Source organism: Natrarchaeobius chitinivorans, assembly GCF_003841505.1.
Taxonomy (GTDB): domain Archaea; phylum Halobacteriota; class Halobacteria; order Halobacteriales; family Natrialbaceae; genus Natrarchaeobius; species Natrarchaeobius chitinivorans.
In genome coordinates this window covers 113,065-205,808 of sequence record NZ_REGA01000006.1, presented here as the reverse complement: position 1 = coordinate 205,808, position 92,744 = coordinate 113,065, and the positions used below count along the sequence as shown (strand labels likewise).

The following is a 92,744-nucleotide window of genomic DNA, read 5'->3' as shown; positions in this document are numbered from 1 at the left end:
GATCTGGTCACCGAACAAGCGGACGATGAGATCGTGTTTCCGCCGGAACGCTGGGCGGCGACCTTCCGGTCGCACGCCCAGCTCATCCTCCACGAACTTGGCGAATATCTCGGCTACTCGCCGCCACCGCTGCTCGACCGACTGATCGACGACGCACAGAAGATTCACCAGCAACGGCCAGTGTTACAAGAGACGCTCGCTACCGCTACGCAACCGAGGTGTGAGTCTTAGCTAAAGACGAATAACGGAGCGTCAGTAATTCGGATATCTTGAATATATTCAGAAGGTATCACTTGCGGAGATGTGAAAAATCGATCTATCCAGGCAATCGATAAAAAACATACTAGAGTCGATGTTGCCGATACTCTCTGCCTACTGTTGCTTCCATAGTGCTTCGATTCGCTCCTCGATGCGGTCGAGGACGAGACGGCTCACGTCGCGATGGTCAGTTGGCCACTGCACATTTTGTGCGTCACTGCGACTCGCGGCCGGCGGCGGATGGAAGTGATCTCTCGAGTTGTGTGCGTTTGGATGGCGATCCCATCGACACTTCCACGAACTATCTTGACGTACCTCTTGATAATGGACATTGAAATCGTCGTTTCGGTACCACCGAATCTCGAGACGAGCCGATACCTCATTCGGGTAGTACTCGTCGGACAGGTCGACACGAAGGTGTAGCTTCCCAGCTGTAACGATTTCTGCCGATTGAAACATACGACTGCCGAGAAATTGGGATCGAAGTCGCTCCAACACCGATCGGTCGATCGGCGCAGGGCTCCGACCGTCATTCACCGGTACCATGTCAGCTGTGGGACGGAGCCGTGGAACTGGCGGCCTTTCTCCGGGCACGTTCGTGATGACGGCGCTCCTCAATAGCGGTGGCCCAGTCACCGAGTTCGATATACACATCGTCAATCCGCTCGGCGTCGAACTCGAGGACGTCGACCTCGGCCGGTGAATCGACACCGTATTCGTCTCGGTACTCCTCAATTCGATCGGTCAGCTCTGAGACGCGAGCCTGTAACTCGTCGACGGTATTTTTCCGCGCCAACTCGTTGACCCGTCGCCACTCGAAATAGTCGTCGTTGCGCTCGTACCTGACCGGTCGCCCTTCATGCCGAATAACGATGCCCAAGTCCGCATAGAACGACAAGTGGGTCCGTGCCGACTCTGCCGAACAGTCTGCTTGCTCGGCGATCTCAGCGGCCGTCATCGGCTCTCGAGCGTGTAACACCGTCCCGTATACGCGCTGCTTCGTGTCCTCACCCTCGAATGGTCTATCGAATGGGGGTGGGCCCTCGCGACGTGTGTTGTCTGTCATACTTCCATCAACGGGGCTAGCCCATATATCTCTTTTTCTACCCAAAATATATTCTCTAATACCCTGCTTCTCAGGCAAATCTATGTATGCCGTTCCAAGGAGCTCACAGCCCCAGAGAGGATTTTACGGAGCCACTTTAGATTGATCACCTCCCCTCCTCGGGGTTCCAAAGCGTCTGAAACGCAGCTTGATTAAGATTGCTTAGGAGGAGAGTTATTGTGAGATTTGGGCCTGGAGCAACGGTCTGGCGCTCGGGGTCATAGATGATAACATCGGCGTCCGAAAGCGTCGATAGATGCGTCTGGGAGAGCGCGTTGTACACGTTGCGGTACGGTTCACCGGTTGCACAGTCCATTGGGACATCTTGTTCTCGAGCAGCGATTTCTCGAGCGAGCGTGCGAACCGAGAGGTCGTTATCGCTCTCCGCAACCAACTCAATCACATAACGGCGTCGTGGCGCTCTGAGGGAGTGATAGACCCTCGAGAGATAGTCGTCACCGCAGTTGTTACGTCCCATAGTGAATTCGTTGATTGGACTTGGGAGAGCGGGTCGGCTGTGCTCCAAAGGGGATTTTCCAAGTGGTCTCTTGCATGGACGTTTGCAAACCCATTCACCAAATTAGTTCTTTTGAAAGAACTAATGGTAGTTAGTTCCCTCAAGAGAATAAATGGCTAACTACGATCTAACCAGGGATTTTCATAATGAGCGATGGCCCTGGTCGGAAACCGACAGTCACTGACGACGATATCCTCGACGTCTTTCGTTCGAGTTCTGATCCCGTTCTGACGACGTCAGAAGTGGCGTCTCATTTTGATATCACGCATCGCGGTGTTCGAGATCGGCTGGAGAAACTCGAGCAAGAGGGGGTGCTCGAATGTAAGAAAGTTGGTGCTCGAGGGATGGTGTGGTGGTATCCTGGTTACACATCAACCCTTTAACCTCCGTAGTAAGGAACCGGTTGTTTATCCAGTCAATAAATTATCAACAAAATTGGCTGTAGTGGTGTGAATAGTTACACGATTTCTTTGAGACCAGTGAAATCATTAGTCTGTGTGCTAAAGACAAATAATAGACAATCTCCGTTGTGCAAGTTAATTTTCTGAAAGTAGATATGGTCTAAATTCCCGTTCCGCTCCAGTACCTTATCTCGGATTCGCTGGTTTCGTTCTGAATCAAAACGTCCTCCATCAATAGGTTTGATTTGCTGTTTTTCTTCGTCAATGCCACCAACTAGTAACCGTGTATCCCCTTGGATTTCTTTGGCAATCCGATCAGCAATTGTATCTTCGTTGTTTGCGCTGGTAAACCAGTCTCGTGCTTTAAATTCAATAATCTCATCCTCATCTCGTAGAACGACCCCCTCAGCATCTAATCGCTTAGCGTACTTCTCCGTCATTTGGCTGAAGAAGTGGCTAAGCGGGGACTCTAACCAATCAGATGCGACCGAGAAGATAACATAGGAAAGGATGTTTGAGAGTTGGTCGCTGGTTCCAGCTTTTTGCATCCGCTCATATACGTGATTCAACTTCTGCAGGTCCTTAGCATCTGTTTCGTTGTATATATGAAAGTTTCCGATCTTGAATGCGTCTTTGGAGAACGGCCTACCAGCGTGGTAGATTTGTGTCTCAGTTCCATCATTGAACCGTTGAACGAGATCAACAAGCCATGACTCTGCTATTTCAATTTTGTTGCTCGCAAAGACAATGTTGAAGTCGTTATGTTCTTTCAGAACGAGATTCCGTCCGTTCTTACCTTCAGTGACGTAATTTTTGTCATCATATACTTTTGACTGGAACGGCTCCATTGAGCTGGCGACCTGGTTGAAGTGTTCGCGATAGGACTTAACCTCGTAATAGAGGCTGTGGAAGTCTTGTAGAAACTCCTCAGTGTCGTCGTATGATCGCATTCCGAAATTTACCTGCGTTACACTATACTCGTTATTTGGCGTTCGTAGCACCCCCTCAATGAGTTCGTAGTTGCCTTCGGGAAGAAGGAACTTCTCCTCAAACTCATCTCGCGTATATTGGAACGCACAGGTAGAGCTATCTATCTCAGTAAAGATTTGTACTTCACCAGCATCCCTATACGAGATTTGAGATTCGCTGATTCCAAGCCAACCTGAAAGGGATTTCGTCTGGTGACGTTCATAATGACGCACAATAGTTTCACCATCTTGTTGACGGAACTCAGCGTATTTGTTTACATTGTCGGTATCAAGCAGTCGTTCGATAACATCTACGTTCTTGGTAATTGACTTTTCCTTAGAATCGGTGTGGCAGATAAAGATGGAGTCAGCAGTAACAATAAGGACGGCATATTTTCCTTCTTGCCGTGCACTGGTCATCATACTACTACAAAAGTCGTTAACCAGCATGGCACAGCTTTGGTCGTCATGCTCAGGATAGGTATTAAATATCATATCAATCAGCATTTCTGGGTTTGGTTCCATATCCAGTTCTGAAAACTGATGTTGGCCTGTCTGGGCCTCAAATCCATCTAGGACCTCATTGAAATTCAAAACTGACTCCGATTCCGTGATCGTGCGCTGATGCAGGTCAGTACTTTGTATCTCTCGATAGTATACGTAGATGGGATTTGTACTTCTTTCAAAAAGGTATGTTTGCTCCATAGACAGTATTCCTTAGTCGGAATTGTATGTGGGTTAAGAAAAAACTTAGCAATAGAGTGAACACTCTATTTTGATTAAAGTAAGTTTGAGCGAACAATTCCAAAATATGGTATTTCAGCATAGAACATGACCTGTCATCATAGACCAGTGTCCAAAAGGTGCCAACAGAAATCGAAGTGAAATCAATCGCTTGTTGATTAAATGGTTCCTCAACGTCGGCTATCAGAGAAGGCACGACGACAGCAATCCGCGTCTAGCAGCTAGATGAACTCCAAACACGACTCGAGGGCCAATCACTACCCAAAATCAGAAAATAAGGGGTACAAACGCTGTGTCCCGAAAACACGTTGGCTCAGAACCGTGCAGTTTCTGGATGGGCCCTGACGGATTCGAACCATCGACCACTCGGTATCCCACACAACCGCACTGACGTACGATCGCGTTATGAGCCGAGCGCTCTAACCAGACTGAGCTAAGGGCCCGTCGTCTGAAGAAAATCGTGGCCTCAAGTTAACCCTTACTCTCTGTCTCGAGCCCGGACACTCGATCCAGTCGACGACGGTCGGCCACGGTGGCGGTCAAACAGTATATGGGGCCGGCGGACGAACGAACGACAATGGCGGATCGTCGCCGGCTCGAGCGGTTCGTGCGTTCGAAGCTGCAGGACGCGGGCGAGGAGTACGCACAGTTTCGGGAATCGACCGACGAACAACTCGAGGAGGCTCGCGAGGCCTATCGGGTGGCGAAAAACGCGCGGAGCCTGCCGAGCGACGAGGAAGGGCGGGCACGTATCGTCTGTCGGCGGTACGCCGAACAGCGGGCGGCGAAGCTGGACGAGCAGTATCGGCCGGCCTGTTACGAGGCGGGACATCCCGACTGCGAGGGGTGTGCAGAGGACGTCAGAGCGGGACGGATCGAGACCTGGTAAGGACTATCCGGACCGTGAGGGATCGCCCCTGCCGTTTTGGGGCCACAGCGCCCAGATCAGGATCGCGAGGATCATCGTCATACCGAGGACGGCAGACTCGAGGACGGTGAGTTCGACGTTGACCCAGGCGAGGACGGTCCGGAGTTCGACGAGTATCGGGACCGTCAGTGCGATGACGACGAGCAACGCCGCCTTCGAGATCCGCATTATCGCATCACCGCCGTGAGAGCCGACGTTGCGATCTCACCCGCGGACTCGAAGGAGGTGCTCGCAGCGGTCTCGAGGGCGAAACCGAGCGTCGTCGCGGATTCGACGGTGAGCGGGAACGGAATGACTTCGGGGCCGAAGAGGCCACCGCGGTCGATGATGCTCAGTAGCGGGAACGTGTACGCGAAGATCACGAGGACGACGGCGATCGCGGTCCACAGTTTCAGGTTGTCGAGGACGAGGGGGGCGTCGTCGGGGCCCGAGAGCGCTCCTGCGTACTCGTTTGCCGGCAGGTCGTCGCTTCGGCCGTTGAGGGCCGTTCCGACGACGTTCGCGAAGAACATGCCGAGCGAGATCGTGAGGAGCACGCCGCCGAGAGCGATCTGAGCGTCGAGTTCGCCGATGGAGCCGACAGCGGCCTGGAACTCGAATCCTTCGTACTGCGGTTCGGCGGTTCGCCGTGGGACACCGAGGAGGCCGGCGCGGTGCATCGCGTTCGACATGAACGTCATCCCGACGAACCAGACGACGACCTGGCCGAGGGCGACGGATCTGCTCCACAGCGCCTTGCCGGTCACCTGCGGGAGGAACCAGTAGGTGACTGCCATGAACGTCAGTGCGACGGCCGTACCGACGGTGAGGTGGAAGTGGCCGACGACCCAGAAGGTGTTGTGGACGAGGTAGTTGATATTCATACCGGCGTTGATCATCCCGGAGAAGCCGGCGGCGGCGAACATCAGTCCGGCGAGTGCCATCCCCGTAAAGACCGGGTCGCGCCAGGGCAGGGCTTTGAGCCAGCCGAAGTAGCCTTCGCCGCCGCGCTGGCGTGCGCCGTGTTCCATACTGGCGACGACCGTAAACGCCGTCAGCAAGCTGGGCAACAGCAAGAACATGGTGTTCGTCATCGCGATGAACTTGAAGCCCTCCGCGATACCCGGATCCAGATACTGGTGGTGGATCCCGGTCGGCACCGAGAGGATCAGGAAGAGGACGAAGACGACGCGTGCGAGCGGGTCGCTAAACAGTTTGCCACCCGAGAACTTCGGGAGCATGACGTACCACATCATGTACGCCGGCATCAGCCAGAAGTACACGACGGGGTGGCCGAAAAACCAGAACAGCGTTCTGGTGAGCAGCGGATTGACGGTCTCGATCAGGCCGAGCGACCACGGGAGCAAGAACAGCAAAATCGCAGCGGCGACGCCGAGCGTGGCGATGTACCACATCAGCATCGTCGTCAACACCATGAACGTCGGAAGCGGAATCCGTTCGTCCGGGTTCTCCGCTTTCCAGGCCCACCACGAACGGAACCAGTCGACACCGGCGACCCAGGTGCCGACGACGAAGAGCACGAGTCCGAGGTAGAAAAGCGGGTGCGCCTGAAGCGGTGCGTAGAAGGTAAACAGCACCGAGGCACTCATGTCGATCGCGTCGGTGAAGCCGGCCAGGATCGCGACGCCGGTCATCGTTATCCCGATCGCCATGAGTGAGTACCAGCCCCACGTGAATCGGATGTCCTCGAGGCCCCGGTCGAGGCTGGTCGTCACCGCCCAGGTGAAGATCCCGACGAGGAAGAAGATCGTAAACGAGATCACGAGGAAGACGCCGTGGGCGGTGAGGACGGTGTAGTAGTCCACCGAGTCCATAAACCGCAAGAAGTCGGTCCGGTGGAGCGTCTGGATGATTCCGAACACCCCACCGAGTGCCAGCGCCAGGAAGGAGCTGTAAAACGCGGCTCGGATTACCTTCGCCTCCGCTGGGAACTGGTCGATGTACACGTTACTCATCGTCCTCACCTCCGTCAGCGTCGTCGTCCAGTTCCTCGAGGACGGTCACCGACCCACTCGAGTCGTGGTCGTCGACGGTGACCGTCCAGTCGTGATCGCCCTCGCCGAGGGCCGACGAGTCGACCGAAAGCGTCGTTTCGACGGCGTCACCGCCCGGGACGGTGACTTCCTCGGAGACCGTTTCATCGCCGATCTCGAGGGTGACGGTCGTCTCGAGGTCCTCGAGTTGACGGTTTTCGACGACGACGTCGACGTCGACACTGTCGCCGACCGCGACTTCGTCGGGCCCGTCCGCGGAGAGGTCGGTCAGATCGAACTCGTCGGCGGAGACGACGTGAAGTTTTCCTTCCATGTTGTGGTGATCGGGTCCGCAGTATTCGTTACAGACGATGCCGTACTCGCCGGCTTCGTCGAACTCGACGGTCATCTCCGCGATTTCACCGGGAATGGCCATCGTGTTCACGTTGGTTCCGGCGATGCTGAAGCTGTGAATGACGTCCCGTGCGGTGACGTAGAACGTCACCTGACTGTCTTCGGGAACTTCGATCGGGTCGGGCTGATAGCTGAACGTCTGAGCGACGACGTAGGCTTCGTACTCGTTTTCGCCGACCTGTTCGACGCGTGGCTCACCGAAGCGCTCGTCGTCTCCGAGTTCGGTCGGTTCGATCGTGGGCTGTTGATCGCCGACCATCGCGATACCGAGTCCGACCGATCCGTACGTGATCGTCGCGATGAACGCGACGATCAACACCATCGCGGCGACGAGCCAGATCTTCTCGTAGGTGTGGACGTTCATACGAGGGCCACCACCACTGCTGTCCCGCTGACGACGGTCGGATCGTTACCGAGGAACTCGACGAAGTACATGAAAAACCACAGGAAGACCAGGATGAGAAAGTACAGCCCGATCAGCGCGAACGTTCCCACGGGATCGTACTCGTCGTGGCCGATCTCTCGGATCGTCTCGGCACTCGGTTCCGACGCCGACTCTTCGGTCGCTTGGCTCATACGGCCGTGTTAGGAAACGCGTATCTTAATCGCTCAAGTAATTCCCACCTCGTAGGAACGGGAAGACACTTTTAACGTGGAACGTTCGTAGGTACGGCCATGGTACTCGAGGACGCTTCGCCGCGGCTTTTGCTTCCGGTCGGACTGCTGGCACTGCTCCCGGTTGCGTGGTACGGTCTCGGGAGTTCGCTGGCTGCCGGTGTCGTCTCGGCGATCAACGTCGTGATCATCCTCTCCTGTCTGTACGTGGCATTCGGCCCAGTCAGCGGAAATCACGACCACGACACGGCCGGTAGCCCCTCGTAACGTCGATGGACGATCACGGCGCGAGGTCGTGGTAATGTCACCGCCCTCCCGGAGTCACCGGTCTCGAGAGGCGCTCGAAGACGGGAGGAATATATCCCGCTCGCCGTCGACTCGTGTAACTGTCCCTCGAGACACTGCGAACCCCGCTCGAACTCGACGGACTTCGGTTTCCACTCGAGTCCGAGACACAGCGAACCACGCTTGCGGGCGATTTTCGAGTCGATGACCCGATCAGGATCCGCTCCAGATGCCGGCCAGTCCGCCTCCGACGAGCGAAGCGTGACCGACGCGAACGGGCCGGTAGATGACGACCCGGAAGGGGAGTGTACGCTGTGTTCGCTTCCGACGCCGTCCGATCCCGTTACCGCAGCCAGCGTCGACGGAACGTTTTGCTGTCGCGGCTGTCTGGAGGTTCATCGTACGCTCGAGACCGTCGACGACGTCGAGGAGAGCGAGGTTCGTGACCGTATCGGGCGATCGAGTGCGATCGCCGACGACGGAGACCGCTCCGAGGGAACCGACGGTATCGAACCGCCAGCGAGCGACGCGGACGAGGAGTTTCTCGCCGTCGAGGGAATGCACTGTTCGACCTGCGAGGCGTTTCTCGAGGCGACGGCGGAGTCGACGGACGGCGTCCTGTCGGTCGACGCGAGCTACGCGACCGAGACTGTTCGGGTGGCGTACGATCCGGATCGGCTCGAGCCCGACGACCTCCCCGAGATCGTCTCGGGGTACGGCTACACCGCTCGCGAGCGGGGAACCGATTCGGACGAATCGGGCCGCGACCAGGCGCTCGTGAAATTCCTGATCGGGGGCGGCCTCTTCGGGATGATGGTGATGGTGTGGTACGCGGTCTTTCTGTATCCGACGTACTTCGGCTACGATCCGGTCGTCGATTTCGGCGGCTACGACGGCTACTATCTGGCGGTGAACATCTGGCTGATGACCTCGTTCGTCCTCTTTTATACGGGGTATCCCATCCTCCGTGGCGCGTTCGTCAGCCTGCGGGCGGGGATGCCGAATATGGACCTGCTCGTCACGACCGCGGCCGTCGGCGCGTACGCCTACAGCACGCTCGCGATGGCGCTCGGTCGAACCGACCTCTACTTCGACGTGAGCGTCGCAATCGTCCTGGTCGTCACCGCGGGGACGTACTACGAAGAGCGGATCAAACGCCGGGCCGCGGGATTGCTCTCCGATCTGACGGAGCAACGCGTCGACGAAGCCCGCCGGGCCGACGGCGAGACGGTTCCGCTCGAGGCGGTCGAACCCGGCGATCACCTGCTCGTCCGGCCCGGCGAGCGAGTCCCACTCGACGGGGACGTACTCGAGGGAACGGCCGCCGTCGACGAGTCGCTGGTGACCGGCGAGTCGATGCCCGCCGACAAAGGACCTGGTGATCCGGTCCGCGGCGGGACGGTCGTCACCGACGCCCCGCTCGTCCTCGAGGTCGGGCCGGACGCCGAGAGTACGCTCGATCGACTCGTCTCGATCATGTGGTCGATCCAGAGTTCCCGTCCCGGCGTCCAGCGTCTCGCCGACAGGCTCGCAACGATCTTCGTCCCGCTCGTCCTCGCCCTCGCCACGATCGTGACCGCGCTGTTGCTCGCGACCGGTTCGAGTCTCTCGACTTCGCTGCTGGTCGGGCTGACCGTGGTCATCGTCTCCTGTCCCTGCGCGCTCGGGCTCGCGACGCCGCTTGCGATCGCATCCGGGGTCCAGACGGCCGCGAAACGCGGGATCGTCGTCGTGGCGGAGACGATCTTCGAGGACGCTCCCGATGTCGACGTCGTCGTCCTCGACAAGACCGGGACGCTGACGACGGGATCGATGACGGTCGATGGCGTCTACGCAGACGATACCGAGGAATCGAACGAGGACGCAGGCAGGGTGCTCGCCCGCGCTGGCGCGGTGGAATCGCTCTCCGAGCATCCGATCGGGGCCGCCATCGCGGCCGCAGCGTCCGAGCGACTGGATGCGTCCGCGACCGATCCAGGCGATGAGCTCGCGAACGTGACCGATCCAGACGAGGATCTCGAGGCCGTGACCGATCCAGACGGGGAACTCGAGGCCGCAACCCCCTCCAATGGCTGTGACAATCTCGAGGCCGCAGTCGACGGGTTCGAGCGCGATCGGCGGGGCGTCAGCGCAGTCGTCGAGGGAGAACGCGTCGCGGTCGGCCACCCCGACTGGTGTCGCGAGCGGGGGCTGTCGGTTTCGGCCGCCCTCGAGTCACAGGTCGCGGACGCTCGAGCGGCCGGCGACGTGCCGGTCACCGTCGGCTGGGGGGGACAGGTCAGGGGCGTGATCGTCGTCGGCGACGCCCCTCGCGACCGGTGGCGCGACGCAGTCGACTCGCTCGCGAAGGGACGGGAAGTCGTCGTGCTCACCGGCGACGACGGGGCGTCGGTCGACCGGTTTCGCGCCGTCGACGGCGTCGACGAGGTGTTCGCGGGCGTTCCGCCGGAGGCGAAAGCCGAGACCGTCCGGCGACTGCGGGCTCGAGGCACCGTCGCGATGGTCGGCGACGGGAGCAACGACGCGCCGGCGCTCGCGGCCGCGGACGTCGGCATCGCGATGGGGAGCGCAACTACCCTCGCGACCGACGCGGCCGACGCGGTCGTCCTCGAGGACGATCTGACGGCCGTCGTGGAGACGTTCGAGGTCGCAGCGGGCACCAACCGACGGGTTCGCGAGAACCTCGGCTGGGCGTTCGTCTACAACGGGGTGGCGATTCCGCTGGCGATCACCGGCCTGTTGAACCCGCTTTTTGCGGCGGTCGCGATGGCGGCGAGCAGCGCGCTCGTGGTGGTGAACTCCACGCGATCGATGTGAGCCGGTCGACGACAGTTTGCGTATTCGGCCTCAACGATCAGCGGTCCACGTGTCGGTCGGGTCCGTGTCGTCGTTATCAGTACCCACCGCGTCGTCGGCGTCGACAGTAACGACACGTTCGACCGCGGATCGCTTCCCGTTCTCGTAGACGTAGACCGTATTGCCGTCTTCGTCGGCCGTCCGCCGATGGCTTCCGTCACAGAACGGGAAAGAAGCCGAGAGGCCGCACTGACAGATCGCGACGTCTCCCTTTTCGCCGTCGATGTCCTCGGGATCGAGTTTTCGGGGGCCGGTCGCCTCGAGTTCGACGAGTCGTGACATACGGGCGTGTCGGATCCACCGGAACGAAACGATTGGGGTATTGAAGCGAAGCGAGGAACGGAAACTACTTGCCCGTCGTCGCGAATTTCGAACCGAGTAGTATCGATGAGTCCGGACGCCATCGGGACGACGACCGCGATCGCACTCGCCGTGGTCAAAACCCTCGTGCTGGTCGTCGGTAGCCTCATCACGCTTTTCGCGTACAGGGCCTATCGCCGAACCCGACAGCCGGCGCTTGGATATCTCGCGACCGGGTTCGGACTCGTCACGCTCGGGCTGGTCTTCGCGGGGATGTTTTACGAACTGCTCGAGGTGTCGCTTCGGCTAGGGCTGCTCCTCGAGAGTCTGTTGATGCTTGCAGGGTTTCTCGTAATCGCGTACTCGTTGTACGCTCCGTCTCCCTGATACGACCCGCGACGTGGTCGAACACGAATCCTGTGTTCGAAGACCAACAGACCGTCATCCCCCGTCCATGGGAGGACGGTTGGGACCGGCAGGAATCGTCTCCGTATCGACGCGCGGAACCTCGAGGACGACGACGGTTCCTCGCGGATCGTTCTCCTCGAACCGGAGTCGACCGCCGGTCTGGGTGACTGCCCAGTTGACCAGCCAGAGTCCGAGGCCGCTGGCGTGTCGAAGCTGGGTGATCTCGCGGTCCTCCTCGAGGAGTTCGCGCTCTTCGTCGGGGATCCCAGGTCCGTTATCGGCGATGGACAGTCGGACCAGTCCGTCTTCCGGCCGGTCGGACAGCGAGATTTCGACGGTCGGCGTCGACCTGTCGTTGTGTTCGATCGCGTTTTCGATTACCTGTCGGATAGCCGTCTCGAAGGAGTCGCCGGCGCGGGCGAAACAGCGCTCCGGAGCCGAACACTCGACGGCGGCGTCTGGATGGTCCCGATGGAGCGCGGCTGTCGCCTGTCTGACCGCGTCGGAGACGTCGATGGGATCGATCGCCGATTCGCCGTTCTCGAGAGTCCGTTCGGCTGCACGGGTTTTTTCGGCGAGTTCGACGAGGTCGGTCGAGCGCTCTCGGATCACCTCCGCGTACTGGGACTGCTCGTCCGAGACGGCTTCCTCGAGCATCTCGGCACACCCCCTGACGATGTTCATGCCGTTGCGCAGGTCGTGGCGTAACACGCGATTGAGGATCTCGACCCGTTTTCGTCGTCGTTTTCGTTCGGTGACGTCGGTGTACAGTCCGAACACGGTCTCCGAGGTGTCCTCAGTTTCGACCGGGACGAGCCGGACCATGAAATCGCGAAGGCCGTCGACGGAGATGCGTTTGACCTCGCCCTCGACGACTTCGCCGCGAGCGCTGAGCCGGTTGAACGTCCGCGCTTCGGCGGCGTCCCCAGTGGGGACGATGAACTCGTCGAGCGCTTTGCCGACGAGTTCGGACTCGTCGTAGCCGAAGATTCGCTCGAACGCGGGGTTGATCGACTCGACGATCGGCACGTCTCCGTCGTCGTGGCGTCCGATGACGACGGCGTCAGGGACGTTCTCGAACAGCGCGGCGAACCGATCACGTTCGGTTCGAAGCTGGTGTTCGAAGTCGATCCGCTCGAGGGCATTTTGCACGTGAGAGAGCAACAGTTCGGCGAGTTCTTCGTCCTCGTCGTCGAAGGCACCGACCTCGGTCGAAACCGCCTGGAAGACGCCACGGTCGCCGATCGGGACGCTCAACACCGATCGAAACGCCGTCTTCGTCGCGGCGGCGTCGTCGTCCGCCCGGAGATCGGCGACGCGGTACGTACGGCAGTGTCGATGGGTTTTTCCGGCGATGCCTTCGTCGATCGGCATCCGCTCGAGTGACGTGCCGTCCAGTTCGGACGAAATCGCCTCCTTGACGAGGTACTCCCCCTGTACGCTGTCGACGACGCAGACGTCGAAGTTCAACACCTCTTCGGCCGCTTCGACGGTCAGATCGTAGACGTCCTGATGTGTGTGACAGTCGTCGAGTTCGGACGCGATCCCGTGGAGGCTCTCGATTTTCGCCTTGCTATCGACGAGTTCCCGTTCGATCCGCTTTCGGTCGCTTACGTCCCGGATAATCCCGACGATTCCGTCGGGTTCGCCCTCCGAGTACAGAAGCGTCGCGGTCATCTCGGATGGAACGTGTTCCCCACGTCGAGTGGTGACTCGGCCCTCGTAGGTTTCGACGCTATCGCGAGGTGCGTCGAGCAGCGACCGAACGCGACTGCGGCCTCGTTCGAATCCATCGTCGGTGAAGATCGTCGACACGTGTTCGCCGACGAGTTCCTCGCGATTGTAGCCGGTCAGTTCCGTCAAACTGTCGTTGACGGTGACGAACCGGCCGTCCAGGTCGAGACCGTAGACGCTATCGCCGACGGCCTCGACGACCGTCTTCGTCCACTCGAGTTCCCGGTCACGACCGATCCGATCGGGCGCTGGCTCGAGACTCGAGTCGGACGGGTCGTGGTCCTCGAGGACGCCGTCGATCCGTGACCGAATTGTCTCGGGCTCCTGTGACTGGGGGACGTAGCCGTCGACTCCGGCGGCCACGAGTTCGCCCGCCAGTTCCTCCGATCCCGCCGACGGACAGGCGACGATGGACGTCTCGGGAGCGTGACTCCGAACCCGCCGGCAGAGGTCGACGCAGTCGCTCTCGGGGAGGCGGTCGGTCGTGAGGACACAGTGAACTGCGTCGGCCGACAGCCGCGAGAGACACTCGGCCGTCGTTTCGACGACGTCGACCGTTGCGTCGAGAGCGTCGAGCGCCTCCTGGACCGTTGCTGTGGGGGATGGATCGACGTAGACGACGCGAATCTCGGAGTGGCTCACGTGATATTCACTCGGTCTAGCAGGACCGATGGCCTCCACCGATATTACTGTTGGAGGTAAATCGTGGTTTGATACGGTTTACTGTAAATCATTACCGGCGCACCCGTCCCCGGGTCGCGGGTGCGCCGGTACACAGTTACAGTAATCCGTATGAGGAGTCAGTTCCAGACGGATTGCTGTATCGATGTACCGGTGAGACCGGGACGGAACGTCCCACGGGATTGACGTACAGCAGGTCGTTTCAGGGACTTTTGTTCCCGGTTTATAGTGTGACTTCGTCGAATCCCCGGAGAACCCCCTGGCCGTCCGTCGGACCGACGTCCGGAAGGGTTGCTCGTTCGGGATGTGGCATCAACACCGCGACGGTGTCGCGCTCACCGAGAATGCCCGCGACGTTGTGTTTCGAGCCGTTGGGGTTCGCCCCGTCGGTCACCGCACCGTCGGCGTCGCAGTACCGAAACAGGACGCGATCCGCCGACTCGAGTTCCGCCAGACGGTCGTCGCCGACCTCGTAGCGTCCCTCTCCATGTGCGATCGGGATTCGGATGACGTCGCCTTCGTCGTACGCGGCCGTCCATGGCGTATCGTCGCGCTCGACGCGGAGGTAGACGTGTTCACACTGGAAGCGGGCGCTCTCGTTCGTCGTAAACGCACCGTCGGTGAGTCCGGACTCACAGCCGATCTGTGCCCCGTTGCAGACGCCGAGCACCGGAACGCCGTCGGCCGCAGCCGCTCGGACGTCCTCGAGGATCGGCGATCGGGCCGCCATCGCCCCCGCGCGGAGGTAATCCCCGTAGGAGAATCCACCCGGGAGGACGACGCCGGTCGCGTCGTCGGGGAGTCCGTCCTCGTGCCAGACGATCTCCGCGTCGATCTCGAGGTGCTCGAGTGCCCGTTCTGCGTCGCGGTCGCAGTTCGATCCGCCGAAGCGGACGACCGAAACCGTCACAGTTCCCACCCCATGGTGGTGGAACCGACGGGTTCGGTCGGCGTGGTCGTGACGATCATCTACCGATCGACGACCTCCACGTCGAAGTCGTGGATGGTCGGGTTCGCCAGCAGTCGTTCTGCCATCTCACTCGCTCGCTCGCGCGCGCTCTCGGCCGACTCGGCCTCGAGGTCGATCTCGAACCGGTCGGCCGACCGGAGATCCTCGAGTTCGAAGCCCAGACGCTCCAGCGCTCGCTGTGTCGTCTCGGCCTCCGGATCGAGGACGCCGTGTTTGAGTCGAACCGTCACCGTCGCGGTGTAGGCGGTCATTACGTGAAACCCCGTAACCGTGCTCAAAAACGCTTTCGCCTCGCATGCCTGATACACGATCGTGGATAGTTCCGGCGAGAGGGCGACCTCGGGCCCCTCGACCGGTGACGAGCGACCCTGCCGCTCGAGTGCGGCGATGAGACCGATGCCAGCCCTTTTTGTGTTGGTTCTCGAACACGTGTGTATGGCCGGAAACTGGTCCGGAGCGGAGCTTTCGATGCCGGTTGCCGTCGTCGTCGTCGGAGTCCTCCTGGCGTTCGTCGGGCTCGCGGCTATCGACACGAGTGTCGCGATCATCGTCGCCATCTTCGCGTTCGTTTTCGGCGGCGAGATACTCAGGCAGTTCGCCGCCGCGGTGGGCGAGGCGGACGACGAACCGATCGAAGACGGGACGACTGCGGACGAAGACGTCGCCGGCGCGCTCGAGCGGCTGCGCACTCGGTACGCCGACGGCGAACTCTCCGACGCGGAGTTCGAGCGACGCCTGGAAATCCTCCTCGAGACGGAAACGGTGGCCGACGTCGAACGGTATCTCGCGGACGAGGGTCGGGCGGGTGCGACCGAACACAGGTCCTCCGACACGCGCGACGGTGCACTCGAGCGGTCGTCGGGATGAGTTCACACAGCCCGTGTCCAGACCCGGGAGACCGGTCGCGCTCACACGGTGCCGACGGCCAGAAGTCCTCCCGAATCTGGGCCGTTCGACACACGCACTCAGGTCGTTTCTCCGATTCCCGTAACTCGTCGTTCGCATCGAACGATCGTGTGACTGATTATTAACTATATCAGCTAAGATAATAACTACTATTACGTCTCGGGTCGAGTTGTTAATCATGGACGAAAACTCGATTCCCGTTACCGTACTGTCCGGAACGCTCGGGGCCGGAAAGACGACGGTACTCAACCACGTGCTACGCGAAAGCGACGACGACCTGGCGGTACTCGTCAACGACATGGGCGAGGTGAACGTCGACGCGGACCAGGTCGCCGAGTCCTCGGACATCGCCGACGAAGACGAGGAACTGGTCGAACTATCAAACGGCTGCATCTGCTGTGAACTGCGCGGCGATCTGCTCGACGCGATCGGTGAACTCACCGCTTCAGAGCGGGAGTTCGACGCCGTCGTCGTCGAGTCGACCGGCGTCGCCGAACCGCTGCCCGTCGCCCAGACGCTCACCCTCGGGTTCGATCAGTCGGATCTCGATCCAACGGAGTTCTACGAAGAGACCGGCATCGAACCGCTTTCGGGCTGTCACCTCGATACGACGGTCACCGTCGTCGACGCCCACCAGTTCCAGACGGCGATGGAATCCGACGAAATCCTCGACGACGACGGGACGAAAAAACACCTCGGCGATCTGCTGGTCGAACAGGTCGAGTTCTGTGACGTCCTCTTGCTCAACAAGTGCGATCTGGTCGACGAGGCGACCCTCGAGACGATCGAGACCACGCTCGAGGCGTTACAGCCGCGGGCGGAGATCCTCCGGACCGAACACGGGCGAATCGAGCCCGAAGCGATCGTCGAGACCGATCGGTTCGACTTCGAGGAGGCGAGTCGATCCGCCGGCTGGATCAAGGAACTCGAGGAACCCCACCAGTCGGCCGAGGAGGAACACGGAATCACGTCGTTCGTCTTCGAGGCGCGCCGTCCCTTCCACCCGGAGCGGTTTGCGGACCTGCTCGACCGGTTCCCGGACGAGGTCGTGCGAGCGAAAGGTCACTTCTGGCTCGCTGGCCGCGAGGCCGAGGCGCTCTCGCTCAACGTCGCCGGGCAGTCGGTCAGGATCGCGCCGGCCGGCCAGTGGATCGACTCGCTCCCATCCGACGAACGAGCGGCGGAGTTGGCTGACCGCCCCGACCTCGAGGAGTTCTGGCACGATCGGTGGGGCGACCGAAGCAACCAGCTCGTCCTCATCGGGACGGAGATGGATCACGAGTCGATCCGATCCGATCTCGACGACTGCGTGCTCGCGGACGGGGAACTCGAGGCGGATCACTCGGCGTACGAGGACCGGTTTCCGACGTTCGAACCGCCCGAAACCGAGGGAGACGCAGAGGCCGAAAACGTGGCGGAAGACGACCACGGAAGCTCACAGGAGGAAATCGGCATTGCGGACTGAGCGGGGTGGCCACCGTGACCGACCGTAACGTCGACGCAGAGCCGACTCCACCGGCCGAACGGCAGGCGGACAGCGACGGCGTGTCGCCGTGGTATCAGGCATACGTCGATCGGCGCGAACACGGACCCGACGTCTGTACGATTTACAACGCGTTCGACGCCGAATCCGTGACGGAAGAACGCATCACCGCGATCGGCGACGCGTTCGTCTCCCGGGAGGACGCGAGGTGATCGACGCCGTCAGTTTCGTCGAAGCGAAACGCGACCTATCCCGCGTCGAGCGTAACCCCACCCCGTCCGCTCGAGCGACGACACTCCTGCGACGTCGATCTCGAACTGGCGGCCGTTCCGATCGGTGACGTCCGGGTTCGAGCGATCGATCTCGAGCCGTTCCGGCCGGCAACTCAGGATTCTTTCGTGACGACGACCGAGCCCGATCCGTGGACGGTTATCGTGTAGCCCTCGAGACGAAACGACACCGTCCCCGCGTTTCGGTTCGCGGTGCCGCTCGTCGGTTCGAAGATCGCCTCGAGGCTGTCCGGATCGATCCGGTCGTACAGTCGTTCCATCTCCGCGGGCTCCGTCTCGGAGAGCGCCGCGACCGTCGAGACGATCGTCTCCGCCAGCGATCTGTCGTCGGCCCAGTCGTGGGAGACGAACGCTGTTTTCGCGTCGAGGTCGATCCGGTGTCCGCCGTGGTCGTCAGTTGTAGCTGTCATCGTACTCACCTAGAGGCTGTTGACTGTCACGTCCGGTGACTGGAAATCCCTACTACAGACGCCAGTATAAAACCCTGTCAGACATCTTTCACTGGATTGTACGACAAAATAAAAGAAAGAAGGCGACGGGTGGCGAATCGGATCGACGCCGTTGTCATACAGCCGATTCGCTCGCCACGGAACGTCGCTATGTGGCCCCGGTTCGACCCAGCACGCCGTGTACTCGGCAACTCGCCGCTTCGTTTCGGACGTCAAAGGTATAGTTATACCAGAGTCAGATTGGAAAGATGATCTTTTACGATCGCCGGTCAGAACTCATACCGATGTCCCGAACATCGATCGAGCGGAGGTGGCCTCGATGACGAGAGACGTAACCGAAATCACGGTGATAGGCGACGACGACACCGGACTCGTCGCCCGGGTGACGAGTCTCCTGTTCGAACGCGGGATAAACATCGAGGACATAGATCAGGCGGTCCGTGAGGACGTCTTCCGGATGTCACTTGCGGTGGACACCTCGGACATGATCTGTACCGAAACGACGCTCCGAGAGGACCTTCGGGGCCTGGGAGAGGACCTGGGGCTCGACGTTCAGGTTCGGTTTCCCGCCGACCGAGACACACAACAGATCGCCGTCCTCGTTACGAAAGAGAGCCACTGTCTCGAGGCGCTGTTCGAGGCGTGGGCGAACGACGAACTGGGAGCCGACATCGGGGTTGTCATCGGGAACTACGACGATCTGGCGGTGGTCGCGAACCACTACGACGTGCCGTTTCACGACGTCGGCGACGAAAACGGTCGACAGAACGAAGAGCGGTTGCTCGAACTGCTCGAGGAATACGACGTCGATTTGATCGTCCTCGCCCGGTACATGCGAATTCTGAGCCCGAACATCGTCTTCCGGTACGAGGATCGAATCATCAACGTACACCCTTCGCTTCTGCCGGCGTTTCCGGGTGCGGAGGCGTACCGACAGGCCGTCGAGGAGGGAGTCCGAATCGCCGGTGTCACCGCCCACTACGTGACGACCGATCTGGATCAGGGGCCGATCATCACCCAGCGCGCGTTCGACGTTCCCGACGACGCCGACCTCGAGGAGCTCAAACGCCGCGGCCAGCCCCTCGAGGCCGACGCTTTGCTCGACGCGGTTCGTCTGCACTTGCGCGGCGACGTCTCGGTCCACCGCGGCCGAACGACGGTTCGAGAGAACGCCGGAACGTATCAACTCGGTCTTCCCGACGGGATCGACGACATCACGCCGGATCGACCGGTAGACGGGCTCGGTAACGTCGTCTGCGACGAATAACCCGCCCTATCGCGTTTCCAGGAGACACGTTCGTCGTTCGGCCCAGCGTGCGGTGAACCCCATCATGTGTTCCTATTCGGGTTCACCGTGTGTGTTTGACCATTTTTGAGAGAAATACCGGAATATTCATACTTCCTCGAGAGAAATTGCAGAACATGGTGGCACATCCACAGCCGGTCGAGGAAGGGGCCGCGACGAGTCGGGACGTGGCTGGTGCGATCGACGAAATAAATGGGACCCCACACCTCGTCATCGCGGACCTCACGCGAGACGACTGCTGGCTCTCGATGGCGACAGCCGATGCCGTCTCCCTCGAGAACTGTCGGTAAGTGCTTCTACTCCCTCGAGAACTGTCGGTAGGTGTTCCTGATTCCATTCTCTCATACGGAGTATTTGTCCGTCGCATACGCTCCACTATGAGTCATTTCCGGTGGACCGCACCCTGACGGTGGTTGTGCCTGAAAATCGTACAGCAAACCGAATCAGTCAGCTTCGTTCGGTTCGAGCGACGAGCCGGCGGACGTCGTTCCGCCGAGGCGCTCGGTCCACGTGGAGGAAACGATCGGTGCGACCGCGAGAAACACCATGATTCCAACGAAGACGACGAGCGCAACGCTGGCGATGGCAGTGATCGCGATAGTCGGGTCGAACGGGGCGATACTCGAGACAACGATACTGTCGAGACTCATTTGCACTCGATATCAGATCGTCAGTCGCGGCATATGAGGGTTACTGAATCGAACGGAGCCGCCGGTTACAGTCTGCGGACCGCTCCCACGGCGCTCGAGAGCGGCGGCGCGTCGAAGAACTCCCGCTGGGTGTACGCGTTCGTACCGGCACAGTACATGTCGCGAGCGACGGAAAGCACGTCGTCCTCGAGTGGGTCCGGCCCCTCGGCACAAAGCGATCGCCAGTCGGCGACTCCTTCGCGTTTCGCCTCGGCTTTCGCGGCCTCGACCGCCTGCACCCACGACGGCTGCGTGCGTTTGTGGTACTGACGGAGGACCTCCTTCGACAGCTGGGTTCCCTCGTAGCTGAATCGGTTCTCGTCGAACGTGCCGACGACGTCGGCGACGCGAATCTCCCCGTCGACGTAGAGACACTCGATCTTTCCGTCCTGGTGGTCGAGTCCGGCGGACTCCGCCTGCTCGGTGACGAGTCGGTTGACGTCTCGAGCCAGCGACTCGAGTTCACCGACGTCGGCGAGACCGGCAATCTGATCTGTCTCCTCGGACTCGAGGTAGCGGTCGCTCTCCTCGTACTTCGTGGAGAACTCGACGATGGGTTCCTCGAGGTCGACCGCGTCGGCGGGCCACCCATCGCGGTCGAGGCCGTGATCGGAGGGGTCCGTCCGTCGCCGGAGACTCGACCCCTCGGGAACCCGGTTTCGGAAGACGATCTCGAGCGGGATCAGGTAGTTCTCGCCCGCCGCGTCGTGGTAGTGGTCGTAGTCGTACTCCCGGCCGTCGTTCGGGAGGTCGGGAACCTGCGTGAGTTCGATCGCCATCTCGATCGGGGGAGCGTCGGCCTCCTCGAGGGCGACGACCTCGGCGTCCTCGCTTTTGGCGTTCGCGTTCGAGGTGGCCCGGTCGCGGCCGGCATCCCGTTCGACGACCCCGCGGTAGTGGGTCGGAATGCCGGCGTCCTCGAGCAGTTCGAAGTTGTACGCGCCCATCGTACAGAGGCTCGCACCCTTCTCCGGCACGCGGTCGGGCATCTTCCCCCAGTCGAACACCGAATAATCGTCGGTGAAAACGAACGCGCCACGGCCGAGCGAGTCAGCAGTGGGTTCTTCTTCGACTCGGAACTCCTTGACGCTCGTCACTGACGCCACCCCGGTCCGGTACGGTCGCCGTCGTTCATACTCGAATTCCCGGGGGCGTCCCTCAAGAAGGTTTCAGTATCGGCTGCATCGATCGACCCCAACTCGAGAAATACCGCGTTTCGTCGGTGAAGAGACCGGGGCAATTGATCCTATTTATAAAATTGGCCACAACTGATTTTGAGTTGAAACGGAACTGTACTGCAAATGCGATCGGTACCACAATCAGTTCGGGACACCGCCGGCCGACTCGTCACGGACCTCAGCCAGGTCTGGGGACGACTCGTTCCGGATCGGCTACGGCGAAGCTACGTGGCGAAGTTCGGACTCGTCATCCTGATCGTCCTCCTCGTGACGTCAGCGAGCGCCGTCTTCTTCTACGCCGGTATCTCCGAGGAGATCACCGAGAACAGCCAGGACGAACTCGGTCACATGGCCGAGTTCGAAGCACAGGAACTCGGGAACCAGATGGACGCCCACAGACAGCTTTCACAACGTCTTGCGACCGACGACCGGATCACGTCGGGATACGGGATGGACATCGGTGGCCAGTTGAGCGTCGAAACGAGACAGACGCCGGAGGAAGTGCTGGCGCTTCACTACGTCGACCTCGAGACCGACACCGTCGCACAGAGTTCAGAGCGTGGCGGGAGCGGAACCGATATCTCGGCGCTCGAGCTCCAGATGTACGTCGCCGAGGACGACACCACCGCCAGAAGCGCCTACGACGAGGTCGATCTCACCGAGGTCGATACCGCACACACGGAGACCTTCGAGTACGATGGCCAGAACGCGATCGCGTACTTCTCCCCCGTCGGCGGCACGAACGAGGGTCACGCGATCATGGTCGTCGTCTCAGCCGACGTGTTAGCAGAGAGCGTCCAGAACCCACTCGAGGATAGCTATACCGAGGTCGTCGACGGTGACTCCGGCGTCGTCATGGTGAGCCAGGACTCCGAGTCGATCCGCACGACCTATCGAGACGGTACCGAGGACGTTACGGGCGGCGACGAACTCGAGACGGGCGCAACCGAGTTCGACGACACGGGCGAGGTCGTCGCCTACACCCCTGTACCAGATACGAACTGGCTCCTCGTCTCCCACGTCCCGCAGTCGACGGCCTACGCCCTCGTCGACGACGTCGCCAACTCCCTGATCGTCCTCATCTCGATCGCACTCGCCGGCTTCCTCTTCATCGGAGCCACCATCGGCCGGTCGACCGCCAACGCCCTCGAGAACCTCGCGGACGACGCCGCCGCGCTCTCGAGGGGCGATATCGACATCGAAATCGACGACGACGGCCGAATCGACGAGGTCGGCCAGGTGCGCGACTCCTTCGACGACATCCGGGCGTACCTCGAGACGGCCACCGCCCAGTCGAACGCCATCGCCCAACAGCAGTTCGACGATTCCGCCCTCGAGGAGAACGTCCCCGGCACGCTCGGCGACTCGCTCGCGACCATGGGGACCGACCTCGAGAACTACATCACCGACGTCGAAGCCGCCAAAGCGGAGGCCGAGCAATCCCGACGGAACGCCACCGAAGCCCGACACGAGGCGGAAGCGCTGGCCGAACGCCTCGAGCGCAAGGCGAGCGAGTTCGGCGAAGTGATGGGGGTCGCCGCCGACGGCGACCTCACCCAGCGCCTCGACGAAAACGTCGACAACGAGGCACTCGCCGAGATCGCCACCGCGTTCAACGAGATGCTCGAGGAACTCGAGCGCACCATCGTCGACATTCAGGACCTCTCCGAGGACGTCGACCGGATCAGCGGCGACGTCACCACCCGCGTCGAAGAGATCGAGAAGGCAAGCGGCGAGGTGAGTCGCTCGGCCGAGGAGATCGCCACGGCCACCGCCGACCAGAGCGACCGCTTCCAGGACGTCTACGGTGAGATGAACGATCTCTCGGCGACGGTTCAAGAGATCGCCTCCACCGCCGACGACGTCGCCACCGTCTCCGACAAGGCCGCTTCGAAAGCGGAAGTTGCCGGCGAAGCCTCGAGCGAGATCAGAGCGGAGATGGACCGTCTCGAGCAGCGAGCCGAAGAGATCAGCGAGCAGGTCGGCAAACTCGACGACGAGATGGGCGAGATCAGCGAGATCGTCGACCTCATCGACGACATCGCCGACCAGACGAATCTGCTTGCGCTCAACGCTTCGATCGAAGCGGCCAGCGCCGGCGAGGAAGGAGACGGCTTCGCGGTCGTCGCGAGCGAAGTGAAGTCGCTGGCAGAAGAAACCGGCGAGGCCACCCAGGAGGTCGACGATCTGGTGACGAGCGTCCAGCGGTCGGTCGACGACACCGTCGACGAGATCGAACGCATGCGCGACCAGGTCGACGACGGAGCCGCAGTCGTCGACGAGGGGATCGAGGCCATCGACGCGATCACCGAACAGGTCGAGACCGCAAACGAGAGCATCCAGTCGGTTAACGCCGCCACCGACGAACAGGCCCGCGCCAGCGGCCGCGTCGTCGAGATGGTCGACGAAGCGACCGAGATCAGCGAGGAGACGAAATCCGAAACCGAGACCGTCGCCGCCGCCGCCGAAGAACAGACCGCGACCGTCTCCGAGGTCGCCTCGGGCGCACAGTCGCTGACCGAGATGGCCGACGACCTCCGTGTCTCCCTCGAGGCGTTCGACGTCGACGCCAGCGAACCGAGCGACGACGCGAGCGAAAGCGGAGATCGGTCCGACCACGCCGACGACGCGAGCGAAAGCGCAAATCGGTCCGACGACACCGACGTCACTCTCGAGTACGACGAACGCGGAGTGACCAACGACGAGTTCGAAACGCCAACTTTCGGTGACGAACGCGAGAGCAACCACTGAGATCGGTCACGGAGTGGCAATTTTCATTCGACACACTCGTATTAGTGTATTCCGGACTGAAAGTATCGATTTCGCGCATTCCGTTTATAAACTGGGCCACAAGTGATTTTGAGTTGAGACGGAACTGTTCTGGAAATGCCATCGGTACCACAAGCAGTTCGAGACCGATTTCGACGGGGCGTCACGCCCCTCACCCAGTTGTGGGGACGGGTCGTCACGACCCTCACTCAGTTCTGGGAACAGAGCGCCCCCGATCGGTTGCGACGCAGTTACGTGGCGAAGTTCGGACTCGTCATCCTGATCGTCCTCCTCGTGACGTCAGCGAGCGCCGTCTTCTTCTACGCCGGTATCTCCGAAGAGATCACCGAGAACAGCCAGGACGAACTCGGTCACATGGCCGAGTTCGAAGCACAGGAACTCGCGACGCAACTGGATGCCCACAGACAGCAGTCCCAGCGACTCGCGACGGACGAACGGATAACTGACGGACTCGGCATGGAGATCGGTGGCCGGTTGAGTATGGAGAAGAGTCAATCACCCACCGAAGTGCTGGCGCTTCACTACGTCGACCTCGAGACGGACACCGTCGCACAGAGTTCCGAGCGTGGCGGGAGCGGAACCGACATCTCGGAGTTCGACCTCCAGCTACACGCCACCTACGACGGAACTGCGACAGGGTACGACTACGACGAGATAGACATCTCTGAACTGGAAACGACGCACACTGATACCTTCGAGTACGGGGAACACAACGCCATCGCGTTCATCACGCCCGTCGGCGGCTCGAACGAAGGCCACGCGATCATGGTCGTCGTCTCCGCCGACATGCTCGCACACGAGATCCACAACCCCATCGAGGATAGCTACACGGAGGTCGTAGATAGCGAAACCGGCGAGGTCATGATGAGCCAGCAGTCGGCATCGGTGCTTACGACCTACCGCGACGGCGCCGAGGACATTACGGGCGGCGACGAACTCGAGTCGGGAACGACCGAGTTCGACGACACGGGCGAGGTCGTCGCCTACACCCCGGTCCCCGACACCGACTGGCTCCTCGTCTCCCACGTCCCGCAGTCGACGGCCTACGCCCTCGTCGACGATGTCGCCAACTCCCTGATCGTCCTCATCTCGATCGCACTCGCCGGCTTCCTCTTCATCGGAGCCACCATCGGCCAGTCGACCGCCAAAGCCCTCGAGGACCTCGCGGACGACGCCGCCGCGCTCTCGCAAGGAAACATCGATATCGAGGTCGAAAACGGCACCCGTATCGACGAGGTCGGCCAGGTTCAGGACTCCTTCGACGACATCCGGGCGTACCTCGAGACGGCCACCGCCCAGTCGAACGCAATCGCCCAACAGCAGTTCGACGACCCCGCCCTCGAAGAGGACGTTCCCGGCACGCTCGGGGAGTCACTCGCAGCGATGGGGACCGACCTCGAGAACTACATCACCGACGTCGAGGCCGCCAAAGCCGACGCCGAACAGTCCCAGGAAGAAGCGGCCGAGGCCCGGCGTGAAGCCGAACAGTTGGCCGATCGCCTCGAGCGCAAGGCGAGCGAGTTCGGCGAAGTGATGGGGGTCGCCGCCGACGGCGACCTCACCCAGCGCCTCGACGAGGACGTCGACAACGAGGCACTCGCCGAGATCGCCGCCGCGTTCAACGAGATGCTCGAGGAACTCGAGCGCACCATCGTCGACATCCAGGATCTCTCCGAGGACGTCGACCGGATCAGCGGCGACGTCACAACTCGCGTCGAAGAGATCGAGAAGGCAAGCGGCGAGGTGAGCCGCTCGGCCGAGGAGATCGCCACGGCCACCGCCGACCAGAGCGACCGCTTCCAGGACGTCTACGGTGAGATGAACGATCTCTCGGCGACGGTTCAAGAGATCGCCTCCACCGCCGACGACGTCGCTACCGTCTCCGGGAATGCGGCCGAGCGAGCCGACGAAGCAGGCGAGGCCTCGAGCGAGATCAGAGCGGAGATGGACCGCCTCGAGCAGCGAGCCGAAGAGATCAGCGAGCAGGTCGGCAAACTCGACGACGAGATGGGCGAGATCAGCGAGATCGTCGACCTCATCGACGACATCGCCGACCAGACCAACCTGCTCGCGCTCAACGCCTCGATCGAGGCGGCCAGCGCCGGCGAGGAAGGAGACGGCTTCGCCGTCGTCGCCAACGAGGTCAAATCCCTCGCGGAGGAAACCGGCGAGGCGACTCAGGAGGTCGACGATCTGGTGACGAGCGTCCAGCGGTCGGTCGACGACACCGTCGACGAGATCGAACGCATGCGCGACCAGGTCGACGACGGAGCCGCAGTCGTCGACGAGGGGATCGAGGCCATCGACGCGATCACCGAACAGGTCGAGACCGCAAACGAGAGCATCCAGTCGGTCAACGCCGCCACCGACGAACAGGCCCGCGCCAGCGGGCGCGTCGTCGAGATGGTCGACGAAGCAACCGAGATCAGCGAGGAGACGAAATCCGAAACCGAAACCGTCGCCGCCGCCGCCGAAGAACAGACCGCGACCGTCTCCGAGGTCGCCTCGGGCGCACAGTCGCTGACCGAGATGGCCGACGACCTCCGGGTCTCCCTCGAGGCGTTCGACGTCGACGCCAGCGAATCGAGCGACGACACGAACGAAAGCGCAAATCGGTCCGATGACGCCGACGACGCAAACGAAAGCGGAGATCGGTCCGACGACACCGACGACGCGAGCGAGAGTGACGAATCGGCCGACGGAGGCGACGGAGATGCCTCCGACGGAGCGGATACCGCTGGCACGGACGCGGACCCGGATTCGGACGACCTGTCCCAGTTCGACGATCCCGATTCGGATTCGGACGAAACGGATATCGTCCTCAGACACGACTCGAGCGACCTCGAGGCGGTCGATCCGGACGCCTAACGGCGACGGTCGGCGGTTTCTCTGAACCTCCACGACGACCGCGGACTCGACGTGCGTACCAGGGCTCGTATCCGGTTTTCATCGCCGATCGTGTCCACACGACAATCGCAGTGGCGACATCGGTCGACGAGCGAACGCCGGCCACACATCTGTCAGACCGATATCGGTTGTTACGGTCGCTGTCGGCCGTAACAGGGCCGGACCATCACCCTTTTCTCACTGTGCCCGCATCGTTGCGACGATGGAGCGACCGGTGACGAAGGACGACCTCGCGTTCGATCACGTTCCCGAGACCGACCAGTCCTTCGAAAACGCACTTGCGAAAGCGAACGACGGTGACCGACTCACCGTCGACGACGCGATCGAGTTACTGACGACTGGAACGGCCACCGACGGTATCGATCGGCGACGGAAGGAACTGGTGCTCGAGGCAGCCGACCGCCGACGGGCGGACGTCGTCGGCGAGGAGGTCACCTTCGTCGCGAACCTGAACAACAACGTCACGACGGCCTGTAACGTCGGCTGTCTGTTCTGTAACTTCAAAGACGCCGCACACACGTTCGAGACGGGATCCGAGGTCGACACCGCCGGATTTACGAAGACGCCTGCCGATTCCCGCGAGATCGTCTCCGACGCCGTCTCCCGCGGCATCTACGAGGTCACCTCGGTCTCGGGTCTCCACCCCGCGTTCGCGCTGGACGACGAACACCGCGAGATCCTCGAGTCCCATTCGGATCCGAAGGCGGTCAACTACATTCCACCGGAACGGTACGAGACGAGCCCGGGAACGTACGCCGAGCAGATGGGGGCGATGAGCGTCGACGGCGTCCACGTCCACTCGATGACGCCCGAAGAGGGGTACCACGCTCGCCGCGGAACCGACTGGTCGTACGAGGAGGTCTACGGTCGACTCGCCGACGCCGGCCTCGACACCGTCCCCGGTACCGCCGCCGAAATCCTCGTCGACGAAGTACGGGACGTGATCTGTCCCGGCAAGATCGATACGGGAGGGTGGCTCGAGGCGATGGAAGCCGCCGCGAACGTCGGCCTCGGTCTGACGGCGACGATCATGTACGGACACGTCGAAAACGAGGCACATCGCGCGCTCCACCTGAAACGGATCCGTGACCTGCAAGAGCGGGTCGACGGTGCGATCACGGAGTTCGTCCCGCTGTCGTTCGTCCACCAGAACACGCCGCTTTTCGAACACGACGTCGTCTCCGGCGGCGCGAGCACGGACGAGGACGAACTCCTCATCGCCGTCTCGCGGCTCTTTCTCGACAACGTCGATCACGTGCAGTCCTCGTGGGTCAAGTACGGCGACGAACAGGGGCTCAAAATGCTCTCGTGTGGTGCCGACGACTTCATGGGGACGATCCTCTCCGAGGAGATCACGAAACGCGCCGGCGGCGAGTACGGCGAGTTCCGCTCGTTCGAGGACTACGTCGAGATGATCACCTCGATCGGCCGGACACCGGTCGAACGCTCGACCGACTACGACTCGCAATGGGTGATCGATCCCGACGACCCGCCGTTCGGCCCCGAACTGGGGCCGAAAGCGGACGGATCGCCACTGTTGACACGAGAGGAGCGATCCGAGCGCGCCGTGCTCGCCGACGACTGATCGGCGTACCGATCGCCGTCGGCGGTGTTCGGCGGACGGGCGTTCGCTTGCGTCACTCGAACTCGGGGCCATGGTCGGGTGGGGAACCCGGTACAGGGAGCGAGCGCGATCAGCCCTCGCCAGATGACGACACAGACGGCGACCGAGATCGTTCCAGCGACGAAAAGTTGCAAAGTGTGGGGACCGCCGATCGCAACGGCAGTTCCGACACCGAGAAAGACGCCGACGAGTGCCGCGTTCGCTCCGACTCGCAGCGGATCGATTCGGGACGGAATCCGGGGTCGGTCGTCTTCCACGACAATAGCAATACTGATATGTTACTTAATAAAAATTGTTAATCTGTATTGGCGAGTTCATGGTTCCGTAGGCCGCCACCGGTCAGTAGTAACGGAACGCCCGTACGATCGAATTGCTCGAGGCGAACGAACAGCGACGGAGAGCGTCGCTCGAGGAAATCGCGGCTCTTCGAGGCGGAGGGACTGACCGTCGACGGCTCGAGACACCCTCGAGCAGCCGGGAAAACCGAGAGCGGGTGTCGGTCAGTCACCTTCGAGCGTCGAACGGCGGTCGCGTCGCCGACGAATCACGATCGCGAGGATCGCCCTGACTCGTCAGCGACGGCGACGAGTCTCTCCGACGGCGGACGAATCGAAAAACGGAGCGGGCGAGTAACGGCCGTCTAGATGTAGTCGATACTCGGCGGCAGTTCGAGTTTCATGCCCTTGCGCTCGCGGATCTCCATGATCTTCTCGCGCTGGAGGGAATCGGACATGACCTCGAAGCCGGCGTTCTCGGTGTTCCAGGATGCACGGCCCTCGGTCGCGCTCCGGATGTCGCTTGCGAAGCCGATCATCTCGCCGACGGGTGCGATACCCTCGACGACCATGAGGTCGCCTTCCTGGTACATGTCGTCGACGCGGCCACGACGACCCTGGATCTCGCCGGATGCGGCACCCATGTGGTCGTTTGGCACGTCGATACGAGCGTCCTGCATCGGCTCGAGCATCTTGATCTGGCCGTCGATCAGCGCCTTGTGAAGCGCGTTCCGGGTTGCCGGGATGACCTGTGCCGGGCCACGGTGGATGGTGTCCTCGTGGAGTCGGGCGTCGTGCAGTCGGATGAGGGTCCCCTGGACCGGTTCGTTGGCCAGCGGGCCGTTGTCGAGGGCGTCCTCGAATCCCTCGATCACGAGTTCCATCGTCTCGTTTAGGTGCTGTATCCCCTTCGTGTCGTCGATGAGGATGTTGGTCCCGTGGATGTGCTCGACTTCCTGGGAGTCGTCTTTGTCCATGCCGGCCTCCTGTAAGGCCTCACGACGTTCCTGCTCGGGCATGTCCATCGAGGCCTCGCCCATCTGGATCGTCTCGACGAGTTCGTCCGACATCGGCTCGATGGAGACGTAAAAGCGGTTGTGGCGGTTCGGCGAGATGCCCTCGATCTCGTCGCTCGGCCGCTGGGGCTGTTCGCGGTAGACGACGATCGGTTCGCCGGTGTTGACCGGAATGCCCTGGTTCTTCTCGATGCGCTGGGTGATGACCTCGAGGTGAAGCTCGCCCTGCCCGGAGATCAGGTGTTCGCCGGTGTCCTCGTTGATGGTGATCTGGATCGTCGGATCCTCCTTGGAGACCTGACGAAGCGTCTCGATGAGCTTCGGGAGGTCGTCCATCGTCTGGGCCTCGACGCTTTTCGTGATGACCGGCTCGGAGATGTGCTCGATCGACTCGAACGGCGTCATCTCGACGCTCGAGACGGTCGAGCCGGCGATGGCATCGCGCAGACCGGTGACGGCCGCGATGTTCCCCGCTGGAACCTCGTCGACTTCCTCGCGTTCACCGCCCATGTAGATGCCGACGGACTGGACGCGGTTTTTGCCCGCAGTCCCTGAGACGTACAGCTCCTGGCCCTTCTCGAGGGAGCCCGAGAAGACGCGGCCGGAGGCGATCTCGCCGGCGTGGGGGTCCATCGAGATGTCGGTGACCATGAAGACGACTTCGCCGTCCTCGTCGACGAGACGCATCCCTTCCGCGAGGTCGGACTCGGCGTCGCCGCGCCAGACCCGTGGAATACGTCGGGGCTGGGCGTCGACCGGGTTCGGGAAGTGCTCACAGACCATGTCGAGAACGACGTCCGAAAGCGGCGTCTTCTCGTGGAGCTCCTGGCGCTTGTCCGCGCGCTCGAGTTCCATGACCTCGGCGAAGTCCATACCGGTACGCTGCATCGAGGGCATCGAGACGCCCCACTTGTACAGCGCGGAGCCGAAGCCGACGGTTCCACCCTCGACGCTCACGGTCCAGTCATCGACGTCGTCCATGTCCTGGGTCATGCCCCGGATGAGCTCGTTGACGTCGTGGATGACCGAGAGCAGTCGTTCCTGCATCTCTTCGGGACCTTCCTGCAGTTCGGAGATGAGGCGGTCGACCTTGTTGATGAACAGGGTCGGCTTGACGCCCTCTCGAAGGGCCTGTCGCAGCACCGTCTCGGTCTGGGGCATCGCCCCTTCGACGGCGTCGACGACGACCAGCGCACCGTCGACGGCGCGCATCGCACGAGTCACGTCGCCACCGAAGTCGACGTGGCCGGGCGTGTCGATGAGGTTGATGAGGTGGTTGGTGTCCTCGTACTCGTGGGTCATCGAAACGTTCGCCGCGTCGATGGTGATTCCGCGCTCCTGTTCGTCTTCTTCCGTGTCCATCGCGAGCTGTTCGCCGGCAGTCTCATCCGAGATCATGCCCGCACCAGCCAGCAGGTTGTCAGAAAGGGTCGTTTTCCCGTGATCGACGTGAGCGGCGATGGCGATGTTCCGGATGTTCTCCGGTTCGTCCATCAGCCGTTCACACTCTTGGACGATCTTCTTGCGTCGGCCCATATACACCCAGTTACCGCCAGCGGGGTCAAAAGGGTAGTGTTTCGTCGGCGGGAGGATTCGACGTGTACCCCGGCTCGTGTGCGTGAATCTCCAGTTTACGTGAGTGAATGCCACGCAACAAGCCGATCACGACACCGATTCGGTGGTCTCGCGGCCACCGAAAACGGGCGTAAAAGACATACGAAACCAGCACCTGGAACAGGTACGCATGGATATACGAGTACAGGGACCCGGTCCGACTTCTCCGTTCCTCAGCGCTCGAGACCTCTTCGAAACCGAGCACGATCTCTCCCTGCCGGTGTACGTCCACCTCCAGGACGACCCCGACGAGCGAACCTGGGCCGGCCACTACGACGACCGCCACGTCCTCAACATCTCGAGGCAGGCCGCCTCGAGTGCGATGGCCCGGGAACTCGCCCTCCACGAGTTCGCCCACATGGCCAGATACGAACAGGAACACCCCTCCCACGTCCAGTCGACCGAGGAGGTGCTCTACCTCGCGCTGGCCGGCAAGAGCGTCGAGCGACGCAAACTCTCTCACTGTTACCAGATCGCAAACCACATGAAAGACATCTACGCCGACGACATCACGCTGACCGTCGGCCCCGGCGAGAAACTGCTCTCGTTTCTCGAGTCGAGTCTCGCGACGGCCGTCGCGGATCGACCGGCGACGCCGGCGCGGGCTGGGCTGCAGCAACTCTCCCCGAGTGCCGACCCCGAGATTACGGCCGTCAACGCAGCCTTCGCGCTCGCGCTGGCCGAGCGCCACGACCTCGTCGACGACGATCACCGGCTGTACGACCTCGCACACGCCGCGGCGATGGACGCTCCGGGCGTCGACTTCGAGGGGTTCAGACGCCGCTTTCGTGAACTCGCTTGCGACCCCGACTCGAGCGGGTACCGGCAGGTGCTCGTCGACGCGACTCGAGCGTACGTCGGCGGCGACGGGCCGGCGGCGGACTGAACGGGAACCCGCTTCGCTTCGTTATCGAACTCGGCAGCGAGCGAGCTACTCGAGGGGTGCGTCTCGTCGAGACCAGCAGTGCCGTCGCTGATCGACCACTCGAAAACAGAAGGAAAACCGCGTTAGCGTGCAGCCGCCGCGACGCGCTCTTTTTCTTCTTTCTGGCTGATCGCGTACGTCTGGACGTCGTAGTTGGCCGCGCCGGTAAGCTGGCTGGCGATGGCCTCCGGAACGGACGTCGACGACTTGAACGAGGCGTTGTGGACGCCTTCCGCGAGGAACTTCAGGGACTGGTCGACCCGGCGCTGCGGGGCGACGTCGACCGCCTTCGGGACCGAGATTCCGCCGTACTTCAGGCGGACGGTCTCCTCTCGCGGCGCGGAGTTCTCGACGGCGGTGACGAGCACCTGGACCGGGTTCTCCTCGGTGCGGTCGTGGATGAGTTCGAACGCCTCGCGCACGAAGTTGAGCGTCTGCTGTTTCTTGCCCGTGTTCTCCTCGGACTGCATCAGCCGGTTGATGAAACGCTCGACGATCGAGATCTGGGACTTCTTGAACTGCTTGCTCGCGTGGCGGCCGGCGGTGTGTGCGACCGGCGTTACCGTGATGTAGCGTTCGGTCGAGGGGTCCTCGTAGGCGATTTCGTCGATCTCCCAGGTGCCGAACAGCTTGGCACCGACGTCGGCCCCACCGGCGGGTGCGTCGGGGTCGGGTTGGTCTTCTGCCGCCATGGTTATCGCACCGGTTTCTCCGCGTTTCCGCGGACGAGTTCGAGCAGCGCGACGCCGTTTACCTTGTCGACTTTGTAGTTGACGCCCGAGAGGTCGCCCATCGCACGACCCTTCGCCCCACCGATACCGGCGATGGTGACTTCGTCGTGTTCGTCGATGAACGAAATCGCGCCGTCACCGGGACAGAACGCGGTGACCTGTTTGCCGTTTTTGATCAGCTGAACCCGAACGCACTTTCGGATCGCCGAGTTGGGCTGTTTCGCTTCGATGCCGACCTTTTCGAGTACGATACCTCGAGCCTGGGGAGCGCCCTCGAGAGGATCAGACTTCTCGCGGAGGCCCCGTGCGCGGCGCGCGTAGTCCGAGTCAGACCACCGCTGGTTCTGGCGGTCCTTCTTGAGCTTGCGCGCGGCGTACTTGCCGTTTGCCATGGAAGTCGGTATCCGACGGAGGCACTTAAACGGCCCGTTTTCGACTTCCCCGAAACGTCTCGAGAGAGCCCGACGTACCCCGCTCGCCGAATCTGAGCGCGTTTCGGCACCTCGAGTTACCGCTCGAGCGGAGGTTAGCACGCCTCGGCGGGCGAGAGGTCGCCGAACCGAGATCGGGAGTGACTCGGTCGTCTCGGTACCTTGATGTGGATACCTCGACGAGCGAAACCAATGGCCGAACGGTTCGATGCTGTCGTCGTCGGTGGTGGGATCGTCGGCTCCTCCGTGGGCTATCACCTCGCTCGAGCGGGCGTCGAGACCGCGGTGATCGACCGAGCCGACGCGGGACGCGCGACCGACGCCGGTGCCGGCATCGTATCGCCGCCGACGAGCAGCTTGACCGGTGGTGACGAGCAATTCGAGTTCGCGACGAACGCCGCCGCCTACTACCCCGAGCTGGTCGATCGGCTCCGGGGCGACGGAGTCGAAGAGACGAGTTACGAGCGGGTGGGTATCGTCGGCGTTGCGGTCGACGACGACGAGATCGAACCCTACGACGAACGGCTAGAGCGCGTTTCCGCCCGGAACTTCGATCGACTCGACGAGATCGAACCGGACGAGGCTCGAGAGCGGTTCCCCGCCCTCGCCGAGCCGAAACGAGCGTTTCACTACGCCGACGCCGCCCGGATCGACGGACGCGTATTCACCGACTCGCTTCTCACGGCCGCTCGAACGCACGGACTGACGACGTACGACGGGGACGTCGATCGAATCCGGATCGACCGGGGACGGGTTACCGGCGTGGAAACTGCGGGCGGGAAACGGATCGACGCCGAAACCGTCGTCCTCGCGGGCGGCGTCTGGTCGTCGGCGTTCGAAGGGCAACTCGGCGTCGAACTCCCTCTCGAACCCAGGCGCGGCCAGATCGCCCGGCTGAACGTCCCGGATACTGACACGTCGTCGTGGCCGATCGTCACCGGGTTCAGACACCACTATCTCGTCCCGTTGCCGGACGGAACGCTCGTCTGCGGGGCGACCCTCGAGGCGGACGCTGGCTTCGATCCGCGCCCGACGGCCAGCGGCGTCGAGGAGGTACTGGCCGAGGCCCAGCGTCTTGTCCCCGATCTTGCCGACGCGACGGTCGCCGATCTGCGCGTCGGTCTCCGTCCGATTTCGGGAGATGGGCTACCTATTATCGGGGCAGTCCCCGAGACGGACGGAGCGTACGTCGCAACCGGTCACGGCTCGAGCGGGCTGATGCTCGGGCCCCACAGCGGCCGGGTCGTCGCCGAACTGGTAAGCGGTGAGCGGACGACCGTTCCGGATCCGCTCTCAGTCGATCGGTTGGCGGACGTGTGATACGGATTACTGTAACTGTTTACCGGCGCACCCGCGACCCGGGCGACGGGTGCGCCGGTAATGATTTACAGTAAACCGTATGAGGGGCCACAACACGTGAGCGGGGACGGGTCGGCGACGTACGCGGTCGCGAGCGCGTCCGTGACGAGTGCCATTCGCTCACATAGAGGGACCGACCGCTACAAACGGCCACTTGCTCACCGGTGAGTCCGATCGTCGAATCGTCAACCGTGGCGTGATTCGGATCCCGATCAGCCACGGATCGTATCGGCTTCGTGATCCGAGTATCGAACGGGTCGCGCTCGTGCAGCACGAATCGCTCGAGTACGCGGGTAGTACTTGGCCTCTATCCACTCTCTATCAGACAAGTATTAACTTTCGGCATTGGAAACGGTTATAGCGTATCTTATAGAATGTTCACACGAGTCGATCCAGGTAATATGGGTAACACAGTCTCACCCTCGAATCCCGTTCGGTTAGCTATCGATGTGATCGTCCTCGTTGTCCTGTCTCTCGTGTTGTTGTTCGGTGGAACACAGACCGGAATCGTGCTGCCGACGTTCACGTGGGTTACAGTGGTACTCGTGTCGGTGGGTTTCTGTTCTGGATTCCTCTTCTGGAGATATTCGACCACGACCGAACGGGGGTTGATTAGCGTTCATCTTTCAGGGTACCCGCTCGTGGTGGCACTAATTGCGATTTTCGTCTTTGGACTTCTCTGGATTGCGTTCGTCCCGCCACTCTATGGCGACGACCTAATATACGGGCTCTTGACGCAGGTCTGGACGGTATTTGTCCTGATGCATGGTAACTGACTCCACGAACCCCTGCTACGGACTGTCCTCGTTCTTTACCGTGATCGCGTCGGCCGGAGTCGGCGGTCACCGGAAACCGCGACACCAATCCGGACGAAGGAATGGGGCCCTGAAGAGTATTCGGGTTGCGCGAGCGACCAGTCGAAACGCGATAGATAATCAGATCAACTGCACGTCGTCGATATCGCAGTGGCGTTTCGCCAGCGTCCGTGCGGCCTCGATCGTCCGGCCGTTCGACCCGATCGCGACGCCGCGGTCTTCTTCGGCAACCTCGACGTAGGCGACTGTGTCTTCGTTTTCGCTGATCGTGACGTTGTAGACCGCCGCCGGTGCGAGCGCGTTCGCGACGAACTCCTCCGGATCGACGGCGTTTTCGACGAGTCGGACCGGCGCGTCGACCCGGTCTTCGTACCGCTGGATCGTCCGCCCGCCGGGCCCGATCGCCTCACCCATCTGCCCGCTCGAGACCACGACGATCAACCGGTCCTGGCCGGCCTCGCCTCGAGCGGATTCGTCGCTTTCGGCGGGCAGACAGTCGATGCCGTCCGCTCCGGTGACGTCTTCGAACAGCGCGAGATACCGCCGGGCGTCGTCGTCGAGGGTAACGCCCATCGATCAGTCTGCCTGTCGACTGCTCGACGACGTCGATCCCATGCGGAGGTCGACGTCACCGGTACCGAGTTTGATCGGCTTTCCGACGATGACGTTCTCGGTGACGCCGTTCAGATCGTCGATCTCGCCGTGGATCGCGGCGTTGAGCAGGTGGTTGACCGTGACTTCGAACGCCGCACGTGCGAGAACCGACTCCTTCGAACCGGAGATGCCGTGGCGACCGATCGACTCGATCTCACCGTTGTTGGTCATCATGTCGGCGACCAGCATCAGGTGGCGAACGTTGACGTCGTCGAGACCCTGCTCGGCGAGCGTGTTGTTCGTCTCCTCGATGATGGCCTCGCGGGCAGCCTCGATGCCGAGGTTGCGGTGGATTTCGTGGATGTTGTTACACGTGGTCCGGGAGGCGTCGACACCTTCGATCTCTAAGGCGTCGCCGAAGGCCGACCCCTCGGTGTAGAGGACGAACTCCTCGCTCCCGTCGTCCATCTCTTCGCGCCGGATGACCACTCGAGAGACCTCTTCGATCCCCTTGAACGTGATGTCGCGCAGTTCCTCGACCAGCTGGAGCAGGTCCCGGTAGGACGGCTCTTCCGGACCGAACTGGATCTCCGTCCCGTTCTGGACCGTGTCCACGCCGAGGTTGTCCTCGATGATCTCGGCGACTTCCTCGGGCGCGATCATTCGCTCCTCGAGGGTATCCCGGTTGAGCGAAATCTGGACGCGCATGTCCGCGACGTTCGTCGAGACGTCACCAAGCGCGAGGATCTTCGTCGCCTCGATGTTCCAGACGACCTCGTGGGCGCTCTCCCGTTCGGTCGCGTACTCGTCTTCCAGGTGAACCGTCATCATCGGCGTGTCCGGCGTCTTCCGGGCGTCGACCAGCTCGATGAGGCGTGGAAGCCCCTGCGTGACGTCGATCTCTGCGACCCCCGCGTAGTGGAACGTGTTCATCGTCAGCTGCGTTCCCGGTTCGCCGATCGACTGGGCCGAGACGGTGCCGACGGGGTCGAGCGGATCGACCCGCGTTCCCAGGTATCGCGTCTCGACGGCTTTCGCCAGTTCGTCCGCGTCCTCGACGGTCGAACCGTCGCGTTCCTCGAGTTCCGCGTAAACGTCGTCTTTGAGTCGGCGGGGAAGATCCGTATCCTCGACGACCGCGATCGTATCGTCGTCGACGTCGTATGCGACTTCAGTCATCGGAGGTCACCTCCGCACCCTCGACGAGGCGATCGTCAGCGTGTTCCGAGAGGTTCGTCACCTCCCGTCGTTCACCGAGGAACTCCCGTCGTTCCTCTTCGGAGGCGAACTCCGAGTCGATGACGCGATCGGCGATTTCGCCGACGTCGATCGCGTTATCGTCGCCCGAGGAGACTTTGACCGGCGACGTGCCGTCCTCGCCGAACTCGAACTGAACGATCGTATCGCTGGTGTCTCGAACCGTCCCGTCGTACTGCGTCTCGAGTTCCGACAGCGCGTTGATCAGACGGCGCTGCAGGTACCCGGACTTCGAGGTACGGACTGCCGTGTCGACCAGTCCTTCGCGACCACCCATCGCGTGGAAGAAGAACTCCCGCGGGGTGAGGCCGCTCGTGTAGGAGTTCTCGACGAAGCCGTGTGCTTCCGCCGAGAGGTCGTTCGGCTCGTAGTGTGACAGCGTCCGGTCCTCGTAGCCGCGGTTGATCCGTTCGCCACGAACCGCTTGCTGACCGACACAGCCGGCCATCTGAGTCAGGTTGAGCATCGACCCACGGGCACCCGAACTGGCCATGACCACGGCGGGGTTGTCCTCGGTGAAGTGTTCGTCCGCGATGTCTCCTGCATTGTCTCGCGCACGCGAGAGCGTCTGCATGATCTTCATCTCGAGGGTCTCGTCGATCGTTCGCCCCGGAAGCGACTCGAGTTCGCCGCGTTCGTAGGCCTCGATGAGTTCCTCGACGCGATCGTTGGCGTCCTCGATCGTCTCGTCGATGCGGGTCTGGGCCTCCTCGGGGATGGTTTCGTCGTCGATCCCGATCGAGAACCCGAAGTGCATGATCGCCCGCATCGCGAGCGTCGACACCTCGTTGATGAAGATTCGCGAGCGCGTGTTACCGTAGCGTTTCGTGATCGTGTCGACGATCTCGCCGCCGAACTCGCCGACCTCGTCCTCCGCGATGGTTCCCTCGACGAGCTGGCCGTCCTCGACGACGACGTCCTCGCCGACGGTCCCGGTGAACTCGAGGTCGAGGTCGTCGGGGAGCAACTCCGAGAAGACGTCGTGGCCGGTCCAGAACGGTTCGTCCTCGTCGTCGATTCCGCTCGGCTCCGGCAGTTCGTCGATCCGGGTCGCACGCAGGAGGTCGAGTGCCTGGGTCTCGTTGAACCGCGGGTTGTCGTGGGTGAGCAGGTACGTTCCGGAGATGTGGTCCTGGATCGCGCCGATGATATTCTCGCCGAAACGCGGGGAGAGAATCTGTTCCTGGACGCGCATGAGCACGCGTGCTTCGGCGCGGGCCTCCTCGTTCTGGAGGGCGTGCATGTTCATCTCGTCGCCGTCGAAGTCGGCGTTGTACGGCGGGCAGACGACGGTGTTTAGCCGGAACGTCTTGTACGGCATCACGACGACTTCGTGGGCCATGATCGACATCCGGTGCAGCGACGGCTGGCGGTTGAAGATGACGATGTCGCCGTCGACGAGGTGGCGGTTGACCTCCCAGCCTGCCTCGACCTTCTCGGCGAGTTTCTCGCAGTTCTTCTCGGTCACCTTCAGCCGGCGGCCGTCGGGTCGGCGGACGTAGTTCGCGCCGGGGTGGCCTTCCGGACCGTTCGAGACGTAGCGTCGAGCTTCCTCGACGTTGCGCTCGGTGACGTTCATCGTCTGGGTCATCTCCTTTGCGACGCGGTCGGGAACCCCGACCTCGTTCAGGCTAAGTGTCGGGTCAGGCGAGATGACGGTTCGGGCCGAGAAGTTGACGCGCTTTCCGGACAGCGAGCCGCGGAATCGTCCCTCCTTGCCCTTCAGGCGCTGGGAGAGAGTCTTCAGCGGCCGACCGGAGCGGTGACGAGCCGGCGGCGTACCCGAAATCTCGTTGTCCATGAACGTCGTGACGTGGTACTGGAGCAGTTCCCAGAGGTCCTCGATGATCAGTTGCGGCGCACCGGCCTCGCGGTTCTCCATGAACCGCTGGTTTATCCGGATGATGTCGACTAGCTTGTGCGTGAGGTCGTCCTCGGAACGCTGGCCGTTGTCGAGCGTGATCGACGGACGGGCAGTAACCGGTGGAACCGGCAGGACGGTGAGTATCATCCACTCCGGACGGGAACGGTCGGGGTCGATACCGAGCACTTCGATGTCCTCGTCCGGAATCGCCTCGAACCAGTCCCGAATGTCGGAGGGCATCAGCTTGTTCGTGTCCTCCTCTGTGAGGTCGATGTCGAGGGCCTTCTCGATCGCCTTTCGCTGATTCTCGCGAGGTCTGAACGACCCGGAGAGGATCTCGTTGACCCGCGACAGTTCGATCTCCGTCTCCTCGGCGAGCTGGTCCGGCCCCATTCGTTCGCCGTCCTCCCCGCCCTGCATCGCCGCGGCGATGCGCTGGGAGTACTCGCTCGTGAGAACCTGTTGGACCTCGTAGTACGTGGTCGGCTTCTCGTGGTCGATATCGTACTGAACCTCGCCACAGAAGGGGCAGCGATCCTTCTTTCGTGCCTGTCGGATCGCGGCTTTCGTCACGTCGTTTAAGTCTCGGCCGAGCTTTCGCGACTCGTCGATGTCCTCGCGGAACTCCTCGCGTTCGTCCTCCGTCAACAGGAGCCGCGAACACTCACGGCAGGTCCCGCGAAGGAGTCGCCGAATGAGCTTCGTGAATCCGACGTGGATCACCGGTGCGGCGAGTTCGATGTGGCCGAAGTGGCCGTTACACGAGCCGGAGTGTTTCCCGCAGGTCTTGCACTCGAGGCCGGGGTCGATGACCCCCAGACGGGGATCCATGAGCCCCATGTCGATGGGGAACCCGTCGTCGTCGTAGGTGTCCGCGGTGATGATCTTCGTCGCGCTCATCTCCCGGTACTCCTCGGGCTCCATGAGCCCGAAGTTGATCGATCCGATGTCTTTTGGTGTGCTGTTTCGCATGATGTGGCTTAGACGGCGTCCTCCAGTTCCAGTCGCGGCGCGATACCCAGCGCTTTCATCTCGTCGAGCAAGAGTTTGAACGCGTAACTCATCTCGATCTCGTGGATGTCCGTCTCCTCCTCGCAGTTCGGACAGTACACCCGGCGCTGTTCGACGTTCTCGACCGCGGACATCCCACAGTTCCCACAGACGTGGATGAACTCGCGGTCGGATTCGTCGAGCAATCGTTCTTTCAGCGTCATCGCCGCACCGTGGCCGATGAACACGTCCCGTTCCATCTCACCGATCCGGAGCCCACCCTCGCGGGCACGCCCCTCCGTCGGCTGGCGGGTCAACACCTGCACCGGCCCGCGCGAGCGGGCGTGCAGCTTGTTCGAGACCATGTGGTAGAGCTTCTGGTAGAAGATGATCCCGACGAAGATCTCTGCCTCGATCTTCTCGCCCGTGATACCCGAGTACATCGTCTCCTTGCCGGCGGAGTCGAACCCGTTCTCTTCGAGGCCTTTCCGGAGTTCGTCCTCGTCTTCGCCCAGAAACGGCGTTCCGTCGACGCGGCGACCCTCCATCGCGCCGAGTTTGCCGCCGATCATCTCGAGGATGTGGCCGACGGTCATCCGCGAGGGCAGGGCGTGGGGGTTGAGCACGAGGTCGGGAACGACGCCCTCCTCGGTAAACGGCATGTCCTCCTGGGGTGCGAGGTGGCCGACGACTCCCTTCTGGCCGTGGCGGCTCGCGAACTTGTCCCCGAGTTCCGGAATCCGCTCGTCGCGTACGGAAACCTTCGAGAGCTTCGAGCCGTCCTCGCCTTCCATCAGCGTGACCGTGTCGACGACCCCGCTCTCGCCGGATCGCATCGTCACGGACGTCTCCCGGCGCTTCTGGGGTGAGAGTCCGCCCATGTCGTCGGGCTCTTCTAAGAATCGGGGCGGACTCGTCTTTCCGAGGAGGACGGAGTTCTCGTCGACCGGCGTCTCTGGGTTGACGAGACCATCCTCGTCGAGGTGGGTGTACGCTTCCTCCCCGCGAGCGCCGCGGACGTCCTGGCTCGGAATCTCGAAGCGGTCTTCCTGCCCGCCCGGGTAGCGCCGTTCCTCACCCTCGTACGTTCGGAAGAAGTGCGAACGAGCGAGTGCGCGCTCGACGCTGGCTTTGTTCATGACCAGCGCGTCCTCGATGTTGAACCCCTCGTAGCTCATCACGGCGACGACGAAGTTCTGTGCGGCGGGTCGGTCGTCGAAGCCGATCTGCTCGGTCGTCTGGGTCTTGACCATCGAGAGCTGCGGGTAGTGCAGCAGGTGCTGGCGCGTGTCCGGCCGGATGCGGTAGTTGGCCGACGGCAGCCCCAGCGACTGCTTGATCATCCCCGCCCCCATCGTAATTCGCGGGCTCGCGTTGTGTTCGGGGTAGGGAATCATCCCCGCACCGATGCCGAAGATGAGCTGGGGATCGATCTCCAGGTGGGTGTGGTTCTCGTCGAGGTCGTCCTCGTCGACGGCGACGTAGATGTCCTCTTCTTCCTCCGCGTCGATGAACTCGATGTAGCCGTGATCGACGAGGTCCTCGAACTCGAGGTCGTCGTTGCGCAGCGCCTCGATTTCCCCTTCCGAGATGCGTGGTTCGCCGTCTTCGACGACCAGCAGCGGCCGGCGTGCGCGGCCGGCGTCTGCGTTGACGATCACTTCGCGGGTTCGCTCTTTCACCGAGACGTTGACCATCTCGCTGACGTCGCCGATGCGACGGGATTCGCGGATCTGTTCTGCGAGTTCGTGCGGATCGGGATGGGTCCCCACCAGCGACCCGTTCACGTAGACTTTGGCTTCTCGTTGTTGGCTGCTCATTGTTGATCAGTCGTCGGCCGGAGACGTCGTTCGCTCGATACCCTCGATACCCGGAATCCCCTGGACGCCCATCGAGGCCAGTTCGCGCTTGAGCGCCTGCTCGTCCTCGACGTTCTGGGAGAGTTCCATCGCCTGTGCGAAGTTCTTCACCAGACCACAGTTCGGTCCTTCGGGCGTCTCGGACGGACAGATGCGCCCCCACTGCGTCGCGTGGAGGTCCCGTGCCTCGAAGTGTGGCTGGGAACGCGACAGCGGGCTCCTGAGTCGCCGGAGGTGAGAGAGCACTCCCATGAAGTCCGTCCGGTCGACCAGCTGTGAGACGCCGGATCGGCCGCCGACCCAGTTGCCCGTCGCGATCGGATGCTCGAGCCGTTCGGTCAGCACGTCGGATCGAACCACGGTCGACACCGACAGGTTCCGGTTGCGCATGTTCGCACGCTCGAGCTGGTACTTCACGTCGCGTGCGAGCTTGTTCAGCGCCGTTCGGAAGAGGTCTTTCATCAGGTCGCCGGAGACCTTCAGGCGCTTGTTGGCGTAGTGGTCCTTGTCGTCGGCCTCGCGCCGGCCGAGCGCGAGTTCGAAACAGGCCTCGGCCATCCGACAGAGGTAGTGTGCCTTGTTGATCCGGACGTCCTCCTCGTCGACGCCGTCCTCGTGGAGGTGAGGCAGCAGGTAGCGATCGATGACGTAGTTGGCGCGTTTGAGCTGGTAGTTTTTCCCCTGGCCCGAGGCGACGCGTTTGCCGAGCGTCTCGATCGCCTCCTCCTCGGTCTGGACGTCGGCTTCCTCCAGGTTCTCGAGCATGTACTTGACGACCTCCGGATCGTTCGAAACCTTGTGAACGATCTCCTCGTCTGACTCGAGCCCGAGTGCGCGCACGAGCGTGACGAAGTTGATCGATCCCGAAACGGAGGGGAACGAGACCTCGAGCAGGCCGTCACGCGTGCGCTCACAGAGGACGAGCGCGCGGTATCCACGGCGCTGGGAGAAGGTCTTTGCAACCTGGATCTCGTCGCCGTATTTGGTGTCGTACTCCGCGAGGATCTTGTTGGGTGCCAGGTCCTCGCTGGTCATCAGCACGCGCTCGGATCCGTTGACGACGAAGTAGCCGCCGGGGTCGGCCGGGTCCTCGCCGATCTCGATCAGTTCCTGATCGGAGAAACCGGCGATGTTACACTTCTCGGAGCCGACCATGATCGGCATCCGGCCGATTTTCGTCTCCGTGGAGTCGACGACGCGCTCGTCACCTTCCTCGCCTTTGACGATGGACATCTCCATGAAGACGGGAGCGGAGTAGGTGATGTTACGAAGCCGGGCCTCCTGTGGATACAGCAGTTCCTCGGAGCCGTCGGCCTCGCGAACGCGGGGAGTGACGACGCGGACGTCGCCCAGTTCGACGTACACCGGTTCTTCGCCCTCTTTGTCGCCGATGTCCGTATCGATCGTCTCCTTTTCGTCGACGACCTCCTGCATCCCTCGGTTGAGGAACGCGTTGAACGAGCGGTAGTGGTGTTCTGCGAGCCGTTCCCTCGAGAAGTATTCGCGTGAAATGTCTCGTCGTTTTTCTCGGTCGAGTTCCATTGCCATTTATTCCACCACGAGTCGATAAACGACCGCCTGGTCGGTCGTTCGCGAGTTTCGAACGATCTTGATGACGTCCCCGATTTCCGCGTCGTCGGGCAGGGCGGGATCGTTTCGCTTGATTTTCGGAAGATCTGTACGGTCGATGTCGTACTCCGAAAGCACGTCCTCGAGGACGTCTTCGTCGAGGATTGTGTGCTCCGGAACGAGTTCGTGTTGGCTTACGTCTACCATGTGTGAGTGTCGATGTGCGTGTGGGCTACCGGGAGAGAAGTGGCTGTCACGAGATACTACAGGCTGATAGCGGGGGCACGCATTTAACGGTTACTAACTCGAGTGAAAAGCGGAGCTAACGGCCGGGGCGTCCCTGACCGGGATAGGCGATCACAGTTGTCGATACCCGACTCTCGGTTATATTCCTTGTGGGTCGTGTGAGTTCGTGTCACGATACTGCCTGCAATCGCCGGTCTCGTGGCTCGATTCACCGTACCACACGGCCGCCGATTGGAAAGTCTTAATACTCCCTCCGGGTTATCGAATCGTAAGCCCGGATGGTGTAGTGGCCCATCATACAACCCTGTCACGGTTGTGACGCGGGTTCAAATCCCGCTCCGGGCGTATTTTTCCGCGAACCAATTCGACGAGCACCGCGTAGCGTGTGCTCGTCACACGTGAGCGGGAAACACCCCACAAGGGATTTGAACGACGGAACGAGCGAGCACAGCGAGCGACGTTCAGGTAGTTCAAATCCCGCTCCGGACGTCTTCTGCCGATGTCAACTCGTGGGAGAGGAGCGATCGCCGCCTCTCGAGCCGTCGAAACCATGTCGAATCGGCTGGCCGGTCCTCGAGAGGCGGCTCCTCGAGCCAGCTGTGCTGGCAGGCGGATAACACGTCCGAAGACGGGAAGGACCGAGAGCAAAACCCTTAAGCGTGTCACCGGGAAACGCTGAGTCGGAAGCCCGGATGGTGTAGTGGCCCATCATACAACCCTGTCACGGTTGTGACGCGGGTTCAAATCCCGCTCCGGGCGTGTTTTTCCGCGAACCAACTCGACGGGCACCGCCTCGCGTGTGCTCGTCACACGTGAGCGGGAAACACCCCACAAGGGATTTGAATCAGGGAGCAGCGTTGCTGCGACCGCGGTTCAAATCCCGCTCCGGGCGTCTTCTGCTGCCGTCAACTCGTGAGCGAGGAGCGAAGCGACGAGCGAGCGACGACGGCAGCGAAACGCAAACGACGGGATGTGAACGACGGAACGAGCGAGCACAGCGAGCGACGTTCAGGTAGTTCAAATCCCGCTCCGGGCGTGTTTTTCCGCGAACCAACTCGACGAGCACCGCCTCGCGTGTGCTCATGTGAGCGGAAAATTAGTAGCGGGTCCGGTTCTGGCTGTAAAACGATCACTGACGTTTTTCACCTAGCGTCTCAACCGTTTGAGCATGGGCGAAACCTCATCACCGGAGTTCGTCGTCGATGAGAAGATAGAGGTGGCTATGCTTCTGGCAGGTGTTTTTGCTGTCGTGACTGCCGCCTATTACACCGGACGGACTGGAAATGGGGGACCGCTGATGGGGATGTCAGTCGGACTTCTGTTAATCGTCTTGTTCGTCACTTCCGAGTGAGAAGCAGTCCGGTGTGGTGGATTCGTAACTCGAGAGCAGACACTATTTACCAATCCCGACGATTGACACACCCATCGCCGATCAGTCTGGCGATCTGGTGTGGGATGGCGTGCAGTGGCTCCTGTCGTGACAGCCACGACTATTCACACACCCATCACACTCGAGCGGCCAGCGCCGGCTGTCGGCTGTGGGTTCGACAGCAGGAGCTCGGTACTGGTCGACGGAAAGTTGTCCGTCCCTACACTCCCCGCTCCCGAACGCATTTGTGTCTCGCCCGCACGCGTTGGACGTATGAACATCGGAATCATCGCCGACACCCACGACAACCTCGAGGCGGTCGAGCGTGCGGCCGAGCTGTTCACGGAGGAGGGGGTCGAAGTCGTCGTCCACTGTGGCGACTTCGTCGCGCCGCCGGTGATCGAGTACTTCGACGGCTTCGAACTCCACGGCGTGTTGGGGAACAACGACGGTGAGATCGCCGGCCTCGAGGCGGCGTTTGCCGCCCTCGGGGACGAGAGCGAACTCCACGGCCGGTTCGCGAGCCTCGAGTTCGACGGGCTCTCATTTGCCGTCTTACACGGGGAGTCGAAAGCCGAAGTCGAGACGCTGGCCGACGCCGACCGGTACGACGTGGTCTGTTATGGCCACCACCACGAGCGAGATCTCACCGAGCGGGGACGGACCACGGTGCTCAATCCCGGTGGGCACTTCCCGTCGATCCCGGCCGATCACCGGACGGTCGCGATCCTCGATACGCTCTCGGAGTCGGTCCGGTTCCGATCGGTAGAGGGCCGATAGCGAGCGACGTGGTCGACGGGAGTACCAAGCCCTTAACCTCACCGAGCGAGTAGCGTGGCGTATGCAGCACGTGAAGATTCCGCAGGACCGAATCGGTGTGCTCATCGGTGAGGGCGGCGAGACGATGCGTGAGATCGAAGCAGAAGCCGAAGTGCGACTGGACATCGACTCGGAAAACGGCTCCGTCGCGGTCGAAACGGTCGGCGACCCCGTCCGCGGACTCAAAGGCCCCGAAATCGTCCGGGCGATCGGTCGCGGCTTTCCCCCGGAGGATGCCCTCCGATTGCTCGACGACGACATGATGTTGTTCGACGTCGTCGATATCGACGCCGCGTCGCGCAACAAAAACGACATGAAACGCCAGAAAGGGCGGCTCATCGGTGAAGCGGGTCGAACCCGCGAACTGATGGAGGAACTCTCGGGCGCGTCGGTCGTCATCTACGGGTCGACGCTGGGTATGATCGGGACGCCGGAACAGGTCGAGGCGGTCCGAAGCGCCGCGGAGATGCTCCTGGACGGCGCACCCCACGGCGCAGTCTACTCGTTCCTCGAGGAGCGTCACAACGAGATGAAACACCAGGGGATGGAGTACCACCGGTTCCCTGGCGATCAGTCCTGATACGTTTATACTGCCGGCTGTGACTGTGTCAAGACTCTCGCCACACCGGAGCGGCGAGAGTCTTGAATGACTTACAGCCGGCAGTATTACTGTACGTCGTTACCGGGGACTGCGGGGCAGCGCCCGGTCGCTTCGGGACAGGGGGACAGCAATCCGTATGATCGGCACGGCCCTCGTCCCGACCAATCCCACCGCTCACCACTCCACTCGAGTCTTGCGGTTTCGTGTGTCCGATAACGAAGCACTTATATAGAATAACAATCAATCTTTCCTTGACTATGGCACAACAGATGGGTAACCAGCCCCTCATCGTTCTCTCGGAGGACAGCCAGCGGACCTCCGGTAAAGACGCGCAGTCGATGAACGTTCAGGCCGGAAAGGCCGTCGCCGAATCCGTCCGAACCACACTCGGACCGAAAGGCATGGACAAGATGCTCGTCGATTCGACGGGCAACGTCGTCGTCACGAACGACGGCGTCACCCTCCTCTCGGAGATGGACATCGACCACCCGGCGGCCGACATGATCGTCGAAGTCGCCGAAACCCAGGAGGACGAGGTCGGCGATGGAACCACCAGTGCCGTCGTCGTCGCCGGTGAACTCCTCAGTCAGGCCGAGGACCTCCTCGAGCAAGACATTCACGCGACGACCCTCGCACAGGGGTACCGACAGGCCGCCGAAGAGGCCACGGAAGTCCTCGAAGAGATCGCGATCGACGTCGAAGAGGACGACGACGAAATCCTCCACCAGATCGCCGCCACCGCGATGACCGGCAAGGGCGCAGAGAGCGCACGCGACCTTCTCGCCGGACTCGTCGTCGACGCCGTACAGTCGGTCGCCGACGACGACGGCATCGACACGGACAACATCAAAGTCGAGAAAGTTGTCGGCGGCTCCATCGAAAACTCCGAACTCGTCGAGGGCGTCATCGTCGACAAGGAGCGCGTCTCCGAGAACATGCCGTACTTCGCCGAGGACGCGGACGTCGCGATCATCGACGGCGCACTCGAGATCAAAGAGACCGAGATCGACGCCGAGGTCAACGTCACCGACCCCGAGCAACTCGAGCAGTTCCTCGAGCAGGAAGAAGCCCAGCTCCGTGAGATGGCCGAGACCATCTCGGAGGTCGGCGCTGACGTCGTCTTCGTCGACGGCGGCATCGACGACATGGCCCAGCACTACCTCGCACAAGAGGGCATCATCGCCGTCCGCCGCGTCAAATCCAGCGACAAGACCCAGCTGGCCCGCGCAACCGGTGCCCGACCGGTGTCGACCGTCGACGATCTGACCGAGGACGACCTCGGATTCGCCGGCAACGTGGCCCAGAAGGACATCGCGGGCGACCAGCGCATCTTCGTCGAGGACGTCGACGACGCCAAAGCGGTAACCCTCATTCTCCGCGGTGGCACCGAACACGTCATCGACGAGGTCGACCGCGCGATCGAGGACTCGCTCGGCGTCGTCCGGACGACCGTCGAGGACGGCAAGGTGCTCGCCGGCGGTGGCGCACCCGAAGTCGAACTCTCGCTGGCCCTGCGTGACTACGCCGACTCCGTCGGCGGCCGCGAACAGCTCGCAGTCGAAGCGTTCGCCGACGCACTCGAGGTCATCCCGCGAACGCTCGCCGAGAACGCCGGTCTCGATCCCATCGACTCGCTCGTCGAACTTCGTGCCGACCACGACGGCGGCAACGAAGCCGCCGGCCTGGACGCGTTCACCGGCGACACGATCGACATGGGCGACGAAGGCGTCTACGAGCCGCTGCGCGTGAAGACGCAGGCGATCGAATCCGCCACCGAAGCCGCAGTTATGCTGCTTCGCATCGACGACGTCATCGCCGCCGGCGACCTCGCGGTCTCCGACGACGACGATGACGAGGAGATGCCTGGCGGCCCAGGCGGTGGCATGGGCGGCGGCATGGGCGGTATGGGCGGCGGTATGGGCGGCATGATGTGAAAGCAGGACGCCCAGATCAGTCGCCTCACCTTCGACCACACTCGTGAATTTTTCCGGGCAGTTTCGACATATTCGGTATGAATTAAGTATAATCGCGGGATAACCGTCGATATGCACACGCTTTTCCTGGACAGCACCGACGTCGACGAGTACGCGCGAATGGACGACGTCATCGACGCGGTCGAGCAGGCGTTCGGTGCCTTCGAGCGGGGAAATACCCAGATGCCGGCCAAGTCCTACATCGACCTCCCACAGTACAACGGCGACTTCCGATCGATGCCGGCCTACCTCGAGGTTCGCGGACGCGACGTCTCCTCGAGTCGGTCGGGCTCACAACGCCGGTCGACGGCCGAACGCTGGGACGCAGCGGGTCTGAAGTGGGTCAACGTCCACCCGGACAACCCGGTCGATCACGACCTCCCGACCGTACTCGGGACGATGATCTACTCCGATCCCGAGACCGCGTTCCCGCTCGCGATCATGGACGGTACGACGCTGACGATGAAACGGACCGGCGCGGCGGCCGCTGTCGCGACCGACTACCTCGCGGTCGAAGACGCCACGTCGCTCGGCATCGTCGGAGCGGGCGTCCAGGCGTACACGCAACTCGAGGCGATCAGCGAGGTTCGGTCGATCGAAGAGGTCGTCGTCGCGGATAAAGACGACGAGCGCGTCGCTCGGTTTATCGACGCCTGTGGGGACGAGTTCGATGTCCGTGCCGGCTCGATAACCGAAGCTGGCCACTGCGACGTGCTCTCGACGGTGACACCCGTCGAAGAGCCGATCGTCGGACGCGAAGAGGTCGGCGAGAACACCCACGTAAACGCGATCGGTGCCGACGCCGAAGGAAAGCACGAACTGACCGACGCCCTGCTCGAGGCTGCGACGATCGTCATCGACGATCACGAACAGTGCACCCACTCCGGCGAGATCAACGTCCCGTACGGCGAGGGAGTGCTGACGGACGACGACATCCACGCCGAAATCGGCGAACTCGTCGTCGGATCGAAAGACGCCCGAACTGCGAAGACCGGTGTGACCGTCTTCGATTCGACCGGCCTCGCCATCCAGGACGTCGCCGCCGCCCACGTCGTCTACGAACGTGCGAGCGAGACGGACGCCGGTCTCGAGTTCGACCTCGTCGGCGTCGGTGACTCCTCGGCGTAACTCGTCGTTTTTAGCCAAAGAGATCTCGACTCAGACGATCCGTTGTAACGACAGACCGGCGGGACCACAGAACGGTCGCGGGTGCTCCGGGGGACTTCCACCGATCCGTATCAGTCACCGAGAGGAGACGTCGCCGGCACTCACAGCCGTCGAGGGATCGATCCGGTCATAGCCAGTTCCTCACAGTAGTGACAGACCGGCTCCCCGTCGGGGGAAGGCAATCCGTTCGCTTCGAACATCGTGTTCTCGGTGATCGTCGCCTCCGCTGGCTGGAGGGGCCACGGATTGTGAGCGATCTCACCGGTCAACACGCCGCCGTTTTCGGGGGCGTAGAATCGACGCCGTTCGGTGAGCCAGTACGCAAGCGTTCCCGGCCTCGGAGTGAATACGTCGCCCGCAGGCCGATACGTCGCGTCGAATCGGGCGGGTGGTCTCGCTCCGGACTCTCCGCGGGCACCGACATGAGTATCCCACCCTGACTCATCGTCCGTCCTGGAACTCGAGAAGCCAACCTGTCTCCCGTCGGCTCCAACCCGCATTCGGGCGTGATAGACCGGAAGTCGCGTCGTCTGACCGATCACCCTCGCAAGTAGCGGTGCGCCGATATCAACGCTGAAGAAAAACAGCCCTGGCTCCCCCCGATATCGAACGTACGTCCGGACGTTGAGTTCCGGAAGCGCGGTTTTGAGGATCGACGGGGACCACCGAAGCCCCACGTTCGCGAGGACGAACGGGAGCACGCTCACCCAGGCGTGGCCGTCCCGCGTCTCCAGCGTGAGTTCCCGGGGGAGGTGTGATCTGATTGCCTCTGGATCGACCGGCCAGTGGGCGAACAATCCGTGTCGCCACGTCATCGACGCGACGTGGGGCATGCTCTGATGCGGCGTTTTCCTGTCGATTCCTCGAGCCGAATCTATCCGCTGATCAGACATTTCGAGTATGAACCCGGCTGGTGTGTCCCGCCTACGGCGAGCAGGCGTATAAAATGGATAGCCGACTGTTAGATCCGATGATAGTCCGAAATGCGTTGTTACACCCCAGTAAGCACCACCACAGCGGGTCGAGGTTCACGATAGCTGGGAGCACCCCAGTTTCCCGCGACTTTCTGCCCCCATATATTTCATAGAATTTTAGAATTAATCATATAGGCCAATAGTTTAAGTACAAATATAGAATCAGTGATGTGTGAAGACAACTGCAATGGCGAACCCCGATTCGTTTATAGACTGCCCGGAGTGCGGGAGTCGATTACGGAACAGTGGTACCGAAAGAGTGTGTGAGGGATGCGGGCTCGTTGCCGACGAGGACGCGATCGATCGCGGTCCCGAGTGGCGATCGTTCGACGACGACGAAACCGATCGACGGCGAACCGGAGCCCCGCTCACCCGCTCGAGACACGACCGCGGGTTGTCGACGGAAATCGGCTACGCGTCCGGCTCCGATGCGTACAGTTCGCGTCTAACCGGGCGAAAGCGTCGACAGATCGCGCGCCTCCGTCGGGAGCACAACCGTGCACGCGTCTCGTCGAAAGCCGAACGGAATCAGATCTACGGCTTCGCGGAGATCAGACGAGTCCACGCGTTGCTATCCCTTCCCGACTCGGTTCGAGAGGAATCGTGTGTCCTGTTCGAGTCAGCACAGTCCGAGGGACTCCTTCAGGGCCGTTCACTCGAAGGGTTTTCAGCCGCGTCGATCTATGCGACCTGTCGAATCCGGTCGATCGCCAGAACGGTAGACGAGATCGTCGGGGTCGCCCGAGCCGACGAGAACGAACTCAAAGCCGCCTACGACGCGTTGAACCGCGAACTCGGCCTCCCGACCGGCCCGATCGATCCCGCTCAGTATCTGCCCCGGTTCGCGTCGAAACTCGGCCTCGAGACGAGCGTCGAACGACGGGCACGCGAACACGTCCGGATGTTACTCGAGAACGGCTTGATCGGCGGCCGTAATCCAAGCGGCGTTGCCGCAGCCTGCCTCTACAAGGCCGCGGGGGACCACGAAGAGTGTTGCTCGCTCACCCAGGCCGATGCTGCGGACGTCGCCGACGTCGCTCCGGTGACGATCCGATCGACTGCCGCTGAACTCGAAGATCGGTAACGTCGACGAGACGCAAGATCTCCTACGTCGTTCGCAAGGAGTCGGTACTGGGCTCGTACACTTCGCCTTTCTGTTTGAGCTTCTCGATCTCGTGTTCGGCTTTCGACTGGTCCATACCGATCTCTTCGGCCCGGTCCAGGACGATGTCGATCGGCGCACCGTCGTCGTACTCCTCCTCGATGTCGGCGATGAGACCCTTGATGTTCTTGATCCGGTCGCGCTGGGACTTCGACGTGCCCGCCTCGACGATGTCGGCATCGAACTCACCGGTTTCGGGATCGACGCCGATGTCCTGCAGACACGACCGAACGATCTCGATGACGCGTTCGGCGTCAGTTTGCTCGACGGTATCCGACAGCCGGATCCGAGCGCTCGCCTCCGAGAGCCGCACCAGCGCCTCGAGTTTGCGTGCAGTGACGGGGATCGGCGCGTCCTCGTCGGTCCCCTTCGAGCGCAGATCGACGTAGAAATCCCGGATCGCCTCGCGCGCTTCCTCGGTCATCCGCGGGTGACAGTTTTGCTTCGCGAACGCGACGTACTTCCGGAGGAGTTCGGCGTCGATGTCCGGATCGACCGTCTCCGTCATCTCGTCGATCTCACCCTGGCTCACGTCGAGCGACGCCATCTCCTCGCGCTGGGTCGTCAGCTCCCCCGCGTAGTTGGTCGTCAGGATGTGTTCTGCGAGGTTCTTGTCTTTTTCCTCGTCCGGCTGGTCAGTCACCGTGAAGATCAGATCGAACCGCGAGATGAGCGCCGGCTCGAGGTCGATCTGCTCGCTGATCGGCTCGTAGTGGTCGAACCGACCGTACTTCGGGTTCGCCGCCCCGAGCAGCGAACAGCGGGACTTGAGGGTGGCGTTGATGCCGGCTTTCGAGACCGAGATCTGCTGTTGCTCGAGGGCCTCGTGCATGGCAGAGCGATCTTCGGAGTTGTGGACGACCATGCCGTTCGCGATGAAGTTGTGGGTCCCCTCTACCGTGAGGTCGTACACGTAGTCGAAGTCGTGGTCATCGACTCGTCGAACGCTGACGATTTCTCTGGGTTCGACGTCACGGAGGCCCGGATTCGCTGGCTCAGTGGTTGCGGTACCGCCGTCCGTGGCAATCGAGGGGGTGCCACAGGGCACGAGCGTTCGGTCACCCACTTCGAGACTCGAAGCATCTCGCTCGACTATCGATCCGTTCTGGTAGACGAAAAATGGGTGGTCGGGAGTCGATCGGAGTCGCTCTCCGCTTTCAGTGATAACTTCGATCAGCTCTGTCGGTGTTTCGTACTGGTGGACAGCAGTTACGGGCCGGTCGACGATCGCTCCGGTCTCAGTCATCGTTCGAACGGAGAAATCCACGTCTCGGATCGTCCGGCCGTTCTCGAGTTCTTCGATCGAACCGTCGGCTACCGCATCATGTGCTAATTCCCGGATTGGTTTGATTCCATTACCAGCATGTACCAATGTGTCACCAGTGACACATCGCATTTTATCCAGCTCGTCGACTGCCGCGATCCCCTGATCCGCGAGAACTAACGCGCCCGCCTCGAGGGTCCACTGCTGTCCGTCGCCGAAGTCGTCTCGGACAGCAGCCGCGGTAAGCCCGGCCGAGGACGAACCTTTCCCCGAGGTGTAGACGGATCGAGGTGCAATATTCTGGATATAGCCCAGCATCTGGGAGTTGTGCGAGATCACACCGTCCGAGACGTAGTTGTGGGTACCCTCGACCTCGAGGTCGTACACCCAGTCGTCGTCGGGTTCGAGCGTCTCTATCGACGCAATCCGGTCGGTTCCGGCAGCGTTGGCCGCAACCGAGGTTCCGCCGTCAGGGCGGGCACGTTCCGCCGAACGACTGTGTGGTTCCGTGCCCGGCGCGGATACAGCAATCGAATCACCGACGGTGAGTTCGTCTGCGCGGGTCGCTCGAAATCCCCCAGCAGCATCGACGAACAGCGGATGCGACGGCGTCACCTCGAGTTCGCGGCCGCTCGAGGTCCGTATTCGGTACATCCGTGCGGGCGCTTCTCGCTTCCACACTTTGGTCGCACGCTGGGGAGCAATCGAACCGTCCGTCTGGAGGGAAGGGACCTCGAGATCGACCTCGTCCCACCAGCCGTCATCGATCGGTTTCGGATCTTCGAGGTTCGACTCGACGATGTCTCGAATCGAAACGGTTTTTCCGTCCGTGAGGGTTATCTTCGTGTCCCCTCGGACACACTTACCAGTACCAGGATCACCGATAAGGAGCATGTGCAGATCCCCGCGGATCCTCGAGCCGTCGGGTAACTGCTTCGTCACCCCCGAAAAGAGCTGGAAGATCATGGCGAGTTTCTCCTGTTCGTAGCCGTAGATCGAGGGAGCGATAGAGCCGACCATCCGCTCGTAGACGTCGTCCTGATTGGAGATCTCGTAGATCTTCTTTTTGTCCTCGTCGGTGATGTTCATGTCCTCGAACTGTTCTTCGTCGATTTCGACGGAGACCCCCTCCATGTAGAAGTCGAATACGGGGGATTTCTCTTGGCCGTCGCTCTGTTGCTCGAGTCTGAGTACGCCGGTCGCGGAGACGTTGTCGCCGGGCGTGACCTCGCCGGTGATGTCGTCCTCGACGTGGACGTCGAGCGACTGGGGCGTCTCGCCGCCGCGAAGGCCTTCGGGACTCTCCTGGATGCGGAGTTTCTGGGAGTCGACGAACTCGGACTGGTCGAAGTTCACGCGAAACGGTCCCTGTCGTTCACAGCCCTGACACTCGTGGGGCTCCTGAAAGTCGCCGCTCGACTGGGGAACGCGCGTGAGGGTGCCACAGAGCTGGCACTCGAAGGCGGCCTCCTCGATTTTGGGGCGGACGTCGGTCGCTTTTCGGACGATGCCCCGGACCTGGACGAGGGAGTTCATGTCTCGGGCGCGGATCTCCCTGATTTCGGGTGACTCCGTCTCGGGAAGGTTTCGGATCCGGACGTGTGCCTGACCGAGGCTGACGTCGATCGGGAGGTCGTACAGGCGAAGCGCCTCCTCGGCGTAGCGCTGTAACTGTTCGGGCTGGTTCAAAAAGTCGTCCGCGAGATCCGGGTCGAACCGATAGAGGTCCTGCCAGTCGATCGAGAGCGACCGCTGCTCGTTCGGATACCGCTGGGCAAGCTGTTTGATCGCGTTGTCGTAGTAGTTTCGGAAGAACTGCTCGAACGCGTCGACGAGTTCGGAGTTACCCGCTTGCGCCATTGCAGTGTTGTTCGGCTCTCATCGGGTATAAATGATGGCAAAGCGGACCGGAACTGATCGGATCGGGCCACGTCGAACCGACCGGTCGCCGTCGCCCGGAGTCCGGGGACGACACGCCGTCCTGTATTCCCTGTCGTGTGGCCTCGCCCATCAGTTCTCTTTCCGGACGTATGTATGTACCCCCCATTTGTTTTGGTACGTCCGTTCGTACAAAGAAGACAGTCCCCTTACACGAAAGGCAGGTCGGAAGCGACACGGGGCCCTGCTCGAGCGGATCGGTTCGAATCCGATCACCAGTCTGCACCCGTCAGCGACCGCTCGAGCGGCCAATCGGTCACTCCGATAATGACGTACAGTAAACCGTATACGTTCGCTCGACAGTTCAGGCGTGGACTGCCACTGGCACCGATTTCGACAGCGACGGTCTACCGCCCGTCGACCGTCGACACTCGATCCCGCCGCGGGGTAGCTCGCGGCGGCGGCCCAGTGCGTCCACTTTCGGCCTCGGTGAGCCAGTCGTCGACCGTCGTCGTTCGACGTTCACCCGTCCCCCGGCGCTCCGTATGCGGAACGACTTCGCGAACGTCGTCAGTTTCCGGGCTGCCGTCGCCCTCGTACACTACGAGTGCGACGATCGGAACGCGAAGTTGCTCGTCGGCGTCGCGTTCTCGATCGGACTCGATCGGCGACGGCGTAGAGGGACGGCGCCGGAACGCCGGCTCGAGCGTACAGTCCGTGCGCTCGGCCCAGCGTTCGAACTCGGCGAACAGGTCCTCACGCGTCCGCGTTCCGTCGACGGGAAGCGTGCGATGGGCCGGCGGCCAGCGGACGACTCGATACCCCCCAATTCGATTCCTCTCCTCGAGGCGGCGGAGTCGCCCAGTTATCGTCTCGAGCGCGTCGGTGACGGCTCCGGGAACGCTCGAGCGGACGTAACAGGTGACGTGGTGACCCGCCCCGCGCTTTGCGGCGACGGACTCGGTCACTGTCGACTCACTGGCAGGCATATCCACCCTCGGTGCGCCGAGCGTACCCTTTCGACACAAGCGAGGAGAGAATCGGGAGGATCGTCAGTTTGGAGAGCCCGAGCAAGCGCTGGAGTTCCGTCACGGTGGTCTCCCCGGCAACGAGAAGAGTGACATAGACGAGTTTCGCCTGTGGTGACGTGAGATCGTCCGGGACTTCGAGTTTTTGTTTACTCGTGGACATCATGGCCACAGAAGATGGCAACGACGTCACACTTAAAGATTCAGTGAGTGGTGTATACGTGTCACACGATCTCGATCCGCTCTGTTACAGCGATCCTCGCCTTCTCTCCGAGAACGATAGTGACGACGGCCGCTATTCGGGTTCACCACGATCGGACAGTTCGGCGCCGATCACGCCGCCGAGAGCTCCGAAACCGAAGTAGTAGACGAACGAGATGACGACCATAATCAACAACACTCCGAATCCGAGTGCGGCCTCGCCGTTCCCCTCCACGAGGGTGCCGAGAGCGCCGAGTCCGAAGAATAGCGCGAGTACGAGAACGATCGGAATCGAGGCGATGACGTTCGCGAGGGTCCCCGTAATCGCGCTTTCTTTGGTGTTCTCGCCACGGAGATACCCGGCGACGACCCCCGGAACGATCGGTCCGATCAGCGGGAACCAGCCGATGACGAACGACACGACGGCACCGATCGCTGCGGCAATGTACCGATCTGTCGGCTCTTTCTGCTGGTGCTGTGCCGTACCCTGTCTAACGCCACATTCGGGACACAGTTCGGCGTCTGAATCGATTTCACTCCCACACGTAGAGCAGTAAGCGACCCGCTTCGCTTTAGATGACATACAGCAGGCATACTCACAACGAACTGATATCCATTTTGCTATTTCGCGGTCAGGAAACAATCGTCACAGAAAGCGGGTGAGGTACGCGGTTCGGAGCGGACGCGGTTCGGAGCGGACGCGGTTCGGAGCGGACGCGGTTCGGAGCGAGTGAACCGAGCGAGAACCGCGGAACAGCGAACGGGGAACGCAGTGACCCGTGAGCGAGTGAAACGAGCGAGAACCGCGGAACAGCGAACGGGGAACGCAGTGACCCGTGAGCTGTGCGATCGGTATGTGAATCGCTTCAGTTGGTACTATAGCAACATCTGATACGAATCACCGTCGTGGGTTATGATCTGAATTCGACAATCATCCACCCCAATGAGAACGTCACGCCGTGGTGTGTATTACCACGATGTGGGAATTGCCAGCGGATCTTATCCGATCAGTCGAGCAATGACAGCTATGGAGGACGGCCGTATGGACGGTGGATCACAGACCACCAACGACGGCGAAGATCAGGGAGGAAGTGCCTGTACAGCGTGGAACACCGCCGAGTGTACGGGCACCCCGTACTGTCCGCCGCGATGCCCGCGATTTTTCGACCGGACCGGACTGCCGATCCTCGTTCAACCGCTACAAGAGCGGGACCTGGATCGCCTGGCCGGGATGTACGAGAGCATCGAATCCTCCACGCTCAGACTACCGCCACCTACACGCGAGCGAATCGAACGCTGGCTCGGAGGACTGCACGAGAAGGGGTGGAACCTCGTCGCCCGGGACGACGAGCGGATCGTCGGACACGTCAGCGTCGTTCCGGCGGACGATCCGACTCCGGAGGTCATCGTCTTCGTCCACGAACAGTACCACACTCGCGGAATCGGAACCGAACTGATCAAACAGGCTATCGCTTTCGCCGACGAGAGACACCACGAACTGACAGCGCTGATCTCCTGCAGAAATCGCCGATCCCTTTCGGTGTTCGAGAATCTGGGTTTCGAGGTCGTCGACCGCAAACCGGACCTCTGGACCCGACTGTCGCTCGACGATCCGACTACTGCGGCGGTACAACTCCCACCTGCTGAACGCCCGGCGACCGAGTAGCAGATCGTGCGATCCGCTGTCTCGAGTTTGCTCGCGGCAGAAATATGGGATCGCCCGGATTTGAACCGGGGTCACGGGCACCCAAGGCCCGAAGTATACCAGGCTAACCCACGATCCCGTACACCCACTTCTGGCCGCACATCATAAAGGGTTTCGTTCCGTTCCGAACGGTTTTGCATCCCGCCCACGTACTGCGTGTATGGTCACGGGCTTGGAAATCCTCCTGGTCGTTCTCGTCCTCGCGGCCGTTCTGGGCGCATCGACGCTCGTCGAAACGGTGCGACCACTGATCGTAAACGCCGTCGTCGGTCTGTTAGTGTTGTTTCTCGCACAGACCGTCTTCGGACTCCCCGTCGCCGTCACACCGGTTGCCCTCGCCGTCGTCGCCATCGGCGGGATTCCCGGGTCGATTCTGGTTATCATGCTCTCACTGTTCGGCGTCGCGTTCGTCCCCGCGTAACGATTCCGTCCCCTCCGTCGACGCATCCGACTCGAGGCCCCCGTCTGAAACCGCGAACTCCTCGTCCGGCCCTTCGAGTCCATCGGCGAACCGCTTCGCGACCGTCTCGTCGGTCGCCTCGGTCGGCGACTCCGACTGCGAAGCGGTCACCGACTGCGACTGGGAGAAGACCGCCGGCGTCGACTCCGATCCGTCGGTCGACGCCTCGCCGCCGTCCGAAAACGCTGCTGCGACGTCGTCATCGGTCGCTTCCGAAACCGTCGCGTTTCCGGATTCCGATGGCTGGCTATCCGGCTTCGGGTCCGGAAGTTCGTCGATATCGGTGGTGTGATCGACGGTTACCGTGGCATCGAACAGTTCTTCCAAGTTCGTGACGAGTTGGTCCCCGTGGCGCGTCGGATCGACGTGAAAGTGTGCGTGTACCTCGAGTCTCGACAGTCGGTCCGTCAGTGCGTGGACGAACTGAAACGCCGCGTTCGGGGAAACGCCCTCGAGCAGGCCGTCGACCGCGTCGAAACAGATCGCCGTCTCTCTGCCGGCTTCGGACCGGCGCGTGCAGGCTCGAAGAACGGCGGTTCCGATCGCCGACAGATCGGTCGGATCGGGTACCGAATCGACGACCGCGGCCGCGTCGAAGTCGGATTCGTCGACGGCGTCTCCCTGCCCGACGACGATCGATCCCGCGAAATTGTCCGTCTCCCCGTACAGCGATCCGTCCGGCGGGTCGCTACCAAGTGTGACGACGAGTACCGCGGCGTCCTCACTGGCAGAGTGCACCCCCGCACACGGTCGGCGATCACCCGTCTCGCCGTCGAGAACCAGGAGATTCGTCGGGGATTCGACGTCCGAAGAGACGTTCAGATTCATCGAGCTCCACTCGAGGTCGACCGAAGTGATACTGCAACCAAGCGAACTCGCCCTCTTTACCGTTGTGGCCGAAACCGCCTCGACCGGATACAGCACCAACCAAGGCCGTCTCGACCGGATACAGTGGCGACCGAAGCCGTCTCGACGGATTACAGGTCGGCATCGCGGAGTTCGATGTCCGCGATAAGGTCGTACGGGTGGGCGTCCTTCCGGATGCCGTCGATGAGGGTAAACGCCTCGCCGGGCTCGAGGAAGTGTTCCGTGACGACCCGGCCAAGCGGCGTCGGCTCGAAGCCGTCGATGAAGTCGTACTCCAGCAGTTTGCCGATGGCGTGTTTCGTCGGCACTTCGCCGAGCATTCGGTCGTTGAGCGCTTTCGCCGATTTGCCGCCGACGGTGACGTTCGCCAGCGTCTCCTCGACCGCGCTGGCCTCGTCGTAGTGGGTCATCACCGACTCCATCTCCCCTTTGAGCAGGGTGAACGCGACCTCGTCTTCAGTCATCTCCATCGAGTTATGGTACGTACAGTCGGGTTCGACGAGGACGTAGACTTTTCCCTCGTCGTGGTAATCCGGCCGACCCGCACGGCCGAGCATCTGCGAGAACTCCTGGACGGAAAGCCACTCGATCCCCATCGCCAGCGAGTCGAAGACCACCTGCGATGCGGGGAAGTCCACGCCAGCGGCGAGTGCCGCAGTCGTGACGACCGCCGCGAGTTCCTGCTCGCCGAACTGTCGTTCGACCTGTTTTCGACGCCGGTAATCCAGCCCCGCGTGGTACGGCGCTGCGGAGTACTCGAGCTTTCTCGAGATCTCGTGACACCGTCGGCGCGAGTTCGTGAAGATGATCGTTTGGCCGTGATACCCCTTCGAGGACTCCGTGTCGAACTCGCGTTTGACGAGTTTGTTCTCGACTCGGACCTTCTCCTGGCCGTCGGCGAAGGTGACGTGGCGTTCGATCGGTACCGGCCGCTCTTCGAACTCGATGAGCGTCGACTCGAGGGCCTCCGCCAGCTGTTCGGGATTGCCGACGGTCGCCGAGAGGTAGATCCACTGGGCGCCGCCGTACTCGTCCCGCCGTTCAGCACGCTGCTCGCACGTGTATTTCAGCCGGGAGATCAGGCCGTCGAGGCGGTGGCCGCGGTCGTCTTCTTTGAGGGTGTGCACCTCGTCGATGACGACCGTTCCGATGTCACCCATCTCCTTGCCGGTCCGCAGCGCGTGGTCGATCCCTTCGTAGGTACCGACGATGACGTCCGCGCCGGGGTCGAACCGATTGCCGTCGTCGTTGATTCGGCTCGCGCCGACACGGATCGTGACGTCGACCAGGTGGCCGTACTCCTCCTCGAAGTCCTCGTACTTCTGATTCGCGAGCGCGACGAGCGGAACGAGAAAGAGCATCTTCCCCTCGCCGTGTAACACGCGGTCGATCCCGGCCATCTCGCCGACGAGGGTTTTCCCCGTCGCCGTCGCCGAAACGACGAGCTGGTCCTCGCCGTCGAGGAGCCCGTTCTCGACCGAGAGGCTCTGGACCGGCAACAGGGTCTCGAACCGATCCTCGAGCAGTCCCTGAACGCCGGGATGGAGGTCCAACGAATCGACCCGAACCGGATCCACCTCGTCGACCGTCGCGGAGATCGTATCGAACTTCGTGAGGTCGGGATCGAGTCGCCCCTCGAGCAGGTTGACGATGCGATCCAGATCCTGCACCTCGAGCATGAGTTCCTCGAGACGGTCCTTTGCCGCCCCTGTGACCTCTCCTGCGCCGGTATACGAGAGCTGGCGGCCGAGTTCCTGGCGGGCGCAGTCGCGACAGATCCAGTCGCGGTCGTCTTTGATCGCGGTGTCTGTCGTGATCGGAGAGTACCGTCCCGCGGAGGCGCAGTATCGACAGGTTCGAACGGCTTTCACTTTCTCCGCCAGCTGGTAGCCCTCGAGCATCTCGGTGAGTTCGCGTCGCTTCTCCGGGGTCGTCTGTTCGGAGATCCGAATCCGCTTTGCGCGGCGAGCCAGTTCGACGAACTCGTCGGGCTGGCGCGGCTCCTCGCTCGAGCCCTGTTTCAGGCGAAATTTGGCGGGACGGGGACCGGCCGAGGTTTCCGAAAGTCCGAGTTTCGCTCGGAACAGACGGGTTCCGTCACGCTGGACGACGACGAGGTAATCCTCCCCGGTCTCGTGACAGAAGATGGTCTCGACGTCCTGGAGCTGCTTCGACACGGTTCTCGATATGCCGGTCGCGTACTTGAGCGGTTCGGACTCGTGCGGCGGCTGTCAGCGGGCCTGTGCGACCGTCGCCTGCGTGATGATCTCGTCCGCTTTCGATCCGACGTTCGCCTCGAGACGTCGACGTGCAACCGCCCGCTCGGCCGCGTCGTAGGAATCGAGGTGCCACTCAGCCCACAGCCGCCCCGCCCACTCGTCGTCCATGTACAGACAGTGACACGGAATCGACTCGAGTCCGGCGATGTGACTGGCCCAGATCCGTTTGTGGCCGTTTAACACCTCGAACCGATCGTCGCAGTCCCGAACGAGGGGGACGGGGTCGGGGTGGCCGCGGTCGCGAATCTCCTCGATGAACGTTCGGTTCTCGGCCTTCGAAAAGTTGCGCGCGTGATACGGTGACGGGTCGATCTCGGTGAGCGAAATCTCCGTCGGCTGGACCGTTCCGATCTTTCGGAGCCGCTGTGACGGGAACGCGTAAAACCGGGCGTCGTCGCGGTTCAACCAGTCGATCCGCAGTGGGTATCCACCCGAGTAGTTCGGATATTCGCGCTCTATGGTTTCGCGATAGACGGCGATGACGACTCGATCGTCGTCCGGATACGTCGGATTGTCCGAGGCGAGGGTTCCTCTACCGTGGACCTTCCACTCCGTCGTTTCCATCGGGGGGAGATTGACCACGACCCCCTCGCTCGGAGCAGCGTCCTCTCTGTCGACAACGACGTCTCCGTTATCGATCGGGATCTCTTCGAACCGGTTATCACGACCCATTCGGTATACTAGAAGTTATCGTGTTTTTATAAGTCCTTTGGGTAAACAATTATGGGTTCACACGACCGGTATAAAATGCGGCTGGTGACCGGTGTCCGGTTTCGAGGAACCACGGACGGGTATCCCACGGTACTGACGGACAGCGATCCCGTCAATCGACCGGACACCGTCCGCATCATACGGTTTATTGTACGTCGGTTTATTGTCCGTCAGTTCCGGCGCATCCGCGACCGGGCGGCGGGTGCACCGGGACATCGGGGCAGCTATAGTAGCCACTGAAAGTCATCCCACACCGATCGCCAGACGGATCGGCGATCGGTGTGTACATCGTTTCAGTTGTTACTATATCCGTATCAGTCGTCCTCGAGCAGGTCGATTTCGTCGTCACCGTTCGGCACGGCACAGAGGAACGCCCCGTCTCGGTCGCTCTCGTTGCGGTACCAGTGGACGGTGTCGGCGGGAACGAAAATCGAGTCACCCGCGCTCACCTCGCGTTCGTCGCCGTCGATCCCGACGACGTATTCGCCTTCGAGGACGTACTGCTGGTGTTCGACGGCGTTGGTGTGTTTCGGGACGGTACTGCCAGCCTCGAGGACGAATCGACGAATCGCGAAGTTCGGCGCGCCGTGATCGTCCGAGAGCAACACACCCTTCTGGAGGCCGTCCGCGGCGTCGACCGGCTCGTACTCGATGTCGTCGGCGCGACGGATCAGCGGCTCCGGATCTGATTCGGGCATCGGTACGACGTCGGCGCTCGAGGAACTAAAATTCGGTCGTCGTCCATCGACGGCGCTGTCGCTCGTCAGTGAAAAATACTGCAGTCAAGTGCCGATACTGTTACGAATCCGCCTTACAGGCGCTCGACGTTCGTCGCGCGCGGGCCTTTGGGGGCCTGCTCGATTTCGAACTCGAGTTCCTGTCCTTCTTCCAGGTCCGGGCCGCCGATGTCTTCCATGTGGAAGAACACGTCGTCGTCCGCGTCCTCAGTCTCGATGAATCCGTAGCCGCCAGTGTCGTTGAAGAAATCAACGGTTCCTTTCGCCATTGCTTCTAAAGAGAAATGCCGAACACGTATAAACGCTACGACTTGCGATTCGATGCCGTATTCGCCACCGCCGAGGCGTGTACTGGCAAAACTCGAGTTTCGTCGGTCAGACGTCTTCGGTTTCCTCGAGTCGATGGACAGCAACCGAGACGAAATACACCAGCATGAACAGAGCGAATCCCACGACCAGCCCACCGAGTTCGCGGGTGCCGATCCCCCCCGGCGAAACGAATGCGAGTGCTACGAGTCCGACGACGAAGACGACGACGGTGAACGCACCGATTGCGACGTAGAAGCCGGTATCCGACTCGAGAAACGATCGCATCGTGGCCGGTCTTACCGTGCCACCGATAAAACGATACCGAGACGCGGGAGGTCGAACCCGCGTCGGTCCCGATGCGGTCGCTACAACAGCCTGTATGACGGTTCGGTGAGACCTCCGACGGTTTTGCCACCGGATCCACCGATCAGTACAGCAGGCTCTCTGTCGTCGTTTCGTACCCCTCGGGCAGGATCTCGGCGATCGCGTCCGGATCCGTTTCGCCGTTGACGTTGACGAGATAGGCCCGACCGTCTTCGTTGCCGTAGACGCCCTGAAAGTCGTAGACGAAGCCGTAGATGTCGACGTCGTCGGGGACGTCACCGGAGTCCCGAAGGAACCGGACCTGGTGGTCGACGTTGTACTCGACGAGCTGGTTTACGACCGTCTCCTCGTCCGCGTCGGCGTCGACGAGATCGCTTTCCAGTCCCGCTTCGACGACGGGAACGAGCATTTCGACCCACTTGTCGACGCCTCGAGGCCCGGGTCGGTCTCCGCCGATGGCGGCCCCGTACGCGGCGGTCACCGCTCCGCAGCCGGTGTGGCCGACGACCGTCACGACGTCGGTTTCGGCGTGGTAGATCGGATACAGTACCCCGCCGTCGACGATACGGTCGCCGTCGTCGTCGTCCCAGACCTGGTTCCCGATGTTACTCGGCGTGAACACCGAGCCAGGATCGTCGACCCCCCACATCCGCTCCTGGGGGACCCGCGAGTCCGAACAACAGATCGAGACGACGTCGGGATGCTGGCCGGTCTTGACCGACGAGAAGTGCTCCGAGGGAAGTCCGTCGACGTGACTCTCGTTTCCCTCGAGCAATCCCTCGAGCACGGTGTGACCGGGATCCTGATCGCTATCATCAGCCATACGTCAACGAGCGCGGACCATGGTGAAAACAGTTACTCTTGACGAGAGATCCCCCGTGTCAGACGAATTCGGGCGTGAGTGGATACTCCCACGTCTCGCCGCCGTAGGCCTTGACCGCCGCGATGGCACAGAACGCGATGTTGACGAACGGAAGGATCGCCAGGAAGACGACGCCGATCACGATCACCGAGAGGAGGATCGAAACGAGCATCAGAATCGAGTAGACGATCTGCCAATTCAACGCGGTCCGGGCGTTCTCGAGGACGAACGGGTCGTCGGCCGCGACGAGGACGATCGTGGGGCCGACCACCCACGTGAATATCGCGAGGACGTGCGTAACGGCGGCAAAGAGCAGGTCGTCATCGGAAGCGTCGTACCGGTTGCTGCTGTCCCCGTGTGTGCCGTGCCGGTTGCTGCTGTCCCCGTGTACGTCGTATTGGTCGCTACTGGCACCGTGTGTGTCGTAGCGATCGGCGGTCCCGGAATCGTCTCTCGCGTAGTCGCTGTGCGTGTCGGCGGTCTCGTCGCCGTAGCCGTCGGTTCCACCCTCCTCGAGCCATCCCCGGTCGTCGTCCGCGGAGTCGTTCACTGCCGTCCCACACTCCGAGCAGTAGTTCGCGTCGGGATCGACGGTCGCACCGCAGTGCCAACAGTACTCCTCGGTCATACTCTACTGACACGTTGGGAGCTCACAAAAACGTGCCGAACGGACGAGCCGAGTCAATCGGTCAGTCCGTACCCGATCTTGAACAGGTAGACGTCGATCGTCAGCACGATCGCAGTGAGCGCCGTCAGAACGGCGAGTGAAAGCAGCGGTGCGATTTCCGCGTAGGCGGCCGGTGCGATCTCGAGCAGGTCCGAGTGGCCGAGCAACCCGTAGCGAACGCTGTCGACCATGTAGACCATCGGATTGAACAACGAGACGTACTGCCAGACGGGGTCGAGCATGGTCAGCGAATAGAAAACCGCACCGAAAAAGACCAGCGGGCGGAGGATGAACTGGTTCATCACGGTCAGATCGTCGAAGTCTCGAGCGACGAGACCGCCGATGATCCCCAGTCCCGAAAAGAGGGTCGCGATGACGATCATGGTCGCGACGAGAAAGAGGCCGTGTTCGACAGTAATCGGAACGAATATCCGGCCGATCACGGCGATGATGACGCCGACGATCAGCCCGCGAACGGCGCTCGCACCGACGTAGGCGATCACCATCTCGGCGTACGAAAGCGGCGAGGTCAACGTCTCGTGGATGTACTCGTTCCACCGGCCGTGAAAGATCGAAAACGACGCGTTCTCGAAGGCATTAGAGATCGTTCCCAGCACGACCAGGCCGGGGACGAGAAAGAGGATGTAGCCGATTCCGGCCACGGGTTCGTCGATTCGGCCGCCGAGGATAATCCCGAAGACGGCGAAGTAGAGTACGTTCGTGATCGCCGGCGGCATGAAGGTGTTTTTTGGCCGACGGATAAAGCGCAGAACCTCCCTCCGGAAGAGCGACCGAAAGCCGACCGAGAGCATCAGGCGACCCCCTCCCGTTCTCGTTCCGTGTTCCGATCCGCCTCGTCGCGCGATCGTCCGCGCTCGCGTTCGTCCTCCCCACGCGTCGAACTCGTGGCACTGCCGTCTTCGCCACTCGAGGCGGACGACCGCGTGACCGTTCTGTCTTCGCTCCGCGTCAGATCGACGAAGATCTCCTCGAGGGAGGTCCGCGAGATTTCGAGGTCCGCGATCTCGTAGCCGGCTGTTTCGAGATCGGAGAGCAACTGTGGCGCGGTCGAACCGCCGTCGTCGACGCGAACCTCGAGGCGATTTCCGTTCGACGACAGCTCGCGCGCGTACGCGCCGAGACCTGTCTCGAGGTCGGCTGTCGCAGACGACGAAAGCGGCGTCTCGAGGCGGACGCTGATCGTGTCCGTCCCGCGGGTCTTCAGTTCCTCCGGCGTCGCGACGGTTACCTTCCGGCCTTCGTTCATGATCCCAACGCGATCACAGAGGCGTTCGGCCTCCTCGATGTAGTGAGTCGTCAGGAGGACCGTCGTCCCCTCCTCGTTGAGTTCGGTGACGAGTTCCCAGAGGTCGTGACGAAGCTGGACGTCGACCCCGGCCGTCGGCTCGTCGAGGATCAGGAGGTCGGGATCCGTGACCAGCGCCCGCGCGAGTAGAAGTCTGCGCTTCATCCCGCCGGAGAGCCAGTCGAAGCGCTCGTTTCGCTTGTCGTAGATACCGACCCGCTTGAGCACCTCGTCGGCGCGGTCTGCGGCCTCCGCTTCGGGAATCCCGTGATAGCCGGCTTTGTGTATCAACACCTCCCGAATCGGGAAGAAGCGATCGACGTTGAACTCCTGGGGAGCGAGACCGATCGCGTCCCGGGCCTGCTGGTACTCCGTTTCGACATCGTATCCGAAGACCGCCGCCTCGCCTGCGGTCTTGCGGACGAGTCCGACCAGCGTGTTGATGAAGGTCGTCTTTCCCGCACCGTTGGGGCCGAGGAGTCCGAAGAACTCCCCTTCCTCGACGGTCAACGACAGCTCCTGTAAGGCGCGCAAATCGCCGTACTCTTTCACGAGATCCGTCGTCTCGATGGCCGGTGGCATCACCGGATTCTCGGCCCCGGTTGCGGTTAAGAATGTTGGTATCGGCACTCGAGACGGCCGTTTCGGTCCGTTTTGCCGGCGAAAGCAGCCGGTCGGCGAAACGTATCCCGATCGACGCTCGAGGGCGAGTCCAGCCGACGCTCGAGGGCGAGTCCAGCCGACGCTCGAGGAGGTATCGAGCGGGTCAGTCCGCCGTTCGTGGCCGACTCGAGGGGTTGACTGCGCCGCTTTTCTGGACGATGTCGAATGCGGTCATCAGGTCCGAACGCGAGATGAGGCCGATGAGGTCCCCCTCCGGCTCCGACGAGGGTTCAGCGTAGGGTGCCTCAGCGGGTTTTCCGCGGCCCCCTTCGACGACCAGCAACCGGCCGATGTTGTCCTCGCGCATGCGCTCGATCGCGGTCATCGCGTCCGACTCCGGAGTGATCGTCTTTAGGTCCGTCGTCATCACGTCGGCGACGACGTAGGCGTCACGCTCGACCGGATCGATCTCGCGAGCGTCCGACAGCGTGACGAGTCCGACCAGCCGTCCGTCGTCTGCGGCGCTCGTTTCGACGACCGGGTATCCCGTGTGGCGTTCGGTGAACATCCGCTGGATCAACTCCGCAACCGTCGTCTCCGGTTCGACGGTGTGCAGGTCACGGACCGGCGTCATGATGTCGTCGACGGTGACGTCCTGGAACGCTGCCTTCATCGTCACCTGCTGGGCCTCGCTCGAGGCGGCGATGTAGACGAAGAATGCGACGCCGATGAGGATGATGTTGACCGGCGGAATGAGCCCGAATATCCCCATGACGACCGCGAGGAACTTCCCGACGCTCGCTGCCTGCTGGGTGGCCTTGGCGTAGGGACGCGAGCGGGCCAGAAACGCCCGAAGTACGCGCCCGCCGTCCATTGGAAACGCCGGCAACATGTTGAACCCGGCGAGTGCGACGTTCAGAATCGCGAGATACGCGAGGACGAACCGCGTGCCGTCCAGCCCGACGGGCGTCACCAGAAAGAGCGCGTAGGAGACGGCACCGACCAGCAACGACACGATCGGCCCGGCGATGGCGATCGTAAACTCCTGTCGCCAGTCCTCGGGCATCTCCGAGAGCGCCGCGATCCCGCCGAACAGCCAGAGCGTGATCGAGTCGATTGGAAACCCGTAGCGTTGTGCCGTCAGCGAGTGGCCCAGTTCGTGCAAGACGACCCCGACGAACAACCCGATCGCCGCGGCCAGTCCGACGACGAACGGGAACCACCACTCGGCAGTAAGTGCGCCGGCGTCGATTCTCGCGTTCATGGTCACGTTGAGAAGTTCGATAACTGGCTCGAGCTGTATCCCGATGAGATACGCGAAAAACGGGAGAACGAGCAAGAACGTGAGATCGAGTTTGATCGGGATCCCGAAGAGAGACCCGATCCGGAAACTTCTGATCATGCGGTATGATATCGGGGGGACGACCTTAAATACGCCGACGATACGTTGGGTCGGACGCCCCGTTCTCTGCCACTAGCGGAGATTCGGTTACCACAATCTCCGCGGTGGACCTACCGATAGTCGAGTATCGAGAGAGATAATGGCAATAATATAAATTAGCCAGTATCAATTGTCTACCCCACAGAGTTATACGGATCGTTCGCATCGACGTCGGTATGATGGACGCCCAACAGCTCACGACCGGCCGAATCGACGACCTCCCAGCCGAACTCGGGTCCCCACAGGGGAAACTGGTGTATCTCTATCTCGATGCGACGGGAGGGGGGACGGTCGACGACCTCAATCGGGCGCTGGCGATGAACAAGATGGGAGTCCTGAGCGTTCTCGACAGCCTCTCGAGTCGCGGGCTCGTCGAGAAGAACGGATCTGAGTACGTGGTCGGCTCCGCCTGATACGAACCGTTGTCGATCGTTACCGGTGATCGCTCACGGGATCGGCGATCGGGTGTGCAATGACTTTCGATGGCTACTATACAGATAGAATGTTCGAGGTCGGTCGCTCGAGGGGCGTCGTCCACGGCACGACCGAATTCTCGGTTCGAAGGCTTTATCCGCTCGGTAGGCTTCCGTTTTCGTAAGTAATCACAACCATGTCCGATAAACCCGCCTCCATGTACCGGGAGATCAGTAAGCCGGCCTACACGCGCCGCGAATACATTACTGGGATCCCCGGATCGAAGATCGCACAGCACAAGATGGGCGACATCGCCGCCGACCCGGACGACTACCCGATCCAGATCAGCCTCGTTACCGAGGAAGAGGTCCAGATCCGCCACGGGAGCCTCGAGTCTTCGCGGCTGTCGGCCAACCGGCACATGCTGAAAAACGCCGGCGAAGGCAACTACAAGATGATCCTGCGCAAGTTCCCCCACCACGTCATCCGGGAGAACAAGCAGGCGACCGGTGCGGGTGCAGACCGTGTCTCCGACGGAATGCGCCAGTCGTTCGGGAAGATCGTCGGTACGGCCGCTCGCATCGATGCGGGCGATCGAATCTTCACGATCTGGTGTGACGTCGACGACGCCGACTTCGCCAAGGAGGCGTTCCGTCGCGCGTACAACAAGATCACACCGCCGTGTCGCATCGTCGTCGAGAAAGGCGAAGAGCAGTTGATCGCCTGATACGGATTGCGATCGCTGATTATCGGCCGATCGCCCACCGTGGTGCGATCGGCGGGTACAGACTCCTCCCAGACCGTTTGAGACGGACTGGCGTCTATAGTAGCCACTGGACGTCGATGCACACCTGATCGCACGATAGCTGTACGATCAGTGTGTACTCCGTATCAGTGTACACGCGGTTACAGCAGCTGGCCGTCTCGCGTTCGGTACGGAGACGATACGTACCGGAGGCTGTCAAACGACGACCCGCCGGGGTTCCCCGACGGGTGGGTATCAGACGTTTTCCGATGCTTCGAGACGTTATTCGACCGATTTCGCCCGATTCTGGAAGTCGCCGCCACACTCCCCACACTCGCCGGGGTTCGTCTCGGCCTCGACGATCCGTCCGCACTGAAGACACTCGTACTCGGATGAGATCTCTGAGGTGTCGTCTTCGACGTCTTGATCGTGTGGCATACCCACAGTTTCGGATTCCAGATATAAATACGAATCGCGAGTTCCGTTCGTTGATACGAATCATAGAGTCACTTGCGTGCTGTACGAGCGGCGGTGGTCCGGACAGTCCACCGAAACGGGGGTGAGACGAACTCCTCGAGAACGGTTCGACGACGCCTCACCGATACGTGCCGTGTTCCGCGTAACCGGTCGAGCGAACCGGCCCAGGTATCTCTCCCAGCGTTCGATACAGTATTCCGTCTTCGTGGGTACTCTCGAGTATGATCGATCTGGCGGTCGCAAACGCCGAGGAAACGTTCGGGCGGATGCGCGAGCCGCTAGCTGAGCGCGGAATCCGGGTTCACCACGTGCCCGCGAGCGAGCGCGTAGTGGACCTGACCGACCCGCCGTGGGATCCCGACGAGTACGACGCCGGCTTCGTCTATCCCGGACGGCTCATGGAGGGCGGCGTCGCCGACGCGTTCCTCGAGATTCCGTGGCTCAACGACCACGAGGCGGTGCTCACCTCGCGAAACAAAGCCGAGGTGCTCGCACGCCTGGAGCGGGCGGATCTGCCGGTGCCACAGTCCGTCTACGTCTCGAACGACGTCGCCGAGGCGGCCCTGACGGACGTCTTCGAGCGGTTCGATCCACCCGTCGTCGTCAAGCCGAACTCGACGACCCGCGGCGTCGGCGTCGCGAAGGCGGGCGATCTCGATTCGTTTCTCGGCATCTGTGATTACCTCTCGCTGGTCCACGACTACCGGGCGACCGGTGACCGGTCGTTTCTCGTCCAGGAGTATCTGTCGGACGCGGTCGATTACCGGGTGATGGTTCTCGAGGGCGAGTACGTCGGCGCAGTCGAGCGCCGACTCCCCGCGGACGCACTCGCGGACGGCCAGTGGAAACACAACGTCCACCGCGGTGCCGAGGCGACCGGAGTCGATCTGCCCCGGAGACACCGAGAGCTTGCAAAGACCGTCGCCGACGTACTCGAGATTCCGTTTCTGGGCGTCGACGTGCTCGAGACCGACGACCGCCTGGTCGTCAACGAGACGAACGCCCGACCGACGATCGACGAGGAAACGAAGTACGAACCGGATTTTTACGACCGGCTCGCGGATGCGATTCGATCGACGGCGGACGCGACACGCGAAGGGTAAGACGACGAGCCGAACTCGTCGCGATTGTGGCGTCGAAAACGACTGATACGGATTGCTGTACCGATGGACCGGCGCACCCGCGACCCGGGCGGCGGGTGCGCTGGTACTGACGTACAGTAAACCGTATAACACGGATCGTTGTCGGTCGGTACCGATGATCGCTGGGACGGGACGATCACCGATAAAACGCGACAACAATCCGTACGAGACCGCGACGGTCGGGTTACTCGAGACTGATGTCGGACGATTCCTCTGCGGATTCGAAGACGACCTCGAGGACGCCGTTGTTGTACGTCGCCGAGGCGGTGTGTTCGTTGACCCGTTCGGGAAGCGAGATCCGTTCGTCGTACTGGTGGTGGTCGCTGCCGGCGGAGATCGTCAGCGTCTTGCCGTCACACTCGAGATCGATGTGTTCTTTCTCGACGCCGGGGAGGTCTGCGACGACGCGAATCTCGTTTTCTGTCTCGTGAATGTCGACGTGCGTATCCATTCCGAAGCCGTTATCGACGGTGTTCGAGGAGTCGAAGTTGACGTTCGCGTCCGGTCCGTTCATCATCTCGTTCATCATCCGTTCGATCTCTCGAAAGAGGTCGTCGAACGGTTCGTCGCGGTCGTCTCGGCGCATGGGTGTCCGTAAGGAGGGGAGGTGCAAAAACTTTCCCCGAGCGATACCAGTCAGACCGTCCGCTGGATCACGGACCGACGGGGCCGGGAACGTGCGCGCTCGCACGGCAGTGACGGACGACGGTCCGTATCAGTCCGCAGTCTGTCGGTCGAGCGTCAGGTCGTCGCGTCCGGCAAACTGGCTGAATCCGATCCCGAGCGTTTCGTTCGTAAGTGACCGACTCTCGGGTCCGGTGAGATGTCCCGAGAGAGCACGGAGTGCATCGACGTTCTCGGGAACGACGTCTGCCTCCTGGTGGATCGCCTGCATCAGGTACAGATCACGGCCCTGAAGGGTGATCGACTCCTCCCAGACGCAGTTTTCCCAGATGTCACCGCGGGGGCGACCGGCATCGAGCGCGAAGTCCTTCAGCGTTCCAGCGCCGTCGATGCCGGCGTACTCGGGGATCGTAAGGATGCGGTCTTCGGATCGGAGCCGTTCGCGGATGTCGGTGGCATCGTCGGGTTCGTTCTCGAGCGTGACGTTGACCGTGTGGACGTGCATCATCGTCGTCGGCACCTTCAGCCCGATCGTGTCGATGTCGAGTTCCGGGAAGACGGTCTGGACGTCGGGGCCGTGGTGAGACGGAATCGAAACCGGGTCCGGGAGCGCGTCGTTTATCGGCCCGCGGTCGGTCTGGTCGGGGTCGCCGCCGCGACGAACCAGCGTCGCGCGAACCTTTTCGATGCCGTAGTTCTCGTGAAGCGGGGCAACGAGCCGGGAGAGCCCGGTCGTGTTACACGAGACGACGCGGGCGTAGTCGGCGTCTTCGGCTTCGTCGTAGTTCGCGCGGGCGTTGAAACTGACTTCGGCGACGGTTGCGTCCTCGCCACCCTGGAAGAGTGCAGGCGTGTCGTGGCGTTCGTAGAGCGGGCGGTTTTGCGCCCCGACGCCGGAGGGCGTCGCGTCGACCACGACGTCGCTGTCGGCGACGAGTTCGTCGACGGTTCCCGCGAGATCGATGCCGGCCGCGGTAAACTCGTCGATTCGGTCCTCGTCAGCGGCGTAGACGCGGAATCCAGCCTCTTCCGCGCCGATGGCGACGTAATCCGGACTGCGTTTCGCGACGCCACTGACTTCCATATCGGGTTGTACGCGGATCGCATCAGCGACGCGTTTGCCGATGGTCCCGTACCCGTTGACTCCGACCCGTAACATACGGGTCACACTCCACCGTCAACGCTCATAACCGTTTCGCAAAAAAATTACAGATGTTAACTCGTAATTGAGTAACTCGAAAGAAACCGGCGTACATGAACGGGGTATATCCGATATAGTAATGATTTTCATATGTAAGCAATGTGGTAGGTTAACGACTCCCCCCGCCACCCGCTTTCTCGAGTGGGCGGTCCGTTCGCGACGGTTATCACTCTTCTGAATTGGGTAACAAATTTAACGACGGGGAACGTACAACTCGGATATGAGTGAACATTCCTACGACGACGGCCGCGGGGAGGACACACCGCTACGCATCGGCCTCAACGGCTTCGGGCGGATCGGTCGAAACGTCCTGCGGGCCTCGCTCGAGTACGACGGCGTCGAGATCGTCGCGATCAACGACGTCATGTCCGACGACGACATGGAGTATCTCCTCCAGTACGACTCGGTTCACGGTCGACTCGAGGACGTCTCCCGCGACGGCGACGTCCTCTCGATCGGCGACCGGGAGATCCGCCTGCTCTCCGAACGCGACCCCGCCGCGTTGCCGTGGGACGACCTCGACGTCGACGTCGCGTTCGAGGCGACCGGCCTCTTTCGCACCCACGACGACGCCGCCCAGCACATAGAGGCCGGGGCCGAAAAGGTGATCATCTCCGCGCCACCGAAAGGCGAAAAGGACGTCCAGACGATCGTCTACGGCGTCAATCACGACGAGTACGACGGCGCGGACGTCCTCTCGAACGCCTCCTGTACGACGAACTCGGTCGCCCCGGTCGTCAAGGTTCTAGACGAGGCGTTCGGCATCGAGTCCGGCCTCCTGACGACGGTCCACGCCTACACCGGCACGCAGAACCTGATCGACGGCCCCCTCGGCAAGCGCCGCCGCGGCCGCGCCGCCGCCGAGAACATCATCCCGACCTCGACCGGTGCGGCGATCGCCACCACCGAAGTGCTCCCCGAACTCGAGGGGAAACTCGACGGCATGGCGATGCGCGTCCCCGTCCCGAACGGGTCGATCACCGACCTCACCGTCGACCTCGAAGCCGACGTCACCAAGGACGAACTCGCCGACGCGATCCGCGAGGCGGCCGACGGCGAACTCGCCGGCGTTCTCGGCTACACCGACGACGAGATCGTCTCCAGAGACATCGTCGGGCTTCCGTTTTCCTCGTACGTCGACCTCGAGTCGACGATGGTGCTCGAGGGCGGCCTCGTGAAGGTGCTCACCTGGTACGACAACGAGTACGGCTTCTCGAACCGGATGCTCGACCTCGCGACATACGTCGCCGCCGAATCGGAGGACCTCGACGCCGAGGAAGCGCTCGCTCACTGAGCCCGTCCTATCACGTTTAAGCGCCTCGATACACCTACTATCGACAATGACGACGTTCCAGACCATCGACGACCTCGAGTCGGCCCAGCGGCTGCTCGTTCGTATCGACGTCAACGCCCCCGTCGAGGACGGGGTCGTCCAGGACAACCGGCGGTTCGCGCGCCACGCCGAAACGATCGCCGAACTGCTCGAGGACGGCCACGCCGTCGCCGTCCTCGCCCACCAGGGGCGGCCGGGCCGGGACACGTTCGTTACCCTCGAGGGTCACGCGGAGGTCCTCGCCGACCACCTCGGTCGCGAGGTCGAGTACGTCCCCGACACCTACGGCGACGAGGCCCTCGCGGCCGTCCGCGACCTCGAGTCGGGTGACGTCCTCGTCCTCGAGAACACCCGGATGTGCGAGGAGGAGTTGCCCGAAGCGGACCCGGAGGTCAAAGCTGAGACGGAGTTCGTACGGACCCTCGCGCCCGAGTTCGACGCCTACGTCAACGACGCCTACTCGGCCGCCCACCGATCCCACGCCTCGCTCGTCGGCTTCCCGCTCGTCATGGACGCCTACGCCGGCCGCGTGATGGAGACGGAGTACACCGCGAACTCCGCGATTCGAGAGCGCGAGTTCGACGGCACCGTCACGATGGTACTCGGCGGGACCAAAGCGGAGGACCTCATCCCCGTCATCGAGCGCGTGGACGACACCGTCGATCGGTTCTGCCTCGGCGGCATCGTCGGGGAGCTCTTCTTGCGGGCGGACGGCCACGACGTCGGCTACGACGTCGACGGGACGGCGTTTTTCGACCACCAGTGGGACGACCACCGGGAGACGATCGAACGCGTTCTCTCGGAGTACGGCGACCGGCTGTTACTGGCCGAGGACCTCTCCTACGAGGACGAGTCGGGAGAGCGTGCCGAAATCGCCGTCGAGGAGATCGAGAAGGACACCTCCTACCTCGACGTCGGCTCCGACACCGCCGACCGGTACGCGGACCTCGTCCGCGAGTCGGAAGCGGTCTTCGTCAAGGGCGCACTCGGCGTCTTCGAGGACGAGCGCTTCGCGACCGGCACCGTCGAAGTCCTCTCGGCGATCGCCGACACCGACTGTTTCTCGGTCGTCGGCGGCGGCGACACGGCCCGCGCGGTCGGCATGTACGGCCTCGAGGAAAGCGACTTCTCCCACGTCTCCGTCGCCGGCGGCGCGTACGTCCGCGCGCTCACCGGCGAGGAGCTGATCGGCGTCGACGTCCTCGAGCGGGCGGCCTGATCGCGAAGACGCCGCCTGTCCTCGAACCCGACGGAGCGCCGTCGGCCGACCAAATCGGGAGCGATCGCTCCACCCGATAGCAAGACCTTTCGGTCGGTCTCACGGAAGAGCACGCATGACCGAACTCCGTTCCGCCGCCGAGACGGCCGTCCAGCAGTGTCTCGCACTCGAGGAAGGCGACTCCTGCGTCGTCGTCACCGACGACGAGCGCGAGCCGATCGGCGAAGCGCTCTACGAGGTCGCACGCGAAATCACGAGCGACGTCTCGATCGTCCGCTACCCGCCGGGCGAGCAACACGGCGCGGAGCCGCCGGCCCCGGTCGCGGCGGCCTTCGGCGGTGCAGATGCCTTCCTCGCGCCGACGACGAAGAGCCTGAGTCACACCCGAGCGCGGTCGGACGCCACCGACGCCGGGGCGCGCGGGGCCACCCTTCCGGGGATCACCGAGGAGGTGTTCGTCACCGGCCTCGACGCCGACTACGACCGAATTCGCGAGGAGTGTGAACGCACCCTCGAGCGCGTCGGAGACGCCGAGGAGGTGCGGGTCACCACCGACCGGGGCACCGATATCACGTTCACGATCGGCGACCGGGAGTGGCACGACGACACCGGCGACGTGAGCGAGTCGGGATCGTTCTCGAACCTGCCGGCCGGCGAGGTGTTCGTCAGCCCCGAGTCGGCCGACGGACGCTACGTCGTCGACGGCACGATGCGTCCCCACGGCCTGCTCGAGGCGGGCCAGGAACTCGAGTTCGTCGTCGAGGACGGCTACGTCACCGAAATATCGGACGACGAGATCCGAGCGCAGGTCGAAGAAGCGGCCGAAGAGGCGGGCGACGCGGCGTACAACCTCGCGGAACTCGGTATCGGGACGAACGTCGGCGTCACCGACCTCGTGGGCTCGGTGTTGCTCGACGAGAAAGCCGCCGGGACGGTTCACATCGCCATCGGCGACAACGCGGGAATCGGCGGCGAGACCGACGCACCGATTCACTCGGACGGTATCCTCCGCGATCCGACGGTCATCGTCGACGGCGAGGAACTCGAGTTGCCGTCGGCCTGACCGACGGACTCGAGTCCACCGACCACCGTCGGTGACGGTTTCAATCTCCTTTTACGGGCGTGGCGTCTACGACGCAGTATGACTGACATTCCGGACCGCGTCCCGACCACCTGCCCGTCGTGCTCGCCGGACCTCGAGACGGTCCACGAGGTGCTGACGACGAGCGAGGGTGGCGGGACGGTCACCGTCCGCTGTAGCGAGTGTGGCCACGTCCACAAGGTCCAGCCCGAAAGCGAACCCGAGGTGACCCTCGACGTCGTCGTCTCCCAGGAGGGGGAGTCGTTCACCGCGAACGTCACCGTCCCGGCCGAAGAGGAACTCGAGGTCGGCGACGAGTTCATCCTCGAGACCGACGAGGTGCTCTCGACGGTTCGTGTCACCAGCCTCGAACTCGGCGAACAACGTCGCAGGGAGGAAGCCGACGCCGAGGACGTCGAGACCGTCTGGAGCCGCGAGGTCGACAACGTCGCGGTCAACGTCACCGTCCACCCGCAGGACGGCTCGAGAGACGACAGTCGCTCGATTACCGTCTACGTCCCCGGCGACTACGAGTTCGAGGTCGGCGCGGTCGAGAGCTTCGGCGACGACGAGTTCGAAATCGACGCCGTCGTCGTCCGCGACGACGCCTCCGGCTATCGGCGGGACCGGTTCGATGTCGAGGGCGACGTCGCCTTCGCCAAGGACCTCAAACGCGTCTACGCCTACGACGAAACGACGAGCGCCTGGTCGGCCTGGTAGTCACCTGGTCGGCCTGGTAATCTTTTGTCTCGAGCGTGTACACTCGAGCATGTTCGACCGGTTCGGCACCGACGACGACGGCGACTACGAGAGCGCTCGCGAGCGGATGGCTCAGACCGTCGCGTCACACGTCGACGACGACCGCGTCGTGGCCGCTCTCGAATCCGTCCCGCGCCACGCGTTCGTTCCGTCCGACCGGCGGGCCAGCGCCTACGACGATCGGCCGCTACCGATCGGCGACGGACAGACGATCAGCGCGCCGCACATGGTCGCGATCATGGCCGATCGACTCCCCCTCGAGGCCAGCGATCGGGTCCTCGAGATCGGTACCGGCTGTGGCTACCACGCGGCCGTGACGGCCGAACTCGTCGGCCCGGAGAACGTCTACAGCGTCGAGTACAGCGAGGATCTCGCGGAGCGAGCCCGCGAGACGCTCGCCGAGATCGACTACGGCGACGTCTCGGTCCGCGTCGGGGACGGTCGGGACGGCTGGGACGAACACGCTCCCTACGACGCGGCGTACGCCACCTGCGCGGCCGCCGAGTTTCCGGACCCGGTCGTCGAACAGGTCCGACCTGTCGGCGAACTGCTCGCGCCGATCGGAACCGGCCGTCAGACGCTGGTGAAAGCCACGAAGCGAGCGGACGGCACCCTCGAGCGTAGCGACCACGGCGGCGTCAGGTTCGTCCAGATGCGTGGCTGACGACGACGTTCACGAGCGATACTCACGCGGACGCGAGTAGCATCCTCGAGCGGCGTCCCCGTCGGGCGAAATCGGGCAGGTTCGAGCAAGCGCGCCATTCATATCCGCCGAGCGGATACCCCGAGTATGGACCCTGCGGTGTTGCGAGCGGATATGGTCGACGGCCTCGAGTCCCCGCCCAGAGACGTCCTCTCCGACGACGCCGTCGCCACCGCCATGTGTACGGTCCCCCGCCACGAGTTCGTCGGCGACGAGCGGACGGCGTACGCCGACCGCGACCACGACGTCCTCGGGACTCGCGCCCTCGCTCCGAGCACGGTCGCCCGGCTGTTCCAGCCCCTGGAACTCGGAGACGGCGACGACGTGTTGATCGTCGGTGCGGGCGTCGGCTACACCGCCGCGCTCGCCGCCGAACTCGCCGGCGAGTGTAACGTTCATGCCGTCGATATCGCCCGCCCGCTCGTCTTCGAAGCCAGAGAGAACCTCGCCGAGGCCGGCTACGAGGGCGTCCTCGTCGACTGTCGAAACGGTGCCGACGGACTGCCGGAGTACGCGCCGTTCGACCGCATCTTGCTCGAGGCCGCCGCGGTCAGCCCGCCGTCCGCGCTGCTCGAGCAGCTGAACGACGGTGGCAAACTCGTCTATCCCAGGGGGGCAAAGCGCCAGTACCTCGAATCGGTGTCGACCGACGGAAAACGGGATCGCTTCGGTGCGGTCTCGTTCGACCCGGTGCTGGTCGACGGCGAACAGCCGGGAGCCGTCGAACGCAACCGAATGGCTCGCGAGGATCGCGAACACGCCCGCCGGAACGCCCAGTCACGACGCGGCTGGGAGCGGGAGTGGATCGAGTGGGAGACGTCTCTGAAGAGGTAGTGTACGGAAAGTGGGGGTGGGGGATTGGGGGTGGCGACAGTCTAACGCAGATCGCCAATCATTCGTACTGCCCGACGGGGATTAAATATGGCTTCTATCTGTTTAGAGTGTTCCTCAATCCAAGTCTAATTAATTAGAATCAGTGTCGAACACCAGTTCCACGAGTCCGCGCTCGGCCGCCCGAAGGTGATAGTGATACGTCGGCGGCGATATCTCGAGCGTTTCGGCGAGGTCCTCGCCGGTGCTCTCGCGGGGCCACTCGAAGAACCCGCTGTAGTGTGCCGCCTGGAGCGCTTCGAACTGTTTGCCGGTTACTCGGTCCTCGAGACGCGCGTCGAGTCGGCCGACGGTCCCGGTACTGGTCGTCTCCCGGCGGGCGACCAGTTTCGTCTCCGGGTGGACGTCCCTGATGGACTCGATCAGCGACCGGGCCTCGACCTGCTGTGGCAGTTCGAGAACGACCGTCGAGACGCCGTCCTCGGCGGTCACGTCGCGAACGTGGACGTCGTACGTGCGCAACACGTCCAGAAACGGCGAGGACCCGATCGTCACCTCGTACAGGCACTCGTCGTCCCCGTCGGAGACGACGGACGTCGTCTCGATCGACGCCTGCTCCTCGAGATCGGTCACCGCCGCCGACGACGGAGCGCCGACGAACGCCACCACGTTATCGCCTCTGTCGATCAGTCCCTCGAGCGTGATCGACGCTCCGGTGGCCGTCGAGAGTCGGTTGAACAGAAATCGCGAGTCCCGACACTCGAGTTCGATCTCGAGGCGGCTGTCGGTGAGCATCGCTCGCGTCCGTTCGACGGTGCCGATCGCGTGGCCGATCGTCTCTCCCAGTTCGGCGAACACCTCGCGTTCGCCCTCGCCGATCGAATCCACGCCACTGACGTGGACGAGCAACACCCCGTATCGCCGTTCGTCGTCGACGAGCGGGACCGCCAGAACCGTCTGATAGCCGTAGGTCAGCGCCTCCGTCCGCCGGCGATCCCAGCCGTCGGCCTCCAGGACGTCCTGGACGATCCGTACGTCCTCGGTCTCGAGCGTCTCACGGATCAGCGACGTCTCCGGTGCCCGCTCACCGTCGGCCCGGATCTGATCGACGTACGTCGCGTCGACCCCGGCCCACTCCGACGGCTCGGGCGGTTCGTCCTCGGTCGTGGCGACCCAGGCGAATCGGTACCGCTCCGTATCGGCGAGTCGGTCACAGACCGTTCGTTCGATCTCGACTCTGGTCGAAGCCCGGGTGACGCCGTGGTTGATCTCGCGAATGATCTCGTTGATGTGGTTCAGGCGAGTCAGTTCCTCGTTTTGCTGGGCGAGCGTTCTGTCGTGTTCTCGAACGAGTTCTTCGCGCTCTGCGCGATCCAGTGCGGCCTCGGTGTTCGCCGCCAGGATGTGCAACAGCTCCGTCATCGTCTCGTCGAACCCGTCACCGTCTTCGGTTCCGGCGACCAACACGCCGTGTGAGCCAAGCGGCACGATCAACTCGCTCCGACAGAGCGAGGCCGTCGCGATGCCGTCAGCGTGTGTCAGATCGTCGTAGTAGACGGTTTCACCGGCCGAGAACGCGTTCCAGACGTTGCCCTCTCCGCGTTCGAACGTCGACGTCGAATCGACGAGTTTCCGCGCTGAGCCGGACGACGACGCGTGCTCGAGTACGCCGTCAGTGGGGTCGAAGACGTACGTCGTTGCGACGGCCACGTCGAGAATGTCCGCGGCGTTGTCGACCGTCTCCCGGTAGATTTCGGCTTTCGTTCCGGCGCGCATCAGGTTCCGGGTCGTCTCGTGTAACGTCGCGAGCGTCCGCTCGTACCGTCGCTTGTTCTCCCGGAGTGCGACCTCCGTCCGATACTGTGAGACGGCGTTCGTAATCTGATTCGCGAGCAGCGCGTACTGTTCGTTTCCGGTCCCCTTCTGGAGGTACTGGGTCACGCCGGCGGCGATCGCCTCGCTCGCGACCTCTTCTGACCCCCTCCCGGTAAAGAGAATAAACGGTAACTCCGGATCCTTCGAACGAATCCGCTCGAGCAGTTCGATCCCGCTTTGCTCGGGCATTTCGTAGTCGCTGACGATGCAGTCTATCTCCCGGTCGTCGAACGTCTCGAGTGCCTCTGGGGCGCTCGTCGCCGGCTCCGCGACGATCGCGTCGTGTTCGCGCTCGAGCATCTCGCCGGCGAGTTCCGCGAACCCGGGTTCGTTGTCGACGACGAGGGTAGTGATCGGTTGTGACATGAGTTCGGTGAATCGATCGTCTCCGTGCTGGCGTCCTGATAGCTCCGACTCCTTAGACGTACTAAAGAATTAGTGGTTGATGTCGTTTGGACCTAAATGATTACACCGTGAGCCCGATTTCGTCTCGACCCTGGTCGGCATCGCGGAGCGAATCGGATCGGAACTGGTCGCACTCGCCGTCGATTGAAGATAGTCGATGCCGTCGAACGGGTGGACGGATTTGGGTCGCTCTGGGCCAGTCCGTATCTGGTTTCCGGATCCAGCGCAGCCGTTCGTGACCGGTCGAAATCGATCGATCAGCGGTTCACTCACGGCAGATAGTGACGACTGCACCGAGTGATACGGTTTGCTGTACGTCGTTACCGGAGCGACCGGGCGCCGTCCCGCGGTCGCTCCGATGAACAGTTACAGCAATCCGTATGAATCACCCATTGTCGCTACGTCTAGCGATCAGGAGTGTAAATCGTTTCAGCTGTTACTATATCGGTGCCGAGAGTGAAGATCTAAACGACCCCCACATATAATTATGAGGAACCCACTCGTCTGAGTGATCGGTCAATGACGAGCGCAGCACAGTCGATGACGTTTTTCATGCTGATCTGTGCCGTGCCGATCGCCGGAGTCGCGGTTTACGCGTTTCGAAAGCGAGCGGAGCCGGGGGCTCGAGGGTTCGCGCTGTGTGAACTCGGAATGGCCGGCTGGTCGATCCAGCTGGCGTTGATCACGTGGCCGACACAGGTCATGCCGGTGTTCGTGAACACGACGATTCGACACCTGTTCCAGTTGCTCGTCATCTTTGGCTGGCCGTTGCTCGTCTGGGAATATACCAGACGGGACCGGGTATCGCTGAAGCGATCGTCGATCCTCGCACTGTTGATCATCCCCGCTGTGACCGTCGTACTGACCGCGACGAACCCGTGGCACCACCTGGTGCTCACAGCGGAGACGCCGGCGAATCCGGCCGGTATCAGCGAACTCGTCCTCGGGCCGTGGTACATCGTCCACATCGGGTTCGCGGTGGCGATGGTGATGGTCCCCGCCGGACTCCTCGCACAGGACCTCCGCTCGGCCGTCGGGGATCACCGCAACCAGCTATTGTTGCTCCTCGGCGGGTGGGCCATCGGCTTTCCGGGCGCGCTCAACACGCACCTGTTCAGAAACGTCGAGGCGATTCCGCCGTACGTCGACCTGACGCCCCTGCTGTTTCTCGTCACGACCGTCCTCTGGGGGCTCGCGCTGTTTCGCTACCAGCTGTTCGCGCTCGCGCCGGTCAGCCGGCGGAAAGCCGTCGAGACGATGCCCGACGCGTTGCTCTCCGTCGACACCGAGGGAACCATCGTCGACGTCAATCCGGCGGCCAGAACGCTGTTCGACGTCGACGGCGACCCGATCGGCGACGACCTCGAGTCGGTCTGCAGCGAGTATCCGAGGGTTCTCGAGCAGTACGAACGGGGTCACACGAGCGGAACGGAGATCGCAATCGGGGCGAACGAGCGCACGAGACACTTCTCGATGGACGTCCGGCCGATCGAGCAGGGTGGGGCCGACACCGGGTCGCTGCTGGTGTTGCGCGACATCACCGAACTCAAAGAGCGAGAACAGGAACTCGACTTGCTCAAGCAGGTGCTCTCTCGGGTGTTTCGTCACAACATCAGAAACGAGTTGACGATCCTCCGCGGGCACGCGGAGATGATCCAGCACCAGGCGGACGACGGCGACGTCGACGACCACGTCGGCGAAATCGTGGCGAACACCGATCGTATCCTGCGACACAGCGAGAAAGCGAAAGAACTCGAGGCGATAATCGACGTCGACAGAACCCTCGAGTCCGTCCGGATCGAGTCGCTCGTCCGCCGGCACGCACAGCCGTACGCTACCGGCCACCGATCCGTCGACATCGACACCGACGTCCCGTCGGAGCTTACGGCCGTCGCCCACCCGAGTATCGGCAGAGCGCTCGACGAACTCGTCCAGAACGCGATCGTCCACCACGAAAACGGGGCGGAGTCGGTCCGGGTCGTCATCCGGGCGCGATCGACGAACGGTTCGGTCGAACTCGTCGTCGCGGACAACGGCCCCGGAACAGACCCGTACGAGATCGAAACGCTTCACGCCGGCGAGGAGACCGACCTCAAACACGGGTCGGGAATCGGCCTCTGGATGGTCGACCTCATCGTCCGGAAATCCGGCGGTTCGCTGACGATCGACGACGACCCCGACCTCGGCGGAACGCGGACTCGCATCGAGCTTCCGACGGAAGGTGCGGTCAGTCGCGGGACGGGTCCGGCTCCGGACTCGTGACGAACTCGAGTAGCTCGTCGGGATCGGCGTCAAGTCCCTGTCGGGCGAAGAAACTCGCGACGTTCTCGCAGTCTCGCTCGAGGAAGTCCCGGCTGTTAGGGTGGTGGACGGTAACGGCCTGGCCGACGTCGATGATCACGAGCTGGCCCTCGTCGAAGACGACGTTGTACTCGCTCAAGTCGCCGTGGACGATTCCGGCGGCGTAGAGCCGGCGCATGTACTCGCGCATGACCCCGTAGGCGGTCTCGGGGTTCTCGATGTGGACCTCGCCGAGCCGTCGCGCGCGGCCCTCCTCGTTGCCGATGTACTCCATCACGAGAACGTTGCGCTCGGCGGCGATCGGCTCCGGAACGCGGACGCCGGCCTTTCTCGCACGATCGAGGTTCGCCAGTTCCTTTTTCGTCCAGGCGAGCACGACGTCTTTTTTCTTCCCGCCTAACCCCTCGAACCGGGGGTCGCCCTCGAGGTAGTCACGCATCTGCCGGAAGTTCGAGGCGTTGATCCGGTAGACCTTGACGGCGACCTCGCGGTCGTCGCCGAGCGCGTGGTAGACGTTCGCCTCCTTGCCCGTCGAGAGGGGGCCACCGAAGGCCTCGACGTAGCCGTCCTGAACCAGTTTGTACAGCGCGGCGAACGTCGCGTCGTCGAACACCGACTGCTCGACTTTGAACTGGTCGGCGTCTTTGATGCGCTCTTCGAACTGCTCGAACTCGCGGTCGCGCTTGCGGGCGATCCGGTCGGCTTCCGTATCCGAGACGTCGATCTCCTCCCACTCGTCGCCCGGGGTTTCGACCTCCTCGAGATCGACCAGCCCGTACTCGGCTTCCTGTCCCATCTACTCGTCGCTACGTGGTGGGTGCGGGTAAAGACTGGGTATCGCCCGGTTCGCCCCCGGCGAGGCGTCGGGATCGGTCCAAGCGGAGTACGCACTCGAGCGGAACGGACTTTTGCCGCCGCCCGTCGTACCATCCGTATGGACCGACTGGACGACCGACGGTCGACGGCGGGGGAGTCGCGATGACGAGCTACGACGTGACCCTCGAGTGGCCCGACGGCCGAACCGATTCCGTCGCGGTCGACCCACGGGAGACGGTCCTCGACGTGGCCCTGCGCGAGGGGATCCGGTTGCCCGCCGACTGCCGGAAGGGGACCTGTACGACGTGCGTGGGTCGAGTGGTCGCAGTCGAGGAGGACGCTCCCGACGAGCCCGAGGCGAACGAACCGGTCGACGCAGCCGAAGCGTTCGACTACCGTCGCCAGCCCCGGGCGCTCACGGCCGCCGAACGGGCGGACGGCTACGTGCTTCTGTGTATCGCGGTCCCTCGAGCCGACTGTCGGGTCGCGGTCGGGCCGATGATCCGCGCTGAAGTCGGCGACAGTCCGTGGGGGTAGCGCTCGCGTCGGCGAACGGGGACAGTGCTCGCGTCGGCGAACGACGGTAACGTTAACGGGGTCACGGCGTAACCCTCGAGCAACGAATGTCTCTCGCCGACGAGGACGCCGAGGAAAACCCGTACCTCCGAGATCCGCAAACGGAGTTCGAATCCGCCGACCAGCTTTCCGAAGCGGAGGCCATAGAGCAGGTCGAACTGCTCCGCGAGGCGGTCCGCGAACACGACCGCCGGTACTACGTCGAGAACGACCCGATAATCGCCGACCGAACGTACGACGCGCTGTTCGCTCGGCTGCAGGAACTCGAAGCGACCTTCGACCTCACGCATCCGGACAGCCCCACCCGAAGCGTCGGCGGCGAGCCCCTCGAGGAGTTCGAGACGGTCGAACACGTCGCGCCATTGCTGTCGATCGACCAGAGCGGCGACGCCGACGACGTTCGCGAGTTCGACGAGCGCGTCCGTCGCGAGTTGCGCGCCGGCGGGGACGCGAACGAACGTGGCGACGGGCACGCAGACGACCTCGAGTACGTCTGTGAGCCTAAATTCGACGGCGTCTCGATGGAGTTCGTCTACGAGGACGGCAGCCTCGAGCGGGCGGTCACCCGCGGTGACGGCCGCGAGGGCGACGACGTCACCCGAAACGCCCGGACGATCGGCTCCGTTCCCCAGCGTCTCCACGGCGACTATCCCGACTTTCTCGCGGTCCGCGGCGAGGTCTACATGCCCAAAGACGACTTCCAGGCACACAACCGCGAGCGGATCGAACGCGGCGAGGAGCCGTTCGCCAACCCCCGGAACGCGACCGCAGGGACGATCCGCCAGCTCGATCCAACCGTCGTCGCCGACCGTCCGCTCGAGGTCTTCTTCTTCGACGTACTGGAAGCCAGCGACCTCGAGGAGAGCCACCGCGCGGAACTCGAGCGCTTCCCCGAGTGGGGACTGCGCGTCAACGACCGGGTGGAGGTTGCCGACGGCGCGGACGACCGATCACCCATCGAGGAGGCGATCGACTACCGCGACCGGCTGCTCGAGGCCCGCGACGACCTGAACTACGAGATCGACGGCGTCGTGATCAAAGTCGACGACCGCGAGGCCCGCGAGCAACTGGGTCGAACCGCCAGACACGACCGCTACGCGTTCGCCTACAAGTTCCCCGCCCGCGCGGAGGTGACGCCGATCGTCGACGTCGCGGTCCAGATCGGCCGCACGGGTCGGGTGACGCCGGTCGCCTTGCTCGAGCCGGTCGACGTCGGCGGCGTCACCGTCTCGCGGGCGAGCCTGCACAATCCCGAAGAGATCGCCGAGAAGAACGTCGACGTCGGCGACACGGTCCGCGTCCAGCGAGCCGGCGACGTCATTCCCTACGTCGAGGAGGTCGTCGAGAAGGGGGCGGAGAACGAACCCGGGAGCCACTACGAACTTCCCGACAGCTGCCCGGTCTGTGAGAGCGCGATCGAACGCGACGGGCCGATGGCGTTCTGTACGGGCGGGCTGGCCTGTGACGCTCAGCTTCGCCGATCGATCGAGTACTACGCGAGCGACGACGGTCTCGACCTCGAGGGGTTAGGCGAGAAGACCGTCCGCCAGCTCGTCGACGAGGGATTGCTCGGCTCCATCGCGGACCTCTACGAACTCGAGCGCGCGGATCTCGTCGAACTCGAGGGCTGGGGCGAGACGAGTGCCGAGAACCTGCTCGCCGAAGTCGATTCGGCTCGCGAACCGCCGCTTCCCGACTTCGTCTCGGCGCTCGGTGTCCCTCACGTCGGTCCGGCGACGGCCCGCGAACTCGCCCGCGAATTCGGGACCTTCGAGGACGTTCGGGAGGCTGCCGAGTGCGACCCCGAACGGCTCGAGGGCGTCGACGACGTGGGCGAGACGGTCGCCGAGACGATCCACGACTTTTTCGCGAGCGAGTCCAACGCCGACGCGGTCGACGACGTGCTCGCACACGTTTCACCACGGGAAGCCGACGTCGAGGACGGCGGCGACGAACTCGAGGGACAGACGTTCGTCTTCACGGGCTCGCTCGAGGGCGTTACCCGCAGTGAGGCCCAAGAGACCGTCGAAGCCCACGGTGGCAACGCGACCTCGAGCGTCTCGGGCAACACGGACTACCTCGTCGTCGGCGAGAATCCCGGCCAAACGAAACGCGACGACGCCGAGGCCAACGACGTCCCGATCGTCGACGAGGCGGAGTTTCGGGAGCTACTCGCCGAGCGCGGGATCGGCCTCGAGTAGTAACGACTTGTGATCGGTTTCCTCCCGCTTGCCGACAGAGTGAGGCGGACTGTAGTGAGAGTCGTTGGCGGTAAGAGTAAGCCGTCTGTGGTCCCATCGGGACCGGGTTTTGACGACATCAAGAATTGTGGTCGATCCACGTACAGAATTCGTCGAACTCGTTTGCACCCGCGCTCTTGGCGATGTTTCTGAGGGTCCCCGTTCGAAGTTCGTCGTGTAACGGAACTGTAACTCGCCTCCTGTCGTCATCGTTGGTCGGATGTTCGTAGTACAACTGAGCGTGATCTCCGGATGTTCGACGCCACTCGAACCCGCCAGCGTTGACCAGAACCTTCACAACCTCGCGACCGGAAAACGATCGGCGAGCCATCCTACTCGAGGACGTCCGGCGGTTCGCTTTCACCGGTCGTGTTCTCCGCGGGTTCGATCTCCAGTCCGCGGAGTTCCTCGTCGGTCGGCGCTCTACCGCTCCCGTCTCGGTGGAGTGTGACTGCGTCATCGAGATTTTTTAGTGCAGCCGTTCGAGTCGGTCCCTGACTCGTGACACCCGTTTCCACGTCCGTCGCGATCCACCAATCGCCCTCACGCCACAGATGGATCTCGTCCTCGTGACTGGCTCCATCGCTCGCCGAACTGGCCATTCTACTCGTACGTTGGGTGACGAATCGCATAAACGTTCGGCTCCCCGTCCAAGATTAGGTCCAATCGAACAGAACAGGTGGCGAGACAGAGGTATGGGCCTCTGTCCGTCGATGGCGTGGGAGGGGGACGGTTGCGGTCCGGCCGGTCCATCGGGACACCGATTTGAACGCGAATCGCTACCAAACGGCGTCAGCGAAGACGCCTGCAGCCACAACGTGTGTAGGGACCAGCCTTACGCGTCGGACCTACTAACAGCTAGACGAGTCCCCATGACCGAGTACACACTCGACGAGCCGGTGAACATCCTGCTCGTCGAAGACAATCCGGGCGATGTTCGCCTCACGCAGGAAGCGTTCAAATCGACGGACAGCGAGATCGAGTTTCACACCGTTACCGACGGGGCGAAGGCGACGGAATGCGTTCACGTCCACCAGGACAGTGAGTCGAGCACCGACATCGACATCATCCTGCTGGATCTGAACCTGCCCCGCGTCGACGGCTTCTCGTTCCTCGAGACGCTCAAAAACGAACTCGACTACCCGCCACCGCCGGTGCTCGTCCTCTCGAGTTCGGAGAGCGAGTCCGACATCGTCGAGAGTTACGAACAGGCCGCAAACGCCTACCTCACCAAACCCAAAAGCCCCGAGGAGTTCGATTCGATGGCACAGGCGATCGAAGACTTCTGGATCGAGTCGGCGCGACATCCGCCGGCACCGACGGAGACGACCGGGTAAACAGCCTCGAGCGCGGTGGCCAGAGATCTTTTAGAGGTCCGTCCGGTCGAACCGAATGATCGCGATCGCCATCGGGACGACGATCCAGAACAGCAACACCACGAGCGCGAACCAGTCGGTCAGGTAGAACGGAACGGTGTCGAACATCGCCTCGAGGGCGGCGACGGTCTGGTCGTCCATCTCCGCAACGGACGTTGCAAGCGAGAGGACCGTCGCGTAGGCCGTTCCGGGGTCGAGACTCTGGAAGAAGAGGACGACCTGGGCCATCGTCTCGTTGTCCGGGAGATAGTCGAAGATCATCAGCAGATAGATCGCCGTAACGATGGTATCCCAGATGATGTAAAACAGGACGAAGATCCCGAAGATCGCCGCGCCGGCGATCGTCGTCGACCGGGTCATCGACGACGCCGCGATCGCGAGGCTCGTGTAGGCGACCCCATAGAGGATCGACACCACGAGCAAGCCGAGGTAATCGCCGACGTCGAAACTCCCGATCAACGCGGCGACGACGACGGCCGCGAGCGCGAAGCCGACGGTCAGCGAGACGGCGAGGACGGCGGATCGGCCGATGAGCTTGCCGATGAGGACGTCCGTTCGCGAGTGAGGCAAGGAGAGCAGGATTTTGATGCTGCCGGATTCGCGTTCGCCGGCGACCGACTTCCAGCCGAGTATCAACGCGATCAACGGGATCACGAGTTGCGTAAGACCCCTTACCTGATCGATGAGGACGACCGTGGTCGCGCCTTCCGCCGCGATGAGATCGCCCTCGAAATAAGAGATGATGCCCGTGGACGCGACGAGAAGCGTGAAAAAGAAGATGCTCAGCCCCCAGAACACCCACGAGCGAAACGAGTCCTGAAAGTCCTTTTTCGCGATCGCACGGATGCTCTCGAGGTTGATCGAACTCGAGGGCGAACCCGACGCGGTGGTCGTTCCGGTTTCGGTGCTCATCGGGCCGTCACCTCCCGATCCGCCGTGTACGACTGGAAGACGTCGTCGAGCGAGGCTTCGGTCGTCGAGAAGTCCTCGACCTCGATACCCCGTTCTTCCAGTTCGCCCAGCACGGCCGTCTTCGAGCCGTCGACCTGGACGACTATCCGGGGCGGGTTCTCGCCCTCGACGACGGCGTCGGAGACGTCGGGGAGCGAACGGACCGCGTGGAGGGCGTCGTCCTCGATCCGATCGACGGTGATCCGGAGGCTCTCTCCGTCCGTGACGGAGTCGCGAAGTCCCTCTACGGAGTCGATTGCGACCATCTCGCCGTCGCGGAGAATGCCGACGCGGTCACAGACCGCCTCGACTTGCTCCATGATGTGACTCGAAAAGAAGACGGTCGCTCCTCGCTCGTTTTCCTGCGTGACGATCCGGCGCATTTCGCGTGCGCCGTTCGGATCGAGACCCGTCGATGGCTCGTCCAGAATCAGCAGGTCGGGTTCGCCCACGAGCGCCATCGCGAGCATCAACCGCTGGGACATCCCTTTGGAGTAGCCGCCGGCCTTCGTATCGATGGCGTCGAGCAGGCCGACGCGCTTGAGGAGCGCTTCCGGATCGTCCCTGGTATTTTTCGACTCGATCGCGAACTCGAGGTGCTCGCGAGCGGTGAGCCGATCGTAGGGTTCGACGCCTTCCGGGAGGACGCCGGTCCGGGCGCGAATGTCGCGGCTGTGCGTCTGGGCGTCCATTCCCAATACCTCGACGTGGCCGGCCGTCGGCCGGATGAAATCGAGGAGCAGGTTGATCGTCGTCGACTTCCCGGCCCCGTTCGGACCGAGGAATCCGAACACTTCGCCCTCCTGGACCTCGAAAGAGAGCTCCGAGAGCGCGAGGGTCTGACCGTACGATTTGGTCAGGCTGTCGACTGTGATAGCGGGCATGGCTGTGAGCACACGCCGTTTCCCGATAAGGTTTGTCACTCGCGATCGATAATATACGGAGAGAAATGGGAGGAAAGAACGACGTGCGGAGTGAAACGGGGGCAGGGACGATGTGCGGGGGCAGGACGATGTGCGGGGGAACCGGGAGGAAAGAACGGTGTGGGGGGAACTGGGAGGAAAGAACGGTGTGGGGGGAACTGGGAGGAAAGAACGGGTCGTCTAGATCGGATCGTCCGGATCGAACTGGGTTTCGGTTCGATTCGCCTCGGTGGCATACCGCTCCCGACGGTCCTCGTCTCGAACCGCCTCGAGGTCGTCCTCGGGAACCTCGACGGCCGCGGTAACCGGCGAGCCGTTTCGAAGCGACGCCGTCGATCGTTCCCGGTGGAGATACCGCGATCCGTCGGCGGTCGCGTAGACGATCGTCACGACGTTTCGATCGCCGAACTCGCGTTCGACGAGCCAGCACTGTTCCGTCGATCCGGACGAACTGCTATCGTTCATGGCCGGGTGTAGGAGGGCTGGCCCCGAGAATGTCACGCTCGTTCCGAGTTCGAAAGCGTCACGCGGAGATGGGTGACCACACACGAACTGTCCGAGAATATGTGAACCAAACATTCAATTACCGAGACGACTCACTGTGTGCTATGTCCACTTCCGTTGGTACAGCACTGATAACCGAAAGCTCGGAGGAGAATCCGGGTGAACGGGCAGCGACGGAGGCACTGGCACAACTTTCGGGGGAACGGGTGGACTTCTGCCAGGTCTTCTGTCCCGTCGAATACGACTTCGATCGGGTTCTGTCGGGGGTCCGGCGCGTCGTCGGCCCCGACACGAAAGTGATCGGCTGCTCGGCGAACGGCTCGTTTACGGAGGATGCCGTCGGAAACGGCGTCGCGGTCGGACTCGTCTCGAGCGAGACGCTCTCGTTTTACACCGGTCTGGGGACCGGCCTTCGGGAGAACGCCGCTCGAGCGGTCCGGGAGGCCGTCGGCGATCTGCCCGAGCGAGTCGACGAACACCCCTACGCGGCGGCGATCACCTTACACGACGGGCTCAGCGGCGTCGGGGAGAAACTGGCCCTGATCTGCCAGCAGAAACTCGGGCCCGAAGTGTCCATCGCGGGCGGCTCCGCGGCCGACGATCACCGCCTCGAGGCGACGTACGTCTTTCACGACGGCGACGTCGTCGAAGACGGCATCGTCTTGGCGTTGATCGGAGCGGAGAACCGCCCGGTCGTCTCGGTCGCACACGGTCACGAGCCGCTCTCGGAGCCGGTCGAGGTGACGCGTGCGGACGGACCGACCGTCTACGAACTCGACGGCGAGCCGGCGTTCGAGGTCTGGAAGGACGCCGTTCGCGAAACCGTCCGCGAGGAGTTCGACGTCGACATCGACGAACTCGACGCGAATTCGACGCTCCTCCAGGAGATCCTCTGTGAGTTCGAGTTCGGTATCAACCAGGGCGATCAGTACAAGATGCGCTGGCCCTGGATCGAAGACGAGGCGGGGGCGATGCAGTTTACCGTCGACATTCCGGAGGGAACGTTCCTGCGGGTGATGCACGGACGGCCCGACGACCAGATCGAATCCGCCGGCGAGACGATCCGGCGAGCGCTCGAGGACGCGGGCGACGTTCCCATGGCCGGCGGCTTCATTTACGACTGTGCGTGTCGCGGAATCGTGCTCGGAGACGAGTTCGAAACCGCGGTCGAAGAGATGGCGGGTGAACTCTCCGGGCCGTTCGTCGGATTCGAAACG

At 62.4% G+C, this 92,744-nt stretch carries 88 protein-coding genes, 4 tRNA genes and 1 pseudogene (1 of these 93 running past the window's edge); 41 read left to right on the top strand and 52 right to left on the bottom strand.

The window, feature by feature from the left end; translation table 11 throughout:
* Positions 1–231 (top strand): annotated as a pseudogene (locus EA473_RS09680) (IS4 family transposase); the annotation flags it as partial.
* A 141-nt stretch (positions 232–372) separates the two neighbouring features.
* Here EA473_RS09680 and EA473_RS23220 read toward each other — a convergent pair.
* The 3 genes from EA473_RS23220 to EA473_RS23370 form a co-directional block, all read right to left on the bottom strand.
* Positions 373–717: a hypothetical protein gene (locus EA473_RS23220; RefSeq protein WP_394341303.1), complete on the bottom strand. Its 345-nt coding sequence runs from the start codon at positions 715–717 to the stop codon at positions 373–375.
* 88 nt (positions 718–805) lie between these two features.
* On the bottom strand, positions 806–1,324 hold the full coding sequence (locus tag EA473_RS09670) for a DUF7342 family protein (protein WP_124195465.1): 519 nt from the start codon (positions 1,322–1,324) through the stop codon (positions 806–808).
* A gap of 145 nt (positions 1,325–1,469) precedes the next feature.
* Positions 1,470–1,841 carry a DUF7344 domain-containing protein gene (locus EA473_RS23370; RefSeq protein WP_449289214.1) on the bottom strand — a complete coding sequence of 124 codons (372 nt, stop codon included), beginning with the start codon at positions 1,839–1,841 and terminating at the stop codon, positions 1,470–1,472.
* 185 nt (positions 1,842–2,026) lie between these two features.
* Between EA473_RS23370 and EA473_RS09660 the strand changes: the two genes are divergently transcribed.
* The gene (locus EA473_RS09660) at positions 2,027–2,263 is read left to right on the top strand and encodes a FaeA/PapI family transcriptional regulator (RefSeq protein ID WP_124195452.1); all 237 of its coding nucleotides are present in this window, start codon (positions 2,027–2,029) and stop codon (positions 2,261–2,263) included.
* Positions 2,264–2,337: 74 nt separating this feature from the next.
* Here the strand turns inward: EA473_RS09660 and EA473_RS09655 are convergent, their stop codons facing one another.
* Positions 2,338–3,954, bottom strand: a complete 1,617-nt coding sequence (locus EA473_RS09655) for a hypothetical protein (RefSeq protein ID WP_124195451.1) — start codon at positions 3,952–3,954, stop codon at positions 2,338–2,340.
* Between the two features lie 374 nt (positions 3,955–4,328).
* Positions 4,329–4,436, bottom strand: a tRNA-Ile gene (locus EA473_RS09650).
* Between the two features lie 134 nt (positions 4,437–4,570).
* On the opposite strand from EA473_RS09650, the gene EA473_RS09645 reads away from it, so the two are divergent.
* Positions 4,571–4,882 (top strand): DUF7091 family protein, encoded by a 312-nt coding sequence (locus EA473_RS09645; protein WP_124195450.1) that lies wholly within the window; start codon positions 4,571–4,573, stop codon positions 4,880–4,882.
* 3 nt (positions 4,883–4,885) lie between these two features.
* Here the strand turns inward: EA473_RS09645 and EA473_RS09640 are convergent, their stop codons facing one another.
* The 4 genes from EA473_RS09640 to EA473_RS09625 are packed head-to-tail and all read right to left on the bottom strand — an operon-like array spanning position 4,886 to position 7,884.
* Positions 4,886–5,089 (bottom strand): CbaC protein, encoded by a 204-nt coding sequence (locus EA473_RS09640; protein ID WP_124195449.1) that lies wholly within the window; start codon positions 5,087–5,089, stop codon positions 4,886–4,888.
* The gene (locus EA473_RS09635) at positions 5,089–6,876 is read right to left on the bottom strand and encodes a b(o/a)3-type cytochrome-c oxidase subunit 1 (protein WP_124195448.1); all 1,788 of its coding nucleotides are present in this window, start codon (positions 6,874–6,876) and stop codon (positions 5,089–5,091) included. Before EA473_RS09635 ends, EA473_RS09640 begins: the two co-directional genes overlap by 1 nt.
* Positions 6,869–7,672 (bottom strand): cytochrome c oxidase subunit II, encoded by an 804-nt coding sequence (locus tag EA473_RS09630; RefSeq protein WP_124195447.1) that lies wholly within the window; start codon positions 7,670–7,672, stop codon positions 6,869–6,871. Before EA473_RS09630 ends, EA473_RS09635 begins: the two co-directional genes overlap by 8 nt.
* On the bottom strand, positions 7,669–7,884 hold the full coding sequence (locus EA473_RS09625) for a hypothetical protein (RefSeq protein WP_124195446.1): 216 nt from the start codon (positions 7,882–7,884) through the stop codon (positions 7,669–7,671). Before EA473_RS09625 ends, EA473_RS09630 begins: the two co-directional genes overlap by 4 nt.
* A gap of 99 nt (positions 7,885–7,983) precedes the next feature.
* On the opposite strand from EA473_RS09625, the gene EA473_RS09620 reads away from it, so the two are divergent.
* Positions 7,984–8,190 carry a cytochrome-ba3 oxidase subunit gene (locus EA473_RS09620; RefSeq protein WP_124195445.1) on the top strand — a complete coding sequence of 69 codons (207 nt, stop codon included), beginning with the start codon at positions 7,984–7,986 and terminating at the stop codon, positions 8,188–8,190.
* A gap of 222 nt (positions 8,191–8,412) precedes the next feature.
* Complete coding sequence (locus EA473_RS09615; protein ID WP_124195444.1) at positions 8,413–11,025, top strand: heavy metal translocating P-type ATPase; 2,613 nt, start codon at positions 8,413–8,415, stop codon at positions 11,023–11,025.
* A gap of 30 nt (positions 11,026–11,055) precedes the next feature.
* Here EA473_RS09615 and EA473_RS09610 read toward each other — a convergent pair whose 3' ends face one another.
* Positions 11,056–11,346, bottom strand: coding sequence for a CDGSH iron-sulfur domain-containing protein (locus EA473_RS09610; protein WP_124195443.1), 291 nt, complete (start codon positions 11,344–11,346; stop codon positions 11,056–11,058).
* Between the two features lie 105 nt (positions 11,347–11,451).
* Between EA473_RS09610 and EA473_RS09605 the strand changes: the two genes are divergently transcribed.
* Positions 11,452–11,751 (top strand): DUF7521 family protein, encoded by a 300-nt coding sequence (locus EA473_RS09605; protein ID WP_124195442.1) that lies wholly within the window; start codon positions 11,452–11,454, stop codon positions 11,749–11,751.
* Positions 11,752–11,805: 54 nt separating this feature from the next.
* Here EA473_RS09605 and EA473_RS09600 read toward each other — a convergent pair whose 3' ends face one another.
* The 3 genes from EA473_RS09600 to purS all read right to left on the bottom strand — a co-directional run bounded on the left by EA473_RS09600 (position 11,806) and on the right by purS (position 15,408).
* Positions 11,806–14,148, bottom strand: coding sequence for a PAS domain S-box protein (locus EA473_RS09600; protein ID WP_124195441.1), 2,343 nt, complete (start codon positions 14,146–14,148; stop codon positions 11,806–11,808).
* A 262-nt stretch (positions 14,149–14,410) separates the two neighbouring features.
* Positions 14,411–15,097, bottom strand: a complete 687-nt coding sequence (gene purQ / locus EA473_RS09595) for a phosphoribosylformylglycinamidine synthase I (protein ID WP_124195440.1) — start codon at positions 15,095–15,097, stop codon at positions 14,411–14,413.
* A 59-nt stretch (positions 15,098–15,156) separates the two neighbouring features.
* Complete coding sequence (purS, locus tag EA473_RS09590; protein WP_124195439.1) at positions 15,157–15,408, bottom strand: phosphoribosylformylglycinamidine synthase subunit PurS; 252 nt, start codon at positions 15,406–15,408, stop codon at positions 15,157–15,159.
* A 184-nt stretch (positions 15,409–15,592) separates the two neighbouring features.
* Here purS and EA473_RS09585 point away from each other — a divergent pair, with 184 nt between their 5' ends.
* The 3 genes from EA473_RS09585 to EA473_RS09575 all read left to right on the top strand — a co-directional run bounded on the left by EA473_RS09585 (position 15,593) and on the right by EA473_RS09575 (position 17,758).
* Entirely contained in the window at positions 15,593–16,024 is a 432-nt protein-coding gene (locus tag EA473_RS09585; protein ID WP_124195438.1) for an SHOCT domain-containing protein, read from the top strand.
* Positions 16,025–16,241: 217 nt separating this feature from the next.
* Positions 16,242–17,528 carry a GTP-binding protein gene (locus EA473_RS09580; protein WP_124195437.1) on the top strand — a complete coding sequence of 429 codons (1,287 nt, stop codon included), beginning with the start codon at positions 16,242–16,244 and terminating at the stop codon, positions 17,526–17,528.
* Between the two features lie 14 nt (positions 17,529–17,542).
* Positions 17,543–17,758, top strand: a complete 216-nt coding sequence (locus EA473_RS09575; protein ID WP_124195436.1) for a DUF7511 domain-containing protein — start codon at positions 17,543–17,545, stop codon at positions 17,756–17,758.
* 173 nt (positions 17,759–17,931) lie between these two features.
* Here EA473_RS09575 and EA473_RS09570 read toward each other — a convergent pair whose 3' ends face one another.
* Positions 17,932–18,246: a HalOD1 output domain-containing protein gene (locus tag EA473_RS09570; RefSeq protein WP_124195435.1), complete on the bottom strand. Its 315-nt coding sequence runs from the start codon at positions 18,244–18,246 to the stop codon at positions 17,932–17,934.
* Between the two features lie 358 nt (positions 18,247–18,604).
* Here EA473_RS09570 and EA473_RS09565 point away from each other — a divergent pair, with 358 nt between their 5' ends.
* Together EA473_RS09565 and EA473_RS22245 are read left to right on the top strand one after the other, a co-directional pair.
* Positions 18,605–19,552, top strand: a complete 948-nt coding sequence (locus tag EA473_RS09565; protein WP_124195434.1) for a formyltetrahydrofolate deformylase — start codon at positions 18,605–18,607, stop codon at positions 19,550–19,552.
* Positions 19,553–19,707: 155 nt separating this feature from the next.
* On the top strand, positions 19,708–19,881 hold the full coding sequence (locus EA473_RS22245; protein ID WP_165875242.1) for a DUF7556 family protein: 174 nt from the start codon (positions 19,708–19,710) through the stop codon (positions 19,879–19,881).
* A gap of 153 nt (positions 19,882–20,034) precedes the next feature.
* Here EA473_RS22245 and EA473_RS09560 read toward each other — a convergent pair whose 3' ends face one another.
* Together EA473_RS09560 and EA473_RS09555 are read right to left on the bottom strand one after the other, a co-directional pair.
* Complete coding sequence (locus EA473_RS09560; protein WP_124195433.1) at positions 20,035–20,241, bottom strand: hypothetical protein; 207 nt, start codon at positions 20,239–20,241, stop codon at positions 20,035–20,037.
* Between the two features lie 65 nt (positions 20,242–20,306).
* A complete protein-coding gene (locus EA473_RS09555) occupies positions 20,307–21,377 on the bottom strand; it encodes a phosphoribosylaminoimidazolesuccinocarboxamide synthase (protein WP_124195432.1) in 1,071 nt (356 codons plus the stop codon).
* A gap of 204 nt (positions 21,378–21,581) precedes the next feature.
* On the opposite strand from EA473_RS09555, the gene EA473_RS09550 reads away from it, so the two are divergent.
* The 3 genes from EA473_RS09550 to cofH all read left to right on the top strand — a co-directional run bounded on the left by EA473_RS09550 (position 21,582) and on the right by cofH (position 28,740).
* Entirely contained in the window at positions 21,582–24,209 is a 2,628-nt protein-coding gene (locus EA473_RS09550; protein ID WP_124195431.1) for a methyl-accepting chemotaxis protein, read from the top strand.
* A 135-nt stretch (positions 24,210–24,344) separates the two neighbouring features.
* On the top strand, positions 24,345–27,116 hold the full coding sequence (locus EA473_RS09545) for a methyl-accepting chemotaxis protein (RefSeq protein ID WP_124195430.1): 2,772 nt from the start codon (positions 24,345–24,347) through the stop codon (positions 27,114–27,116).
* 241 nt (positions 27,117–27,357) lie between these two features.
* The gene (gene cofH, locus EA473_RS09540; RefSeq protein ID WP_124195429.1) at positions 27,358–28,740 is read left to right on the top strand and encodes a 7,8-didemethyl-8-hydroxy-5-deazariboflavin synthase subunit CofH; all 1,383 of its coding nucleotides are present in this window, start codon (positions 27,358–27,360) and stop codon (positions 28,738–28,740) included.
* Between the two features lie 679 nt (positions 28,741–29,419).
* On the opposite strand, the gene EA473_RS09535 is transcribed toward cofH, so the two are convergent.
* Entirely contained in the window at positions 29,420–31,606 is a 2,187-nt protein-coding gene (locus EA473_RS09535; protein WP_124195428.1) for an elongation factor EF-2, read from the bottom strand.
* Positions 31,607–31,814: 208 nt separating this feature from the next.
* Between EA473_RS09535 and EA473_RS09530 the strand changes: the two genes are divergently transcribed.
* The gene (locus tag EA473_RS09530; RefSeq protein WP_124195427.1) at positions 31,815–32,570 is read left to right on the top strand and encodes a DUF5781 family protein; all 756 of its coding nucleotides are present in this window, start codon (positions 31,815–31,817) and stop codon (positions 32,568–32,570) included.
* Between the two features lie 122 nt (positions 32,571–32,692).
* Here the strand turns inward: EA473_RS09530 and EA473_RS09525 are convergent, their stop codons facing one another.
* Positions 32,693–33,301 carry a 30S ribosomal protein S7 gene (locus tag EA473_RS09525; RefSeq protein WP_124195426.1) on the bottom strand — a complete coding sequence of 203 codons (609 nt, stop codon included), beginning with the start codon at positions 33,299–33,301 and terminating at the stop codon, positions 32,693–32,695.
* Positions 33,302–33,303: 2 nt separating this feature from the next.
* Positions 33,304–33,732, bottom strand: coding sequence for a 30S ribosomal protein S12 (locus EA473_RS09520; RefSeq protein WP_086887596.1), 429 nt, complete (start codon positions 33,730–33,732; stop codon positions 33,304–33,306).
* 231 nt (positions 33,733–33,963) lie between these two features.
* On the opposite strand from EA473_RS09520, the gene EA473_RS09515 reads away from it, so the two are divergent.
* Together EA473_RS09515 and EA473_RS09510 are read left to right on the top strand one after the other, a co-directional pair.
* Positions 33,964–35,091 (top strand): NAD(P)/FAD-dependent oxidoreductase, encoded by a 1,128-nt coding sequence (locus EA473_RS09515; protein WP_124195425.1) that lies wholly within the window; start codon positions 33,964–33,966, stop codon positions 35,089–35,091.
* Between the two features lie 440 nt (positions 35,092–35,531).
* On the top strand, positions 35,532–35,906 hold the full coding sequence (locus tag EA473_RS09510; protein ID WP_124195424.1) for a hypothetical protein: 375 nt from the start codon (positions 35,532–35,534) through the stop codon (positions 35,904–35,906).
* A 159-nt stretch (positions 35,907–36,065) separates the two neighbouring features.
* Here EA473_RS09510 and EA473_RS09505 read toward each other — a convergent pair whose 3' ends face one another.
* From EA473_RS09505 to EA473_RS09480, 6 genes are read right to left on the bottom strand one after another with little or no spacing between them, the layout of a single operon-like run.
* Positions 36,066–36,518 (bottom strand): NusA-like transcription termination signal-binding factor, encoded by a 453-nt coding sequence (locus EA473_RS09505; protein WP_124195423.1) that lies wholly within the window; start codon positions 36,516–36,518, stop codon positions 36,066–36,068.
* Between the two features lie 3 nt (positions 36,519–36,521).
* Entirely contained in the window at positions 36,522–37,718 is a 1,197-nt protein-coding gene (rpoA2, locus tag EA473_RS09500) for a DNA-directed RNA polymerase subunit A'' (RefSeq protein ID WP_124195422.1), read from the bottom strand.
* Positions 37,711–40,632 (bottom strand): DNA-directed RNA polymerase subunit A', encoded by a 2,922-nt coding sequence (locus tag EA473_RS09495; RefSeq protein WP_124195421.1) that lies wholly within the window; start codon positions 40,630–40,632, stop codon positions 37,711–37,713. Before EA473_RS09495 ends, rpoA2 begins: the two co-directional genes overlap by 8 nt.
* An 8-nt stretch (positions 40,633–40,640) precedes the next feature.
* Positions 40,641–42,470 (bottom strand): DNA-directed RNA polymerase subunit B, encoded by a 1,830-nt coding sequence (gene rpoB / locus EA473_RS09490; RefSeq protein WP_124195420.1) that lies wholly within the window; start codon positions 42,468–42,470, stop codon positions 40,641–40,643.
* Between the two features lie 6 nt (positions 42,471–42,476).
* Positions 42,477–44,057: a DNA-directed RNA polymerase subunit B'' gene (locus tag EA473_RS09485; RefSeq protein WP_124195419.1), complete on the bottom strand. Its 1,581-nt coding sequence runs from the start codon at positions 44,055–44,057 to the stop codon at positions 42,477–42,479.
* A complete protein-coding gene (locus tag EA473_RS09480; RefSeq protein ID WP_124195418.1) occupies positions 44,058–44,285 on the bottom strand; it encodes a DNA-directed RNA polymerase subunit H in 228 nt (75 codons plus the stop codon).
* A 311-nt stretch (positions 44,286–44,596) separates the two neighbouring features.
* On the opposite strand from EA473_RS09480, the gene EA473_RS09475 reads away from it, so the two are divergent.
* The 7 genes from EA473_RS09475 to EA473_RS09445 all read left to right on the top strand — a co-directional run bounded on the left by EA473_RS09475 (position 44,597) and on the right by EA473_RS09445 (position 50,214).
* Positions 44,597–44,669 (top strand) — tRNA-Asp (locus tag EA473_RS09475).
* A gap of 341 nt (positions 44,670–45,010) precedes the next feature.
* Positions 45,011–45,083: transfer RNA gene (locus tag EA473_RS09470), tRNA-Asp, on the top strand.
* A gap of 409 nt (positions 45,084–45,492) precedes the next feature.
* Positions 45,493–45,675 carry a hypothetical protein gene (locus EA473_RS09465; RefSeq protein WP_124195417.1) on the top strand — a complete coding sequence of 61 codons (183 nt, stop codon included), beginning with the start codon at positions 45,493–45,495 and terminating at the stop codon, positions 45,673–45,675.
* 291 nt (positions 45,676–45,966) lie between these two features.
* Complete coding sequence (locus EA473_RS09460) at positions 45,967–46,473, top strand: metallophosphoesterase (RefSeq protein ID WP_124195416.1); 507 nt, start codon at positions 45,967–45,969, stop codon at positions 46,471–46,473.
* Between the two features lie 61 nt (positions 46,474–46,534).
* Positions 46,535–47,092, top strand: coding sequence for a KH domain-containing protein (locus EA473_RS09455; RefSeq protein WP_124195415.1), 558 nt, complete (start codon positions 46,535–46,537; stop codon positions 47,090–47,092).
* Positions 47,093–47,382: 290 nt separating this feature from the next.
* Positions 47,383–49,047, top strand: coding sequence for a thermosome subunit alpha (gene thsA / locus EA473_RS09450; protein WP_124195414.1), 1,665 nt, complete (start codon positions 47,383–47,385; stop codon positions 49,045–49,047).
* Between the two features lie 111 nt (positions 49,048–49,158).
* Entirely contained in the window at positions 49,159–50,214 is a 1,056-nt protein-coding gene (locus tag EA473_RS09445; protein ID WP_124195413.1) for an ornithine cyclodeaminase family protein, read from the top strand.
* Between the two features lie 140 nt (positions 50,215–50,354).
* On the opposite strand, the gene EA473_RS09440 is transcribed toward EA473_RS09445, so the two are convergent.
* Complete coding sequence (locus tag EA473_RS09440; RefSeq protein ID WP_124195412.1) at positions 50,355–51,146, bottom strand: YqjF family protein; 792 nt, start codon at positions 51,144–51,146, stop codon at positions 50,355–50,357.
* Between the two features lie 268 nt (positions 51,147–51,414).
* Here EA473_RS09440 and EA473_RS09435 point away from each other — a divergent pair, with 268 nt between their 5' ends.
* Entirely contained in the window at positions 51,415–52,311 is an 897-nt protein-coding gene (locus EA473_RS09435) for a transcription initiation factor IIB (protein ID WP_124195463.1), read from the top strand.
* A 22-nt stretch (positions 52,312–52,333) separates the two neighbouring features.
* Here EA473_RS09435 and EA473_RS09430 read toward each other — a convergent pair whose 3' ends face one another.
* The 4 genes from EA473_RS09430 to EA473_RS09415 all read right to left on the bottom strand — a co-directional run bounded on the left by EA473_RS09430 (position 52,334) and on the right by EA473_RS09415 (position 57,343).
* A complete protein-coding gene (locus EA473_RS09430; protein WP_124195411.1) occupies positions 52,334–55,513 on the bottom strand; it encodes a cell division protein in 3,180 nt (1,059 codons plus the stop codon).
* 425 nt (positions 55,514–55,938) lie between these two features.
* Positions 55,939–56,520, bottom strand: a complete 582-nt coding sequence (locus EA473_RS09425) for an HTH domain-containing protein (RefSeq protein ID WP_124195410.1) — start codon at positions 56,518–56,520, stop codon at positions 55,939–55,941.
* Positions 56,507–56,725 carry a helix-turn-helix domain-containing protein gene (locus EA473_RS09420; RefSeq protein WP_124195409.1) on the bottom strand — a complete coding sequence of 73 codons (219 nt, stop codon included), beginning with the start codon at positions 56,723–56,725 and terminating at the stop codon, positions 56,507–56,509. The genes EA473_RS09425 and EA473_RS09420 overlap by 14 nt, the downstream gene beginning before the upstream one ends.
* Positions 56,726–56,854: 129 nt before the next feature.
* Positions 56,855–57,343, bottom strand: a complete 489-nt coding sequence (locus EA473_RS09415; protein ID WP_124195408.1) for a DUF5518 domain-containing protein — start codon at positions 57,341–57,343, stop codon at positions 56,855–56,857.
* Between the two features lie 459 nt (positions 57,344–57,802).
* Here EA473_RS09415 and EA473_RS09410 point away from each other — a divergent pair, with 459 nt between their 5' ends.
* Positions 57,803–58,426, top strand: coding sequence for a GNAT family N-acetyltransferase (locus EA473_RS09410; protein WP_124195407.1), 624 nt, complete (start codon positions 57,803–57,805; stop codon positions 58,424–58,426).
* A 45-nt stretch (positions 58,427–58,471) separates the two neighbouring features.
* Here the strand turns inward: EA473_RS09410 and EA473_RS09405 are convergent.
* A tRNA-Pro gene (locus EA473_RS09405) sits at positions 58,472–58,544 on the bottom strand.
* A gap of 81 nt (positions 58,545–58,625) precedes the next feature.
* Here EA473_RS09405 and EA473_RS09400 point away from each other — a divergent pair.
* Positions 58,626–58,886, top strand: coding sequence for a pro-sigmaK processing inhibitor BofA family protein (locus EA473_RS09400; RefSeq protein WP_124195406.1), 261 nt, complete (start codon positions 58,626–58,628; stop codon positions 58,884–58,886).
* On the opposite strand, the gene EA473_RS09395 is transcribed toward EA473_RS09400, so the two are convergent.
* The 11 genes from EA473_RS09395 to EA473_RS09345 all read right to left on the bottom strand — a co-directional run bounded on the left by EA473_RS09395 (position 58,854) and on the right by EA473_RS09345 (position 68,992).
* On the bottom strand, positions 58,854–59,753 hold the full coding sequence (locus EA473_RS09395; RefSeq protein ID WP_124195405.1) for a DUF7504 family protein: 900 nt from the start codon (positions 59,751–59,753) through the stop codon (positions 58,854–58,856). The two genes, EA473_RS09400 and EA473_RS09395, sit on opposite strands and share 33 nt — an antisense overlap.
* Before the next feature lie 149 nt (positions 59,754–59,902).
* The gene (locus EA473_RS09390; protein WP_124195404.1) at positions 59,903–61,969 is read right to left on the bottom strand and encodes a DEAD/DEAH box helicase; all 2,067 of its coding nucleotides are present in this window, start codon (positions 61,967–61,969) and stop codon (positions 59,903–59,905) included.
* Between the two features lie 54 nt (positions 61,970–62,023).
* Entirely contained in the window at positions 62,024–62,743 is a 720-nt protein-coding gene (locus tag EA473_RS09385) for a ParB/RepB/Spo0J family partition protein (RefSeq protein WP_124195403.1), read from the bottom strand.
* A gap of 353 nt (positions 62,744–63,096) precedes the next feature.
* Positions 63,097–63,480, bottom strand: a complete 384-nt coding sequence (locus EA473_RS09380; RefSeq protein WP_124195402.1) for a cupin domain-containing protein — start codon at positions 63,478–63,480, stop codon at positions 63,097–63,099.
* Between the two features lie 113 nt (positions 63,481–63,593).
* Positions 63,594–63,788: a cold-shock protein gene (locus tag EA473_RS09375; RefSeq protein WP_004267330.1), complete on the bottom strand. Its 195-nt coding sequence runs from the start codon at positions 63,786–63,788 to the stop codon at positions 63,594–63,596.
* A 106-nt stretch (positions 63,789–63,894) separates the two neighbouring features.
* Positions 63,895–64,113, bottom strand: coding sequence for a hypothetical protein (locus EA473_RS09370; RefSeq protein WP_124195401.1), 219 nt, complete (start codon positions 64,111–64,113; stop codon positions 63,895–63,897).
* Between the two features lie 142 nt (positions 64,114–64,255).
* Positions 64,256–64,975, bottom strand: a complete 720-nt coding sequence (locus EA473_RS09365) for a carbonic anhydrase (protein WP_124195400.1) — start codon at positions 64,973–64,975, stop codon at positions 64,256–64,258.
* 58 nt (positions 64,976–65,033) lie between these two features.
* Positions 65,034–65,642: a zinc ribbon domain-containing protein gene (locus tag EA473_RS09360; RefSeq protein ID WP_124195399.1), complete on the bottom strand. Its 609-nt coding sequence runs from the start codon at positions 65,640–65,642 to the stop codon at positions 65,034–65,036.
* Between the two features lie 53 nt (positions 65,643–65,695).
* Positions 65,696–66,493, bottom strand: coding sequence for an ABC transporter permease (locus EA473_RS09355; protein WP_124195398.1), 798 nt, complete (start codon positions 66,491–66,493; stop codon positions 65,696–65,698).
* Complete coding sequence (locus EA473_RS09350) at positions 66,493–67,569, bottom strand: ABC transporter ATP-binding protein (RefSeq protein ID WP_124195397.1); 1,077 nt, start codon at positions 67,567–67,569, stop codon at positions 66,493–66,495. The genes EA473_RS09355 and EA473_RS09350 overlap by 1 nt, the downstream gene beginning before the upstream one ends.
* Positions 67,570–67,753: 184 nt before the next feature.
* Entirely contained in the window at positions 67,754–68,992 is a 1,239-nt protein-coding gene (locus tag EA473_RS09345) for a CBS domain-containing protein (protein ID WP_124195396.1), read from the bottom strand.
* Between the two features lie 218 nt (positions 68,993–69,210).
* On the opposite strand from EA473_RS09345, the gene EA473_RS09340 reads away from it, so the two are divergent.
* Together EA473_RS09340 and EA473_RS09335 are read left to right on the top strand one after the other, a co-directional pair.
* On the top strand, positions 69,211–69,444 hold the full coding sequence (locus EA473_RS09340) for a MarR family transcriptional regulator (RefSeq protein ID WP_124195462.1): 234 nt from the start codon (positions 69,211–69,213) through the stop codon (positions 69,442–69,444).
* 197 nt (positions 69,445–69,641) lie between these two features.
* A complete protein-coding gene (locus EA473_RS09335; RefSeq protein ID WP_124195395.1) occupies positions 69,642–70,172 on the top strand; it encodes a 50S ribosomal protein L16 in 531 nt (176 codons plus the stop codon).
* 300 nt (positions 70,173–70,472) lie between these two features.
* On the opposite strand, the gene EA473_RS09330 is transcribed toward EA473_RS09335, so the two are convergent.
* A complete protein-coding gene (locus EA473_RS09330; protein WP_124195394.1) occupies positions 70,473–70,628 on the bottom strand; it encodes a rubrerythrin-like domain-containing protein in 156 nt (51 codons plus the stop codon).
* A 260-nt stretch (positions 70,629–70,888) separates the two neighbouring features.
* Here EA473_RS09330 and EA473_RS09325 point away from each other — a divergent pair, with 260 nt between their 5' ends.
* The gene (locus EA473_RS09325; protein ID WP_124195393.1) at positions 70,889–71,770 is read left to right on the top strand and encodes an ATP-grasp domain-containing protein; all 882 of its coding nucleotides are present in this window, start codon (positions 70,889–70,891) and stop codon (positions 71,768–71,770) included.
* Between the two features lie 223 nt (positions 71,771–71,993).
* Here EA473_RS09325 and EA473_RS09320 read toward each other — a convergent pair whose 3' ends face one another.
* Both EA473_RS09320 and EA473_RS09315 read right to left on the bottom strand, forming a co-directional pair.
* Entirely contained in the window at positions 71,994–72,395 is a 402-nt protein-coding gene (locus tag EA473_RS09320; protein ID WP_124195392.1) for an Hsp20/alpha crystallin family protein, read from the bottom strand.
* 129 nt (positions 72,396–72,524) lie between these two features.
* A complete protein-coding gene (locus EA473_RS09315) occupies positions 72,525–73,592 on the bottom strand; it encodes a type II glyceraldehyde-3-phosphate dehydrogenase (protein ID WP_124195391.1) in 1,068 nt (355 codons plus the stop codon).
* A gap of 262 nt (positions 73,593–73,854) precedes the next feature.
* On the opposite strand from EA473_RS09315, the gene gap reads away from it, so the two are divergent.
* The 6 genes from gap (at position 73,855) to EA473_RS09285 (ending at position 79,563) form a co-directional block, all read left to right on the top strand.
* Positions 73,855–74,928 (top strand): type I glyceraldehyde-3-phosphate dehydrogenase, encoded by a 1,074-nt coding sequence (gap, locus tag EA473_RS09310; protein ID WP_124195390.1) that lies wholly within the window; start codon positions 73,855–73,857, stop codon positions 74,926–74,928.
* Positions 74,929–74,974: 46 nt separating this feature from the next.
* Positions 74,975–76,186 carry a phosphoglycerate kinase gene (locus EA473_RS09305; RefSeq protein WP_124195389.1) on the top strand — a complete coding sequence of 404 codons (1,212 nt, stop codon included), beginning with the start codon at positions 74,975–74,977 and terminating at the stop codon, positions 76,184–76,186.
* Between the two features lie 115 nt (positions 76,187–76,301).
* Positions 76,302–77,249, top strand: a complete 948-nt coding sequence (locus EA473_RS09300) for an aminopeptidase (RefSeq protein ID WP_124195388.1) — start codon at positions 76,302–76,304, stop codon at positions 77,247–77,249.
* A gap of 78 nt (positions 77,250–77,327) precedes the next feature.
* On the top strand, positions 77,328–77,987 hold the full coding sequence (locus EA473_RS09295; RefSeq protein WP_124195387.1) for an HVO_0476 family zinc finger protein: 660 nt from the start codon (positions 77,328–77,330) through the stop codon (positions 77,985–77,987).
* Between the two features lie 49 nt (positions 77,988–78,036).
* Positions 78,037–78,690 carry a protein-L-isoaspartate(D-aspartate) O-methyltransferase gene (locus EA473_RS09290; RefSeq protein WP_124195386.1) on the top strand — a complete coding sequence of 218 codons (654 nt, stop codon included), beginning with the start codon at positions 78,037–78,039 and terminating at the stop codon, positions 78,688–78,690.
* Positions 78,691–78,816: 126 nt separating this feature from the next.
* Complete coding sequence (locus tag EA473_RS09285; RefSeq protein ID WP_124195385.1) at positions 78,817–79,563, top strand: protein-L-isoaspartate O-methyltransferase family protein; 747 nt, start codon at positions 78,817–78,819, stop codon at positions 79,561–79,563.
* Positions 79,564–79,692: 129 nt separating this feature from the next.
* Here the strand turns inward: EA473_RS09285 and EA473_RS09280 are convergent, their stop codons facing one another.
* Positions 79,693–81,801 (bottom strand): bacterio-opsin activator domain-containing protein, encoded by a 2,109-nt coding sequence (locus EA473_RS09280; RefSeq protein ID WP_124195384.1) that lies wholly within the window; start codon positions 81,799–81,801, stop codon positions 79,693–79,695.
* A 558-nt stretch (positions 81,802–82,359) separates the two neighbouring features.
* On the opposite strand from EA473_RS09280, the gene EA473_RS09275 reads away from it, so the two are divergent.
* Positions 82,360–84,102, top strand: a complete 1,743-nt coding sequence (locus EA473_RS09275; RefSeq protein WP_124195383.1) for a histidine kinase N-terminal 7TM domain-containing protein — start codon at positions 82,360–82,362, stop codon at positions 84,100–84,102.
* On the opposite strand, the gene rio1 is transcribed toward EA473_RS09275, so the two are convergent.
* Complete coding sequence (gene rio1 / locus EA473_RS09270; protein WP_124195382.1) at positions 84,068–84,937, bottom strand: serine/threonine-protein kinase Rio1; 870 nt, start codon at positions 84,935–84,937, stop codon at positions 84,068–84,070. The two genes, EA473_RS09275 and rio1, sit on opposite strands and share 35 nt — an antisense overlap.
* 182 nt (positions 84,938–85,119) lie before the next feature.
* Here rio1 and EA473_RS09265 point away from each other — a divergent pair, with 182 nt between their 5' ends.
* Together EA473_RS09265 and ligA are read left to right on the top strand one after the other, a co-directional pair.
* Positions 85,120–85,494, top strand: coding sequence for a 2Fe-2S iron-sulfur cluster-binding protein (locus EA473_RS09265; protein ID WP_124195381.1), 375 nt, complete (start codon positions 85,120–85,122; stop codon positions 85,492–85,494).
* 86 nt (positions 85,495–85,580) lie between these two features.
* Positions 85,581–87,734, top strand: coding sequence for an NAD-dependent DNA ligase LigA (ligA, locus tag EA473_RS09260; protein WP_124195380.1), 2,154 nt, complete (start codon positions 85,581–85,583; stop codon positions 87,732–87,734).
* A gap of 118 nt (positions 87,735–87,852) precedes the next feature.
* Here the strand turns inward: ligA and EA473_RS09255 are convergent, their stop codons facing one another.
* Entirely contained in the window at positions 87,853–88,104 is a 252-nt protein-coding gene (locus tag EA473_RS09255) for a type II toxin-antitoxin system HicA family toxin (RefSeq protein ID WP_124195379.1), read from the bottom strand.
* A 1-nt stretch (position 88,105) separates the two neighbouring features.
* A complete protein-coding gene (locus tag EA473_RS09250) occupies positions 88,106–88,375 on the bottom strand; it encodes a type II toxin-antitoxin system HicB family antitoxin (RefSeq protein ID WP_124195378.1) in 270 nt (89 codons plus the stop codon).
* 270 nt (positions 88,376–88,645) lie between these two features.
* Between EA473_RS09250 and EA473_RS09245 the strand changes: the two genes are divergently transcribed.
* Complete coding sequence (locus EA473_RS09245; protein ID WP_165875241.1) at positions 88,646–89,110, top strand: response regulator; 465 nt, start codon at positions 88,646–88,648, stop codon at positions 89,108–89,110.
* A gap of 30 nt (positions 89,111–89,140) precedes the next feature.
* On the opposite strand, the gene EA473_RS09240 is transcribed toward EA473_RS09245, so the two are convergent.
* The 3 genes from EA473_RS09240 to EA473_RS09230 form a co-directional block, all read right to left on the bottom strand.
* Positions 89,141–90,061, bottom strand: coding sequence for an ABC transporter permease (locus tag EA473_RS09240; protein WP_124195377.1), 921 nt, complete (start codon positions 90,059–90,061; stop codon positions 89,141–89,143).
* A complete protein-coding gene (locus EA473_RS09235) occupies positions 90,058–90,984 on the bottom strand; it encodes an ABC transporter ATP-binding protein (protein ID WP_124195376.1) in 927 nt (308 codons plus the stop codon). Before EA473_RS09235 ends, EA473_RS09240 begins: the two co-directional genes overlap by 4 nt.
* 219 nt (positions 90,985–91,203) lie before the next feature.
* The gene (locus EA473_RS09230) at positions 91,204–91,488 is read right to left on the bottom strand and encodes a hypothetical protein (protein WP_124195375.1); all 285 of its coding nucleotides are present in this window, start codon (positions 91,486–91,488) and stop codon (positions 91,204–91,206) included.
* Positions 91,489–91,631: 143 nt separating this feature from the next.
* Here EA473_RS09230 and EA473_RS09225 point away from each other — a divergent pair, with 143 nt between their 5' ends.
* Positions 91,632–92,744: the 5' portion of an FIST signal transduction protein gene (locus EA473_RS09225; RefSeq protein WP_124195374.1), read on the top strand. Its footprint extends 81 nt past the window's final position; 1,113 of the gene's 1,194 nt are visible here — the first part of the coding sequence; the start codon lies at positions 91,632–91,634; its stop codon lies beyond the right edge, outside the window.

Excerpts from the sequence above, each read along its gene's own strand:
- EA473_RS23220 (WP_394341303.1), bottom strand. The coding sequence starts at position 717 with ATGTTTCAATCGGCAGAAATCGTTACAGCTGGGAAGCTACACCTTCGT.
- EA473_RS09670 (WP_124195465.1), bottom strand. The coding sequence starts at position 1,324 with ATGACAGACAACACACGTCGCGAGGGCCCACCCCCATTCGATAGACCA.
- EA473_RS23370 (WP_449289214.1), bottom strand. The coding sequence starts at position 1,841 with ATGGGACGTAACAACTGCGGTGACGACTATCTCTCGAGGGTCTATCAC.
- EA473_RS09660 (WP_124195452.1), top strand. The coding sequence starts at position 2,027 with ATGAGCGATGGCCCTGGTCGGAAACCGACAGTCACTGACGACGATATC.
- EA473_RS09655 (WP_124195451.1), bottom strand. The coding sequence starts at position 3,954 with ATGGAGCAAACATACCTTTTTGAAAGAAGTACAAATCCCATCTACGTA.
- EA473_RS09645 (WP_124195450.1), top strand. The coding sequence starts at position 4,571 with ATGGCGGATCGTCGCCGGCTCGAGCGGTTCGTGCGTTCGAAGCTGCAG.
- EA473_RS09640 (WP_124195449.1), bottom strand. The coding sequence starts at position 5,089 with ATGCGGATCTCGAAGGCGGCGTTGCTCGTCGTCATCGCACTGACGGTC.
- EA473_RS09635 (WP_124195448.1), bottom strand. The coding sequence starts at position 6,876 with ATGAGTAACGTGTACATCGACCAGTTCCCAGCGGAGGCGAAGGTAATC.
- EA473_RS09630 (WP_124195447.1), bottom strand. The coding sequence starts at position 7,672 with ATGAACGTCCACACCTACGAGAAGATCTGGCTCGTCGCCGCGATGGTG.
- EA473_RS09625 (WP_124195446.1), bottom strand. The coding sequence starts at position 7,884 with ATGAGCCAAGCGACCGAAGAGTCGGCGTCGGAACCGAGTGCCGAGACG.
- EA473_RS09620 (WP_124195445.1), top strand. The coding sequence starts at position 7,984 with ATGGTACTCGAGGACGCTTCGCCGCGGCTTTTGCTTCCGGTCGGACTG.
- EA473_RS09615 (WP_124195444.1), top strand. The coding sequence starts at position 8,413 with ATGACCCGATCAGGATCCGCTCCAGATGCCGGCCAGTCCGCCTCCGAC.
- EA473_RS09610 (WP_124195443.1), bottom strand. The coding sequence starts at position 11,346 with ATGTCACGACTCGTCGAACTCGAGGCGACCGGCCCCCGAAAACTCGAT.
- EA473_RS09605 (WP_124195442.1), top strand. The coding sequence starts at position 11,452 with ATGAGTCCGGACGCCATCGGGACGACGACCGCGATCGCACTCGCCGTG.
- purS (WP_124195439.1), bottom strand. The coding sequence starts at position 15,408 with ATGACCGCCTACACCGCGACGGTGACGGTTCGACTCAAACACGGCGTC.
- EA473_RS09585 (WP_124195438.1), top strand. The coding sequence starts at position 15,593 with ATGGCCGGAAACTGGTCCGGAGCGGAGCTTTCGATGCCGGTTGCCGTC.
- EA473_RS09580 (WP_124195437.1), top strand. The coding sequence starts at position 16,242 with ATGGACGAAAACTCGATTCCCGTTACCGTACTGTCCGGAACGCTCGGG.
- EA473_RS09570 (WP_124195435.1), bottom strand. The coding sequence starts at position 18,246 with ATGACAGCTACAACTGACGACCACGGCGGACACCGGATCGACCTCGAC.
- EA473_RS09565 (WP_124195434.1), top strand. The coding sequence starts at position 18,605 with ATGACGAGAGACGTAACCGAAATCACGGTGATAGGCGACGACGACACC.
- EA473_RS22245 (WP_165875242.1), top strand. The coding sequence starts at position 19,708 with ATGGTGGCACATCCACAGCCGGTCGAGGAAGGGGCCGCGACGAGTCGG.
- EA473_RS09560 (WP_124195433.1), bottom strand. The coding sequence starts at position 20,241 with ATGAGTCTCGACAGTATCGTTGTCTCGAGTATCGCCCCGTTCGACCCG.
- EA473_RS09550 (WP_124195431.1), top strand. The coding sequence starts at position 21,582 with ATGCGATCGGTACCACAATCAGTTCGGGACACCGCCGGCCGACTCGTC.
- EA473_RS09545 (WP_124195430.1), top strand. The coding sequence starts at position 24,345 with ATGCCATCGGTACCACAAGCAGTTCGAGACCGATTTCGACGGGGCGTC.
- cofH (WP_124195429.1), top strand. The coding sequence starts at position 27,358 with ATGGAGCGACCGGTGACGAAGGACGACCTCGCGTTCGATCACGTTCCC.
- EA473_RS09535 (WP_124195428.1), bottom strand. The coding sequence starts at position 31,606 with ATGGGCCGACGCAAGAAGATCGTCCAAGAGTGTGAACGGCTGATGGAC.
- EA473_RS09530 (WP_124195427.1), top strand. The coding sequence starts at position 31,815 with ATGGATATACGAGTACAGGGACCCGGTCCGACTTCTCCGTTCCTCAGC.
- EA473_RS09525 (WP_124195426.1), bottom strand. The coding sequence starts at position 33,301 with ATGGCGGCAGAAGACCAACCCGACCCCGACGCACCCGCCGGTGGGGCC.
- EA473_RS09520 (WP_086887596.1), bottom strand. The coding sequence starts at position 33,732 with ATGGCAAACGGCAAGTACGCCGCGCGCAAGCTCAAGAAGGACCGCCAG.
- EA473_RS09515 (WP_124195425.1), top strand. The coding sequence starts at position 33,964 with ATGGCCGAACGGTTCGATGCTGTCGTCGTCGGTGGTGGGATCGTCGGC.
- EA473_RS09510 (WP_124195424.1), top strand. The coding sequence starts at position 35,532 with ATGGGTAACACAGTCTCACCCTCGAATCCCGTTCGGTTAGCTATCGAT.
- EA473_RS09505 (WP_124195423.1), bottom strand. The coding sequence starts at position 36,518 with ATGGGCGTTACCCTCGACGACGACGCCCGGCGGTATCTCGCGCTGTTC.
- rpoA2 (WP_124195422.1), bottom strand. The coding sequence starts at position 37,718 with ATGACTGAAGTCGCATACGACGTCGACGACGATACGATCGCGGTCGTC.
- EA473_RS09495 (WP_124195421.1), bottom strand. The coding sequence starts at position 40,632 with ATGCGAAACAGCACACCAAAAGACATCGGATCGATCAACTTCGGGCTC.
- rpoB (WP_124195420.1), bottom strand. The coding sequence starts at position 42,470 with ATGAGCAGCCAACAACGAGAAGCCAAAGTCTACGTGAACGGGTCGCTG.
- EA473_RS09485 (WP_124195419.1), bottom strand. The coding sequence starts at position 44,057 with ATGGCAATGGAACTCGACCGAGAAAAACGACGAGACATTTCACGCGAA.
- EA473_RS09480 (WP_124195418.1), bottom strand. The coding sequence starts at position 44,285 with ATGGTAGACGTAAGCCAACACGAACTCGTTCCGGAGCACACAATCCTC.
- EA473_RS09465 (WP_124195417.1), top strand. The coding sequence starts at position 45,493 with ATGGGCGAAACCTCATCACCGGAGTTCGTCGTCGATGAGAAGATAGAG.
- EA473_RS09460 (WP_124195416.1), top strand. The coding sequence starts at position 45,967 with ATGAACATCGGAATCATCGCCGACACCCACGACAACCTCGAGGCGGTC.
- EA473_RS09455 (WP_124195415.1), top strand. The coding sequence starts at position 46,535 with ATGCAGCACGTGAAGATTCCGCAGGACCGAATCGGTGTGCTCATCGGT.
- thsA (WP_124195414.1), top strand. The coding sequence starts at position 47,383 with ATGGGTAACCAGCCCCTCATCGTTCTCTCGGAGGACAGCCAGCGGACC.
- EA473_RS09445 (WP_124195413.1), top strand. The coding sequence starts at position 49,159 with ATGCACACGCTTTTCCTGGACAGCACCGACGTCGACGAGTACGCGCGA.
- EA473_RS09440 (WP_124195412.1), bottom strand. The coding sequence starts at position 51,146 with ATGTCTGATCAGCGGATAGATTCGGCTCGAGGAATCGACAGGAAAACG.
- EA473_RS09435 (WP_124195463.1), top strand. The coding sequence starts at position 51,415 with ATGGCGAACCCCGATTCGTTTATAGACTGCCCGGAGTGCGGGAGTCGA.
- EA473_RS09430 (WP_124195411.1), bottom strand. The coding sequence starts at position 55,513 with ATGGCGCAAGCGGGTAACTCCGAACTCGTCGACGCGTTCGAGCAGTTC.
- EA473_RS09425 (WP_124195410.1), bottom strand. The coding sequence starts at position 56,520 with ATGCCTGCCAGTGAGTCGACAGTGACCGAGTCCGTCGCCGCAAAGCGC.
- EA473_RS09420 (WP_124195409.1), bottom strand. The coding sequence starts at position 56,725 with ATGATGTCCACGAGTAAACAAAAACTCGAAGTCCCGGACGATCTCACG.
- EA473_RS09415 (WP_124195408.1), bottom strand. The coding sequence starts at position 57,343 with ATGTCATCTAAAGCGAAGCGGGTCGCTTACTGCTCTACGTGTGGGAGT.
- EA473_RS09410 (WP_124195407.1), top strand. The coding sequence starts at position 57,803 with ATGGACGGTGGATCACAGACCACCAACGACGGCGAAGATCAGGGAGGA.
- EA473_RS09400 (WP_124195406.1), top strand. The coding sequence starts at position 58,626 with ATGGTCACGGGCTTGGAAATCCTCCTGGTCGTTCTCGTCCTCGCGGCC.
- EA473_RS09395 (WP_124195405.1), bottom strand. The coding sequence starts at position 59,753 with ATGAATCTGAACGTCTCTTCGGACGTCGAATCCCCGACGAATCTCCTG.
- EA473_RS09385 (WP_124195403.1), bottom strand. The coding sequence starts at position 62,743 with ATGGGTCGTGATAACCGGTTCGAAGAGATCCCGATCGATAACGGAGAC.
- EA473_RS09380 (WP_124195402.1), bottom strand. The coding sequence starts at position 63,480 with ATGCCCGAATCAGATCCGGAGCCGCTGATCCGTCGCGCCGACGACATC.
- EA473_RS09375 (WP_004267330.1), bottom strand. The coding sequence starts at position 63,788 with ATGGCGAAAGGAACCGTTGATTTCTTCAACGACACTGGCGGCTACGGA.
- EA473_RS09370 (WP_124195401.1), bottom strand. The coding sequence starts at position 64,113 with ATGCGATCGTTTCTCGAGTCGGATACCGGCTTCTACGTCGCAATCGGT.
- EA473_RS09365 (WP_124195400.1), bottom strand. The coding sequence starts at position 64,975 with ATGGCTGATGATAGCGATCAGGATCCCGGTCACACCGTGCTCGAGGGA.
- EA473_RS09360 (WP_124195399.1), bottom strand. The coding sequence starts at position 65,642 with ATGACCGAGGAGTACTGTTGGCACTGCGGTGCGACCGTCGATCCCGAC.
- EA473_RS09355 (WP_124195398.1), bottom strand. The coding sequence starts at position 66,493 with ATGCTCTCGGTCGGCTTTCGGTCGCTCTTCCGGAGGGAGGTTCTGCGC.
- EA473_RS09350 (WP_124195397.1), bottom strand. The coding sequence starts at position 67,569 with ATGCCACCGGCCATCGAGACGACGGATCTCGTGAAAGAGTACGGCGAT.
- EA473_RS09345 (WP_124195396.1), bottom strand. The coding sequence starts at position 68,992 with ATGATCAGAAGTTTCCGGATCGGGTCTCTCTTCGGGATCCCGATCAAA.
- EA473_RS09340 (WP_124195462.1), top strand. The coding sequence starts at position 69,211 with ATGGACGCCCAACAGCTCACGACCGGCCGAATCGACGACCTCCCAGCC.
- EA473_RS09335 (WP_124195395.1), top strand. The coding sequence starts at position 69,642 with ATGTCCGATAAACCCGCCTCCATGTACCGGGAGATCAGTAAGCCGGCC.
- EA473_RS09330 (WP_124195394.1), bottom strand. The coding sequence starts at position 70,628 with ATGCCACACGATCAAGACGTCGAAGACGACACCTCAGAGATCTCATCC.
- EA473_RS09325 (WP_124195393.1), top strand. The coding sequence starts at position 70,889 with ATGATCGATCTGGCGGTCGCAAACGCCGAGGAAACGTTCGGGCGGATG.
- EA473_RS09320 (WP_124195392.1), bottom strand. The coding sequence starts at position 72,395 with ATGCGCCGAGACGACCGCGACGAACCGTTCGACGACCTCTTTCGAGAG.
- EA473_RS09315 (WP_124195391.1), bottom strand. The coding sequence starts at position 73,592 with ATGTTACGGGTCGGAGTCAACGGGTACGGGACCATCGGCAAACGCGTC.
- gap (WP_124195390.1), top strand. The coding sequence starts at position 73,855 with ATGAGTGAACATTCCTACGACGACGGCCGCGGGGAGGACACACCGCTA.
- EA473_RS09305 (WP_124195389.1), top strand. The coding sequence starts at position 74,975 with ATGACGACGTTCCAGACCATCGACGACCTCGAGTCGGCCCAGCGGCTG.
- EA473_RS09300 (WP_124195388.1), top strand. The coding sequence starts at position 76,302 with ATGACCGAACTCCGTTCCGCCGCCGAGACGGCCGTCCAGCAGTGTCTC.
- EA473_RS09295 (WP_124195387.1), top strand. The coding sequence starts at position 77,328 with ATGACTGACATTCCGGACCGCGTCCCGACCACCTGCCCGTCGTGCTCG.
- EA473_RS09290 (WP_124195386.1), top strand. The coding sequence starts at position 78,037 with ATGTTCGACCGGTTCGGCACCGACGACGACGGCGACTACGAGAGCGCT.
- EA473_RS09285 (WP_124195385.1), top strand. The coding sequence starts at position 78,817 with ATGGACCCTGCGGTGTTGCGAGCGGATATGGTCGACGGCCTCGAGTCC.
- EA473_RS09280 (WP_124195384.1), bottom strand. The coding sequence starts at position 81,801 with ATGTCACAACCGATCACTACCCTCGTCGTCGACAACGAACCCGGGTTC.
- EA473_RS09275 (WP_124195383.1), top strand. The coding sequence starts at position 82,360 with ATGACGAGCGCAGCACAGTCGATGACGTTTTTCATGCTGATCTGTGCC.
- rio1 (WP_124195382.1), bottom strand. The coding sequence starts at position 84,937 with ATGGGACAGGAAGCCGAGTACGGGCTGGTCGATCTCGAGGAGGTCGAA.
- EA473_RS09265 (WP_124195381.1), top strand. The coding sequence starts at position 85,120 with ATGACGAGCTACGACGTGACCCTCGAGTGGCCCGACGGCCGAACCGAT.
- ligA (WP_124195380.1), top strand. The coding sequence starts at position 85,581 with ATGTCTCTCGCCGACGAGGACGCCGAGGAAAACCCGTACCTCCGAGAT.
- EA473_RS09255 (WP_124195379.1), bottom strand. The coding sequence starts at position 88,104 with ATGGCTCGCCGATCGTTTTCCGGTCGCGAGGTTGTGAAGGTTCTGGTC.
- EA473_RS09250 (WP_124195378.1), bottom strand. The coding sequence starts at position 88,375 with ATGGCCAGTTCGGCGAGCGATGGAGCCAGTCACGAGGACGAGATCCAT.
- EA473_RS09245 (WP_165875241.1), top strand. The coding sequence starts at position 88,646 with ATGACCGAGTACACACTCGACGAGCCGGTGAACATCCTGCTCGTCGAA.
- EA473_RS09240 (WP_124195377.1), bottom strand. The coding sequence starts at position 90,061 with ATGAGCACCGAAACCGGAACGACCACCGCGTCGGGTTCGCCCTCGAGT.
- EA473_RS09235 (WP_124195376.1), bottom strand. The coding sequence starts at position 90,984 with ATGCCCGCTATCACAGTCGACAGCCTGACCAAATCGTACGGTCAGACC.
- EA473_RS09230 (WP_124195375.1), bottom strand. The coding sequence starts at position 91,488 with ATGAACGATAGCAGTTCGTCCGGATCGACGGAACAGTGCTGGCTCGTC.